Annotated in this window: 68 protein-coding genes, 1 pseudogene, 1 CRISPR repeat array and 1 riboswitch (1 of these 71 running past the window's edge); of the genes and pseudogenes, 47 read left to right on the forward strand and 22 right to left on the reverse strand. The window is 69.7% G+C overall.

Annotated elements, in window-relative coordinates; all coding sequences use genetic code 11:
* A CRISPR array of direct repeats spans window positions 1-3844; the repeat unit is 36 nt; unit sequence CATCTCCGGCGTCTCGCACGCCGGCCTCGTTGAAGC (it extends 8356 nt beyond the left edge of the window).
* A gap of 601 nt (window positions 3845-4445) precedes the next feature.
* The 7 genes from IPK71_36595 (at window position 4446) to IPK71_36625 (ending at window position 11872) form a co-directional block, all read left to right on the forward strand.
* A complete protein-coding gene (locus tag IPK71_36595; GenBank protein MBK8219277.1) occupies window positions 4446-5381 on the forward strand; it encodes an NAD(P)-dependent oxidoreductase in 936 nt (311 codons plus the stop codon).
* The gene (locus IPK71_36600; GenBank protein MBK8219278.1) at window positions 5378-7729 is read left to right on the forward strand and encodes a glycosyltransferase; all 2352 of its coding nucleotides are present in this window, start codon (window positions 5378-5380) and stop codon (window positions 7727-7729) included. Before IPK71_36595 ends, IPK71_36600 begins: the two co-directional genes overlap by 4 nt.
* Window positions 7726-8475 carry a methyltransferase gene (locus IPK71_36605; GenBank protein MBK8219279.1) on the forward strand — a complete coding sequence of 250 codons (750 nt, stop codon included), beginning with the start codon at window positions 7726-7728 and terminating at the stop codon, window positions 8473-8475. The genes IPK71_36600 and IPK71_36605 overlap by 4 nt, the downstream gene beginning before the upstream one ends.
* A complete protein-coding gene (locus tag IPK71_36610) occupies window positions 8472-9782 on the forward strand; it encodes a histidine phosphatase family protein (protein ID MBK8219280.1) in 1311 nt (436 codons plus the stop codon). The genes IPK71_36605 and IPK71_36610 overlap by 4 nt, the downstream gene beginning before the upstream one ends.
* Before the next feature lie 102 nt (window positions 9783-9884).
* Entirely contained in the window at window positions 9885-10478 is a 594-nt protein-coding gene (locus tag IPK71_36615; protein ID MBK8219281.1) for a type IV toxin-antitoxin system AbiEi family antitoxin domain-containing protein, read from the forward strand.
* Window positions 10479-10592: 114 nt separating this feature from the next.
* Entirely contained in the window at window positions 10593-10910 is a 318-nt protein-coding gene (locus IPK71_36620) for a hypothetical protein (GenBank protein MBK8219282.1), read from the forward strand.
* Window positions 10911-11194: 284 nt separating this feature from the next.
* Entirely contained in the window at window positions 11195-11872 is a 678-nt protein-coding gene (locus IPK71_36625) for a hypothetical protein (protein ID MBK8219283.1), read from the forward strand.
* 107 nt (window positions 11873-11979) lie between these two features.
* Here the strand turns inward: IPK71_36625 and IPK71_36630 are convergent, their stop codons facing one another.
* Complete coding sequence (locus IPK71_36630; protein ID MBK8219284.1) at window positions 11980-12402, reverse strand: ASCH domain-containing protein; 423 nt, start codon at window positions 12400-12402, stop codon at window positions 11980-11982.
* Between the two features lie 55 nt (window positions 12403-12457).
* Here IPK71_36630 and IPK71_36635 point away from each other — a divergent pair, with 55 nt between their 5' ends.
* The 3 genes from IPK71_36635 (at window position 12458) to IPK71_36645 (ending at window position 14400) form a co-directional block, all read left to right on the forward strand.
* Window positions 12458-12745: a hypothetical protein gene (locus tag IPK71_36635; protein MBK8219285.1), complete on the forward strand. Its 288-nt coding sequence runs from the start codon at window positions 12458-12460 to the stop codon at window positions 12743-12745.
* Between the two features lie 162 nt (window positions 12746-12907).
* Window positions 12908-13366: a helix-turn-helix domain-containing protein gene (locus IPK71_36640; GenBank protein ID MBK8219286.1), complete on the forward strand. Its 459-nt coding sequence runs from the start codon at window positions 12908-12910 to the stop codon at window positions 13364-13366.
* A gap of 209 nt (window positions 13367-13575) precedes the next feature.
* Window positions 13576-14400, forward strand: a complete 825-nt coding sequence (locus tag IPK71_36645) for a hypothetical protein (protein ID MBK8219287.1) — start codon at window positions 13576-13578, stop codon at window positions 14398-14400.
* 144 nt (window positions 14401-14544) lie between these two features.
* On the opposite strand, the gene IPK71_36650 is transcribed toward IPK71_36645, so the two are convergent.
* The 4 genes from IPK71_36650 to IPK71_36665 are packed head-to-tail and all read right to left on the reverse strand — an operon-like array spanning window position 14545 to window position 18204.
* The gene (locus tag IPK71_36650) at window positions 14545-15114 is read right to left on the reverse strand and encodes a histidine phosphatase family protein (protein MBK8219288.1); all 570 of its coding nucleotides are present in this window, start codon (window positions 15112-15114) and stop codon (window positions 14545-14547) included.
* A complete protein-coding gene (locus IPK71_36655; protein MBK8219289.1) occupies window positions 15111-15881 on the reverse strand; it encodes an adenosylcobinamide-GDP ribazoletransferase in 771 nt (256 codons plus the stop codon). Before IPK71_36655 ends, IPK71_36650 begins: the two co-directional genes overlap by 4 nt.
* Complete coding sequence (gene cobT, locus IPK71_36660; protein ID MBK8219290.1) at window positions 15878-16903, reverse strand: nicotinate-nucleotide--dimethylbenzimidazole phosphoribosyltransferase; 1026 nt, start codon at window positions 16901-16903, stop codon at window positions 15878-15880. The genes IPK71_36655 and cobT overlap by 4 nt, the downstream gene beginning before the upstream one ends.
* 38 nt (window positions 16904-16941) lie before the next feature.
* Window positions 16942-18204 carry a hypothetical protein gene (locus tag IPK71_36665; protein MBK8219291.1) on the reverse strand — a complete coding sequence of 421 codons (1263 nt, stop codon included), beginning with the start codon at window positions 18202-18204 and terminating at the stop codon, window positions 16942-16944.
* Window positions 18205-18392: 188 nt separating this feature from the next.
* Window positions 18393-18535: riboswitch (cobalamin riboswitch) on the reverse strand.
* 131 nt (window positions 18536-18666) lie between these two features.
* Here IPK71_36665 and IPK71_36670 point away from each other — a divergent pair.
* From IPK71_36670 to IPK71_36720, 11 genes are all read left to right on the forward strand, one after another.
* On the forward strand, window positions 18667-19362 hold the full coding sequence (locus tag IPK71_36670) for a hypothetical protein (protein ID MBK8219292.1): 696 nt from the start codon (window positions 18667-18669) through the stop codon (window positions 19360-19362).
* Window positions 19363-19508: 146 nt separating this feature from the next.
* Window positions 19509-26978, forward strand: coding sequence for a hypothetical protein (locus tag IPK71_36675; GenBank protein ID MBK8219293.1), 7470 nt, complete (start codon window positions 19509-19511; stop codon window positions 26976-26978).
* A gap of 10 nt (window positions 26979-26988) precedes the next feature.
* A complete protein-coding gene (locus IPK71_36680; GenBank protein ID MBK8219294.1) occupies window positions 26989-27465 on the forward strand; it encodes an SMI1/KNR4 family protein in 477 nt (158 codons plus the stop codon).
* Window positions 27466-27731: 266 nt separating this feature from the next.
* Window positions 27732-27986 carry a hypothetical protein gene (locus IPK71_36685; GenBank protein MBK8219295.1) on the forward strand — a complete coding sequence of 85 codons (255 nt, stop codon included), beginning with the start codon at window positions 27732-27734 and terminating at the stop codon, window positions 27984-27986.
* Between the two features lie 183 nt (window positions 27987-28169).
* A complete protein-coding gene (locus tag IPK71_36690) occupies window positions 28170-28466 on the forward strand; it encodes a hypothetical protein (GenBank protein MBK8219296.1) in 297 nt (98 codons plus the stop codon).
* Between the two features lie 203 nt (window positions 28467-28669).
* Entirely contained in the window at window positions 28670-29113 is a 444-nt protein-coding gene (locus tag IPK71_36695) for a hypothetical protein (protein ID MBK8219297.1), read from the forward strand.
* A gap of 231 nt (window positions 29114-29344) precedes the next feature.
* The gene (locus tag IPK71_36700) at window positions 29345-29590 is read left to right on the forward strand and encodes a hypothetical protein (protein MBK8219298.1); all 246 of its coding nucleotides are present in this window, start codon (window positions 29345-29347) and stop codon (window positions 29588-29590) included.
* Between the two features lie 462 nt (window positions 29591-30052).
* The gene (locus IPK71_36705; protein ID MBK8219299.1) at window positions 30053-32230 is read left to right on the forward strand and encodes a M4 family metallopeptidase; all 2178 of its coding nucleotides are present in this window, start codon (window positions 30053-30055) and stop codon (window positions 32228-32230) included.
* Complete coding sequence (locus IPK71_36710) at window positions 32227-33261, forward strand: hypothetical protein (GenBank protein ID MBK8219300.1); 1035 nt, start codon at window positions 32227-32229, stop codon at window positions 33259-33261. The genes IPK71_36705 and IPK71_36710 overlap by 4 nt, the downstream gene beginning before the upstream one ends.
* A gap of 97 nt (window positions 33262-33358) precedes the next feature.
* Window positions 33359-34369 (forward strand): hypothetical protein, encoded by a 1011-nt coding sequence (locus tag IPK71_36715; protein ID MBK8219301.1) that lies wholly within the window; start codon window positions 33359-33361, stop codon window positions 34367-34369.
* 208 nt (window positions 34370-34577) lie between these two features.
* Window positions 34578-36713: a hypothetical protein gene (locus IPK71_36720; protein MBK8219302.1), complete on the forward strand. Its 2136-nt coding sequence runs from the start codon at window positions 34578-34580 to the stop codon at window positions 36711-36713.
* Window positions 36714-36867: 154 nt separating this feature from the next.
* Here the strand turns inward: IPK71_36720 and thrS are convergent, their stop codons facing one another.
* A complete protein-coding gene (gene thrS, locus IPK71_36725) occupies window positions 36868-38070 on the reverse strand; it encodes a threonine--tRNA ligase (protein MBK8219303.1) in 1203 nt (400 codons plus the stop codon).
* A 414-nt stretch (window positions 38071-38484) separates the two neighbouring features.
* Here thrS and IPK71_36730 point away from each other — a divergent pair, with 414 nt between their 5' ends.
* The 5 genes from IPK71_36730 to IPK71_36750 all read left to right on the forward strand — a co-directional run bounded on the left by IPK71_36730 (window position 38485) and on the right by IPK71_36750 (window position 44067).
* A complete protein-coding gene (locus tag IPK71_36730) occupies window positions 38485-39900 on the forward strand; it encodes a hypothetical protein (protein MBK8219304.1) in 1416 nt (471 codons plus the stop codon).
* Between the two features lie 328 nt (window positions 39901-40228).
* Window positions 40229-40747: a hypothetical protein gene (locus IPK71_36735; protein MBK8219305.1), complete on the forward strand. Its 519-nt coding sequence runs from the start codon at window positions 40229-40231 to the stop codon at window positions 40745-40747.
* A 124-nt stretch (window positions 40748-40871) separates the two neighbouring features.
* Window positions 40872-42284 carry a DUF2156 domain-containing protein gene (locus IPK71_36740; GenBank protein MBK8219306.1) on the forward strand — a complete coding sequence of 471 codons (1413 nt, stop codon included), beginning with the start codon at window positions 40872-40874 and terminating at the stop codon, window positions 42282-42284.
* A gap of 37 nt (window positions 42285-42321) precedes the next feature.
* A complete protein-coding gene (locus tag IPK71_36745; protein MBK8219307.1) occupies window positions 42322-42918 on the forward strand; it encodes a TlpA family protein disulfide reductase in 597 nt (198 codons plus the stop codon).
* Window positions 42919-43125: 207 nt separating this feature from the next.
* Complete coding sequence (locus IPK71_36750; protein MBK8219308.1) at window positions 43126-44067, forward strand: hypothetical protein; 942 nt, start codon at window positions 43126-43128, stop codon at window positions 44065-44067.
* Between the two features lie 184 nt (window positions 44068-44251).
* On the opposite strand, the gene IPK71_36755 is transcribed toward IPK71_36750, so the two are convergent.
* The 5 genes from IPK71_36755 to IPK71_36775 form a co-directional block, all read right to left on the reverse strand.
* Complete coding sequence (locus IPK71_36755; GenBank protein ID MBK8219309.1) at window positions 44252-44845, reverse strand: hypothetical protein; 594 nt, start codon at window positions 44843-44845, stop codon at window positions 44252-44254.
* Window positions 44842-45246, reverse strand: a complete 405-nt coding sequence (locus IPK71_36760; protein MBK8219310.1) for a hypothetical protein — start codon at window positions 45244-45246, stop codon at window positions 44842-44844. The genes IPK71_36755 and IPK71_36760 overlap by 4 nt, the downstream gene beginning before the upstream one ends.
* The gene (locus tag IPK71_36765) at window positions 45233-45787 is read right to left on the reverse strand and encodes an RNA polymerase sigma factor (GenBank protein ID MBK8219311.1); all 555 of its coding nucleotides are present in this window, start codon (window positions 45785-45787) and stop codon (window positions 45233-45235) included. The genes IPK71_36760 and IPK71_36765 overlap by 14 nt, the downstream gene beginning before the upstream one ends.
* Window positions 45788-45826: 39 nt before the next feature.
* Window positions 45827-46675, reverse strand: a complete 849-nt coding sequence (locus tag IPK71_36770) for a DUF4349 domain-containing protein (protein ID MBK8219312.1) — start codon at window positions 46673-46675, stop codon at window positions 45827-45829.
* A 401-nt stretch (window positions 46676-47076) separates the two neighbouring features.
* The gene (locus tag IPK71_36775) at window positions 47077-47961 is read right to left on the reverse strand and encodes a GAF domain-containing protein (GenBank protein MBK8219313.1); all 885 of its coding nucleotides are present in this window, start codon (window positions 47959-47961) and stop codon (window positions 47077-47079) included.
* Window positions 47962-48093: 132 nt separating this feature from the next.
* Between IPK71_36775 and IPK71_36780 the strand changes: the two genes are divergently transcribed.
* The 6 genes from IPK71_36780 to IPK71_36805 all read left to right on the forward strand — a co-directional run bounded on the left by IPK71_36780 (window position 48094) and on the right by IPK71_36805 (window position 55309).
* On the forward strand, window positions 48094-48747 hold the full coding sequence (locus tag IPK71_36780) for a hypothetical protein (GenBank protein MBK8219314.1): 654 nt from the start codon (window positions 48094-48096) through the stop codon (window positions 48745-48747).
* 126 nt (window positions 48748-48873) lie between these two features.
* Window positions 48874-50181, forward strand: coding sequence for an inosine/guanosine kinase (locus IPK71_36785; GenBank protein MBK8219315.1), 1308 nt, complete (start codon window positions 48874-48876; stop codon window positions 50179-50181).
* Between the two features lie 195 nt (window positions 50182-50376).
* Window positions 50377-51453, forward strand: a complete 1077-nt coding sequence (locus IPK71_36790; GenBank protein ID MBK8219316.1) for a hypothetical protein — start codon at window positions 50377-50379, stop codon at window positions 51451-51453.
* Window positions 51454-51595: 142 nt separating this feature from the next.
* A complete protein-coding gene (locus IPK71_36795; protein MBK8219317.1) occupies window positions 51596-52918 on the forward strand; it encodes a hypothetical protein in 1323 nt (440 codons plus the stop codon).
* A gap of 5 nt (window positions 52919-52923) precedes the next feature.
* Window positions 52924-53796, forward strand: coding sequence for an SDR family oxidoreductase (locus IPK71_36800; protein MBK8219318.1), 873 nt, complete (start codon window positions 52924-52926; stop codon window positions 53794-53796).
* An 85-nt stretch (window positions 53797-53881) separates the two neighbouring features.
* Window positions 53882-55309 (forward strand): hypothetical protein, encoded by a 1428-nt coding sequence (locus IPK71_36805; GenBank protein MBK8219319.1) that lies wholly within the window; start codon window positions 53882-53884, stop codon window positions 55307-55309.
* A 24-nt stretch (window positions 55310-55333) separates the two neighbouring features.
* Here the strand turns inward: IPK71_36805 and IPK71_36810 are convergent, their stop codons facing one another.
* The 3 genes from IPK71_36810 to IPK71_36820 all read right to left on the reverse strand — a co-directional run bounded on the left by IPK71_36810 (window position 55334) and on the right by IPK71_36820 (window position 56681).
* Window positions 55334-55582: a hypothetical protein gene (locus IPK71_36810; protein ID MBK8219320.1), complete on the reverse strand. Its 249-nt coding sequence runs from the start codon at window positions 55580-55582 to the stop codon at window positions 55334-55336.
* A gap of 62 nt (window positions 55583-55644) precedes the next feature.
* Window positions 55645-56319 carry a hypothetical protein gene (locus IPK71_36815; GenBank protein MBK8219321.1) on the reverse strand — a complete coding sequence of 225 codons (675 nt, stop codon included), beginning with the start codon at window positions 56317-56319 and terminating at the stop codon, window positions 55645-55647.
* Between the two features lie 62 nt (window positions 56320-56381).
* Window positions 56382-56681 (reverse strand): hypothetical protein, encoded by a 300-nt coding sequence (locus IPK71_36820; GenBank protein ID MBK8219322.1) that lies wholly within the window; start codon window positions 56679-56681, stop codon window positions 56382-56384.
* A gap of 173 nt (window positions 56682-56854) precedes the next feature.
* On the opposite strand from IPK71_36820, the gene IPK71_36825 reads away from it, so the two are divergent.
* From IPK71_36825 to IPK71_36850, 6 genes are all read left to right on the forward strand, one after another.
* Entirely contained in the window at window positions 56855-58252 is a 1398-nt protein-coding gene (locus IPK71_36825) for a phosphomannomutase/phosphoglucomutase (protein MBK8219323.1), read from the forward strand.
* Entirely contained in the window at window positions 58242-59132 is an 891-nt protein-coding gene (prmC, locus tag IPK71_36830; GenBank protein MBK8219324.1) for a peptide chain release factor N(5)-glutamine methyltransferase, read from the forward strand. The genes IPK71_36825 and prmC overlap by 11 nt, the downstream gene beginning before the upstream one ends.
* Entirely contained in the window at window positions 59129-60439 is a 1311-nt protein-coding gene (locus IPK71_36835) for a metallophosphoesterase (protein MBK8219325.1), read from the forward strand. Before prmC ends, IPK71_36835 begins: the two co-directional genes overlap by 4 nt.
* Window positions 60440-61073: 634 nt before the next feature.
* Window positions 61074-62441, forward strand: coding sequence for a hypothetical protein (locus IPK71_36840; protein ID MBK8219326.1), 1368 nt, complete (start codon window positions 61074-61076; stop codon window positions 62439-62441).
* 346 nt (window positions 62442-62787) lie between these two features.
* On the forward strand, window positions 62788-63828 hold the full coding sequence (locus tag IPK71_36845; protein ID MBK8219327.1) for a hypothetical protein: 1041 nt from the start codon (window positions 62788-62790) through the stop codon (window positions 63826-63828).
* A 69-nt stretch (window positions 63829-63897) separates the two neighbouring features.
* Window positions 63898-64995 carry a polysaccharide deacetylase family protein gene (locus tag IPK71_36850; GenBank protein MBK8219328.1) on the forward strand — a complete coding sequence of 366 codons (1098 nt, stop codon included), beginning with the start codon at window positions 63898-63900 and terminating at the stop codon, window positions 64993-64995.
* 55 nt (window positions 64996-65050) lie between these two features.
* Here IPK71_36850 and IPK71_36855 read toward each other — a convergent pair whose 3' ends face one another.
* Window positions 65051-66514, reverse strand: a complete 1464-nt coding sequence (locus IPK71_36855) for a C1 family peptidase (protein MBK8219329.1) — start codon at window positions 66512-66514, stop codon at window positions 65051-65053.
* 199 nt (window positions 66515-66713) lie between these two features.
* Between IPK71_36855 and IPK71_36860 the strand changes: the two genes are divergently transcribed.
* On the forward strand, window positions 66714-68474 hold the full coding sequence (locus IPK71_36860; GenBank protein ID MBK8219330.1) for a protein kinase: 1761 nt from the start codon (window positions 66714-66716) through the stop codon (window positions 68472-68474).
* Between the two features lie 10 nt (window positions 68475-68484).
* Here IPK71_36860 and IPK71_36865 read toward each other — a convergent pair whose 3' ends face one another.
* Window positions 68485-69423, reverse strand: a complete 939-nt coding sequence (locus IPK71_36865; GenBank protein ID MBK8219331.1) for a general secretion pathway protein GspC — start codon at window positions 69421-69423, stop codon at window positions 68485-68487.
* Window positions 69424-69633: 210 nt separating this feature from the next.
* Window positions 69634-70227, reverse strand: a complete 594-nt coding sequence (locus tag IPK71_36870; GenBank protein ID MBK8219332.1) for an SRPBCC family protein — start codon at window positions 70225-70227, stop codon at window positions 69634-69636.
* A 218-nt stretch (window positions 70228-70445) separates the two neighbouring features.
* On the opposite strand from IPK71_36870, the gene IPK71_36875 reads away from it, so the two are divergent.
* The 3 genes from IPK71_36875 (at window position 70446) to IPK71_36885 (ending at window position 74064) form a co-directional block, all read left to right on the forward strand.
* Window positions 70446-71891, forward strand: a complete 1446-nt coding sequence (locus IPK71_36875) for a cytochrome ubiquinol oxidase subunit I (GenBank protein MBK8219333.1) — start codon at window positions 70446-70448, stop codon at window positions 71889-71891.
* A gap of 26 nt (window positions 71892-71917) precedes the next feature.
* The gene (gene cydB, locus IPK71_36880; protein MBK8219334.1) at window positions 71918-72907 is read left to right on the forward strand and encodes a cytochrome d ubiquinol oxidase subunit II; all 990 of its coding nucleotides are present in this window, start codon (window positions 71918-71920) and stop codon (window positions 72905-72907) included.
* A gap of 251 nt (window positions 72908-73158) precedes the next feature.
* Window positions 73159-74064: a DUF4241 domain-containing protein gene (locus IPK71_36885; protein ID MBK8219335.1), complete on the forward strand. Its 906-nt coding sequence runs from the start codon at window positions 73159-73161 to the stop codon at window positions 74062-74064.
* Window positions 74065-74602: 538 nt separating this feature from the next.
* Here the strand turns inward: IPK71_36885 and IPK71_36890 are convergent.
* Both IPK71_36890 and IPK71_36895 read right to left on the reverse strand, forming a co-directional pair.
* Complete coding sequence (locus IPK71_36890) at window positions 74603-75526, reverse strand: DUF1028 domain-containing protein (GenBank protein MBK8219336.1); 924 nt, start codon at window positions 75524-75526, stop codon at window positions 74603-74605.
* A 15-nt stretch (window positions 75527-75541) separates the two neighbouring features.
* Window positions 75542-76414: a hypothetical protein gene (locus tag IPK71_36895; GenBank protein ID MBK8219337.1), complete on the reverse strand. Its 873-nt coding sequence runs from the start codon at window positions 76412-76414 to the stop codon at window positions 75542-75544.
* On the opposite strand from IPK71_36895, the gene IPK71_36900 reads away from it, so the two are divergent.
* From IPK71_36900 to IPK71_36910, 3 genes and pseudogenes are all read left to right on the forward strand, one after another.
* The gene (locus IPK71_36900) at window positions 76389-76766 is read left to right on the forward strand and encodes a hypothetical protein (GenBank protein ID MBK8219338.1); all 378 of its coding nucleotides are present in this window, start codon (window positions 76389-76391) and stop codon (window positions 76764-76766) included. The genes IPK71_36895 and IPK71_36900 overlap by 26 nt on opposite strands.
* Window positions 76767-76885: 119 nt before the next feature.
* Window positions 76886-77953, forward strand: coding sequence for a kelch repeat-containing protein (locus IPK71_36905; protein MBK8219339.1), 1068 nt, complete (start codon window positions 76886-76888; stop codon window positions 77951-77953).
* Window positions 77954-78124: 171 nt separating this feature from the next.
* Window positions 78125-79246, forward strand: a pseudogene (locus tag IPK71_36910) (beta-lactamase family protein).
* A 48-nt stretch (window positions 79247-79294) separates the two neighbouring features.
* Here the strand turns inward: IPK71_36910 and IPK71_36915 are convergent.
* Both IPK71_36915 and IPK71_36920 read right to left on the reverse strand, forming a co-directional pair.
* Window positions 79295-80137 carry a trypsin-like serine protease gene (locus IPK71_36915; GenBank protein ID MBK8219340.1) on the reverse strand — a complete coding sequence of 281 codons (843 nt, stop codon included), beginning with the start codon at window positions 80135-80137 and terminating at the stop codon, window positions 79295-79297.
* 71 nt (window positions 80138-80208) lie between these two features.
* Window positions 80209-81930 carry a hypothetical protein gene (locus IPK71_36920; GenBank protein ID MBK8219341.1) on the reverse strand — a complete coding sequence of 574 codons (1722 nt, stop codon included), beginning with the start codon at window positions 81928-81930 and terminating at the stop codon, window positions 80209-80211.
* A 321-nt stretch (window positions 81931-82251) separates the two neighbouring features.
* On the opposite strand from IPK71_36920, the gene IPK71_36925 reads away from it, so the two are divergent.
* A complete protein-coding gene (locus IPK71_36925; GenBank protein MBK8219342.1) occupies window positions 82252-83505 on the forward strand; it encodes a helix-turn-helix transcriptional regulator in 1254 nt (417 codons plus the stop codon).
* A 90-nt stretch (window positions 83506-83595) separates the two neighbouring features.
* The gene (locus IPK71_36930; protein MBK8219343.1) at window positions 83596-85791 is read left to right on the forward strand and encodes a beta-propeller domain-containing protein; all 2196 of its coding nucleotides are present in this window, start codon (window positions 83596-83598) and stop codon (window positions 85789-85791) included.
* Between the two features lie 73 nt (window positions 85792-85864).
* Here IPK71_36930 and IPK71_36935 read toward each other — a convergent pair.
* The coding region (locus tag IPK71_36935) for a hypothetical protein (GenBank protein MBK8219344.1) at window positions 85865-86136 on the reverse strand (272 nt) is incomplete at its 5' end.

Genomic DNA, 86136 nt, shown 5'->3' on the forward strand with positions numbered 1-86136 from the left:
GCCTCGTTGAAGCCCGTGAGGTTTTGGCTCGACACTGGCCACGGGCGGACATCTCCGGCGTCTCGCACGCCGGCCTCGTTGAAGCACGATGCCGGAAACATGCACAAATTAGCGTCCCCAAGCATCTCCGGCGTCTCGCACGCCGGCCTCGTTGAAGCGACTAAGAAGCACGTTCTCGGGCTCAAGGGCGGTGACATCTCCGGCGTCTCGCACGCCGGCCTCGTTGAAGCAGCATCGTGTCGCCGTCGTGGGTGCTGGGGTCACACATCTCCGGCGTCTCGCACGCCGGCCTCGTTGAAGCTGCGAAGTACGCCGCGCTCCCGCCGTGCCACGTGCCATCTCCGGCGTCTCGCACGCCGGCCTCGTTGAAGCCCACACGCTCATGAGTCGCCACCATCCTCCGGCTCCATCTCCGGCGTCTCGCACGCCGGCCTCGTTGAAGCGAGACGTAGCGCGAGCTCCTCTTCCACGCCCCCTTCCATCTCCGGCGTCTCGCACGCCGGCCTCGTTGAAGCAGCGAAGGGCGCGACGTCGACACGGGCGAGCTTCACGCATCTCCGGCGTCTCGCACGCCGGCCTCGTTGAAGCGACACCTTCAAGGACCAGCACGTGATCGGAGACAGCCATCTCCGGCGTCTCGCACGCCGGCCTCGTTGAAGCTCGTAAGTGTCCCTTATTCCAAGAGAAGAGAGAGAGCATCTCCGGCGTCTCGCACGCCGGCCTCGTTGAAGCCTCCCGGGCTCAGGGTCCGGCGGCGGTGCGGGCGGCAACATCTCCGGCGTCTCGCACGCCGGCCTCGTTGAAGCCGCGCGACATCCCCGACATGGGGTGAGAGCGCAGGCACATCTCCGGCGTCTCGCACGCCGGCCTCGTTGAAGCGCGCGTGTGCGGCGATGCCGCCGAAGGCGTGCGAGGACATCTCCGGCGTCTCGCACGCCGGCCTCGTTGAAGCTCGACGTACCGCGAGACGGACCCGGGAGGCTGACCCATCTCCGGCGTCTCGCACGCCGGCCTCGTTGAAGCAGCACGACGCAAGTGCGGCTCAACTTCGCCGCGGCGCCATCTCCGGCGTCTCGCACGCCGGCCTCGTTGAAGCGGCATCCCTGCCGGCACGGTCGTTCGGCCGGCGCCGTCATCTCCGGCGTCTCGCACGCCGGCCTCGTTGAAGCGGGTGCACCGAGCCGTTGCCCAACACGGCCGGCGTGCCATCTCCGGCGTCTCGCACGCCGGCCTCGTTGAAGCGTGTTCAGCACGTGGCTCGACATGCCCGTCCTCGACCATCTCCGGCGTCTCGCACGCCGGCCTCGTTGAAGCATGCTGCCCTGCTCCTCGCCGTGGTGATGGTCCGCGCATCTCCGGCGTCTCGCACGCCGGCCTCGTTGAAGCCAGTCGGTGTTGGCGAACACGGTACCGCCGCTCACCATCTCCGGCGTCTCGCACGCCGGCCTCGTTGAAGCATCTTCTACGACGACCCGTACAAGTCGCACGAGGAGCATCTCCGGCGTCTCGCACGCCGGCCTCGTTGAAGCAGCACCGAGAGGCCACCGTGGAGGACCTGCGGCGCGCCATCTCCGGCGTCTCGCACGCCGGCCTCGTTGAAGCAGCTCCTACTAGAGGACGCGATCCTCCTCCGGGTCGCATCTCCGGCGTCTCGCACGCCGGCCTCGTTGAAGCGTGGGCTCGACGCCGTGCTCCGCGTCCTGGAGTTCATCTCCGGCGTCTCGCACGCCGGCCTCGTTGAAGCCCTACAGGACACGACGGGTCAAGCTAAAAAACTTCTCATCTCCGGCGTCTCGCACGCCGGCCTCGTTGAAGCCCGGGCGCGGGCGGCATGGGCTCCTTCGTGTCGTCGCATCTCCGGCGTCTCGCACGCCGGCCTCGTTGAAGCAAGGTCGTTCCCGGGTGCATCACGCCCGTCGTCGTCGTCATCTCCGGCGTCTCGCACGCCGGCCTCGTTGAAGCGCGTTGCAGCCCAGCTCTACGCGGACGCGAGCGCCTCCATCTCCGGCGTCTCGCACGCCGGCCTCGTTGAAGCACGGCGACCTTCACCAAGCCTCACGCGAAGGACTGTCATCTCCGGCGTCTCGCACGCCGGCCTCGTTGAAGCAGCACGTTGTGTGAAATCCACGTGGGCGTGGTGGAGCATCTCCGGCGTCTCGCACGCCGGCCTCGTTGAAGCAGTTTGCACCTCGCGACGAGCTCGGCGTTGCTCTCCCATCTCCGGCGTCTCGCACGCCGGCCTCGTTGAAGCCCATCACCACCCATCTTGCACCTCCTGTTCCCCCCGCATCTCCGGCGTCTCGCACGCCGGCCTCGTTGAAGCTTGACCTCTCAGGTTGGGGGCTCGCCGCGCGAAACGACATCTCCGGCGTCTCGCACGCCGGCCTCGTTGAAGCGTCCTCCCGCCGAACGCGTCCGACCCGGTCGTGGCGCATCTCCGGCGTCTCGCACGCCGGCCTCGTTGAAGCCGCTCTCGGTCATGTTCGATGTCCCGCTGGACGCGAGCATCTCCGGCGTCTCGCACGCCGGCCTCGTTGAAGCGAGCGCCTCGGCGAGACGACGGGGCTCACGCGCGACATCTCCGGCGTCTCGCACGCCGGCCTCGTTGAAGCCAGTCCGAGTGCGCGAACACCGTGCCGCCCGAGACGCTCATCTCCGGCGTCTCGCACGCCGGCCTCGTTGAAGCCTCCGCTGGCAGCCCCCACCACTCCCGCGGTTGTGATCATCTCCGGCGTCTCGCACGCCGGCCTCGTTGAAGCTCCGCGGGCCTCGACCCGTACGGCCGGCCGTGGGCCCATCTCCGGCGTCTCGCACGCCGGCCTCGTTGAAGCGGGCACGAGTAGTGGGCCGCTTCCCGTGGCGTGCACGACATCTCCGGCGTCTCGCACGCCGGCCTCGTTGAAGCGAGTTGCCGTGGGGAAAGCCTTCGTTCTTCTCGCTCCATCTCCGGCGTCTCGCACGCCGGCCTCGTTGAAGCGAGACCGGCACCGTATTTACCGGTTCCGCTTGGGATGCATCTCCGGCGTCTCGCACGCCGGCCTCGTTGAAGCACACGCGCTTCGGTCTCGCCGCTTCGGGTCGCAGCACATCTCCGGCGTCTCGCACGCCGGCCTCGTTGAAGCGAGACGACGTACTTCTGCGTCCACTGCGTCGCGAACGGATCTCCGGCGTCTCGCACGCCGGCCTCGTTGAAGCCAGATCCAGACGCCGTTCTCCGCTGGCGCCGTCTGGCATCTCCGGCGTCTCGCACGCCGGCCTCGTTGAAGCGTCTTCGTCGGCGCCTCGAGGAACCCACACGAAGATCATCTCCGGCGTCTCGCACGCCGGCCTCGTTGAAGCACCACGATGGCGGAGTCTTCGTCGACCATGTCGGAGCATCTCCAGCGTCTCGCACGCCGGCCTCGTTGAAGCGCCACGGAGGAGATGAACCCCGAGGCGGAGCGCGTGCATCTCCGGCGTCTCGCACGCCGGCCTCGTTGAAGGGACGCCGAGCGCATGACGGCCTCGGTGGCTGCGGTCCATCTCCGGCGTCTCGCACGCCGGCCTCGTTGAAGCACGAACTTGTCCCAGATCAGGTTTTGGGCGACGCGCGCATCTCCGGCGTCTCGCACGCCGGCCTCGTTGAAGCATTGAGGCCACACACGGGCCACCTTTGAAGTCTTCACATCTCAGGCGTCTCGCACGCCGGCCTCGTTGAAGCCAGTCGACGTTGAAGTCGAGCTCGCCTGCCGCGAAGCATCTCCGGCGTATCGCACGCCGGCCTCGTCGAAGCGTCTGGGAGGCAACCGCCCAGTGAGCTCACCTATCTCACCTCCGCCGCCATCGACGCCGGCCTCGTTGAATTCCCGTTTTTTCCTGGCGGCGCTTGGTTGCGCCGTCAGGAAGACTTCACACCGAGGAAGGGCAGCACATGGTCACGATCAACCCAAAGGCTCCGAATAACACCTGGCGCCGGGCCTACCTCACGCGGCGCGACGAGTACGATCCACACCACGTTGTGTGGGTGATACGAACGCGCCCTGACGGCATGCGCCTCGTCCGCGATCCCGCACGGAAAACGACGCAATGGATGCACCCCGACCAGATCGAGGAATAGGCCGGCCCCAGGGCAGCGGCGCGCGGGGTGCGCCGAGCACCTCGCCGCCGCGTCACGTCTTCACCCGGTCCCTGGACCGCGCCAGCGTGACACACTGGGCGCATGCAACGTTGGTGTGGCGCGCGGAGGCCTGATCATCGGCGACGCCGTGCTTCTCGACTACGGCGCGGCGTTGGCGACCGTGCCCCCCCCTCGTCCATCGCTCCCGAAGACGCCGCACCTCCGGCATCTCCCGCGCCCTCCGTGGAGCAAAATCGCGCGCCCCGACTTCCTGTCCGCGTCGACACACCGACAGCGCCTCGCCGGCATCACGAACACCGTCCCATCCCTTCCCAGTTTGGAGGACTCCATGAACCATCGAATTCTCATCACCGGCTCATCGGGCCTCGTGGGCGCTGCGCTCGCGCGGGCCCTCGAACGACGAGGCACCGAGGTCGTACGCTTCGATCTCCGTGCGAGCGGCTCGGCTCACGGTGACGTGCGCGAGCGTGGTCACGTCGCAAAGGCTGTCGACGACGTATCGGGCGTTGTGCACCTCGCGGCCGTCTCTCGTGTCGTCTGGGGCGAGCGTGATCCCGAGACCTGCTGGGCGACGAACGTCGACGGTACCCGCTACGTGCTCGAAGAGGCCGAGCGGGCCAGTCGAAGACCCTGGGTAATCTTCGCCAGCAGCCGCGAGGTCTACGGCCAGCCCGAGGTTCTGCCGGCCACCGAGGATAGCCCGCTACGACCGGTGAACATCTACGGCCGCTCCAAAGTAGAGGGGGAACGTCTGGTCGACGCGGCTCGCGACAAAGGCCTGCGAGCGTGTACGATCCGGCTCTCCAACGTGTTCGGGTCGCCAGCCGACCACGCCGATCGCGTGATTCCCGCGTTCGCCCGCGGCGCCCTCTCCGGTGGCGAGCTGCGCGTCGAAGGTCAAACGCATACCTTCGACTTCACGTTCGTCGACGACGTCGTGCGCGGGATCGCATCGTTGGTCGGCGTTCTCTCTGCCGGCGCCATACCACCCGCGCCGATCCACTTCGTGAGCGGGCGCCCGACGACACTCGGTGACCTCGCAGCTCTCACGATTCGCATCGCGGGCTCGAAGGCAACGATCGCCCACGCACCCGCCAGGACGTACGACGTGGGTCACTTCTTCGGCGACAGCACCCGCGCGCGACAGCTCCTCGACTGGCAGCCACACGTACACCTGCACGAAGGGCTCGAGCGCCTGCTCCGCGCCCTGCGAGACGAACACGGCTCGAGCTCCTTGTCCGATCGAACGAAGGAAGTGCCATGAAGATCCTCAAAGTCATCCACGGCTACCCCATGCGGTACAACGCGGGCTCCGAGGTCTACAGCCAAACGTTGTGCCATGGCCTCGCCGAACGCCACGAGGTCCACGTGTTCACGCGCGAAGAAGACGCCTTTGCGAGCGACTTCCGCCTGCGCACGGAGCACGACGAGGACGACCCTCGCATCACGGTCCACGTCGTCAACAACCCACGGTACAAGGATCGCTACCGCGCGAGCGGCGTCGACGAACGCTTCGCGGAGGTCCTCGCGCGCGTTCGGCCGGACGTGGTTCACGTTGGCCACCTGAACCACCTCTCGACCTCCCTCCTGCGCGAGGCGGCGGTGCGCGAGGTCCCCATCGTCTTCACGTTGCACGACTACTGGCTGATGTGCCCACGCGGTCAGTTCATGCAAATGTTCCCCGAGGACCCGACGGTTCTCTGGGCTGCCTGCGACGGACAAGAGGACCGAAAGTGTGCCGAGCGCTGTTACGCACGCTACTTCAGCGGCGCGGAGGAAGAGCACGAGGCCGACGTGGCCTACTGGACCGATTGGGTCGGTCGGCGCATGAGGCATGTGCGACAGATGAGCGAGCTCGTCGACCTCTTCATCGCGCCCGCAAAGTACCTCAACGACCGCTACCGCGACGCGTTCGGCCTCCCCGAGAGCAAGCTCGTGTACCTAGACTACGGCTTTGCCCGCGAGCGTATTCGCGAGCGGCAGCGCACCCCAGGGGAGCCGTTTACGTTCGGGTACATCGGCACGCACATACCCGCGAAAGGCATCCACGACCTCATCCGCGCCTTCGGCCGCCTCGACGGCGACGCTCGCCTGCGCATTTGGGGCCGGCCGCGAGGGCAGGACACCGACGCCCTGAAGGGCATCGCGGCGACGCTCCCCCGCGGGGTCGCCCAGCGGGTCGAGTGGCTCAGCGAGTACAAGAACAAGGAGATCGTCACCGACGTCTTCAATCATTGCGACGCGATCGTCGTACCCTCGGTGTGGGTAGAGAACTCGCCACTCGTGATCCACGAAGCGCAACAGGCGCGCGTCCCCGTGATCACGGCAAACGTCGGCGGGATGGCCGAGTACGTCCAGCACGAGGTCAACGGTCTTCTCTTCGAGCATCGCTCGGTCGCCGCGCTCGCGCAGCAGATGCAGCGACTCGTCAACGAGCGAGGGCTCGCCGCGAAGCTCGGCTCACGCGGCTACCTGTTCAGTGACACGGGCGACATCCCCGACATCGGCACGCACGTCCGCGAGGTCGAGGAGATCTACGCGCAGGTCATACGCCGACACCGCTCCACGCGCATCGAGAGGCGCGAAGGGCCGTGGCGCATCACGTTCGACACGAACCCGGATCTCTGCAACCTCAAGTGCATCATGTGCGAGGAGCACTCCTCCCATAGCCCGCTTCAGCTCCGCCGAAAGGAAGCTGGGCGGGCACGGCGGGAGATGCCGTTCGAGCTCATCGAGCGGGTCGTCGCCGAGGCTGCCCCGCGGGGGCTCAGGGAGATCATCCCATCGACGATGGGCGAGCCGCTTCTCTACGAGCACTTCGAGCGCATTATCGGCCTTTGCCACCGCTACGATCTGCGGTTGAACCTGACGACGAACGGCACCTTCCCACGCCTCGGCGCCGAAGGGTGGGCCAAGCTCATCGTACCCATCACGTCGGACGTGAAGATCTCGTGGAACGGCTCTACCAAGGCAACGCACGAGGCCATCATGCTCGGCAGCCGATGGGAGAGCATGGTCGACAACGTACGCGCGTTCATCGCCGTCCGTGACGCCCACGCCGCTGCCGGAGGCAACCGCTGCCGGGTGACGTTCCAGCTCACGTTTCTGGAGTCCAATGTGCACGAGCTGGCCGGCATCGTGCGACTCGCGATCGACATGGGCGTCGACAGGGTGAAGGGGCACCACCTTTGGGCCCACTTCGACGAGATTCGAGACCAATCGATGCGCCGTAGCCCCGAGGCGGTGACGCGATGGAACGAAGCCGTTCTCGCGGCGCGTGAGGTCGCGGCCGAGCGGCGCCTCCCGAACGGGGAGCCTCTCCTCCTCGAGAACCTCTTCCTCCTCGACACGAGCACGACCGAGGATATCGCTCCGGGCGGGCGGTGCCCATTCCTTGGGCAGGAGGCGTGGGTGAGCGCCGAGGGGCGCTTCAATCCGTGCTGCGCCCCTGACGCCGAACGTCGTACCCTCGGAGAGCTCGGGGACCTGACGAGCCAGGGGATCCTCGAGATATGGAACGGTGACACATACCGCGAGCTGACCTCGACCTACCGGAACCGTCGCCTCTGCCTCGGCTGCAACATGCGGAAACCCGCTGAAGGTGCCTCATGAGCTGGAGAACCTGGGTCGTGAGCCCCGATGCCTCGCACCATCTCGACGGAGGCGGCGCGCCAGCCTACGCGGAGCGCTTCGATGAGGTCCTGAAGTTCCACGCTCCCGGGCTCGCGCCGGTTCGTCGCGCCGGCCGCGCGTGGCACGTCCGCCCCGACGGAGCCCCCGCCTACGAAAGGCGCTTCCTGCGGACCTTCGGGTTCTATGAAGGGCGCGCCGCAGTCATCGACGACGACGGCTGGCACCACATCGGCCCGGACGGGCACGCCCCGTACCGAGAGCGCTACGCCTGGTGCGGCAACGTCCAGGAAGGCCTGTGCCCGGTCCGCAAGGCCGACGGCGGATACCATCACATCGACGTCGAAGGGCGTGCAGCCTACGCGACACGCTTTCGGTACGCGGGCGACTTCCGCGATGGCATCGCCGTCGTTCAGACCGCCGACGGCCGCTCGACGCATGTTCGGCCCAACGGCGACCTCCTGCACGGGCGGCGGTTCATCGACCTCGACGTGTTTCACAAGGGCTTCGCGAGAGCCCGCGACGACGGCGGCTGGATGCACGTCGACGTGGAGGGGAGTCCGGTCTATGCCCGACGCTTCGCCGCCGTCGAGCCATTTTACAATGGCCAGGCAAGGGTCGAGCGCCTCGACGGCGGGCTCGAGGTCATCGACGAACAAGGCAATACGGTCGTCGAACTGAGGCCTGAACGCTGCACCGCGCTCCGTGCTCGCGGGGTGGCGCGATGAGGGACAGCGACTGGGTCATACCCCCTACGACGCTCGCGTGGCTCGAAGCCGTGCCTCGCGAGCGGGCGGTCGCGATGTTGATTCGTCACTCGGTGAGAGCCGACCTCGCGCCCAACGAGGTGGGATACACACTCCCGATCACCGACGACGGCCACCGGCTCGCTCGGGAGCTCGGTACGAAGCTCCGTGGCCGCCTCCGAGCCGTCCACGCGAGCCCCCTTCTGCGCACGGTGCAGACAGGTGAGCGCCTCGCCGAGGGCGCAGGGCTCGCCGACGAGGTTTCGCCCGATCGGATGCTCGGCGATCCGGGGGTCTTCGTCGTCGATGATCGAGCCGACGCGACGTGGCGGTCGCTGGGGCACGAAGGGGTCATGCGCCGCCTCGTCGAGGGCAGGGAAATTCTTCCGGGTTGCGCCGACGCCGACGCCGCAGCCCGTGCCCTGGCGAAACACATGCTCGCAGCATCGAAGCGGACACCGGGGATTCATGCATTCGTGACGCACGACTCGTTGATTACCGCAACGTGTGCGCGCCTCCTCGGCGAGCCCCTCACACCGGCCGACTGGCCCGGGTACCTGGAGGCGGCCTTCTTCTGGGAAGAGGGCGACGGCGTCCACGTGAGGTACCGCGATCGCCGGCGCACTCTACCCGAGCCGCTCGTCGATCTCACCGAGGCTCATGTGGTTGCGTTGGCGCGTCGCGAGGTGGGGGCGACCCTCGGCCTCGATTGCCCAGCGCGCTTCTTCCTCGCGGGAGGCGTATTCAAGACGCTCCTCACGGGAAAGCCGCCGCGGGACCTCGACATCTGGGCCGCAACCCCATCGGACCGAGCCCTCGTCGAGGCCCGCCTCGTCGAGCGTGGGGCCGAGCGCCTTCCCGAACGGCCCTACACCCAAGCTTTCCGGATGCGCGGACGGGAGATCGAGGTGTCGCTGCAAACGGAGCCGAGCGTTCTCGAAGAGCGCCTGGCAGGCTTCGACCTCGCGCTGTCGTCCATCGGGGCCGAGCACAGTCCGACCGACCAATGGCGCGCCGTCGTTCATCCCCTCGCGCGAGCGTCCGCTTCGAAGCGGCAAGTGCTGCTCCTCGACGAGCTACGAAACTGGAAGCATGCCCTCTCCTCCCTCGTTCGCCTGCGGCGCTACGCGATGGAGCTCGGATTCGAGGCGCGCGCTTCGGACGAGCAGCGCCTCTGGGCGCTCTTCGACCAACAGCCGCCCGAGATGCGCCACGGAATGATCGAGCGTTTCCGCGCGAGCGCAAGCTTCGACCCCGTTCTCGCCGAGCTGGCATCGCGCCGACCATGAGCCCGTCTTGCTCGAAGTGTTCGCGTCGGCACACTCCGACCGGAGACAAAACCACTTCACTCTATCTACATTTGAAGGCAATATGTCTCCGAGGCGACCCGGGTGTTCGAGCGTGAAATCGAGCTGTTCCGCCAGCATGGCGGCGTCCTCCGCATGTCCGAAGCGCTGCGGCTCGGCATCAACCGGAAGACGCTCTACGCGATGCGAGACGCCGGCGTCGTGGTGCCCGTCTCCCGAGGGGTGTACCGCCTCGCGGCGCTCGACCCGCTCGCACACCCAGACCTCGTCACGGTGGCCAAGCGCGTCCCGCAGGGCGTCCTCTGCCTCATCTCCGCGCTCTCGTTCCACGAGCTGACGACGCAGGTGCCGCACACGATCGACGTCGCGCTCGAGCGGGGCAAGACGAAGCCGCGTCTCGACTACCCGCCGACGCGCTTCTTCTGGTTCTCGGGCCCGGCGTTCGACGAGGGCATCGAGACGCACGAGCTCGACGGTGTACGTGTACGCATCTACGCCCCGGAGAAGACCCTCGTCGACTGCTTTCGCTACCGGAACCAGATCGGCATGGACGTGGTCCTGGAGGCGCTGCGGCTTTGGCGTGAGCGCCGCAAGAAGAAGCTCGACGTGCTCCTGAAGTACGCCCGCATGCGCCACGTCGAGCGCGCGATGCGCCCCTACCTGGAGGCGATGCAGTGACCGGCAAGAACCGGAGTGGACGTAGTCCATCCTGCTGGACGGAGTCCGCGGAGGACCCTACGGCGTGAGCATCGACCGCGCCGGGCGTGACGACATCGCCGAAGCTTCTACGACGTGTGGCTGCTCGCGAGACAGTTTGCCTTCGACGGCACGGTGCTCGCGAAGGCCATCGCCGCCACCTTCGCGAACCGCGAGACCGCCATCGACGTCGAGCCGATCGCGTTCACATCGAGCTTCACCGAGCAGGTAAGGACCGTGACGCAGTGGAGCGCGTTCCGAAAGAAGCTCCCGAACACCGAGTGCCCGGAGTCGCTCGCCGAGCTCGTGCCGCTCCTCGCCCAGTTCCTGCTGCCGGTGGCGCGTGCTTGCGCGGGCGGCGAGAGCTTCGACCAACGCTGGCCACCGGGCGGCCCGTGGACGGGCGACACGTGAGGGACACGAGCGCCCGGGTCACGCCCCGCGAAATGCAAATCGCGCGACCCTCCGTTTCAAATCGCCCGGCTCGCGCTCGCTCGCTCGTGACGCCCACCTCGGCGCGCTCCGGGGGGCACCCATCACGGCACCCCTATTTTTCTCGCACATCGTAGCGTTCTGCGTGCCATGCTACGTGCCGCGAGGAAGCGACCGCAAGCGACAGAAACCTCCAACTCCAGGCGCCTGGAGTTCCAACTCCAGGCGCCTGGAGTTGGACGATCGCACGAACGAAGGGGACGACGATGGCGACCAAGAAAGCGAACACCAAGACCCTGGCCGTGGTGAAGAAGGCTGCCCTCAAGGGCGTCAAGCAGAGCGCCGCTCAGAAGAAGCGCCTCGAGTCTTTGCTCGAGACCATCGAGCGCCGCAAGGCCCGCATCGTCGAAGACTTCTACGACATCGGCGTCGCCCTCAAAGAGATCCTCGAGAAAAAGCTCTACCTCCAGGCGGGCTACGCCTCGTTCGGCGAGCTCATCGACGCTCGCAAGATCATGGGCAAGTCCCAAGCGTTCAAGCTCGTCTCGATCGCGCGCTCCGTCTCGCGCGAGAAGGCGATCGAAGTCGGCTCCGAGAAGGCCTACGAGCTCGTGCGCCTCACCGAAGAGACCCCCGAGCCCGACACCGTCGACGACGTGCTCACCGCGGGCGTTCGCGGACCGAAGGACAAGAGGCGCGTCGACCTCAACAAGCTCTCCTCACGCGACATCGCCAAGAAGCGAAAGGAAATCGCCAAGGCCAACAGCAAACCCACGGGCGACGAGCTCGAGGCGGGCCGCGCCGCGCGTGCGGCTCAGGCGAGCCTCCGCAAGGCCGGCATCAGGGCCTTCGTCGTCGCACGCAAGGACGGCAAGACCTGGAACGCTGTCATCACCGTGCCCATCGGAAAGCTCGACGCGCTGGTCGGCGGCGGCACCAAGTAGCCACGACGCTTGAGCGCGCGACCCGGAGGCCCGGAGCTTCCACCTCCTGGCCTTCGTCCTTTCCGCGCGACACCTTCGGGTCGTTCCTAACGAGAAGACAAGAAACGTCATCCCCCTCGCCGCGCGAGGCGCGCCCCGACGTCCGCCGCCAGCTGCTCGATACGCTCCCTATGCGGGCCAGCCGGTGCGGGCCCCACGGCCTCACTCTTCCTCCGCGTCGGCGTGAGCAGCGGCACGTCGGGCACCTCGAAGAAGCCCAACGCCCCCTTGATGGGGCGCGGCTCGACGGGGCGCGGGTTCTCGAGCACCCACGCGAAGCCGCCCTCCCCGTCGTCCTCGCAACCGACGACGTCGACGAGGCACACCGCCACGCCGCGAGGCATGTCCGGCGTCGCCCCCTCGTCCGCGGCTTGGCTCGCGCAGATGAGCAGCGGCCCGCGGTAGCTCGTTCGCCGCGATCGGTATTCTCGGGTCTTCTCTCCGGAGAGAATCTCGGATGCGTACGGCTGACGGACGGAGAGCGCTTTCATGGGGACCTCGGGGCCTCGCTACGCTACTCCACGACCACCTTCCAAGGAGCCCCCCATGCGCGTGACGACGAAGGAGCTGCGGACGGCGACGCTCGCCCTCCTCGAGCACCTGGACACCATCGGACAGAGCGAACTGGAGATCGACGACGACTACTACTGGCACGTCCCCATGGAAGACGCCTACGCCCCGGATCGGACGCCAAAGGAGCTCACCCTCGGCCAGCTCTCCCACGACTGGGACGAGGTGACGGCCCTCGCGCGCGGGAGCAAAGAGCCCTTCGGGTACGCGCTCGTGTGGCTCGCGGCCGTCCTTCGCAGGGTCGGGGAGCGTTCGAGATGGTGACGGCCTTTGGGCGAAACGTCGACCCGGCGCGAACGGCGGACACGCGACGACACAGGTAGGCACGGCGAGTCCCGGCTAGCACGCGCCATCGTCCCGCGAGCACCACCCCCTCGTCGCCCCGCGCGTTTCGTTGATTTCGATCGTGCGCTAGGTTGATGAGCGATGATGCCGACCTCCCCGGTGAAGCTGCCTACCGCCAAGGCGTCGGAAGAAGCGAAGGTCGCGTTGCGGGCACTCGCAGCCCTACCGCGGCGGAAGGCTTCCCGTACGGTCCAGGTCCAGCCTGAGGGCGAAGGGCCGGCGGTCCCCGTCACGGTCCCGCGTGAGGCGTTCGATCTGTTCCTGGAGGTCCTAGGGCAGATGGCGAATGGGAACGCGGTCACCATCGTGCCCGTCCATGAGGAGCTGACGACGCAACAGGCGGCCGATCTCCTCAACGTCTCGCGCCCGTTTCTCGTGAGCTTGCTCGACGAGGGCAAGATCCCCTTCCGCTTGGTGGGTACGCACCGGCGCGTGCGGGCGGCCGATCTCGTCGAGTACCAACGGAAAGACGACGCACATCGGAAGGCCGTGCTGGACGAGCTGACCGCCGAGGCCGAAAAGCACGGGCTCGGCTACTGAAGGCACGCGGTGGCGTTCGTCGTGCTGTACGACGCTTGCGTCCTCTACCCGGCTCCACTTCGCGACCTCGTCCGCCTGGGCTCCCCCGCCCGTCTCGCGTGATACCCCCACCCCCCAGGAGAGGTACGGGACGTTCCTCCGGCCCGACGTGCCTCGCACACGAAACCCCACGAGAATTAGCGTGGAACGCGTGTTGCTAAGCGGGAGTCATGCGCATCCTCCGCCCCCTCGCCGCCGTCGTTTTCGTGCCCATGGCCGCCCTCGCGTGCTCGGCGGAGGTCACGCCCGAGGAGGCCGAGCCCACGGAGGGGGACGACTCGGGCGAGTCCGCAGAAGCCCTCACGGGCGCGCAGGCTTGTTCTCTCGTGGCGGGCGCGTCGGCCGGGCTCGCGGTGGTCGCGTCGCAGGCGTTCGTGGGGACTACGACGTGCGCCGGAGCGCTCGCCGTCACGGGCGCGGGCGAGCTTGTGTGCGTGGTGCCCGCCGGGGCGACGGCCCTCACCGCGATCGCCGCGGTGCTCACCGGGTCGGCTTCGTACCTGCTCTGCTCCGCGTCCACGTCGGGCTCGCAGCGCATCCCGCTCGCATCTACAGGGTCGTCGACGTGCTCGACCGTGAGCGCGACGACGAGCCCGCGGTTCTGCTCGAACCTCTACCGCCGCTACAAGAACGCGTGCGGCTCGCTCGACCTCAGGAACCCGAACGCGTCGGAGACCTCGTGCGCGTCGGTGAGCCTCGCCACCGCGCGCGACCAGTCCACCTGCACGACGCTCCAGACCCGAATCGAGCGCAACGCGCAGTGCCTCCACGGCCGGCGCATCATGCAAGACTTCATCCGCCGCGGCATCTGCCAACCCGACCCGACCGACCCGAGCGGCACGAACCACGAGCCGCCGATCCGCGTCGCCAACAACCTGCTCGCCGAGTGCAAATCGAAGATGAAGAGCCTCTCGAACCTCTGCGGGAAAGACCCTGAAGAGCTCCAGCGCAGCTCCGTGCGCCGCTTCAACCAGGCGATCTACACCTGCAAGTGACGAGCACCGAGGCCACCACGCCGCGCCACCCCTCGAGCCGCGCGGGCGTCGCCGAGTGAGCACGATCGCTCGTATTCACTCGCCACAAGACACCGGGACAGCGTCGGCGCCTCTGGGGCTCGCCCCAAGGCGCGACCAACTGCCCTACCCGCGCCCATCCAGGGAGCGCTCGAGATCGAGGGTGGTCACCTCGAGATAGGGCACGGGGCGGCGCATCTCTTCTTCCCACGTCGTCGCGTCGCGGAGCCTCCGGAGCGCCCGCACGACGCCCGCGTGGGCCACGACGAGGACGGGCCCGGAGTGATGCGCCTGCTGCTCGGTGACGAAGGCCCGGACGCGCGCGTCGAGGTCCTTGACCGTCTCTCCGCCCGGCGCCGAAAGCTCCGTGTACCGCGCCATCCAGGCCGCGAAGCGCGCGCCGTCGCTCGCCTCGATCTCCGCGAAGGTGCGACCCTCCCACTCCCCGAACGACAGCTCCGAGAGGCGGGGATCGACGCGCGGCGCCTCGTGCCCCGAGAGGCGCGCGATCGCCTCGGCGAGGCCCTTCGCGCGCTCGAACGGCGACGTGACGAGCCCCTCGACGCGCGCCCCCTCGAGCTGCCTCCACACGGAGGCCGCGGCTTCGTCGTGCGGGACCGCGACGGGCACGTCGCTCTGCCCATAACAGACGCCGGTCACGGAGGGCTTCGCGTGGCGCACGACGAGGAGCCTCACGAGACACCCCACGCGACCACGAGCAAGCCCGCGAGCTCGGCGAGCTGCTCGGTCGCGCCGAGGAAGTCCCCCGAGATTCCCCCGAGCCGCACGAGGTACCGGTACGACGTGACCAGCGTGACACCGGCCTGAACGCCCACGACGGCCAACGCCCGCGCCGGAGAGAGCCCACCCGAAGCGCAGGCGAGACCCGCGGCGAGGGCGGCGTACGTGGTCGCGACGAGCGCCTGGGGCAGACGCGCGCGGGTCACGTCGCGGCTCTTCGCCCCTTGCTCCGTGGCATACGGGAGGGCCACCATCTGCCAGACCGGGCCTACGCGCGCCGACGCCGCGACGAACGCGACCGCCGTGACGATGGCCGCGGCGCGGCTGGGCGAAAGGCGCGCGAGGAAGGCCGCCCGGCCCGCGATCGACACGACGAGCGCCGCGGCGCCGAACGTGCCGACACGTGAGTCTTTCAAGATGGCGCGGAGCTTGTCGCGATCGAAGGCGCCCCCGAGCGCGTCGCTCGTGTCGGCGAGGCCGTCCTCGTGGAACGCCCCCGTGAGGAGCATCGAGATGCCGACGGCGACGACGGCGGCCCCGAGCGCGCCGCTCGGTCGCAGCGCGGCGAAGAGCGCGCCCGTCGCCGCGCCGACGAGCCCTCCGACGAGCGGGAACTGCGCAGACGCCCACGCCCACTCGGCGCGCGAGTAGGGGAACCCGCCGACGGGGACCCGCGTGAGGAAGATCACCGCGGCGCGGATCGAACGGAGGAACGTCCTCATGCGAGCCCCAGGCTCGCCAGAGTGCCCATTTCGCGCTCGAGGCGTAGGGCGTCGGCGAGGAGCCCCATCGCGAGCACGGCCCCGGTGCCCTCGCCGAGGCGCATCCCGAGCGAGAGCAGCGGCGTGAGCCCGAGCGCCTCGAGGGCGATCGTGGAGCCCGTCTCGGCCGACACGTGCGACGCGACGAGCCCGGAGCGCACGTCGGGAGTAAGCCTCACGGCGACGAGCGCCGCGGCCTGGGCGAGGAAACCATCGAGCACGACGAGGCATCGCGCCTCCACGGCGGCGCGCACGAAGCCCGCCATCGTCGCGAGCTCGAGCCCCCCGACCTCGGCGAGCACGGCCTCGGGCCCCGCGCTGGCCGGTACCCTCGCGATGGCCTCGGCGACGACGCGGCGCTTACGCACGAGCCCTTCGTCATCGACGCCCGTGCCGCGACCGACGACGCGCTCCGGCGACGTGCCCGTGAGCGCGCACACGAGGCACGCCGCCGACGTCGTGTTCCCGATGCCGACCTCGCCGACGCCGAGCACCGTCGCGCCACCCTCCACGAACGCCCGGGCCTCGTCGGCCCCGACGCGCATGGCGCGGTCGACCTCGACCGGCGTCATCGCGGGCTCGATACGCAGGTTGCCCGTGCCGCTCCGGATCGTCCTCCGCGCGTAGCGCGTCGCGTGCGCCGCCGGGGGGACGTCGTACGCCCCATCGACCCCGACGTCGACTACGGAGAGCGCGACGTCGTGCGCACGCGCGAGCACCGAGACCGCCGCCACGCCTCCGACGATGGCGCCGACCATGCCCTTCGTGACGTCACGTGGGTAGGCGCTCACGCCCTCGACGGTCACGCCATGATCGGCCGCGAACACCGCGAGGCCGAAGCGCGGGGCCTCGGGCGTCGAGAGGTGACCGCGGACCGAGGCGTAGTGGACGGCGAGCGCCTCGAGCGCGCCGAGGGAACCTGGGGGCTTGAGCAGTCCGTCTTGGCGCGCGAGCGCGGCACGCCTCGCCTCCACGGGGGTCACGGAGGTCGCGGCGGGCCCGCCCTCGAGCGCCGCGCCGCTCACGGTCGCCTCCGGAGCGCGAGGAACACGCGGCGGGGAGCGCCCTCGGTGAGCTCGGCCGCGATCCACACATCTCCGACGGGGCTCGCGAAGACGGAGAAGGCCTCGGTCTTCGGACCGGCCGCGATCGCGCGTGAGATGCGTGTGCCTTCCGCGCGGAGGCTCGCGACGCCGTACCCTTGGGCGTACGCAGGCTCGGCGCGCGCCCCGTCGTATCCCTTGCCGACGACGTATCCCGCCCAACCTCCCTCGGGCGCGACCGCCGCGATCGACGAGGTGCCCGTGGTCCCTGCGGCGCCGAGCGTGACGCGAGCCGCGCCCCCGATCGCGGAGATCTCGCTGGCGGAAGCTCCGTAGAGGGTGTCCCCTCCGCTCTCGGAGGCCGCCACGAACGCGTTGCCGAGGGCGTCGACCGCGACGGGACCCGAGCTGCCCGACCACCCGAAGAGCTTCGCGGGCGGCTTGCACGCGCCCGTCGCGACGAGCTCCACACCGCACCGCGCGGCGACGTAGAGCCCATTGTCTTGAGTCGCCGAAGCCGTAGCCGAAAAGGGAGAGAGCGCGGAGAACACGATCGCCCCCGAGGGGACGCCGATAGCCGAATAGATGCCGTTGGTGCGCGCCCGGGCGACGAGGCTCGCGTAGTCCTTCGTGTAGACGAGGGCCTCTCCCGGGAACCCGGCCCCGCTCCCGGTGTAGGTCAGGAGCGCTTCGTTGCCATTTGGGAGGTCGACCATTCCGTCGGGCCCGTAGAAGAGCGTCGACGGGAGGGCCGTCGCCCGAACGAAAGGCACGCTCGTGGCCGTCGCCGTGCCTTGCGCGGCCTGAGGGAGCGCATAGCGGATCACGCCGGGCGCCGAGGCGGCGTCTTGGGCGGTGTAGACCTGCGTCGTGACCATGGGGCCGCCGTGGTTGCCCCAACGCGCGCCGAGCACCTCGCCCGTCGCCGCGTAGCGCCCGACGACGCCGAACGGGAACGCGGGATCGAGGGTCGCCACGTCCTCGTAGTCGTTCGGTGGGAGGAAGACGGGCGGGGGGCGAGGCGGCGACGCGTCGGGCGCGGTCGCGTCGCGTGGCGCATCGCCGTCCGACGCGCCGGCCTCGGGGCTCGGGAGGGGCGCGGTCGACGTGGGGCTCGTGCCCGCGTCGAGCTCGCCGCCCGCGGGCTCGGAGGAGCATGCATACGAAGAAGCGGCGAGGGCGAGGAGGGCCGTGAGCGTGGCTCCGGCGCGGCGCAAGACGAAGGGGACGTGACGGCTCATGAAGGCTCCGCGGTAGGGCGCCGCGGAGAGCGCGAGAGGGGCGAGGGGCGAGCCGAGGCCGCGCGCGGGACCCTTCGTGCGAAGGCCGCGCGAGGCCGCGCGAAGGCCGCGGCGCCGAATGTCCTCTCGCCTCCCCGCGGAGGCTTGGACGAGCCCACCCGGATGTCTCCCGAGGGGGCGCCGCGCGGAGGTTTTCGGGCTCGTGGGCGCTCGGCCGAGGCCGGTCTCTACTCCCCGAGCCTTCCCAGGAGAGAGCCTCCCAGTGGAGAAAACGGGTTTCGTTCCCACTTACCGCTGCGGGGCAGCCCCGGATTCGCACCGGGTTCCCTGTCGCGAGACACGGCGCTTCTACGCCGTCGCGTAGCGAGACGCAAGGACGGCGGGCGCGGGGGTGTGACGAGGTACGTGGTGTGCCTCGATTTTTCTACGCAACGAATCCCAGGAGGCCGCCGACACCCCGGCATGCCTCCACCTGCTCGGCTCTCCGATCGCCCCCTCGCCCGTCCGCCTCGCTACTGCCGCGCCGAGCTCTGTCGGATGGCGAACGTGCTTCGTTCGTCGTCCTACGCGACCACCACGGCCGAAGCCCTCGTCTCCGAGCGCGCGCGACGTGCGGTCTCGGCCATCGAGAGCCTCGAAGCCGCATACCGTACCCGGGGAGGCTCGACGCCCTTGCGGGGCGCGCACCGGGACGTCGGGCGGGCATTCGCGGCGATCGCGCGGCTCCTCGCCGCGGAGGCTGCCATCCCCGGAGATGAGGGGGCTCTCGCCCGGCATGTCTACGAGCGACACTTCCAGGGCGGCCTCGCGTTCACCCAGCTCCCCTACCCCGAGCTCGTCGCGGAAGCGACAGCGAGGCTCGTAGCGCTGCGTTCGGACCCGAACGCAGCGGCCCTGCCCACGCCGTGTCGTTCCCGAATCGAAGCCGCGGGCAAGGTGCTCCGCAGCGTTCCCGCTCCACCCGCACGAGGGGCCGGGTCCGAAGCGATCCGGCTCCCGGCGCTCATCCAAGCCGCGAACGGCGCCGTCCACGCCTATATCCGGCTCGTGAAGGAGCTCGCGGGAATCGAAATGTCCGAGGAGCGAGCCGCGGGCCTCATCGCGGCGCTCAACGCGCACCCCGAGACCCTCGAACCGCCATCGTCTGCCGCCGAATAACGATTCGGAGGCTCGGTCCCCTGAATCGTAAAGGCGAATAGACCCCGACCCTTCTCCGATCGGCGGGCGTCCGTAAAACCAAGCTATCGGCCGCCCACGAGCGTTCCTGCTCGTGGGGCGTCGCCGTGCGTCTCCACGAGGATTCCATGTCGAAACGTCCCTGGGTTCGGTATTCGTCCGCGTTCTTGCTCGCCGTGCAGGCGCTGTCCATGGCGAGGCCTGCGCTCGCCTTCGAGGAGACGCCTCGGTTCAACTTCTCGGACACGTCCGTGGGCGCCGCCGCGCTCAACGACTCACTCACGCAGCAGCCGCCGGGAAAGCGTCGATCGCTCCCCGTCGGGGCAACGGGAGCGTACACGACGTCCGTCGCGATCGACGTACCTCCGGGGCGGCTCGGCATGGCTCCGAGCTTGGCTCTTGGCTACTCGAGCACCGGACACCGCAAGGAGTCCTCGGTGGGCGCCGGATGGTCCTTCGCGATGCCGCGGATCCATCGATCGACGCGCCTCGGAATGCCGAAGCTGGCGTACTCCGGGGGCGACTACGCCTACGACGATACCGCGCCTTTCGACACGCCCGCGGGAGAGGTCGTGCCGAGCGCTCATGGTCCTGCCGGGGCCGGGAGGATGTTCGCCCCGAAGCGCGAGACCTCTCCCGTGAGGTACGAGTACCTCGACGACGTCCCGGGCGGACGATGGATCGAGCACCTACCGAATGGCAACAAGCGGTTCTACGGAGTCGACCCCTTCGGGCCGACGCACGCACGGATCGTGACGGAGATCGGGACCTTCTCGTGGCTCCTCGTCCGAGAGGAAGACCCCTTCGGCAACGACGTCACCTACACCTACCACCACACCGAGGACGAGAACCGCGCCACAAAGACCGATGCGTCTCGCGTCCCTATCCTCCGGCGTGCCACCTGGGGCGGAAATCGTCCCCAAGGGCTAGCCCCGGCGTTCGCGGTGGACGTCGCCATTGGGCCGCAAGACGGTGGTCACAACGCGCTGGAGGGCAACACGTGGCTCACGTCCCGCGTCGAGCGGATCCAGGTTGGCCCTGTCGCAGGCGCGCCGTATCACACCTATTCCCTCGGATACACGACGAGCGCCGACAGCGGCCGCGCTCTCCTGTCCACGGTCACACGAACCGCACCTGGGGAGGCGCCGACGGAGCGGACGTTCTCCTATAGCGGAGCTTCCGGCAGGCTCGCGTTCTCGAGCGAGATGGACCTGCCCGCGCCGCTCCGCGACGAGCTGGTCGAGCGGCGCGCGTTCGGCGAGCGTCATCCGTACGATCCGGAGTGGAACGATCTCGACAAGGCCTTCGGTCAGCACGGGATCGGCTCCGGGTACCAGTTCGCCTCGGCGGCTGGCAACAACCGTGCGGACGCCGTGTACTTGCCAGCGGGCCTCGGCTCCCCGCAGTCGCTCGTAAGCGGGACCAAAAGCTTCTTCATGAGCCAAGGGGCCGCGAAGTCATTCAAGATGGCGGGGTCCTCCCTCTCCGGAGACGCCCTCGTGAAGTCGCTCTCCGACATGGACGGCGACGGCGACCTCGACGGAGTCTCGTTTCCGCTCGCGTACAAGGTCGCATCGGTCAACGGCCCGGCCGATCTCCTCCGGGACTTTTCGCCGATCGACAAATGCCTCGACACCGCATTCTGGACGTCGTGCGGATCGGCGGAGCCGTACCGCCCGTCGATGTCGAACTATGGCGATGGCTCGTGCCGCGGCCTCGTGTCGGGCTGCCTGACGCCTCACTTCGATCAGCCACAGGCAGCGAGCTTCGGGAGCCAACTCCTCCACGTCGTAAGGAACGACGCCAGGTCCGGTGCGCCCATCCGCACGACGCAGGTCCTTACGGGCTGGCCGAGGACCGCGTACCAGCAGGTTCACGTCATCCGGACGCAGGCGAACCCCGGCCCGATTGGGTCGAGCCCTGTCACGTTCACCGGGATGACGCTGCGAGACTTCCAGGCACCGATCGTCGACGTCAACGGCGACGGTCGCCCCGATGTGGTGCTCCTGAAGCAGCGCGTCCGGGTGAACCCTGTCGCCGAAGCCTTCGGCTCGACGTTCAGGGAGCGCTTGCGCACGGCCGCGACCAGGCGAGGGCTCTCTCCCGACGATCTCCTGCGCTTTCTCATGCACTTCGCGGACGCGCGGTCGTACCGCGAGTGGGAGAAACGACGCGGGATGCCCGAGCTCGTCGCGCTCGCCGATCGCGTCGGCGCGAGCCCAGAGACGAGCGCCGCGCTCTGGACGAGCGTCGTGTACGAGGACCTCTTCGACCCGTTGTTCCACGAGCTGTCGGAGCTCTCGGACGAGGACTACGTGGAGACCGCGCAACACTTCGTGGACGTCTACGGGACCTCGTGCACGGCGTTGCACCCGGAGCTCCAGGGTGAGAAGCACATGTCGATTCGTGGCGCGCCGAGCCCCTTCGGGCCCGGCGGCGAGCTCGCTCCCGGGGGTCCGATGGGCCCACTCGGTGGCGGCCTGCCGCTGCCCGGCAATCCGGTCGACGGCTGGGTCCCGAATCGCTTCGGGGCCGACCCGCGGGATTGGTGCGGCACGATGTGGGGGCCGCGCTCGATGCAGGATTACCTGCGAGAAATGCTGGTCGAGCGGTTCGACGCCAACGGCGGCGTGCTCCCGTGGAGCGAGGACGCCCGGACCGTCCCCAAGGAGGTCTTCAAGTTCGTCCCGCGTGTCTACTTGGCGGATGGCTCGGCCGAGCGCCGGTACTACCGAGAGGCGGACGTGGGTATCGGGCACCTCGAGAAGTCGCTCCTCGGGATGTTCAACAACGGCCGGCTCGAGGAGTGCAGCGGGCCCACCTGCACGTACGCGTCGTACCGAAATTTCAACGTGTTCCCGGTGGACCTGAACGGCGACGGGCTCGTCGATATCGTCCGCGCCAAGGCGCCAGTCGTCGATGGCAGCCAACGCAAGACGTGCATCGGTGGGCACTCCGTCGAGATCAACCGCGGATACGTCTGGCAAAACCAGGTGCACTTCGGCGCCGGGCTCGGGTTCGAGGCGACGACCCCACATGACGCCCTTGCCCTCCTCAAGAACCGCGACGGCCGGTGCGTGGACATGGCCGATGGCGGTGGCGGGACGATCCCCGTCACGGCGATGGTGCCCGTGGACATCAACGCCGACGGGCTCATCGACTGGGTCGCAGCGTTCGAACGGCGGGACTACTTCGGCGGAAATGCCTCCGTCTTCGTCAACCGCGTCTTCTTGAACACCGGCCGAGGCTTTCGCCATGCGCCCGAGGTCTCCCTCCCGTCCGACTTCGCGCTCGCCGTCTACATGGCGCCGGGGGTTCTGGTCGGCGATCCCGAGAGGCTCCCCGATGCCCCTCCGTTGTGGCCGGACGCCGGCCGGATCGTCGACGTCGACGGCGACGGGCTCGTCGACCTGGTCCAGATGGGGTACTGCCGCACGATCGGCGTTCCGCCGAACGTCGTCGAACAGTGCCCGGCGAAGGGCCGTTGGCGGAAGAACCTCGGCACGATGCCGGACCTGCTCGTCTCCGAGGGCAGCTCGTCGGGCGCCGAGACACGCGTTGCCTACGCGCGCGGGGACGATCCAGCCTACGTCACGGGCACCGGCACCCAAGGCCGCGTCGTCGCGAGCATCACGCACACGGCTCGCCCCGATCGCGCAGCTCCCGGGCTCCCTGCGCCGGCGCGCTCGGTCGCGCTCCTTCACTACGTGAACTTCGTTCGTGACGTGGAGAGCCCGGATGCCATCGGCTTCGAGAAGGTATCGGCGACCACGGACTCGTACGTCGACGGCGGCTTCGACGCGTCCTTCACGACCTCGACCACGTTCGACGTCCGCGAGCAGGTGCTCGGAGAGGACGGCTTGCCCCTGCCAGATCGCTATCCGCTCCGTGGGGTCGAGGTCCGCAGCGAGTCGACGGACGGAGCCTCGACCGAAGCGACCACCACCTTCGCGAGCGCCCACGTCCGAGGAGGCTCGATCGTCATCGAGGCGGACGGCGCCCGGACACGTCGCTGCATCGGCGGAGAATGCCGTGAGACGGAGGCGCGCGTCCTGGCGCGTGACGCCGAGGGCTTCGTTACGGAGCGCATCGCGGGGCCGAGCGACGGCGCCAACGTGGTGCCCTCGAGGACGACTACCCGGAGCCTCGCGACCTACGAGCACCGAACCGATGCCCGATGGCAGCTCGGGCTCGTCACGCGGAGCGAGACACGCGGCGTCACCGAGCGCGGCGGGGTGGAGCAGTCGGACGCGACGCTCTCCGTGATCGAACGCACCTACGGCTCGCGTGGCGAGGCGCTCACCGAGACCGTACCAGGGACAAGCGCGGCGGGGTGCGTCGACCCGGGACCGAGCACGACGTCCTTCACCGTGGACGACTTCGGGCTCGTGGCGGCCCACTCGGCGCCCAGCGGCCTCCACGTGTCGCGGGTGTTCGACGCCCACCACCTCTACCCCGTGTCGACCTCGAGCACGCTCACGCGGTACGTCGATGGCGCGCCGCAGGGCACGACGACGCTCACGGCGCACGCCGAGAATGACCTACGGAGCGGCGCGCAGACCGCGTACACGGACCCGAACGGTCACGCATGGCGCACGACGTTCGACAGCCGCGGTCGACCGATCGAGGAGCAGGCCCCCGGCGCGCTGCGTGTACGCACGTACCAGTACGCGGATACCTGGCCCGCTTCGGCGACGATCCGGACGACGACGGGGAGCGGGCCGGACGACTACGTGCTTCAGGTGCGGTACTTCGACGGAGACGGCCAAGCCCTGTCGGTCGTCGAAGGGCGGGGAACCGCAGAGGTCCCGTGGGTACGAAAGGACTTCGCGCGCTACGACGGCTTCGGGCGTCGCATCGAGACCTACGAAGCGAAGTTCGTCGGCGCCCCGGACGTCGCCACGTTCGACCCGAACGACCGGCGCACCACGACCCGCTACGACGGCTTCGATCGGGTGACCCAGGTCGTGCGGGCCAATGGAACGACGACCACCTTCGCCTACACGCCAACGAGCACGCTGGAGACGAACCCGCGCGGCATGCGTACGCGGCGTGAGCTGGACGACAACGGCGAGGTCGTGCGTGTCCAGCGCGCCGACGCGGCTGGGAACGTCATCTCGGAGCATCGACTGATGCGCGATGGCCTCGGCGCCATCGTTCGGGTGGTCGACGGCGACGGCATGGAGCGTCACCTCGAACGGGACGACGCCGGGCGGCTGGTCCGGTACGACCTGCCGCACCACGCGGGCGCCGCGGCAGGCGCGACGCTCGTGTGCCACGACGTCGCGGGGCGACCCTCGCGCGTCGAGTCGCCGGCCGGGCGTGTGGTCACGGTCACACGCGACGAAGCAGGCCGGACCGTGGCCTTGACGGGAACGGACGCGGGCGGTCGCACCGTGCAGCGGACGACCGACTACGACGACGCGACCTTCGGACACAACGCACTCGGGCGGATCGCGCGCACGCGCGACGCGGCGGGAGAGCGCACGTACACGTACGACGCCTATTCGAGGCCAAAGGTCGTCGAGCAGCGCCCCTCGGCCGAGGTGACGGCGGGCTTCGCGAACGTCGCGAGCGTCTACACGACGACCTTCGACTACGCGCCGATGGGCGGGCTGCGGTCGTTCCGGCTCACGGGGCTCCCTGCCCCGGTGGAGGTAAAGTACCAGCCGGACGCTGCGGGCCGAACGAAGCGCCTCACGAGCGGAGGTCGCCCTCTCGTGGACGGCATCGTCCGCGACGCCGACGACCGGATCGTCGCGGCCGCCTTCGGGAACGGAGCGACGCTCACGCGGGCGTACGACCCGGGGACGGGGAACCTGCTCGCTTCACGGCACGCGGCCGCCGATGGCACGACGCTCGAATCGCTCGCGTACACCTACGACGCGACCGACAACGTGGTCATGGAGTCGCGGACCCAGGGAAATACCCTGGTCTCGCAGAAGAGCCACACGTTCGACGCCCTCGACCGCCTCGTCCGTACGGAGCTCTCGATCCGTGGGCAGAGCCGCAACCAGACGTACGCGTACTCGCCCGGTGGCAACCTGCTGCAAGCCGACGGGCTCGCGTACGGTTACGGGCTACCGCACCTGGGACAGGCGGTGACCCAGGTCGACCGCGATGGTGCGCCGACGCGGTCGCTCGGCTACGGGCCCGACGGCGAAGCCATCACCGACGACCTGACCGACCCTGCGACGGGGCAGACGACACACCGAGCTCTCGACACGGATCCGCTCGGGTGCCTGTCGCAGGTGTCGGACGGAGAGCGAACGACGTCTCTCTTCTGCGACGCCTCGGGCGGGACCGTGGCGCGCCGAACGACGGACGCGGCGTCGCAGGCAGTCGAGGCCGTGATCGAGGTCGCGGGGATCGGGGAGCTGAGGCCGCACGAGGGCATCTTCCTCATGCGCGTGCCGCTCGCGAAGACCACGACCGCCGAGGAGGCCTACTCGCTCACCACGGGAGAGCTCGACGTGGCGCGCTCCGCGTACGTCATCTCCGACGTGCGGGGGAGCACGCTCTCACGGCTCGAATACGCCGCTCCAGGCCGCGCGACGACCTCGGAGACCGAGTACGACGCCTGGGGCAAAGACCTCCCGATCTCGCCCAAGCCGCGCCCGACTCACGCCTACACCAGCCGCGAGCCCGACCCGGGCACCGGCTTCTACCACTACGGGCCGCGCTCCTACGACCCGTCGCTCCGGAGGTGGCTCAGCCCCGACCCCCTCATCGCCCTGGCACCCGACCGACAAGCCGCGTGGGGCGAGCAGCTCAACCTCTATTCGTACGCCTCGAACAACCCCGCCAGGTGGACGGACCTTTCTGGCCTCGAGGGGCCATCCGCGATGGAGAGCCTGCGCAGCCTGGGGCACTTCGCTGGAGCAGCGCTCGTGGGCTTCATCCACGGGGCGAGCCCAGTGCCGACCCCCGACCCGCCGATCGCTCATGAGCGCGGCACTGCCCACGAGAAGGAGCACGTGGTCGGCTTCGCGGTCGGTCAGGTCGCCGGGGGGTATGTCGTCGCGCAGACCGGCTCTGGAATCGCCGGTGGTGGAGGAGTCGGCGAGGTCCTCTCCGGCGGAACGGCAACCATGGCCGCGGTGCCAGCGATGGCTGTCGGCGCGACCATGGTCGTGTCGGGTTCGATTTCGATCAGCAAGGGCCTCACCACGCTGTATAACGAGGCGCGGAACCATGGCGCTGGGGGCGGGCAGGCAAGTCCAGGAAGTGAAGCGGCGCCTCCCGCAGCGGCACCGGCGCGGGTTCCCTCTTCGGGCAGAGCCACGCCTACAGCTGACGCGCCGCGGGTCACTGGGGATGCGTTGAAGGCGGCGAGAAATGAATTCAACTCCGTGGTCAAGCCTGCGTTCTGGAGGAACGAAGCTGCGACGAATCCGCAGGCCTGGTCAGCCGCGAATCTCGTCCGCATGCAGGCAGGCAAAGCCCCAATCGGCCGCGATGGCTTTCCGATGGAGCTACACCACAACACCTCGCTAGCAGAGGGCGGCTCCAATGCCTTTGACAACCTGAGCCCCCTAACGCGAACCGACCATCGGCTGGGCCCGAACTACAAGCTGAATCACCCAAATCTTCCGTAGGAGAAATCGCGTGACATTCGACGAACTAGAAATGACCCTTCGCGCTCGCCACGATGTTATCATAGGGACCGGCTGCAAAGAAGAGGTAGCAGCCGACGCCGAGCGCGCACTGGGGGTATGCTTTCCGCGTGAGCTACGCAAATATCTTGTCCAATTCGGGCATCTCGAGCTTGGCCCTTCCGAGATGTTTGGGCTCGGCGAGGAACTACCGGAGCATCTGAACATCGTCACAATGACAATGCTGGAGCGTGGCGACAGCGGCTCCCCCGTCCGCCACGACCTTGTACCTCTCCTAAATGACGGGGCCGGAAATCTGTACTGTGTAGGCACGAGCGGGGCAGAGACGGGCTGCGTACTCTACTGGGATCACGAACTGGGGCCGAACCAGCAGCCCAAGAACCACGCGACCTCCCTCGCTGAATGGATCATCGAATTGCTCCTGGAGCTCGACGGGCAAAACCCACTCGCAAGTGGCAAAATGAGCTAGGACTTGCTGACCGTGAGACGACCGTTGCGAAAGCCATCGACACTCTGAAGCAGGCCGGTGTGGCGGCCCCCACCAAGATCCCATGGGTGAAGTAGATGTCGAATCCGAAAGTGGAAGAGTTCGCCGCGCTCCTCGTGGAGCACGTTCGAGACAGAGCCATTCGCGCGTGCGACGCGCGGGTGTCCCCGGGGGCTACATCGCCGATGGCACGACGCTGGCGCGCGCTCCAGCAACAGGGGGTCGACATTCCTCCACTCGTGCCTGACATGGTCGACTCGGCGATCTCGTGTCTGCTCGCCGCGATCGACGAAGGGCTACTGGAGCTCGAATGGGAGGACGAACGTGGAGCGAGGGTGGACCTCACCACGGAAGGAGAGGGGGAGATGTGTGGATGGTACGGAGGCTCCGAATCGTGGCGCTCGATGTACGCAAAGGAGCGTTACGTCGACTACTTCGCCGACGTCCGTGGCTTCTTCGACCGCGAGGGGACCGAGAGCGAAACCGAAGGGGAAGCCAAATGAGTGGCGAGCTCTCCGTAACGATGGTCTTCCTGGCAGTACGTCGCGATCTTCATCCGACCGCCCCCGGGGTCGTCTTCGAGTACGATGTCCATTCCTAAACTTTCGAACTTTGGTGCGCTACTGGTCGACAACGTCCGAGATCCGGCGATCCGCAAGGGAAACAGGGCGCTCTCGCCCGACGTCATGTCCCCTCTCGCGAAGCGTTGGCGCCAGCTTGGCGGGCACGGTCCCGAGGTGAGCCCGGTGCTCGCGGACATCGTCGACGTGACCATCGCGACCCTACTGCGCAGCCTGGACGAGGGGCGCCTGAAGCTGCGATGGAAGACGGAGAGCGGAGAGTACGTGGAGCTCACGCGCGAATCGCTCCTGCGCCAGTACCTCGCGCCCGACGGGTGGCGCGCGGCGTACTCGAAGCAGGCGTTCTCCCAGGACGACGACGCCCTCGACGAGCTCGAGCCTCCGGGTACCCCAACGCCCTGAACGACGCGTGACGGGGAGAGCGTAGACGTGCGCGCTCACGTGAGCACTCGGCCTCGGAGGTCTACCCTGACGGCTCCGGCGCCGAGGGTAGTGCTCGCGCACCGACCGCCTGGCAGGCGCGGCACGCTCTCGTGTAGTCTCCCCACAGGCGGGCGTCGCCTCGCAATTCGCGCGGGCGGGACAAGGGCCTGCGAGAGGGAGCAATGAGTCCAGAAGCCGAAGCTTTTGCCGCGCTCCTCGTGGAGCACGTACGAGACAGGGCCATTCGCGCGTGCGACGCGCGACTCTCCGAGGCGTCGATGTCGAAGGCGTCGCCACGATGGCGGGCGCTCCACGAGCAGGGGGTCGACATCCCGTCGTTCATTCCAGACGTTGTTGATTCGACCATCGCGAGGTTGCTCGCGTGCATCGACGAAGGACTATTGGAGCTCGAGTGGGAGGATGCGAAAGGGGCTCACGTCGACCTCACCGTGGCCGCCGAGGACGAAATGTGCGGAAACTACCTTGGCTCGGACGCTTGGCGCTCGGCGTACTCGAAAGAGCGCTACTTCGACCACTATGCCGGGCTGCCGAACATCTTCGACGTCCCCGGGGTCTCGGATGATGCGGCTGCGAGCGACCCCACCCACAAGGGAGAGGACGAGTAGCCGTGGCTCGTTCCCTTGGTTCTCTCGGGCATCCGTCCGGTGTCCCCTTCGCTCCTGCCCAATCGGCGCTCGAGGTCTAAGATGCAAGAGACGGTAACTTCTGGTTTCGGGATGCTGCTCGTGGATCTTGTGCGCGACGAAGTCATCGAAGCGGGGCATGCCACTCTCTCTCCCGATGCGACGTCCGTCCTGGCCCTCAGATGGCGCCAGCTTGGCGGCTGCGGTCCGCAGATGGGCCCAATCATCGCGGACATCGTCGACGTGACCATCGCGACCCTACTGCGCAGCCTGGACGAGGGGCGCCTGAAGCTGCGATGGAAGACGGAGAGCGGAGAATACGTGGAGCTCACGCGCGAGTCGCTCCTGCGCCAGTACCTTGCGCCCGACGGGTGGCGCGCGACGTACTCGAAGCAGGCGTTCTCCGAGGACGACGACGCCCTCGACGAGCTCGACCCTCCGGGAACCCCAACGCCCTGAGACGCGCGTGACGGGAGAGAGCGCGGACGTGCGCGCTCACGTGAGCACTCGGCCCTCTCGGGTCTCCCCCTGAGCGCGCGGAGGGCGTAGCCCGAGCACGCGATGGGGGGGAGACCGCAGGCGCGCAGGCCGCAGGCCGAGCACCTGCGAGTGGGGGCACCTCTCTCTTCCGATCCGCTCTCGACACGGATCCGCTCGGGTGCCTGTCGCAGGTGTCGGACGGAGAGCGAACGACGTCTCTCTTCTGCGACGCCTCGGGCGGGACCGTGGCGCGCCGAACGACGGACGAGGCGTCGCAAGCGCTGGAGGCCCCTCCGCGACCGACGTTGCCGCCAAGTGCTGGAAATCATAGGCAACTCCGCCCGCTGCCCACCGCGGCGCGCGAAAACGTAGGGGGCCCCCAGAAAGCTAGCAACACGCGCGCTCCCCTGGCCGACAGACCTCCTCGAAAGGCAGGGAGCGATGGACAAGCGGTGGCGAAGGCTGGGGCTCGTGGCGTTGGCGTTGGGCGCGGCGGCGTGCTCGGGGGCGGACGACGAGCCCGCGCGGCTCACGGAGGGGAGCGCGGGGACCGACCTCGCCGGGCGCATGTCAGCCGACCTCGGGGTCCCGGTGGTGGCCGAGGTCGTCGGCCGTTCGTCGTACGCCCTCGTCGCCGAGAAGACCCGCGTGGTGGCCCGAGGGAACGACCGCGACACGCAGGTCCTCGCGTGGGTGAAAGGCTATGCACAGGAGCTCGGGATGGCTCCCGAAGCGCTCTCGGTGCGTTCGGCGGGCGAGGACGGCTTGGGCCTGCATCACGTGCTCGTGAGCTCGCTGCCTGCAGAGGTGGACGGCGGCGACGCTGGGGTCGAGGTGGTGCTCGATCCGGAGGGTCGCTTCGTGTCGCTCTCGGGCCATGTACCCAAGGTCGACGGCGCGCCACGCATCTCGCGCGAGGACGCCGAGCGCATCGGAAAACACGCGCTCGCGGTCGAAGACGTCGAGCCCGACGAGATCACGGTTCGCCTCGAAGCGCGGGCCCCTGGCGGGAGCACGAGTGACGACGACGCCGCGCTCACCTATCGCGTCGCTTCCGACTCCGCGACGGCGTGGATCGACGCGGCCACTGGCTCGGTGCTGGTCGTGATGCCGAACGACGAGGGCGTAGCGGCCTTTTCGGCCGAGGACGCCTTCGCCCCTCCAATCCCCGCGACCTTCCTTCGCCGGGGGAAGACCCTCGAGGTCGAGACGCGAAAGTGGGACGGCCAAACGTACGTGCTCGAGGCCTTCGGCACCGGCGCGCACCTCGTCGTGAAGAGCCTGGATTCCTTTGGTCAGGATGGCACGCCGATCACGACGGGCCCCATCACCAGCACGAGCGCCGACCGCTTCGACGTAGGGTTCAACGCCTACGAAGGGCGAGGAAAACAGCGCTCTCACGCGAGCGTCGCCGACCAAGTCGCGGTGGATGCGCTGCACAACGTGTCGCTCGCGGACACCTTCTTCCGAAAGCGTCTCGGCCGAGGCCCTGTCGCGGGGTTCGACGCGGCCTTCGGCGACGGCATCGAGATCGTCGTGCACGCCAACGTGGCGATGCGCCGCGACAGGACAGGCAAGCTCGTCGAGGTCGACGCGCGCAACAACGCGAGCTTCAACCCGAGGACGAAGCAGATCTCCTTCGGCGACGGATGGCTGAATGCTGCGGGCACGTTCGCGACCAACCCCGACAAGCAGAGGCTGCCTACAGCGCTCGCCCTCGACGTCGTCGGTCACGAGCTCACCCACGCCTTCGCCCGGCACGAAGCCGAGCCCGGCGAGGTGGGGGCGATCCAGGAGGGCCTGGCCGACGTCATCGGCCAAATCTTCGAGCGCTCCGCGGGCGGGGGCTCGCGGACGGCGGCGACGGTCGGGGAGCGCATCTGGCCGAACGGCCACGGGCGAAACCTCGCCAACCCGGACCGCGGCCTGGCAATGAACCTCTTCAAGGTCGTGGGCAAGAACAACGTGTCCTACCCCAACCACGTCGAGAAACAGCTCTGCGCGCGGGTCGTGAATGGCAAGATCGTGCGCGAAGCGCCGACCTTCGACAACGATTGGGGCTGCGTCCATGACAACGCGCTCGTCGTCGGGCACGCTTTCTATCTCATGACCTTCGGCGGCCTCAACTCGACCTCCCTAGTTCAAGTCGACGGCGCGACGAGCGTGGCCGGCGTCGAGCAGCTCTGGATGGCGACCTTGGGGGTCGCCGGGCAAAAGGGCATCCTCGCGACCCCCGTCCGAGACTTCGCGAGCCTCGCGCGGTTTCAGGTCGCCGCGGCATTCGCGACGTCTCCAGCGGACGCGCGCTCGGTCGGCTGCGCGTGGCACGCGGTCGGGGCGCTCGACAAGCGCACCGTCGACGCCCTCGGGCTCGCGTGCAACGTCCTCCCCGAAGCCCAGTGCTGGTTGCCAGGACCGAACGGCACGAAGGTGCCCAAACCTGACGGCGTCTACTGCCACGAGCGCTTCTCCGCCAGCTGGTACACTTGCAAAGGTGGATCCATATTCGGCGGCGATGCCTGCCTGCCTGGCCAGGCGTGCGCCGTCCGCATGCCCCGTACACGCGAAGCCGTGCTCACCCCGAGCGGTGATGCGTCCTGCGAAAGCGCGTTCCCATGAGCCCTCTCCGTTCCTCTCCGCCCGCTGGCCTCTTCTTCTCCTGGCGTGCGTGCGCGATCGTCGCGCTCGGAGCCCTCGTGCTCTTCGCGGTGCCGAGGCACGCGGAGGCCGCCATCTTGAGCATTGCGCCCCGTGGCCCGGAGTTCGACGAGCGCTTCTTCGTTTGGAACGAGCCGAACCCGTGGGTGACCGACCACCAGCACTACATGGTGCAGCAGATGCTCCTTCGCTTCCAAGGCGAAGCGTACCGAAAGCCGTACGCCAACGCGCTCGCCCTCTGGGAAGCGAGCGTGCCGCCTCCGCCGGAGCCCTTGAGGGGGTACGAGCACGTGACGTTCTGGCGGAAGAAGCCCTACAAGGTCCGCACGGCCTGGAGCACCTCGCCGCACGGTGGCATTCCGGTTCGTGGTCTATCGGGCGAGGCCGCGCTCGCCTTCGTCGACGACTACAAGCAGCTCTTGGGTGTCCCAACGGCGCCGCGGCACGTGCACGTCACGCGTCGGAGGGAGATCTCGGAGCACGAGTACCAGTGGTCGTTCCGGCAGTTTCCGCCGGGGCCCGAGGGGATCGTCTGCCGCTGGTGCCGGCTCGACGTGGTCATCGACGTTCGGACCATGCGAATCACGACGATCGCGAACACGCTGATCGACCTCCCCGACCGAGGGCTGCCTCTTCCGACGACGGACGGGAGGGAGATCGTCGCACGTTTCCTCGAGCTGCACCCCGCCGCCGCGGAGAGCATCCCCCGGGAGCCAGGCCTCCTTACGTATGCACAGGACCGCTATGGCGACGTCTCCCTCGTCTGGGAGGTGCGCGGGTCTCGCTTCCGCCAACCGCCCCTCGGCGGCCGGGAACCCTACCTCACGTGGTTTGCGCTCGACGCGCGAAATTGGTCGTTTCGCGGGTTCGACGTCGCCGACGACGTGTACTGCAAAGCCGGAGGGGAAGCACCGCTCCCCGAGGGCGCCCCTCGCCTTCTCGACCCGATGTGCACCGATGGGGAGTGCCCACGCATCATGTGTGCCCCTTGAGCCCAAAACGCCGCCCGCCTCTCGAGTCCCGCCTGGTGAGCGCGGGCACGAGCGCGAGCGCTCTCCCGTTCGACCCGCCCATGGAGCCACGTCTCGCATGCGTAGAAGAGCCCTCACGACCGTAGCCGCGCTCGTCGCGCTCGCGCTCCCGAAGCTCGCCTGGGGCGCCATCGTGAGCGTCGCGCCCCGAGGCGCGGACTTCGACGAACCTCTCTACGTCCGCACCGAGCCGGACAGGTACGTCGATGACCCCGAGCACCACATGGTGCAGAAGGTGCTCCTTCGCTTCCAAGGCGAGGCGTATCGAAAGCCGCACGCGCGGGCGCTCGCGCTCTGGGAGGCGAGCGCGCCTCCTCCACCGGAGTACCTGAGCGCGTACGAGCACGTGACGTTCTGGCGCAAGAGGCCCTACAAGCTCCGTACGGCCCACGCCTCGTCGCCTTATGGGGGGATCCCGGTCCGTGGCCTATCGGGGGAGGCTGCGCTCGGCTTCGTCAACGACTACAGGCAGATCTTGGGCGTCCCCACCGCGCCGCGGCACGTGCACGTGACCGAACGCGACGCCATCTCCGATCACGAGTACCACTGGACGTTCCGCCAGTTTCCTCCGGGGCCGGAGGGGATCACCTGCCGACGGTGCCGCCTCGAGGTCGTCATCGACGTCCGCACCATGCGCATCACGGAGATCATGAACACCCTCGTCGACCTGCCCGAGCGCGGGCTCCCGCTCCCCACGACCGACGGCAGAGAGACCCGTGCCCACTACCTCTCCATGCACCCCGACGGCGCCGAGGGCATCCCGCCGAGGCCAGGCGTGCTCAGCTACGCACAAGACCGATACGGGGACGTCTCCCTCGTCTGGGAGGTCCCAGGCTACCGGATACGGCGCCAGGCCTGCACCGCGTCCGATGCCTACGTGACCTGGTTCGCGCTCGACGCGCAGAACTGGTCATTTCGCGGGTTCGACGTCGCCGACGACGTGTACTTCGACCTCGGCGGGGAGGAGCCGCACCCCGGCATGACGGCTAGCCTGTTCAAACGGATGTATCGCCAGGAAGACGACTCGCATTTGGCCTATCCGCACGAACGGAGCATCGACTGCCCCTGACTCGCTGCGGAGAGAGCAAGGGCAGGCGGCACGAAGCGCGCGCACGAGCCGCCTGCCGAGCAGAGGCCCCCGAAGGTGCCCTCCCCTGGCATCGAATCGGCATGCGCGCCCGCGTCCTCCCCTTTGCGCCGGCCGGGGCCTGCGCTAGACCGCTCGGGGGGCGCACTGGCGCAGCCCATGGACGACGTGTCAGCCGAGCCGGAGCATCATGCGGACCTTCCCTCTTATCGTCGCGGTCGTCCTCGTCGGGGCATGTGGGCCCAGTGGTGCGCTCCCCGGCGCGACCCGCGAGTCGGGGCAGAGCAAGCTCATCGAGCAGACGTTCGTGGGTAAACACACGTGCAACCCGCAGGACCACGAGCGGCCGTTCGTCGTCGAGTGGGACGCCACGGACACCTCGAGCTTCCAGGCCCGCGCGGCGAACGACGTCATCGTCGTCAAGTACGACGGCTGTCGCCTCACCGTGCTCGACTCCTGCAACGACGACGCGGTCCGCGGCTCGTTCGGCTCGTACAAACCGATCGAGTGGACGACGGGCGCGCTCGAGAAGGTCGACATCGCGAACGAGATCGACCTTCACGCGAAGCTCCCGCTCGGCGAGGCCCTGCTCGGAGGTCGCGTGCGCGCGGGCGAGAAATTCCACATGGAGTACTTCGTGAGCGGCACGCGGTCGGCCACGCGCCCGGCCCTCTACCGCGCCGACCTCGCCAAGGTGCCCGGATGCGCGGGCGCCACTCACTTCGTGTACGGGTTCAACCTGGGCGCGTATGCGCTCGCGACGCAGACCGCGTCGAACGCGGGGGTCGGTGGCTCGGCGCTGGGAGCGAGCGCGGGGGCCTCGCGCGCGTCGGCGGCGCAGGTCGAGAAGAAGGCGGGGGACGTGGCGGCGTGCCGTGGAGAGTCGGCCCGTGAGCTCGACGGGTGCAAGGTGCCCATCCGGCTCACGCTGCGTGAAATCACCGATGGGGAGAACCCCGACCAAAAGGCCGCGCGCGCCGAGGAGACGCCGAGCGCCGCGAACTTGGCGGGCAAGCTCGAGGCCCGTACGGCGACCGAGCGGAAGGCGGTCGAGCACCTGAACGCCGCGTACGCCAAGCTGGGTGCGGGAGATGGGCGCGGGTGCCTCGGCGACCTCGAGCAACACGACAAGCTCGACCCTCGACCGGAGGGATTGTCCACGTCCCCGAAGGGCTTCGCGTCGATTCGGTCGAAGTGCATCATGCTCAGTGGGCAGTGCGCCGCCGGCAGGGCGCTGGCTCGCAAGGTCGTCGAGGCGCAGCCGAACGCTCCGAAGCCCGAGCGCGTGGACGACGAGGTCGACCTGTACGCCGGGCGCTATTGCCGGGGCGCGGGGCTCACCGAGCGAGACCGTCTGCTCGTCGCGCTCCACACGCTCACCTCCCACGACACGAAGCGCACCTCTTCGGACTGCAACCGGGCGTACGAAGAGGTGAAGTCCCTCATCGGGCGAGTGCAGAGGCGCGACGACCAAGACCCGATTCGGCACGCGGACTCGCGCCTCGAGAACGACTCCGTTCGATGTTTCGCCGAGGCCGGGGATTGCCCGTCCGCTTGGAGGGCGACGAAAGAGACTCAGGTCCTCTATGCGAAGCGCACCAACGTGGACATGAGCCACGGCCGCACGCGGTACCACATGGTGGCGACGACCAAGGCGCTCTGCGAGGACAAGGATCAGGGGCCCCTCTCGGACGAGGAGAGCCTGGCGCGATGGGGGTACGAGCTCGAGTACGCCGAGCGCCCTTCACCGGCCGTGTGCTCGGCCCGCCTCGACCGCGGGCTCGCGGCGCTCAAGAAGCTCCACGCCGATGGGAAGAAGCCAGATGCCGGCAGGCTCGCGTCGGCGGCGGCGCGCTGCTTCGCGAAGGTCGACGCGTGCGACGACGCCTGGCGACGTTTCGTCGAGGCCCGAGGTGCCCTCGGTGAGGTCGTCGCGCCCGACCGTTCGACCATCGGGTCCTTCCAAAACGCGGCTCCCGCTTGCCAAGCGAAAGCGCCCCCTGCCTCGCTCAGCCCACAAGGCAAGGTCGCGTGGGCGAGCATCCAGCTCCGGGAGACGCGGGACGCCGCGGTGTGCCAAGCCGCGATTGCCCTCTACGAGCGAAACGCGCCACCGGAGCCACCGAAGCAGCCACGGAGGGAATGGGAGTCCTGGTGGGATACTCACCGCAGCTTCCCGGGCGATGCGGCGCTCTGCCTTGCGCGCGCCGGCGACTGCAACGCCGCGTGGACGGCGTACCAACGCGTCGTGCCGCGCTTCCAGCCGGAGAAGGACCGTACCAAGTACCGCACCGAGTTCGAGCGCGAGTCGCGCACCTGTCGGTAGAGGCGGAAGAATCAGGGATGAGCCCGCCTCTCGGGTCCCCCCCTGAGCGAGCGGAGCTCGCGATTTGGGGGGGACCGCAGGCGCGCAGGCCGTAGGCCGAGCACCTGCGAGGGGGGGCACCTGCTCTCCTTTTGCACGTGCCGCGCACGAACGTTCACCCGAACGAAGGGCGCGCGACGCCGTTCGTGACGACCGAGAGCGCCTCGCCACGCGGGAGCGTCTCGTCGCTCTTGCCGGGTCGCCTCATCGAGATCGTGCCGTCGCGGACCTCATTTTTGCCTACGACGAGCACGTACGGCGCGGCGAGCGCGTGGGCCTCGACGATGCGACGGGCGAGGGAGTCGTGGGCGAGCACGAGGGCGCGGACGTCGTGTCGCTCGAGCTCCCGTGCGAGGGCCTCGGCGTGTGCGGCGGCCTCGCCCGTGACGGGTAGGACAACGGCCTGGACCGGCGCGAGCCAGGCCGGGAGACGCGCCCCGTGGTGCTCGAGCACGATCCCCAGGAATCGCTCGAGGCTCCCGAAGAGGGCGCGATGGAGCATGGCGGGGACACGCCGCAGCCCACTCGCGTCGACGTAGCGCACGTCGAACCGCGCCGGCATCACCAGGTCGAGCTGGATCGTGCCGCACTGCCACGAGCGCCCGTGCCGATCGCGGAGAGAGACCTCGATCTTCGGGCCGTAGAACGCCCCTTGGCCCGGGTTCTCGACGAAGCTCTCTCCGAGACCGACGAGCGCGTCGCGGAGGGCGCTCTCGGCGGCGTCCCACGAGGCGTCGTCGCCCGCGCGGTCGTTCGGGCGCGTCGAGAGCGCGAGGGCGATGTCGTCGAAGCCGAACTCGCGGTAGAACGGGCGAATTCCTGCGCAGAAGGCCCGGACCTCGGCGGGGATGTCGTCCCACGCGGCGAGCACGTGCCCATCGTCTTGCGTGAATTGGCGCACCCGCAAGAGCCCGTGCAAGTTGCCACTCGCCTCGTCGCGGTGCACGACACCAAGCTCGGCGTACCGAAGGGGCAGCTCGCGGTACGAGAGCGCGCGACGGGACGCGACGTAGAGGTGGCCCGGGCAGCTCACGGGCTTCAGCGCGGCCTCGACGCTCTGGTCTTCGATACGGAACATGTGCTCGCGAAAGTGGGCGAAGTGCCCACTCGCGTCCCACGCGGCGCGCCTCAGCACCTGCGGCGTGCGCACCTCGAGGTAGCCCTGAGCGCGCGCTTGCTCTCGCGCGGCGCGTTCGAGCTCGCGGACCATGGCGAGGCCACGAGGGTGCCAGAACACCATGCCTGGGGCTTCGTCGCGGAAGTGGAAGAGATCGAGTTTTTGGCCAAGAATGCGATGATCGCGGTCGTCTTCGGACATGACGGGTCTCCGTTTCGAGATGGACCCGAACCGAGACATGACCGCGCTCCAACCGAACGGCCGCCCCGGCTCGGGCGGATTCGGTGGTTCGTTTTGGCGTTCAGAGAGCGCGCACGACCGCCGTACCGCCCCGGAGGGTGGTGAACGTGGTCGTGGTAGTGGGGCGCGCAGCTCTCACGCTCTTCGGGATACGCGATCGGCGATGCTCGTGCAAGGAGTGACGCGCAGCCCCGTGCCCACGGCGTCACGCCATGTGGAGCATGGCTGGCTCGGGGGGGCGAGCGACGTTCGGGAGCGTAGGCTGCGTCAAGCCCGTCTTCGCCGTATCCAAAGGAGTGTCGCTTGACGCGCCGTAGGGACCTGTGGCGTCATGCCATCATGACCCTACTTGGCATCTCTTCGAAGTTGCTCCGTATGGGAGCACGGCCCACCCTACTTGGTATCCTTCTGGTCGGCGCCACGACCGCGTTGGCAGGGTGTCCCGGCAGCGACACGGACGCGGCCGACGCGGGCACGACGCCCCCCGACGCCGCCGCCGTGGATGCCTCGACGACGCCGCCCGTCGACGCGAGCACGAGCGACGCGAGCACGAGCGACGCGAGCACGAGCGACGCGAGCACGAGCGATGGGAGCACGGGCGACGCGGCGGCCGACGCGACGACCGACGCGGCCGCACCCGATGGTGGCGCGTGCGGGGCCGCGGCGGCACCCACGCTGCCCTCGGCGACACCCGACGCAACGTTCTGGCAACCGGACGGTGAGGTGCGCGCTCTCGCGTGGAGCGACGACTCGAGCAAGCTCGTCGTCGGGGGAAATTTCACGCAGGTCAAGTCGCCAGACGGCACGATGACCCAGAGCGCCACGAACCTCACGGTGCTCGACGCCACGACGGGGCAGCCGATCGCGGGCTATCCCGCGGTCACGGGGGAGATCGACGACATCTCGGTGGTCGGGGATACGGTGTACGTCGTAGGAGGCGTGACACAGGCGGGTGGCATGGCGAGGACCCGCGCGTTCGCCTTCTCGCTCTCCTCGAAGACGGTGAGCGCGTGGGCGCCGACGTTCGCGGGGACGACACCGTTCCTCCCGAACGTGAGGCTCGTGCGCGCGACGCCGACCGCCATCTTCGTGGGGGGGTACTTCACGAGCGCGGGCGGCGCGGCCCGGACCAACGTCGCTGCGCTCGACCCGACGACCGGCACGGCCACGGCGTGGGCACCGCCGGCCCTCGGATCGCAGGCCGCGCAAGACATCACCGTGCGCGCGCTCGCCGTGTCTGCGGACCGGGTCTTCGTCGGTGGCGGCAGCGGCATCGACATGACGGGAGGAGACGGTGTGCGCCGTCGCAACGTCGTCGCGCTCGACCGGACCTCGGCGGCGCTGCTCCCGTGGAGCCCGGTGGGGATCACGCCCGACTCGGTCTACGCGCTCGACGTGAGCGGCGATCGGGTCGTCGTCGGTCGGCCACAGAGCGGCGATCTCACGGCCCCTGCGCTCTTCGCCGCCGACACGCGCACGGGCGAGGTCTGCTGGAAGACCGCACTCGGCAACGCGCAAGGGTTCTACCGCACCGGCGTCGCGCGCGGCGTCGTGTTCGGAGGCGGCCTCACGGGCACGCTGTTCACGGCAGGCTCGTCCTACAAGGCGTTCGCGCTGGGCTCCGGCGGCGCGCTCGGGTGGGGCGCTGACCTCTTCACGACCGATGGCTCGGCCGGCACCGTCGAGGACATCGCCGTCGCACCGAACGGCGCGGTGGCCATGACCGGGAACCGCGTCGCGAAGGGCGCGCTCACGACAGGCGCACCGAAGCTCATGGTCCACAAGCCATGACGTAGCCGCGGATCTTTTGTCCCCCCCTGAGGACGCGGAGCGGCCGATTTGGGGGGGTACCGCAGGCGCGGAGGCCGAAGGCCGAGCACCTGCGAGGGGGGGCACCTTCTTCTGCGGTATGCCCATGATCGGGCCGAGCACGGTGGGCGGGGCATGCACCATTCGGATCCTCGATCATCCCGGTCGGCCTCGTCCGTCTGGCCGGTGCGGTGGGACGTGGGCGCTGTCAAATCCTCCTCCGGCGAGGCGCCGCGGCCGTTTTCCGCGGCAATCTCGAGGGCGCAGGGGACCTCGGTGCCTTTGGCATGTCCCTCGCAACACCTCGGGCATGACCGCCTCGAAGACCTCGCCTTCCCTCGGCCGCACCCCTCGCAGCGCTCGCGTCCTCGCGGTGCTCTTCTTCGGCGCCCTCGGCGTGCTGGGCGCGGTGGGCTGCTCGGCCGAGGTCGACGAGGACGGCGAGGTCATCGACGACTCGGTCGACGGGGCGGACGACGACCAGATCGGCGAGACCTCCGACGAGCTCCGCACCGCGGGACCTTGCGCGGGGACCGCCATCGACCGCGCCGTGAAGTGCGCGCAGGCGAAGGGGGCCCGTGTGTTGAGCTTCTACCGCAGCCCCGCCGAGCAAGAGCGGGTGCGCCGCGAGAACGGCTGCACGAACCGTTGCACCGGGATGGCGGGCTGCGTGCGGCCGACCGCGGGGTGCACGTCGTCGCCGCACACGCGCTGCCGCGCCGTCGATCTCGTCGCCGACGGTGCGCCTGTGAGCCGCGCCGCCCTCCGCGCCTGCGGCCTCGCCAAGACCACCCTCCCCCACGCGAACCACTACGACCTGGTGAACTGACGGGCCCACGCCGCGGGGCTCGCGTACACGATAGAGCCGGAGACCGCCTCGCCAACGTCGCTTCGGCCCTCCGAATCTCTCTCGAGCTTGCCCGAACGCCCGGTCGAAGCTACTCAGGCGATTGGTGCGCGGAGAGATCGATCCACACGATGGCGAACGCGAGCGCGTCCTAGGCCTTCTCCGCGCGTGGGGGTGGAACTCGACCGCATTCCAGATCACGGAGCGCGGATTTCGCCACTTCTTCCACGGAGACGCCTGCGTCTCGTACATCGATACGGGGAGAGCTTGGGTGGTGGCGGGCGCACCCGTGTGCGCACCCGAGCGAATTCGAGACGTGACGGAGCGCCTGATGGAGGCGGCGCGACGCGAAGGGCGACGCGTGGTCTTCTTCGCCGTGGAGCGACGGTTCCTGGACATCGTTGGCATGCCGGCGAAGCTCATCGGCCTGCAAGCGACCTGGGATCCGCGCACGTGGGACGAGACCCTCCGCTCCCACCGATCGCTGCGCGAACAGCTCAGACGCGCGCGAGCCAAGGGCGTTCGGGTTCGCCATCTCACCGCCGAGGACGTGGGTAGCGGGCTCCCCGCCCGCCTCTCCATCGAGGCGCTCATCGAGAGGTGGCACCTCGCTCACGAGATGCCTCGCATGGGGTTCCTGGTGGACGTCCAGCCATTCGAGCTGCCGCACGAGCGCCGCTACTTCGTCGCGGAAGTGCACGGGCGCTGCGTCGGCTTCTTGTGCGCGGTCCCCATCCACGCGCGAGAGGGCTGGCTCTTCGAAGACTTCCTGCGTGACCCCGAGGCTCCGAGCGGGACGATCGAGCTCCTCGTCGACTTGGCGATGCGACACGTCGCCGGTGGTGGCGCGACGTACGTGACGCTCGGGCTCGCCCCGCTCGCGGGTGGCGTCTCCCCGTGGCTCGCGAGGGCGCGCCGGTGGGGGCAATCGCTCTACGATTTCGAAGGTGTCCGGGCGTTCAAGGCCAAGCTCCGCCCGAGCGACTGGGCCCCCATCTACCTCGCGTTCCCGGAGCCCGCGAAGCCTGGCCTCGCGATCCTCGATACGCTGACGGCCTTCGCGAGGGGCAACCTCTTGCGCTTCGGGCTCCGAGGGTTCCTGCGTGGCCCGGCGTTCGTGGTGCGGCTCCTCGCGGCCCTCCTCGTGGTCTGGGTGGTGAGCATCGCTATGGCGGCTCCGACGTGGTTCCCCTCGGCCGAGGTGCGCTGGGCTTGGGCGGGCGTCGACATCGCGATCGCCATCGCTCTGGTCATGCTCGCTCGACGGTGGAGGATGGCGCTCGCCATCGGCCTCGCGCTCGTCGTCTCGCTCAGCGCGGTCCTCACGATCGTGGAAGCCGCAGCCCATGACCTCCCACGGGTGAGCTCGCGATGGGCCGCCATCGTCGTCATCGTGGGGTGCACAGGTCCGCTGTTGGGAGCGATCGCGCTGTGGGGCGCTATCTGGCGGAGAGTACGCGCGACGAGGCTCGGCCCGCGAAGAAGTGCGAAGCGCACGCCGTTCGGGCAACTCCACTAGTGGACGATCGGCGACGACATTCGCGTACGCTCTTGGCATGAACGCGATCTCCGCTCGTGTCCTTCGTCTCGTGGGGGCCTCCGCGCTCGTGATGGGGTGCGCCTCGCAGGCCCCGTCGTCGGCGGTGCTCATCCCTCGAAGCCCTCCGGTGCCGAGCGAGCCCGCGCTGCTGCCCAAGCCGCCCGTCGCCGAGGCCTCTCCCCGCGAGCCGGCCGACGACATGGGGGACGCCAAGGGGGAGGTCGGCGCGCGCGCGCCTCTATTCGGCACGGATCTCAAGTCCGCGAAGGGAAACGTGATCGTGGTGCACGTCTGGGCGTCCTGGTGCATGCCGTGCCACAAGGCCATGCCCAAGCTCGAGGCGATCTATCGCAAGTACAAGGCATCGGGGCTCAGCGTGGTCGCCATCTCGGTCGACGACGAGGAGCCCGACGCGACAGACTTCGTCAAGTCGCTCGGCGTCACCTACCCGACGCCCTGGGATGACGGTCGCAAGCTCGTCGAGGCATGGAAGCCACGCACGATGCCCACGACCTACGTGGTCGACCGCGAGGGCGTCGTGAAGTTCTTGCATGCCGGCTACACCGATGGCGAAGAGGTCGCGATCGAACGAGAGGTGAAGGGCCTCCTCTAGAGCGGAGGTTGCGCACCGACGTCGGTCAGGACGTCGAACCGCCGCGACAGCGCCAACACACCGCCACTTTCTCTCGTAGATTCAAAGGTTTACCTCACACGCATTTTCCGGCGCCGCCGGGGTTCACACTTGCGGGCCGACGCGCCTCTACCCGTTTGCTCCGGCCTCACCATGGGGCCTCCGCGGGGCGCTCGGGAGGTTTGGCGAATGAACGCGCGATCGAAGGCTTGGTTGCTTCTCTTCTCACTCGGTCTCGTCACCTCGGCCTGCTCCGACGCGACGACCACGCCCGACGGCGGCGCGGCGGACGGCGGGGCGACGAGCGACGGGAGCGTCTCCGGCGACGGGGGAGCGACAGGTAACCTTTTCAGCTTCAACGACGTGGAGGTCCAGATCTTCGACGTCGCGAACGCCCCGGTCGGAAGCGGCGGGCAGACCTTCAAGAGGCCGCGGGTCGTGCCGGGGATCGGCTGGAACTACTGCCCCATCGCCGATTGCCGCACGGCCGATCTCGTCATTCGCGGAGACGCCGGCCAGTGGACGGGAAAGGTGTACGAGCTCGGTTACCTGCCTCCGGCTCCCCTCCCGAACCTCCCCGACGCCCCCACGCCGATCACCGACGCCGTCGCCGACGCCGTGTTCGCCGTGCTCCGTCCGGCGGCCAGCGGAGGCATGCCCATCGAGCTGCGGCTGACGGCAGGAGGGAAGACCACCACGCTCTCGATGGTGTGCCCCGAGAAGCCGAACCTCACCGACCCGACGGGCGCCCTCACGAAGGGCGGCACCGCCACGGCGAAGTGGACCCCGTTCCGAGGCGCGGCCCAAGACTCCGGCGGCGTGCTCTCGCCGGCGTCGTCGTTCATCGCGATCAACACCTGGGGTGAGGTCGTCGGCCTCGCTCCCGGGACGCTCGCGAACGGCGAGGTCCCGCCCCCTTCCGAGCCTCAGCTCAGGAAGCAGCTCAAGCCCACCGACACCGAGTACACGCTGCGCGTCCCGCCGGGCGAGTCGGCCCCGAACGCCACCAAGGCGGCGATCGCGCTGGGCGCGGCGGGGACCATCGTCGACGCCATCTCGGAGAATGGCCGACCGTCGGGCGGCGAAGGCAACTGCTCGTTCATCTCCTACCGATTCTACGATTGGAATTGACGAGGACGAGCTCGACTCCCCCTTTGGCCCGCCGCGTGTCCCGCGATCGTCGTGGAGCGCGGGACGGCTCCGATCGCGCCGCGCGGGCCACGGGGAGACACGACGGCCGCGCCGCTCCCGTTCCGTCCGCGAAACGGGGCGGCCGGTCCCGTCGGCGTGGCACTCCTAGGCGAGCGCGCGGGGCTTACCCTCCGTCGCGCGCGCCGCCGTCGGGGCTCTCCCTCGCGTCGCTCGCGTCGCCGCGGAGGGACCGGAGCTTCTTCTGCTGAGCGGGCGTGAGGTGGTTCTTGATTCGGACGAGCATCGCCAGGTGCGAAGCTTTGACCTTGTTTTCGCGCTCCATCACGCGAGCGGCCGAAGCGGCGCTCTCCTTCTCGTCGACGCGCTCCGCAGAGAGCACGCGCACGAGCTTCTCCTTTTCGCCCTGCAGGTCCCACTGCAGGCGCACCATCTCGGCCTGGCCTCGCTCGATCTCTTTGAGGAGGGCCTCGCGCTGGGGCCCGTCGAGGCCGAGCTCGCCTTGATGCTCCATGACGAGCTCCGCCGAGAAGAGCGCGGCCTCGATGGCGCCGAGCGGCTCACGCGCCCCGGTCGCCGGTGGCGCGCCGACCCCTTTGGGCGTGAGGGTGGGCTTCGGCGGGGTGAGCGTCACGCTGCCGTCGTCCGAGACCGAGTCGCCCGGCAGCGCCTCGCGCTTGGCGCACCCCGAGACGGCGGCGACGAGCGCCACGAGGAGCGCGGCTACGGGCGTACGGAGCTTCGAGATGGGTCGGTTCATCGCGGACCTTTGGAGAGATCGAGAGGGGGGACGCGGGAGAGAAATGCCATCGAGTCGCTCGGGCCACCGAACGTGGGCTCGAGCAAGAAGTCCAAGGGGAGCGCGGACGCGACATCCCCCGAGGGAGGGGCGACGTCCGCGGCGAGCTCGAGCGGGCTCCGGGAGGACGACGCGGCGCTCGGGGGCGACGAGGCCAGCGGCTTCGAGCTCGGCGCACCACACACCAGGAAGAGGACGGCGGCGGCGACGAGGGGCACGAGCGCCACCACCGCGCGAGGAAAGGGTCGCACGGTGGGCGGTCGACGCAGCGCGGAGAACGGGGGGCGGCGACGGGCGTCGTGGGCCCGCAGGCGCGAGAAGGCCTCGCGAAGTCGGGTATCGTCGGGGTTAGGGTCGCTCATGATGCCCACTCTCTCTCAGTAGCTCCGACATTCTGGACTTGCCTCGTTCGTAGTGGACACTCGCCGAACCTAGAGAAATACCCATGATCTCGGCGGCCTCGCGGACGGTGAGCCCTTCGTAGAAGGTGAGGTGCAGCACCTCACGCTGCCGGGGAGGGAGCTTCGCGAGCGCCGCTTCGATCGCCTCGGCGCGCTGCCGTTCGGCGAGGGACGCGCTCGGAGACGGCGCCTCGGCCGCGGGGTCGTCGTTGGGCTCGTGCGGCTCTCCCGCGCCTCGGGCCGGGCCCTCCCTCGGGGCGCGACCCCAGAAGAGCCGGAGGACCCGATAGCGCCTCGACTCGAGGGCCGTGAGGCGAATCACACCGAAGAGCCACGTGCGAAGCGAGGACCGCCCGTCGAACGTGGCTTTGCCCGAGAACACCTTGAAATACGCCTGTTGGAGCACGTCCGACGCGAGGTCCGCGTCGCGGTCGCAGCACGCCATCGCCCAGCCGAAGCTCGAGGCGTGGAGGGCGGCGACGTCGTTCTCGAAGGAGCTCAAGGCGGGCGCCGAGGACGTTCGCACCAGGGCCAGGACCGGTCAATCCTTCGCGGCGAGGGCCTCTCGCGCCTCGGCCCTCCTGCGCATCACGAACGCCACGGCCACGACGAGGAGCGCGAAAGGGAGCAGCGTGGGCCCCACGGTGACGACGGCCATCGCCGCGTACACGAAGAAGGCCGCAGCCCCCTTGAGCCCCGTGTCGGCCGCGTGGGCGATGCTCTTCCCCGGCGTGCGAAACGCCGGCACCGCGTGGGGCACGATCGAGACTCGCACGGTCGCGTAGGTCACGCGCGCCCCGACCGCACGGTCTTGGGCGTCGAGGCGCTCGATCGTCTCTCGAATGCGCGAGAGCTCCTTCTCGGCCTCGAGCACCTCGCCGAGCCCGGACGTCCGCGTCGCCATGAGCTCGAGCACGCGCTTCTCCTGAGCGCGCGCGTTGGTGAGGCGGGCCTTGAGGTCGGTCACCTGATCGGTCACGTCCTCGGTGCGCTCGGTGTAGCTCGCCGTCTCCCCGGTCCCTGCGATCGCCGCGAGGAACGCGCGGAGGCTCTCTGCCGGGACGCGCACGTCGAAGTGCGCCGTGCGATCGTCGCCCGTGCCCGAGCTGCTCGCGTCGGCCACGTAGCCACCCGAACGGTCGAGGGCCTCCCTCACGGTGCGGGCGGACGTGTCGACGTCGCCGACCTTGAGGGTGGTGTCGACCGTGATGGCGCGCGATCGCGGCGCCGCGACCGCTCCAGCGGGGGTCGCGGACGCCGCCGCCGGGGCCGAGAGGGCCGACGAGTCACCGGGAGCTTCGGACTTCCGGCAGCCCGAGAGCAGGGCCACGAGGGCGACGAGCGAGAGGGCGACGAGCGAGAGGGATCGACGAGCGGGGGTGTGCGTCATGCCGATGGGTGACCGGCCGCTTTCCCCTGTATGACACCCGGGCGTCGATTTTTTCGGGCCCGACCGTCACGGGCCTCCGCGCACAAAAAAAACACGCTCGACCGCGCCTGAGGGGAGGGAGCGCGACCGAGCGTGCGGCTCTCGTGACGGAGAAGACACGAGAGAAGAGGTTGGCAGCACCCGAAAGTTTGGGGGGGGATGAACCTCCGAGCGCTACCTGCCTGACGTTAATGCGAGCGCCGTGCCACTCTCGGGTCGTGCGATCTCCGGGAGTTACGAGCCCCTTCGGCGACGTCACCTTGCGAGATCGAACGGAGGCGCCTTTCACGTTTCACCCCTGAACGAGGGCGGCTCCCGCGAGTGCCTCCTACCTGAGCCGCGTCAGGCTCACTCGAACCGAGTCAGGGAGGAGCCGTCCCGGAGAGCGTGACGATGGTGGTGTCGACCTCCCCGTCGACGAGGACCGGGAAGGCCGAGACACGAAACCATAGGACTTCCCCCGTAGAGCTCGTGAGCCCCATGACGGCGCTCTGCGCTTTCCCGGTGCGGCGTGCGACGAGCGCCGGATCGGTCTCTCGGTCGAACGGGCGACGGTCGGCGCCCAAGCACGCGCAGAGGTCCACGAGCGCCGAGCGGCCCGTGACCGTGCTCAGGACGGGTCGCTCGAGGAGCCGCAGCGCAGGCTTGTTCGCGCGGACGACGATGCCCCGGCGATCGTGGACGAAGACCGGTTGCTCGAGACACTCGAGCAGCGTCTCGGCGTGCTGCGTGAGCTCGTGCACACGACGGCGCTCCTCGGAGAGCAAAAAGGCGCCCCGGCGGAGCTCGATGCGGTCCGAGATTTGGCTCGCGAGCTGGACGAGCACGTCGACCTTGGCCGGCTCGAGAATGCGCGGGACGACGTCGAACACACCGAGGGCGCCGAGCACGAGGGCGTCGGGGTTGCGCAGGGGGACGCCCGCGTAGAAGCGCACGTGGGGAGGGCCGACGACCATCGGATTGTCGCGAAATCGCTGATCTTTCAGCGTATCGCGGACCACGATCGGGAGCCCCCCGTCTACCACGTGCCCGCAGAACGCCGCGTCGCGGGGGGCCTCGGTGACCGCCAAGCCCCGGGCCGACTTGAACCACTGCCGCGTGCGATCGACGAGCGACACCAGCACGATCGGGAGCTCGAGGAGCTCTGCCGCGCACGCGGTGATGTCGTCGAAGGCCGGTTCGGGCTCGGTGTCGAGGAGGCGACATGCACGCACCGCCTCGAGCCGCCGCTCTTCCTCCTGTGACACGGTCGTCTCCATCCGCCCCTCCCTCTCGCGAGGAAGGTACCGACAAGCCGCGAGCGCGGGAAGCGCCTTCGACACACGGGCGCGCGCGCCCTTCCCTCTCCGTGGTCGTGCGAAACGCCGTACTCTCTCCGGATGAGAGCTCCTTCGGCCGCGGCCAGCATCGTCTCCGGGCTCGCGCTCTGCCTCGCCGCCGCCGACGCTCACGCGACCCCTCCTTCGCCGCCCCGAGGGAGCCCGCGCGTGCAGGAGGCGATGCACACGTACTACAGCGGCGAAAAGAGCGGCGCGTTCCAGTTCGCCGTGCCCGGGCTCGCCTCGGTCGCCGTAGGCGCGACCCTCCTCGCGATGGACACCGGCGAAGTCGCGAAGGGGGCCGCCGTCCCCATGGTCGCCTTCGGGGGTGTCGAGGTCGCCGTCGGGCTCGTGCTCTACCTCCGTACCGACGCGCTGGTCGCGCGCCTCGATCGCGACTTGATGCGGGATCCCGCGGCGTTCCGGACCGACGAGACGGCGCACCTTCGACGGGTGCGAGCGCAATTCGATACGCTCCTGTGGGTCGAGCTCACCGTGACCGGCGTCGGCGCAGGGCTCGCCGCGGTGGGAGGGCTCGCCAAGGCCGACACCGTGCAAGGCGTGGGGCTCGGCCTCGCCCTCGAGGCGTCCAAGCTCTTCCTGCTCGACGCGATCGCGGACGAACGCGCGACGCCCTACCTGCGCGCGCTCGAGGCGTTTCGTGTGAGCGGCACGAGCGACGCCTTCACCATGGGCTACGGCGCCCGCTTCTGAGGCGTCGCGGCGCTCGGCCACGGCCATGAGCACCTGGCACGCAACCTGTCCACCGCGCCGAAGCGTCACGGGAGCACGATCCTGCCTTGCCTCTCGGCCCCTTCTGGCGCCATGCTCGCGCTACCCGTGCGCTTCCCTGGCCGTCGCAAACACAAGCACTACTTCCCGGTCCACGAGCGCGATCCGCTCCTCCACCACGCGGGCGTCGACGCCCCCGAGACGAAGGTGCACGTGGTCGGCATCGACCAGACCCTGGTCGACGTCGACGCGAGGGTGCAAGAAGACCTGCTCTCGCGCTACGGGCTCTCGAAGGGGAGCTCGACGATCATCGCGAACGACGTGGCCGCGCGCCTCTACGACGAGCTCTTCGAAGGAAAGCTCATCTCGCACGAGTTCGCGGGCGGCACGGTGGGCAACACGCTCCACAACTTCTCGCTCCTCGCCGACGACGCGTCGATCCTCCTCGGCGTCATGAGCGACCCGATTCGGGTCGGCACGTCGGGCTACCGCTACCTCTCGAACACGTCGAGCCGCGTGAGCCTCGACTACCTCCAGCCCGTCGACGGCCCCATAGGTCGCTGCTTCGCCCTCGTCACGCCCGACGGAGAGCGCACCTTCGCGATCAGCGCCGGCAAGATGAACGCGCTAAGGCCGGAGAGCATCCCGCCCCAGGTGTTCGAGTCGGCGGCGGCGCTCGTCATCTCGGCGTACCTCATGCGCGCGGGCGACGGCGAGCCCATGCCCGCGGCCACCCTCCGCGCCGTCGAGCTCGCCAAGTCGCACGGTGTCCCCATCGTGCTCACGCTCGGGACGCGCTTCATCATCGCGGATCGACCCGAGTTTTGGCGCACGTTCATCGCCGACAACGTCGACGTGCTGGCCATGAACGAAGAAGAGGGCGAGGCCTTGACGGGGCTCGCCGATCCTCTCCTCGCCTGCGAGCGCGCGCTCGACTGGGCCGATCTCGTGCTCTGCACGGCGGGCCCCACCGGGCTCTACCTCGCCGGCTACACCGACGACGAAGTGAAGCGCGCCACGCGGTACCCGCTCCTCCCCGGCGCCATCCCCGAGTTCAACCGCTACGAGTTCAGCCGGCCCATGCAGCGGGCCCAGTGCCCCACCCCCATCAAGGTGTTCGCCCACATCGCGCCCTACCACGGCGGCCCGGCGCGCATCACGAGCGCGAACGGCGCGGGCGACGCGGCGCTCTCGGCGCTCCTCCACGACATGTCGGCCAACCGCTACCACAAGGCCCGTGTCCCCACGTCGTCCAAGCACGCGCGGGATTTCCTCACGTACTCCTCGATGAGCCAGGTGTGCCGGTACGCGAACCGCGTGAGCTACGAGGTGCTCGTGCAGTCGTCGCCCAGGCTCACGCGAGGCCTGCCCGAGCGCGAAGAGGGCCTGAACGACGAGGCCTACTGGGCGATGTGAGCCCGGGTTTGGTCCCGCCCTGAGCGAGCGGAGCTCGCGATTTGGGGGGGACCGCAGGCGCGCAGGCCGTTAGGCCGAGCACCTGCGAGGGGGGGCACCTCCTTTGCCGGCTCCCTCTCATTTTCTCCCTCGATTCCCCGAGGACTACGCGCGCCCTGCCTTGCGTGAGGCGCGCCGGGCGTCTATGCCGTCACGATGCGCCATCGTGCCCCGTTCGTGCTTCGTGTCGCCTCCGTCGGGGTGCCTCTCGCGCTGGCGGCGCTCGTGGGCGCGGCGTGCGGTTCGGTCGATCCTACGCCGATCGACGACGAGCCCGCGGCCGACGCGTCCCCGTCCGACACCGGCGCGCGCGACGCGGCCCAGGCCCCCGACACGAGCACCCGCGACGCTTCCTCCGCCGTCGACGCCTCGGTCGATGCCTCCGGGGACGCGACCACCGACGCCGCCGACGCCGCCCCGGTCACGTGCCCGATTTGCCGCTACCCCGGCGGCCCCGTGTCGGGCGGGAACGTCGCCGCTCAAGGCCTCGTCGAGACGAGCGGCCTCGCCGCGAGCCGCGTGCACGCGAACGTCCTCTATGCCCACAACGACTCGGGAGACACCGCGCGCATCTTCATGATCGGCACGAACGGCGCATCGCGGAACGTCGTCTCGGTCACGGGCGCCCCTGCCGTCGACTGGGAGGACATCGCCGTCGGCAAATGCCCGTCGGGGAGCTGCGTGTTCGTCGGCGACATCGGCGACAACGGAAAGTCCCGGACCGACATCGCGCTCGTGCGCTTCCCGGAGCCTTCGCTCTCGGCCACCACCGTGGCCGCCGACGTCTTCCCGCTCCGCTACCCCGATGGCCCGCACGACGCCGAGACGCTCCTCGTCGACGACGCGGGCGCCGTCTACGTGATCACCAAAGAGACGTTCGGCGCGGTGTCGCTCGTGGCGTTCGGCGTCCCGGGCACCCCTGGCACCGCCCTCACGGGCCGCATCGTGGCGACCTTCACGCCACCCACGTTCGGCGTGCCCGCGGTCACCGGCGGCGACTTCTTCGGCGGTCCCTGCCCGCGCTTGGTCGTCCGCACGTACGCGGCGCTGCTCCTCTTCGAGGGCACCTCGGGCGAGGGCCCGGCCGACCTCGTGAAGCGCCCCTTTCGCACGCTCCAAGCCCCGCTCGAGCAGCAAGGCGAGGCTGTCGCCTTCGCGGCCGACGGGCGCTCCATCTTCACGGCGAGCGAAGGCACGAGCGTGCCGCTCAACGCCTGGTCGTGCGGCCCCTGAGCTCGGTCCTCGCGGGCACGAAGAAGCTCTCGGAAACGGCAGGTCGCCCGCACGAAACCTTTGGTAACGTGCGCTCGTGGGCCCGCGGACGCCGACCAGCGCCTCTAGAAAGCTCCGCACTTTCGCGGCGTTAGGCACGATCGTGGCCTCGCTGCTCGGCGCCCCCCCCGCGCGCGCCGGGGGGCCCCTCGGCCCGCAGGGCAGCCGCATCGACACGAGCAGCTACACGATCGATCTCTTCCAGGGCCCGCTCATCGGCTCGTCCCGTGTGACGGCCATGGCCGGCGCCGTGGTCGCGATCGCCGCGGGCGCCGACATCATGACGGCGAACCCGGCCACGCCGGCCGTGCGCTACCCGTCGTCGCACTCGGTGACCGACTGGAACGCCGGCATCGAGTGGCGGTTCCCGAGCCAGCTCGGCACGACCGACTTCGACAACAACGGCACGAAGGGCTTCACTTACAACGACTTCGTCTTCCTCTCGACGAGCGGCTACGTGCAACAAGGGCCGCTCGGGCTCGGCGTCGCGCTCGACGTGCAGCAGGTCGAGCTCGGGCGCGTGAGCGGAGCGCCGGCCATCCAGGCGGCCTCGCTGCGCCTCGCGTCGCTCCACCTCATGGGCGCGACGAGCATCGGCGACGAGCTCCACCTCGGCCTCGGCCTTCGAGGCGCGTTGATGACCCTCCGCGACTCGGGGCAGTCCGAGCTCACGGCCGTCCCCGGCACCGAGGGCCTGCTCACCATGGCGGGGCTCGCGCCCGAGGTGGGCACCCTCTGGGCACCACGCGATCTGCCCATTCGCCTCGGCGCCGCCCTCCGCGCGCCCGTGATCGGCAAGGCCACGAGCAGCGACATCGCGCCCGACGCCGCGGGAGATCTGCGCGTGGGCAACCTGGTGCTCCCGCGCAGCATCCAGCGCCCTTGGGAGCTCGAGTGGGGCTTCGCGATCCAGTTCGGGCCGAGGCCGCTCAACCTGCCGTGGCTCGACCCTCGCACGATCCCACGCGCGGATCTCGAGAAGCTCCGGAGGTCCCCCGACGACACGCGCCAGGTGCTCATCAACCGCTACGACAAACGGCGCCGCGCCAAGATCCCGCGGCCCAAGCTCCTCGTCTCCACGTCGTTCCTGGTCACCGGCGCCACGGCCAACGCCGTCGGCATCGAGAGCTTCCTCGCGCAGCGGGTCGATCGCTCGGGCCGCGTGGCCACGTTCATGCCCCGCGTGGGCGTCGAGGCCGAGCCGTTCCCCGACTGGCTCTGGATCCGGGCCGGCGCGTACCTCGAGCCGACGCGCTTCGACACGTCGTCGGCGAGGCTCCACGCCACGGTGGGCGCAGAGACGCGCATCTTCCAGAGCGACGTGTTCGGCTCGTTCGACTCGCCCGTCCCCTTTCGTATGGGCGTGAACCTCGACGTGGCGCGCGACTACTACGACTGGAACTGGACGTGGGGCCTCTGGTACTGACAGGCATGGCGATGAACGACAAAACCGTGGTGGTCACCGGGGCGAACCAGGGCATCGGCAGGGTGACGGCCAAGGAGCTCGCGCGCATGGGCGCACGGGTCGCGCTCGTGTGCCGAAACGCCGAGAAGGGCCAGGCCGTCGTCCGAGAGATCGAGGCCGCGGGCGGCAAGGCGGAGCTCGTCGTCGCCGATCTCTCGATCCAAGACGAGGTGCGCAAGGCCGGCCGCGAGCTCCGCGAGAAGCTCGAGACGATCGACGTGCTCGTGAACAACGCCGGGGTGCTCGTCACCGAGCGGCGTGTCACGAAGGACGGCATCGAAGAGACGCTGGCGCTGAACCACCTCGCCTACTTCCTGCTCACCCACGAGCTGCTCGAGCCGCTCACCAAAGCGAAGAGCGCGCGCATCGTGAACGTGAGCTCGAGGGCCCACCTCCGCGCCAAACCGAACCTCGACGACATCCAGTTCTCGCGCGGGTATTCCATGATCACCGCGTACTCGCACTCGAAGCTCCTCAACGTGCTCTTCACGTACGAGCTCGCGCGGCGCCTCGAGGGCACGAACGTCACCGCGAACTGCCTCCACCCCGGGGTCATCGCGTCGGGCTTCGCGCAGACGTACGGCGGCTTCGTGGCGACGCTGGCCAAGCTCGCGCGCCCCTTCCTGATGACCACCGAAGAGGGCGCCAAGACGCAGATCTACCTCGCGTCGTCGCCCGAGGTCGCAGGCGTCACGGGCCGCTACTTCGACCGCTGCAAGGCCGTGCGCTCGAGCAGCGCCAGCTACGACGTCGACACCCAAAAGCGCCTCTGGGAGATCTCCGAGAAGCTCGTGTTCGTGCGCGACAAGAGCCTCTGGGGCACCTACGCCAAGGCGTGAGGCGCCGATTCTTCGAAGAGATACGAGCATTTACGATACATCACGACCGAGGTCACACCTTGGGCCTCCCGCGCGACGTCTCCGTATGACGCGCATCGCGCTCCTCGCCTCGCTCGCCTTGGGTGCCCTCTCCGCGTGCGAAGCCTCGCGCCTCCACGAGGCCCCGGCCCCTCCATCGAAGCCCACCGCGACGGCGACGGCGACCTCCTCCGGCGCCGCCGAGAATCCCCTCGACGCCGGCACCGACGCCCAGGCCGACGCAGCGCCCCTCCGCGCGCAGCACGAGCCCGACGGCAACGACGACGCGACGAACGAGCCCGGCGCGAGCGGCCCCAGGCTCACGTCGGCCACGCTCACCAAGGTCGGCGTGCCGCCCCTCGGCCTCACCCGCATCTGCGATCTACGCGCCTTCGGTGGCAGCCTCTACGCCGCCCACGCGAACCAGCCGCTCGGCTCCGACGGCGCGACGATCACCCGCTTCACACCCGACGCCGCGAAGCCCTTCGCCGTCGCGTTCGATTGGAACCGCATCGGCGAGCCCACGAAGGGCGGCGGCGGTGGGCAGGGCTTCTTGCGCGTGCACGCCCTCGGGGGGCGGCTCTTCGTGCCCGACGCGGATCCTCCCTACGGGGGCCTCGGCGCCGTCGACTGGGGCACCGAAGGGTACGTGTTCGTGTCGGACCGCGAGGGTACGTTCGCGCGGGCACGTTATCCCCACGCCGGTCTCCCCGGGAGACCCGACGCCGACGGGAAAGCGGGCGCCTCCGTGCTCCCGCGCGCCTACCACGTGCTCGACGTGGCCTCGTACCGCGGGCACCTCTACGCCTCGACCGGCTCGGTGCCCCCGAACGAGCGCGCGTGGCAGGGCCCGGCGCCAGGCGCGCTCCACATGGCGACTCCGGACCTCTCGCGCTTCGCGTACGCGCTCGGCTTCCCTTCGCCGTACCCCGGCGGCGTGTGGCGCCTCACCTACCTCGTTCGGTTCCGCGACAGCCTCTACGCGGGGCTCCAAGACTTCGACGGCAAGAGCCCGTTCGACTACGCGCGCTTCACGCTCCCCGAGGGGCGCGACGTGCTCCGTGAGGGCGACGGCGTGGGCAAGCGCGTCACGGATCGCGGCGCGGCCTTCACGCTGCGCTGGTATGCCGACCGCGGCGCGCTCTATTGGATCGCGGGCACGTGGGGCGGCCCGGTGACCCTCCGAAAGACCACCGACGGCGACACCTGGGACACCGTCGACCTCCCCGCCGACGTGGGCCGCCCCACCGACGTGGTGCGCTTCGGCGGCGAGCTCGTCGTGCTCACCGAGCGCGCCCTCGTGGGCCTCGGAGACGGAGGAGAGCCTGCCCGAATCGTCGCCACGATCACGGACAAGAAGAGCCCGTTCTCGCTCGACGACGCGTTCTGCGCGGCGCCCCTCGGGGTGCTCGGTGGCGTGCTCTACGCGGGCGGTCAGCGCGGCGGCGCGCTCTACAGGTTCGAGCCCGCGGCTCCGGCAGCGCCGCCTCCATGAAACCTTCGGGGGAGCGTGGGCGGCTCAGGGCTCGGGATCGCAGGCGGGCAACGCGGTCTCGGAGGGAGCCGCCGGCACGAACCCGCGCTCGAGGGCCTCGCTCACCATCGCGCGGTACGCGGCCTCGGCCTCGTCGGCGGACGGGAATTTCTTCACTCGGACGGACGCGCGCGCATCGCCGGCGCGCCCACGCGCGTAGGCGAGATGAGGGCCGTCCATGGTGAGGTCGAGCCGCTCGCTCTCGGAGCGCTCCAATCGCAACGTCGCACGCATCGGTCGATTCCTTGGGGTCGGAGGTCGGGGTCTCACGCCGGCCCTCCCCCGAGCGCGCACGCTCAGAACCGAAACGTGTAGCCTACATAAGCGCCGTTGCTGGCCACACCCGCGCGGATCCTCTCGATCTCACGCGCCGCGCGCCAGGTCTTCGGTGGGAAGAGGTAAGGCAAGAAGGCCCCCGCGAAGCCGGTGAAGGCCGGAACGATGAAGTGGACGGCGCGCTCCGACACCTCCCACTCGAGCACGCGGCCGTAGGGAGCGCCGCTCTCGATCGCCACCATGATGGGGCCGAGCGCGGCCGAGGCGAGCGCGAGCGTGAGCGCCGTGGGCCACACGCTTCGGGCCGAGCCCTCGGGGGGCGGGCCGTACGCGTTCATGCGGTCGCACTTCGGGAAGGCGAGGTACATGCCCCCAACGAGCGCGCCCACGCTGAGGCCGACGAGACCGGCGCCGAACGTACGCCCGGCGGGGAGAGAGAGGTCGCCCTTGGTGCGCGCCTCCCAGGCCTCCCACGTCTCGTTCTCGGCCTCGCGGCGCGTGCCGATCTGGCGGAAGACGGCGGTGTCGAGGGCGATGCTCGCCACGAGGCCGGCGCCGAGCCCGGAGAGGTACACCCAATCCGTGGTGCTCGCCCGCTCGCAGAGCTCGATCTCCCGGGTTTGCCGCGGGCGATAGTCGCTCGCGGCGTAGACGTAGGGCCCGGGAGGGGATGGGTCGGGAGGGAGCGCGTCCACCGTGGGGCGGACCCTACCTCAGGCCCTCGAATTCTCGAACAGGAACGTGATGGTGCGCCCGTTCAGTGCGCGGCCATCGCGCCGAAGAGCCCGAGGAGGCCGAGCATGGTCGCGCCGAACGACGAGAAGAAGACGTACGCGAGCGTCGGGGGCTCGTTCCGCTGCTTCTTCTGCTGGAGGAAGTTGTTGGCCGTGCCGATGTCGACGAAAATGCCGAAAAAGTAGCGCAAGAAGCGCTGCCCGGCGCTGTCCATCCAGCCCGCGTTCGTGGCGAGCCAGCTCCGCATCATCCAGCCGGTAACACGCGCGGTGATCGCGCCGATGCACAAGAGACCGAGAAAAATCGTAAAGAGTGCGTCCATCGCCGAGCTCCTCGTTGATGGGGTCCTACGAGCCCCCGAAACGAAGCTTCCCACGCCCACGAAAAAAACGCGCGCCCGACGAGCGCCCGCGCTCCGAGCGCGCAGGGGAGGACGCCGAAACGGCGCGAAAAGTGGCGCTTTTTTTCGCGGTGGGCCCATGCCATGCTGGGGAAATGCGCGTCCCTGGGAACATCTTCCGCGAGTACGACATCCGCGGAAAAGCCGATCGTGACCTCTCCGACGACCTCGCCACCCACCTCGGGCGGGCCCTCGCCACGCTGCTCGGCGAGGCGGCGGGCAAAGACACCCCCAAGATCGCCGTCGCGAGGGATTGCCGCCTCTCCGGCCCGCGCCTCCACGCCGCGCTCGTGAAGGGCCTCGTCGAGCGAGGGGTCCACGTGGTCGACCTCGGCATCGGCCCGACGCCGATGCTCTACTTCGGGGTGCACCACCTCGGGACCGACGGCGGCATCATGATCACCGGGAGCCACAACCCGGGCGACGAGAACGGCTTCAAGATCATGAAGGGCAAGGCGTCGTTCTTCGGCGACGACATCCAGAAGGCCCGCGCCACGATCGAAGAAGAGCGCTACGCCCCGGCCCGCGAGGGCCGCGTCGAGGAGATCGACGTGCAGGGCGCCTACACCGCCACCATGAAGGAGAAGTTCGACTTCTCCAGCGCCTCGGGCATGAAGTTCGTGCTCGACGCGGGCAACGGCGCCGGCGGCCCCCTCGCTCTCCGCGTGCTCTCGGCGCTCGGGCTCACGGCCGACCCGCTCTTCTGCGACATGGACGGCACGTTCCCGAACCACCACCCCGACCCGACGGTGCCGAAGAACCTCGAGGCGCTCGTCGCCCGCGTGAAGGAGACGAAGGCCCGCGTCGGCCTCGCGTTCGACGGCGACGCCGATCGCCTCGGCGCGGTCGACGAGAACGGCGACGTCATCTGGGGAGACAAGCTTCTCATCCTCTTCTCTCGCGCGCTCCTCGCGAAGAAGCCGGGCGCCGCGGTGCTCGGCGAGGTGAAGTGCTCGCAGACCTTGTACGACGACATCGCGAAGCACGGCGGCAGGCCGATCGTGTGGAAGACCGGACACTCGCTCATCAAGACCAAGATGAAAGAGGAGCACGCCGATCTCGCGGGTGAGATGAGCGGACACCTCTTCTTCGCCGACCGCTATTTCGGCTTCGACGACGCGACCTACGCCGCGCTCCGCCTGCTCGAGATCTTGGCCGCCGATCCTCGGCCGCTCTCCGAGATGCTCGCCGACGTGCCCAAGACGTTCACCACGCCCGAGCTCCGCGTCGACTGCCCCGACGCCATCAAGTTCGACATCGTGAAGGCCGTGACCCAGAAGTACAAGGACCGCGGCCTCGACGTGCTCGACATCGACGGCGCCCGCATCACCTTCGAGAAGGGCGGAGCGCCCACGTGGGGCCTCGTCCGCGCGTCGAACACGGGCCCCGTGCTCGTGCTCCGCTTCGAAGCGGGCACCGAGGCGCGCCTCGCCGAGATCCGCGCCGACGTCGAGGGCGCGGTCGCCGAGGAGCGAAAGCGACTTGCAGGCTGAGACCCCCAAAGAGTGGACCGTAGGCGAGCTCTGTCGCTGGGCCACCGACGACTTCAAGGCGCGAGGCCTCGAGAGCCCGCGCCTCGAGGCCGAGCTGCTCGTGGCGTTCGCGCTCGGGATCTCGCGCATGCAGGTCATCGTCGATGGCGCGCGGCCCCTCGCGAAGGACGAGCTCACGAAGCTGCGTGAGCTCGTCAAGCGGCGCCGCGCCCACGAGCCCATGGCCTACCTCCGCGGGGAGCGTGAGTTCTACGGGCACGTGTTCAAGGTCGACAAACGCGTGCTCGTGCCCCGGCCCGACACCGAGACCCTCGTCGACGTGGCCAAGGAGCGCACGGCCCACGTGGCGATGGGCGGGCGCATCCTCGACCTTTGCACGGGCTCGGGGTGCGTCGCCATCTCGCTCGCCAAAATGCGCCCCACGGCCGACGTCGTCGCGACCGACCTCTCCCCGGACGCGCTCGACGTGGCCCGCGAGAACGCGCGGCGCCTCGGCGCGTACAACGTGTCGTTCGTCTTGGGGGATCTCTTCGGCGCGATCGACGCCGCGGGCCTGCCTTGGCACCCGCCCGTGTTCGAGCTCGTGGTGTCGAACCCGCCGTACATCGCCACGGCCGAGTGCGAGACGCTCATGCCCGACGTGCGCGACTTCGAGCCGCGCCTCGCGCTCGATGGCGGCAAGGACGGCCTCGACCTCGTGCGCCGGATCGTCCGCGACGCGCCCCGCTACCTCGTGCCGACGGGCGTGCTCGCCCTCGAGATCGGCGCAGGCCAGGCCCCCGACGTGGCGAAGATCCTCGAAGGCCACGGGTACACCGAGATCGTCAAGACGAAGGACCTCGCCGGGATCGAGCGCGTCGTGAGCGGCGTCCGGCCATGATGCGGTTCGGGCCCGCCGCGGGCGCGCTCGTGCTGAGCCTCGTCGGGCACATGAGCCTCGCACGGTGGGCCGAGGACCACTCGGAGCGCCTGCGGAAGAACCGCAAAAAAGCGAGAAGTATCGCGCTCTTCGTCGCTTGCCTCGGCCCGCTCGTGCGGGCCGTGTCGATCTACACGGGGCACGGCCAGGGGCTCTCGCCGTACGCGCTCATCGAGGTCACGCTCGTCGCCTTCGCGGGCTCGACGGTGGGCATCATGAAGACGCTCTTCTGGCTCTACGGGAAGGTCGCGTACCTCGTGCGCCGGCGCACGCTCGGCCTCGGTAGCGCCGCTCCACGAGCACCGCACGGCGAAGCGGCCCCCGATGCCGTCGCCGCGACCCCCGAGACCACCGAAGCCGCATCGCGCGATGCGGGCCCGAGCGAGGCGCCCACGTCCACGCACGCGAGGTTCGAGCGCGAAGAAGAAGAGCGCGTGTCGCGGAGGCTCGTGCTCGAGCGCGCCGTGGGGCTCTCGCTCGTCGCCGGCAGCACGGGGGCCATCGGGTGGGGCATCGTGCGTGGCCGCCACGACTTCCGTGTCGAGGAGGTCGTGGTGAAGATCCCGGGCCTCTCCCCGAAGCTCGACGGGTACACGATCGCGCAGGTCTCCGACATCCACACGGGCACGTTCGTGACACCGCGCGAGCTCGCCGAGGGGTTCGCGAAGGTGCGGGAGATCCGCCCGGATCTCGTGGTGGCGACGGGCGATTTGGTCGATCACGATCCCGCGTACTGCGACCTCTTGGCGCGTGAGCTGATGAAGCTCCCATCCCGTGACGGCGTCTATGCCATCTACGGGAACCACGACTACACGACCGGGCACGCTGCGGTCGCCGAGGCCCTCTCGCGCGCCGGCGTCCGCCTCCTCGTGAACGACGGGCTCGCGATCCGCGCCGCCGAGGGCGGCTTCGCCTTGCTCGGCCTCGACGAAATCTGGGGCCGCTACTGGGGCAAACCGGGGCCCGATCTGGCCCGCGCCGCCGAGCGTGTCCGCGAGACGGACCTCCCCCGCATCGTGCTCTCGCATCAGCCGAAGACGTTCCGCGACATGGCGGGCAAGTGCGCGCTCCAGCTCTCGGGCCACACACACGGCGGCCAGATCAACCCCGGGTTTCGCCCCGCGGATCTCGTCTTCGAGTTCGTCGCGGGCCGCTACGAGCGCGCGGGCTCGACGCTCTGGGTGAACCGCGGCTTCGGCACGGCGGGCCCCCCGTCACGCGTGGGCGCGCCCCCCGAGGTGACGAAGGTCGTGCTCGTCTCGGGGTGAGCGGGAGCGGCTGCCGCGACCTCCTTGGGTAGGGAGGAGGCCGACGATCCCCCTTGGCCTACCAACCAAGCCGAGATCCACCATCTCCGTGCCCGCCGCGCAGGCGCTCGTCGATTCTTAGCAACGACTCGGCCCGGCCCGCCGACCCCACCACGACGAGACGCTCGCAGGGAGCGGCCCGGCGAACGGTCCCTCGTTTTCGTTCGCCGCCCGATCCACCCTCCCTGCAGCGTCTCGTCGTTCCCTCGTCTCGGTGCGCTACTGGCCGCGCACACGGAGCGAGGTACTTGACCTAGCGACTGGCGTAGCGTGCGACAACGTCGCTTCGGGGGCGGTGGAACACTCCCGAGGCGCTGTCTCCAACCAATACGAGGGAAAGAGGAGGGCAAGGTGCTCCTCGTGGCGAGCTCGGCGACGAGCAGCCGCACGATGCGCATCGAAGAGAGCCCGGTCGACGGCGAGCTCGTCGGAACGGGGAGGCTGATGCACGAGCACCCGCAGCACATGCCGCCCATCTCCGCCTTCGGTGAGACCAGCTTCGTCCGTGAGGACGCGGACGGTCGCATCGTCGGCATCGATCGCTCGCGAAACGTGCCCACCGGCGGTACCTTTCTTCTCGGAGAGATGTGTTCGAATGAGACGATGGCTTCCTGCGGGTGTGGCGCTCGCCGCTTCGCTCGTGGCGCTTCGTGCTGCGAGCGGGTGCTCGGGCGAAGGGGGCACGCAGCCCGCGGTCGACGCGGGCCCCGAGCTCACCGTGCCCGACGCCGCGCGCCCGCGTGACGCCGCGCCCGACGCCAAAGACGCCGCGCCCATCCCCGGGGAGCTCGAAGGTTGGGTCCGCTGGGACGACTACGACCCCAAGTGCAATTTCTCCATCCCCTCCGAACGCAAGTACCTCCCCGAGCCCTTCGAGTGGGAGCCCTGCCAGGACACCGACGTCACTCGCAAGCTCGCCTGCCGTAGGATCAAGAAGAAGTGGGAGGGGCTCTCGGGTAGGCGCGAGTTCATCGCTCCGGACACGGTAGCGTTCTCTCGCGCGGGCGGTGCTCTCGTACTGGCTACGCTTCAATACCATGGCCGCAACGCCGTGTACTTGATGTCCGAGATCGACGGCCCATCCCTCGTCGCTGTCCGAGGGTCTCTCGACGGCTCGTGCGTGGTGTCGGGCCACTCCGGAGGCGGCGAGCGCTACACCTTCGCGATCTCGGAGCGCAAAGGCGACAACGATCTCATCAACCCGCCCGCGGCCATCGGAGGTGACCTTGGCGACTTCAAGCCGAAGCTCCTCGTCAAGAAGCCCCCAACGACATCCATTTTCCTCGACACCTTCGCCGCCGGAAACCTCGGGTTCATCATGAATGGGCCCGGGCCCCTCGAGGTGTACTCGTGGGACACCCCGCCCACCCTGCAACGCTCCCTCTCCGGCCACGGCCGCTACAGCTTCGTCGAGGTGAGGGACGACTTCTTCTTTTACGCCGCAGACCAAGCCTCGGCGACCGAGCGCATATGGACGCCAGAAGCCGGCGACCAGCACCTGCTCGGGGATGGTGCGGACCACAGCCGCGCCGCTGCCGACCTCAACACCGACGGGATCGATTGGGTCTGGGCCGAAGGTGAAGGCAAAACGACCGGCACCTACACCACCGTCAAGATTCTGAGCGCGCCGTTCACCCGCGATCCTTCCAAACTCCAGAAGCGTGTGCTCCGCGCCGATCTCGGCCAGGGCGTCATCGCCGGCGGGCGCTTCGGGGTCGGCCACGGCTACGCTGGACACTTCTCGCAAAGGCCAAACGGCGATCTTGGAGCCATGATCGTGCGCCTATCGGATGGCGCGGCATGGTTCCTGCCGGGAAACAACGGCTCCCCCGTCATCTTCCGGCACCCCCTCGCGTTCACCCGCGACGAGGTCTTCACTCTGGTCCGCGACGAGCACGGGACCAACGTGTACCGCGTCAGGCTCGACTCCCTCGGCGCCTTCGCGCTCCCGCCTCCGAATTGACCATGCGACGCTCCGCCCTGCTTCCGCTCGTCGCGCTTTGTGCGGCGAGCGGTTAGCACCGCGATCTCCGTCGTTGCTCCTGGCCGAAATGGCCGCGCAGCTCGCCGCGGGCCGACCGTCGCGTCCGGTTCCCACGGGCGGTGCCGCTTGCTATACGCCCCGCATGCGGCGTTTCTGGCCACGCGTGGGGCTCCTCCTCGCCTCGTCGGTGCTCGTGGCCTCCGAGGCCTCGGGCAAGCGCCTGCTCGACGCGAGCGCCCCCGTCGTCCCACAAGGTGCGCCCGCGCCGCTCGCCGACGCGCCCCCGCCCTTCGTCACCGTGCCCGCGTCGCTCGGGCCTCGTTCGGTGCGAGGCATCACCATCGGCCCCATCGAGAACGCGTACCACCCCGGGAAGGGCTACGGCTCCGAGGCCTTCTCCCGCTCGGTCGACGAGGTCGCGGCCATGGGCGGCACGTGGGTCGCGCTCACCCCCTTCGGGCGCGTGAACGACCTCTCGGGGCGCGGCGTCGACATGCGCTTCGAGGCGCCCTTCGAGGAGAACCGCAAGAACGTGCTCGCGTCGGTGCGCGCGGCCCACGCCCGCGGCCTCCGCGTCATGCTCGTCCCCCACCTGTGGGTCGAGTCGGGCGAGTGGCGCGCGCTCATCGACCCGAAGACCGACGAAGGCTGGAAGGCCTGGACCGAGAGCTACGGCCGCTTCGTCACGGCCTGGGCCAAGGTGGCCGAAGAGGCGCACGTGGATCTCCTCTCGTGCGGCGTCGAGCTGAGGTCGTGGGTCACGAGCGGGCGGGCCCCGAGCTTCGCCAAGGTCATCCGCGACATACGTGCGATCTACAAGGGCCCCCTCACCTACTCCGCCAACTGGGACGACGTCGACGACACCGTGATCCTCGGCGACGTGGACGTCATCGGCATCAACGCGTTCTACCCGCTCGCCGAGCGCGAGAACGCCACGATCGCCGAGCTCCGTGAGGGCGGGGGCCGCGTGCGCGACCGCGTGGCCAAGCTCGCCGCGACCTGGAAGAAGCCCGTCATGTTCACCGAGATCGGCTACACGACGCGGCCCGATCCGGCGCTCCGCCCGTGGGAGTGGCCCGACGCCATGAAGAACGTGGTGGTCGACCAGCGAGCTCAGGCGCTCGCGTACCACGGCCTGCTCGCGCCCCTGCTCGACGAGCCCTCGTTCCTCGGCTTCTTCGTGTGGCGCACCTACGCCGATCCCGACGACGTCTCGCAGGAGGCCGAGTGGGGCTTCTCGCCGCGGGGCAAGCTGGCCGAGCTCGTCGTGCGCGACGCCTTCGCGACGCGCATCGGCCGCGAGCGCGCGATCGAGCCGAGCCTCGGGTGGGCCGAGCGCACCGTGGTCCCCGGCATTTATCGCTGAACGAACGCGCACCCGCCACGCGCGCGCACGAACTTGGCCCCGCGTCGCGCGGCTTCTTACGATCCGGGGATGGCAGATCGAAGGGCATCGCTCCCGGAGAAGCGCAAGGCGTCGCGGTTCGCGCTGCCGGTGCTCTTCGTCGCGTGCGCGGCCCTCGGGAGCGCGCTCGGCGTGGGCACGAACGCGCGCCTCGAGCTGCCCCGGCTCTTCTCCGAACCGGCGAAAACGCCGGCCCCGGACACGTCGCCTTCGCCGAAGCCCGAGCCCGTCGATCTCGCCAACGTGAAGACACCGACGGCGTTCCCCCGCCTGAACCCCGAGAGGAGCGCGGCGAAGGCGTGGCTCGTCGCCGAGGGGCCCGAGCCTACGCCGGGCGACGGCCGGCGCTACGTGACCTTCACGTTCGACGATGGCCCGTTCCTCGAGACGACGCCGGCCATCTTGCGGGTGCTCGCGCAGCGGAAGGTGCACGCCACGTTCTTCGTCGTGGGCCAGTACCTCGACGGCAACGCGCGCCGCGACGAGCGCACGCGGCAGGTCTTGCGCGACATCGCCGAGGGCGGCCACCTCGTCGGAAATCACACCCTCGACCATCGGCTCTTGCCGACCATCACGCGCGCCGAGGTGAACGAGCAGATCGACGAGACCTCGCGCCTCATCGAGCGCACCCTCGGGAAGAAGCCCACCCTCTTTCGCCCCCCGTACGGCGAGGTCGACGCCTACACCCGCGAGATCGTGCGCGCGCGCGGCATGGAGCTCGTGCTGTGGAGCATCGAGGCGGGCGACATGACCCACGACGATCCCGAGGCGATGGCGCGGAGCCTCCGGAACCAGATCGAGTACAACGGCGGCGGCATCGTGCTCCTCCACGACATTCGCCCCACCACGCTGCCCACGCTGAAGAAGGTGCTCACCTTCCTCCACCAGAAGCGCTGGCGGCCCGAGGCGCCCGAGCGCGTGGGCTACCAAATCGTGGATCTTCCTACCTATTTCGCCCTCACCGAGGCCTCGCCCCGCCCCTACGCGAACCGCGAGGCGCTCGAGAACGCGCGGCGTGACGCCTTCCGCGCGAAGCACCCGGGCGCCCGCGCCCCGCGCAAGCCGACCGAGCCTCGCGAGGAGCCCCAGAGCCCCAAGCCGGCCGAGTCCACGACCATCGGGATCTGACACACGCGGCTATCTCCCACGCCTTGGGTCGGTAGGGGCTGACGACCTCGAGCGGTCAGAGCACACACACGAGATCGTCGCCGAGCTTCGCGAGCCGGTACGAGGGCGCAGGGCACGACGTGCGGCACACGTTGCCGCTGCAGTCGGCCGCGATCGTGCGAGGCACCTCGTAGGTACAGCCGCTCGCGCCGCACCTCCACGAGAGCCCGGACCCTTCGGCCCCTCGCGTGGTGGGCGCGGCGAGCACGCACTCGCCCGTGAGGTTCACCATGCCCTCGGGGCAGCCCGCGGTCTGTCCGCACACGCCCCCGTGGCGAGGCCCGCCGTCGGGGCACGGCGCCGAGCACGACGTGCGCGTCGTGTCGGGCACGAGGGTGCCTTGGCAGGTGGCCGTGGCGCGATCGACCTTCTGCTTCTTCTTGTCGCGCTGGACGGGCTCGGCGTCGACGACGAGCGCCTCGCGGAGGCTCGATTTCAGCGTCTTTTCGTGGATGTACGCGTAGCCGCCGTCCCCCCAGGAGGTGCCCCAGGAGTTGTGCACGAGGAAGTAGGTGGCGACCCCGAGCGTCGCGTACCCCGCGAGCACGACGGCGTGCCCACCGACCTCGTCGGCGTCCTTCCAGTGGGGCAGGTAGCGCGCCCCGACCTTGCCCGTGGGCGCGAGCGTGCGCGGCACCTCGAGCGCGACGATCACGTCCTTGCCCGCGGCGAGCTGCTCTTTGATGTCGTCCGTGTCGAGATCGTCGAGGGTGGTCGCGCTCGTGATCGAGGCGACCTCTTGCCCGCGCGTCTTGGCCACGCGGGCCGGATCGGGGCGGAGCCCGCACTGCCCCTTCGCGGCCTTGGGCGCGTCCTCGCACGGGACCCACGTGTTCGCGAGCCGCTCGTCGAAGGGCCAGCCGGCCTCGGGGCCCACGCCTTCGCCGAGGTTCCCCGTCACGGCCTTGGCGGTGTACGGCTCGTGGTAGCGCGCCCAAATCTCCATGACCGAGACGTTCCCGGGGGTGCCCGTCCAGCGCCCCACGGCGTGATCGATCGCGGTGGCCAACGCGAACGCGCTGCACGCCGGGGTCGATCGCTGGTTTCGCACCGGGCCTTCGTCTTTCGAGGCCCTGTGGTCGACGACCTTCGGCAAGCGCGACGCGTCGACGTGGAGCTCGCGGAAGCGCACGAGCGGCTCGGCCCCGCGCGCGGCGCTCCGTCCGAAGAGCGAGCCTCCCTTTCCGAGCTTGATGAGCGACACGACCTCGTCGCCGCTCCACGCCGAGAGCCCCGAGAGCGCCGGCGAGCCCTTGGTGGGGGCCTTCGGGTCCTGCTTCTCGAGCGTCGGGAGGTCGGGGAGCGGCGGCGCCGATGGCCTCGCGCGGAGCGCCGGAGGAGCCTTCGCGGGAGACGTGTCGGTGGCGAGGAGATCGGCCGGCCCCGCGTCGATCGCCGCGGCCTCGGGGCGCGACGAGCGCGAGCACGCGGCGAGGGAGACGAGCAACGGTAGGAGGACGAGCACACGCACGGTGATCATGAGGGTACATGCACGGCGCGCGTGGCGGCAGCTCCGGCGCGCGGCATGTCGGCACATCGAGGCGTTTCTCAGGGCCCCCGTGCCGGGGCCGAGGCTCGTCCTGGTCCTCGGGCTCGTGGTCGCCGGATGTGTGCGCCTCTCCCACGCGAGGGCGCCGACATCCCCCCGCGCGCGGCGGAGGCCATGTACCATCCCGAGGATGGCGGAGCTTCGCCCAGGCGCCACCGTCGGTCGCTTCCGGCTCGAGCGAGAGGTCGCGCGAGGCGGCATGGGCGCGGTGTGGGCGGCGCGCGACCCCGAGGCGAACGGCCGGCTCGTGGCGCTGAAGACCGTGATCGCGACCAAGAGCTCCGAGAAGCTCTCGCAGCTCTTCGTGGAGGAGGCGCGCATCGCGCGCGCCGTGCGCCACCCGAACCTCGTCGAGCTCTACGAGGCCGGCGAAGAGCGAGGGGTGCCCTACCTCGCGATGGAGTGGGTGGAGGGCCTCACGCTGAGGGCGCTCGCCATGCGCCCCGAGGAGCTCCCGCTCTCGGTGATCCTGCGCATCTGCATGGAGGCGTGCGACGGGCTACACGCCGTGCACGAGGCCCGCACCGACGACGGCGCGCCGCTCGACGTCGTTCACCGCGACGTGTCGCCGCACAACCTGCTCGTGAGCATCGAGGGGCGCGTGAAGGTGATCGACTTCGGCATCGCGAAGGCCAAGGGGCGCATCGCCACCGAGACCACCGACGGCGTGCTCCGCGGGAAGGTTCGGTACATGTCGCCCGAGCACGCGCGCGGGAGCCGGCTCGACCGCCGCGCCGACGTCTGGTCGCTCGGGGTCACGTTGCTCGAGGTCACCACGGGCACGACGCCCTTCGCCGGCGAGCACGACGTGGCGACCCTCGTGCAGCTCCTGTCGGCCGAGCCCACGATCCCCGACCACCCTCGCCTACCCCCGTGCGTGAAGGCGATCGTCGAGCGCGCGCTCCGACGCCTCCCCGACGAGCGTTACCCCACGGCGCGCGAGATGGGCACGGCGATCGAGACGGCGATCGCGACGCTCGGCGAGAAGATCACGCGGCGCGGGGTGGCGCGCGTGGTGAGGCTCCGGCTCGGCACGACGAAGACCGAAGCGCTCCCCGCGCCGAGCTTCTACGGCGAAGACGAAGAGGACGTCGCGCCCACCGCGCTCCTCAAGTCCCCGCTGCGCGCGCCCTCGCCCGAGGCCCTCCGGCGCAGCGAAGAGAACACCCGCGAGGCGACGCCGCCGGCCCACGTGCTGCCCTCCCCGGCACGAGGGTTCGCGCCTCCGGCGTCCTCCGGTCGATCGAACGGGAGGTTCGACGAGCCGCGCGTGGGGCCGCTGCCCGGCTCCGAGAACGAAGAGCTCACGGACGAAGAGCTCACGAACGTCCGCTCGATCGACGTCGTGGTACCTGCGTCTGCGCCACCGACGGACGCGCGGCCCCGAGGAGCCGTCGCGAGCAACGCGCACGCGCCAACGCCGACGCCCGCCGCGCCGAGTCGGCCCAAGACGGTGCCGCTTCCCCCGCCGGCGCCCTCGGTGCCTCCACCGCCCCCTCCGCCACCCTCGCTCGCCCCGGCCGAGTCCCCGGCGGCCGCGGCTCCCCCGCCGGCGCGCGTCACGAAGCCGCGGCACGACGCACCGACGTTCAAGATCTCGCGGCCAGGCCGAACGAGGCGCATCACGCCGTTCGTAGTGGTGGCCTTGGCGCTGTCGCTCGGGATCGGCGCGGCGAGCTACGTCGCGAGCGGGAGCAAGAGCTCTGCGACGCCCCCGATCGCGAGCGCCGCGGCGCCTTCCGCCACCCCTGCCGAGAGCGAGAGCGAGGCGATCGCGATCGTCGCCCCCGAACCTCCGCCCACCGCGTCGGCCGCTCCCGATGCCTCGGCTTCGGCGCACACCGCCAAAACACCGGTCGGGCACCCGAACCCGAAGAAGAAGAAGAAATGACCCGCCGGCCTCACCGAATGGCGTAGTCGAGGGTCATCGGCTGACCGCGGCGGTTCACCGAGAGGGTGAGCTTGTCGGCCGTTCGGAGGCGCGCGTACGCCTCGAAGATCTTCTCGGGGGTCGTGAGCTCGAACCCGTTGATCGCGCCGAGCCGGTCACCGTTCTCGACGCCGAGGAGGGCGAGCAGCGAGTCGGGGCGGACGCCGAAGAGCCGAAGACCCACGACTCTTCCGCCTTCTTGCTCGGGTACGACACGCGCGCGCAGCAGCTCCGCCGGGTTCTCGAGGATCTTCTCGACGACGCCGCGATCGATCGCGTGCTCGGTGGCGCTCACGCGCACGATGCCCTTGCGGAGGACCGGATCGATCCCCGCAGCGCCGGGCGCGGGTGCCGAGGAGGTCGCGGGTGGCTTCGGCGCCTCGCCGCCCCCATCGTGCAAGCCCACTTGGCAGAGCGCGGCGCCCTCGCGGAGCCAAACGCGGTCCCACCCGACGAAGTGCACCGTCTTTCGGCCGATCGCTCCACCGCGGCGCAAGAGCCGATTTCTCGGCGTTTCGGACGACGACAGCACCGTGAGGGACCAGTCCGGCTCGGAGGATGCGGTGATCACACGGACGGTCACACCTTCGCACCGCGGTGCGTGCATCGGATCCAGGTCGAGGGCGACGGGCTCGCCGTCGGCGGGGTCCTGGGCGTCGAGCGGGCCCGTCTCGTGGTCGAACGGGTTCCGCGCCAAGATGGCAGCGGCCGCCGTGGTGTGGGGGGCGGCGGGGGCCGATGGCAGGGGCGCGGCACCCGAGGGCGCCTCGGCCAGTCGAGCGGCATCGGGAGTGAGGAATAGCGCGCCGGCAAACGCTGTCACCGTCTTCGCCGAGACGAAGGCGAGCGCCGCGAGCGGGCCGAGCCAGAGACCACCAAAACGCCGTCGAACCGCGTGAGAGGCGAGCATGACGCTCGGCCTTGCGGAACCCGTGCCACGCGCGAACGAGGCCCTCTGGCCGCGCAAAGCGAGGATCCTCGCCACTTTGGCGAAGACGTGGGCCGCGGGCCGAGCCCCCGGTGACAGCCTGTCAGTGAGGCAGGACGGCGGGTCCCTGAAGGGTCGTCGCTTTGCGCGCGGACTCGAAACGAACGAAACCGAGTGGGCCTTTCGCCCCGCTCACGGGAGCTTCGCGGCCTCGGCTCCCACGCGGGCAATGAGCTCCGGCAGCGCCTTCTTCTGGGCCTGGGCGCGAAGGAAATCGGGGACCGCCGTGTTCGGCTCGGCGTGCACCGAGTACGTGACGAGGCTCGTCTTGCCCTCGGGGTCGGCGGCCTCGACCTCCCAGCTCCCGTCGTTCACCGAGTAGTCGCCGCTCACGAGCTTCCACCGGCGAGACATCTTGCGCTCGCTCTCCTGGTGCACGGCCTCGGTGACGGCGGTGAGGTTCGAGAGCGGGAACGGCAACGAGAGCGTGACCTCGCACGTATGTTTGTTGCCGACCTTCGACACGAGGCGGGACTTTGCCACGCGCGGCATGCGGCTCGCGTACTTCGAGCAGTCGGACACGATGGCCCACACCTTGCGCGGCGGCTCGGGCAGGTGCGCGCGCACGACGATCTTCGGCGTGGTGCTGTTGGGCACCGAGTAGACCATCACCTGCGGCTGCCCGATGGGCGGGAGCGGGGCGTCGGCCGTGGCCGAGCCGGGCACGAACGCCGCGGCGACGAGGAGGGAGGAGACCACGAGGGCGCGACGAACGAACGACGTCATACGACCCGCTCTAGCTCGAACGGCGCGTCCGGGCCCCCGCCGAGCCGCCGTGGGACTCGAGCGAGACGAAACCGGAGCCACGCCGTCCGGCCGATCCCGCAGTCTCGTGCTGCGGGGGGGCGCGCGGCGGCTCCTCACGAGAGGCGATTCTTGATACATTTCGAGCACTTGGGAGATGACGGGTGTTCGCTGAAGGGCCGCGCCTCTACGCTCCCGCCATGCTTGGCCTCGCGAGGGCGCAGTTCGCGCTCACCATCATGTTCCACTACCTGTTCCCGCCGCTCTCCATCGGGCTCGGGGCGCTCATGGTGGTGATGGAGGGCCTTTACCTCCGCACGAAGGACCCGACGTGGTCCAAGCTCGTTCGGTTCTGGAGCCGCATCTTCGCCGTCAACTTCGCGGTCGGCGTGGCCTCGGGCATCGTCATGGAGATGCAGTTCGGCACGAACTGGGCGACATACTCCCGCTTCGTGGGGGACGTGTTCGGCTCGGCGCTCGCGGCCGAGGGCATCTTCGCGTTCTTCCTCGAGTCGGGCTTCTTGGCGGTGCTCGTCTTCGGGTGGGACAGGGTCTCTCCGCGCATGCACTTCTTCGCGACGTGCATGGTCTTCACGGGCTCCGTGTTCTCGTCGGTGTGGATCGTGATCGCGAACTCGTGGCAGCAGACCCCCGCGGGGCACCACATCGTCGGCGAGGGCGCCGCGCGGCGGGCCGAGATCGTGGACTTCTGGGCGATGGTGCACAACCCGTCGGCCATGCCGCGCCTCGCGCACGTCTTGCTCGGGGCGTTCATCCTCGGCGGCTTCTTCGTCGCGAGCGTCTCGGCGTACCACGTGCTCCGCGGCATCGAGGCCGAGGCGAGCAAGCGCGCCCTCACCCTCGCGCTCGCGTTCGCCTTCGCGTCGAACGTGGCCATGGGCCTGTCGGGCCACGAGCAGGCGAACGTGGTGGCCGAGCACCAGCCCGCGAAGCTCGCCGCGTTCGAGGGCCATTTTCGCACCTCGAACGAGGGTGTGCCGCTCTACCTCTTCGGCGTCCCCGACGTGGACGCGGGGCGCGTGCGCTACGGCGTGGGCATCCCCGGCATGCTCAGCGTGCTCGTCAAAGGCGACCCGAACGCGCCGCTGCCTGCGCTCGACTCCGTGCCCCCCGAGGATCGCCCGCCGGTGCCCGTCCCCTTCACGGCGTACCACGTCATGATCACTCTCGCGGGCGCCATGACCGGCCTGTCGGCGCTCGCGCTCTTCTTCCGCGCCCGAGGCACCCTCTTCGAGAAGCGGTGGCTCCTCCGCGCCCTCGTGCCCGCCGTCGTCATGCCGTACGTGGCGAACCAAGCGGGCTGGGTCGCGGCCGAGGTGGGGCGCCAGCCGTGGGTCGTCTACGGGCTCCTCCGCACGAAGGACGCGGCCTCCAAGGTCGTGCACACGGAGCAGATCGCTATTTCGATCGCCGTCTTCTCGGTGCTCTACCTCGCGCTCTTCGCGGTGTGGCTCGTCGTGCTCACGGACAAAATCCTGCACGGCCCCGGCTACGCCCCGAAGCCCGAAGACGACCCCGACGCGGGCGGCGAGGGGCTCCTCGCGGCGGCCGCGGCGCTCGCGGACCCGGCCTCGCCCGAGTCTCTCACGGCACCCGCCGAGCGCGCGTCGAAGGAGGCCACGTGAGCGGGCTCCACGTCTTCTGGTTCGTGATGCTGGGCATCCTGCTCACCGGGTACGCCGTGCTCGACGGCTTCGATCTCGGCGTCGGCGTGCTGCACCTCTTCGCGCGGGGCGATCGCGAGCGGCGCGTGCTCTTGAACTCGATCGGCCCGCTCTGGGACGGAAACGAGGTCTGGCTCGTGACCTTCGGCGGCGCGCTCTTCGCGGCCTTCCCGAGGGCGTACGCCACGGCCCTCTCCGGCTTCTATTTGCCCGTGATGGCGCTCCTCGCGAGCCTCATCGGGCGGGCCATTTCGATCGAGTTTCGCAGCAAGCGCAAGGGACGTGCATGGCGCACGTATTGGGACGTCTCGTTCTTCCTCTCGAGCACGCTCGCGGTCTTCGTGATGGGCGTCATGGCGGGGCACGTCGTGCGTGGCGTCCCGCTCGACGAAGAGGGCGAGTACGCCGGTGTGCTCGCGGATTTGCTCACGCCCTACCCCTTGCTCGTCGGGCTCCTCGCTGTGGCGGCTTCGGCCATGCACGGCGCGGTGTACCTCGCGCTGAAGACCGAGGGAGAGCTGCTCGAGCGCGTGCGCGGGTGGGCGTGGCGCGCGTTCTTCGTGTTCCTCGCGCTCTACGTCACGGTCACGGTCGCGACGCTCGTGACGATCCCGCACGTGCTCGTGAATTTCCGCGCGTACCCGGTCGCGTGGGTCATCGTGGGGCTCAACGTGCTCGCTGTGGCGAACGTGCCGCGCGCCCTCCACCACGGGAAGCCCGGCTGGGCATTCGTGTCGACGGGGGCGCTCGTCGCGGCGCTCGCGTTCCTGCTCGCGATGGCCATCTTCCCGAACCTCGTCTTCGATCCGTGGCACCCGGAGCGCTCGCTCACGGTCGCGAAGGCCGCCTCCTCGGACGACACGCTCCGCCTCATGCGCGTCATCGCCTTCATGGGCCTGCCCTTCATCGCGACCTACACGTTCATCGTCTACTGGGTCTTCCGCGGAAAGACGAAGCTCGACACCTTCAGCTACTGAGGTCGTCCGGCGGGCCCGCCGCGACGCGCGTTCGTCGCGTGTTCCCCGTCGAGGCGTGTTCGCCGTCGAGGCCGCGATCGTCGGCTCTCCGATCACGCGTTCGCGCACGAAATGAAGGAGGACATCCGCGGTCGGATCTGGTCCGGGTCGGTCTCGGCGGTCGAATCTGGTCTCGGTCCCGGATCGGTTCCCGGGTCTTCCCGGTAGCGCTTCCCACCGCCCTCGGGCCGCAGGCGTGGCACACTCGGACCATGAGCGACGACGCGGCGGACTTCGTGCAAATGAGCCACCCTCGGTCCCACCGGCTCTTCAAGGTGGAGCGCCGCGGCAGGTCGATCGTGATCGGGTACGAGCCGCACCAAGAGGTCGTGCAGTGTGTCAGCGTCGCGGCCGCGCGCGAGGAGCTCGCGCAGCGCGTGCGGGTCCAGGTGCGTCGCGGCTTCGTCGACGTGCGTGCGAAATACACGGCGCCCGAGCCCCCTCCTCCGCCTCCTCGCGATCTGCGAAGGCTCATGAGGTCGGGGGAGCGCCTCGGCGATTTGACGATCGAGGTGCGACGGCTCGGGCGCCTCGACGTGGGGGACGGGAAGCTCGTCGCGTGCGATCCGCTCGGCCCGCCTCGACGCGCGTTCGTCGCGGCCGTCCCGCGAGGCGTGTTCCCCGTCGAGGCCGCGATCGTCGGCTTTCCGATCACGCGTTCGCGCACGAAGTGGAAGGAGGACCTCCGCTGCGCCGCGGCGTGGGTGCGCTTCGCGCGGAGGAAGATCGAGCGCTTCGTGCCTGCGAAGCTAGGACGAGGGTCCACGTCGAGCTTCGGGGTGGACGCGGGCACGGCGGCGTTCGTGGGTGGTCGGGGCGCGGCTCGTGCCGACGTCGCGGAGGTCGACGCGCTCACGGCGCAGCTCCTCACGAAGGGGAGGCCTCCGTCGTTCGCGTGGGCCACGCTCCCCGAGGGCACCGGGCCGAAGGGCACGATCGCCTTCTCGAGCGGCTTCGGGGATGGGGCGTACCCGTGCCACTTCGGGCTCGACGCGCAGGGCAAGGTGGTGTGCGCCTTCGTCGACTTCGGCATCGTCGACGACGCGCGTTGGGTGGCCCCTTCGCCGGTCCGGGCTCGACGGCGCACCCCCCCCTCCGCCACGCGCCGGGCCACGTGATCCGCCACCGAACGTAGCCTACTGCGAGCTCCGTCCCGACGCGCAGCTCGCACGGCACGTCGCCACGTTGGGGTCGTTCGTCCCGCACCAGGCTCGTCGCACCTGGTCGTCGCGAACACCGCGGGCCGACTTCCTCGTGGAGGCGGAGACGGGCCGCCGGTCGGTCACCGGCGGGCCCCGGAGTCCCTTCAGCGGGGGTTTGCACCCTGCCGGGTGAGCCCTGCGGCCTGCCAGATGACCTCTGTAGGCTGCCAGGACGGAGTTGCACCCTGCCAGGAGCCCGCTGCGGGTTGCCAGGACGGACCTGCACCCTGCCAGGAACCCGCTGCGGGTTGCCAGGACAGACCTGCACCCTGCCAGGAGCCCGTTGCGGGTTGACAGGACAGACTTGCACCCTGCCAGGAGCCCGCTGCGGGTTGCCAGGTGACGCCTGCGGGTTGCCAGGTGACGCCTGCGGGTTGCCAGGTGACGCCTGCGGGTTGCCAGATTTCCCCTGCGGCCTGCCAGATGACCTCGGCCCAGAGACTGCGTGGGGGACCTACGCCGACCTACATCGCCAGCGACGCGCCAGAATGCCAGCGAGCAGGGTCATGGCGAACGGGAGGGCGAGCTTGGGACCGGCCGCGCTCGTGCACCCCGTGCTCTCTTCGCGTAGCTCGGCGCCCTCGGGGGGCGAAGGCGAGGCGTCGAGAGGGGCCGCGGCGTCGGCGGCACGTGCGCGGCGGTACGCGGCATACTTCTCGGAGACCGCGCGGAGCGGCTCGTCGGTCTCGCCCCCTTCGACGGCGACGTGAAGGTCGTCGCGAGGATCGGCCGCGAGCACGTCGAGGGTCGCGGCCTCGGCCGAGCGCCCTCGCGCCGTGCAGCGCGCGTCCCCGAGGACCGGTGCGTGCTTCGAGGGCGCGACGAGCGCCGCGACGAGGCGGTCGAGCGCAGCCCCGTCGGCCGTGACGAACGCGGAGCGCATCGCCTCGAGCGTCGCTTCGCCCGCGAGCACGTTGCCCTGAAACGTCACGACGACACCCTCCTCGACGTGCGTGCGGTGGCCTGCGAAGTCGAGGGTGCGCGCGCCTGTGTGGGCCGCGGACTCTCCGGCGAGGCTGACGAGCGCGTACTGGCGGAGCTCGGCGTCCGCGTCGAACTTCGGGTCGAGGAGCCTCGGCAGGATCACGGCGGGGGCTTCCCCGAGCGTCATCCCACGCGCGGCCTCGTCGTGCGCGGGCGCGTACAAATACGACTGCGTGACGAACGCGCCCTTCCCTCGCGCGAGGCCCGCGACTTTCTGCACGACGTCGAGCGGCACACACGACGCCACGCCGACCGCGACGACCCCCGTCGTGCGATCGGCGAGGGTGACGGAGTACGTGGCGTGTGCGTGTTTTGACGCGGCCGAGAGCAGCGTGAGCACGACGACCGAGCCGCCTACCGTGCGCGCGAGCGCTCGCCGCCCTCGGGCCATCATCCGTGGCAGTGTGGCCTACTTTCGGGCCTCTGCGTACGGGTAGAGGCGGCCGTCGATCCAGAAGCCGCATGCGCCCGCCGAGACGTGACCGTAGGCGGCGTGACCGTCGCCGCTCGCGAGGATGGCCCCCGTAGCCGAGACGTGTTTGGCGCTCGCGATCTCGCCGGAGTACACCGAGAAGACGTCGAAGGTCCCGTCGGGGCGCTCGTGCACGGCGCGGATGTCCTCGTAGGCCTCCCACGTGAACGGCACGGGGGTGAGCGTCGCGCGGTCGAGCACGATGGGCGCGAGGTCGTCGTACGGCGCGTCGAAGAAGATCCGGTTCGCGGTGATCGCGGCGATGGGGCGCCCGTTCGACGGGTCGGCGACCGCGACGAGCGGCGAGGCGAGGTCGGTGTACGCGCGCCGCTCGAGCATGACGAGCCCCGGCTCGATTTGGTGCGACACGAGCACCTCGCCCGCCTTCGCGTCGAGCAGCTCGCACCCGGCGCAGAGCGGCACGGCGCCCTTCTCCCACCCGTCGCCGGCCGTCACGGGCGCACGGAAAGACAGCTTTCCGTACCCGAAGACCACGGTCATGCCATCGGGCGACATGCCCTCGCGGAACGTCGCGCGCTCGAGGCTCGTGTTGCGCACGCCGAACGAGCCGAGCCGGGTCATGCCTCGGTAGGCCACCACCGTACGCTTCTCCGAGTCGGTCACTTGGTCGGTCGTGGCCCACGTGTCGGCCGACAGCACCTCGACCTGATTGGCGCTCTGCTCCGCCGCGGCCCGCTGCGCGACCGCGTGGCTCGCACCCGACCAGAGGCCCGCGAGCACGTTCGTCGGCGCACCGCGCTGCATTTCCAGGTGGAACGTCAGGTTGCCGAGCGCGATCGAGGACGTCACACCCGAAGCCCCCGCGATCGGCGTGACCTGCGTGGGGCACGACGCGGGCGCAGGCCCAGGGCTCGGCAAGGGGGCGGGAGGAGGCGCGCTCGGCGAGCCCGTGGGCGTCGTGGGCGGCGTCGTCGGCGCCCCGGTCGGGCCGGGCGAGGGTGCGGTGGAGGACGCGCCGGGAGGAGGCGTATCCGAAGCGATCTCCCCACCGCACCCCCCGAGGGCGGACGCGACGCCACCCAGGGCGAGGGTGGCCGAAAAGAAAGCGAAGCAAGAGAAGCTCGTCGTACGCATCCGTGACCTCCAAGAAGGGTTCGCGGACGGCTTGGAGCGAGCGCGGGGCTTCCGTCAGAAAAAGTGAGGGGCCTCGTACGTACCTGGAAAGAATGAAAAATTCGCGAGATCCCGTCCGAACGCGAGGGGACGCGATGGGCGAACGGGCCCGAGGGGTCTCCGTCCGCGGCCTGCTACCCTCCTTCCATGCGCGCCCCCCTCCCCTCGTTCGCTCGAGCCAGCGCCTGCATCGCCGCGATCGCGCTCGCCTCGTGCGGATCGAGCACCGAGGCCCCACCGCTCGGCGACGGCGGGATCACGCCCACGCCGTCGACGCCGCCGACGAGCGACGCGGCGAGCCCTGACGCGCCGTCTCCCCCGCCGAGCCCGGGGCCGCGCTGGGAGACGCGCCGCGCGCTCGACGAGCCTCGCCAAGAGACCGCGGTCGTCACGCTCGACGGCAAGGTGTACGTGCTCGGAGGGTTCGACGGGGCCGGCGCGGTCACCGCGCGCGTCGACGTGTACGAGACGCACACCGACACGTGGAGCCGCGCGACGGACCTGCCCGAGCGGCTCCACCACATGAACGCCGCGGTCGTCGGGGGGACGATCTTCGTCGTAGGCGCGCTGCGCGACGCGGCGTTCGTCGAGACGGGCGTCGTGCTCGCCTACGATCCCGCGGCGCGCACGTGGACGCGGCGCGCGCCCATGCCCGCGGGCACCGAGCGGGGCGCCGCCGTCGTGGGGGCCATCGGGGCGAAGGTGTACGTCGCGGGAGGGTTCCGCGCGGGCGCGGCCGTCGCCACGTTCTCCGCGTACGACACCACGACCGACACGTGGGAGGCGCTCGCCGACGTGCCCGCGGCGAGGGACCACGGCGTCGGCGCGGCGCTCGGAGGCAAGCTCTACGTGATCGGCGGGCGCTCGGGCTCGCTCTCGGCGCACGTCACGCGGGTCGACGTCTACGATCCCGTCGCGCGCACCTGGTCCCTCGCGCGCCCCATGCCCACGAGCCGCGCCGGCATGGCCGCGGCCGTCGTACGCGACCGCATCGTCGTAGCCGGAGGCGAGGGCCACACGAACGACTCCGGCGTCTTCGACGCGACCGAGGCCTACGATCCGCACACCGACACGTGGACGACGCTCCCGCCCATGCGCTCGCCGAAGCACGGCACCGGAGCCGGCTCGGTCGACGGCACGTTCCTCGTCCCCGGAGGGGCGCCCGTTCGCGCGTTCGGCGCCGTCGCGACCGTCGAGGCCCTCGTCGGACTCTAACCTCGAGCAGCTGCTGCGAGCGCCTTGGGTAGGCAAGAGGACGACGACTCGTCGTCGGACTCTGAGCGCGAGCAGCTGCCGCGAGCGCCTTGGGTAGGATCCTCGTCGGACTCTGATCGGGAATTCGACGCGGGCGTGAAATTTCGTGGGCCCCTCGCGCGACATGGGCGCATGCGAACCCCCAAGATCGTGCCCCGCTCCCCCGCGGATCTGCCCCTCTTCGCCTCGCTCGTGGCGCTGGCGCTCGCGACCGCGTGCAGCGAGCCCGCCGAGGGCGGCGCGACCTCTCCTCCGCCGCAGCCCGAGCCGCCAGCGGCCGACGCGGGCCCGACGCGTAGCCCCGCGTGCGCTTCCCAAGACGAGGCCCTCGCCGCCCTCGTGGCGAGCACACGCACGAGCCCCGTCGCGGCCCTCGCCGTGACCAACGAGGCGTGCGGTACGTCCGTGTATGTTGCATCGGAGGGCGAGCCTCCCGCGCCGGAGGCGCTCTACCGCGTGGGGAGCGTGACGAAGACCCACGTGGCCGCCACGGTGCTCGCGCTCGTCACCGAGGGCAAGCTCGCCCTCGAGGACCCGGTGACGAAGCACCTCCCCGAGTTTCCCGCGCTCGCGAACGTAACGGTGCGGCACCTCCTCGCGCACACGAGCGGGATCTTCAACTTCACGCAGGACCCCGAGTTTTCTCGGCTGAAGAAGCAGAAGCGCACCCCGAAGGAGATCGTGGAGCGCGCCCTCCGCGAGCCCATCGCATCGAAGCCCGGCGAGGTCTTCTCGTACTCGAACACGAACTACACGCTGCTCGGGATGATCGTCGAGCGGGCCTCCGGCACGTCGCTGGCGAAGGCGATCCGCGCACGGGTGCTCGAGCCCCTGGGCCTCCGGCGCACCTTCCTCGACGGCGAGGAGGCGCTCCCCGAGCCCCTCGTGCCCGGCGTCGACGCACGTGGAAAAGACCAGACGAACGCCGAGGATCCTTCGAACCCGTGGGCGGCGGGAGCCATGGTCGCGAGCGTGGGGGACGTCGCGAGGTTTCACCAGGCGCTCTTCGGGGGCGCGTTCTTGCCGAGGGAGGCTCGCGAGACGCTCACGTTGTCGCCCGTGCCCACCGGCGACGGGCACCGGGGCTACGGGCTCGGCGTCTTCGTGCTCGATTCGTACGCGACCGGGGGCCACGGCGCGGGCCTCGGGCACGGCGGCGACATCGAGGGCTACCACACCGAGTCCGTCACGTTCACCGAGCGAAAGACGACGCTCACGAGCCTCGTGAACCAAGACGGGAAGAACCCTCGAACGGCCCTCTTCGCCGCGGCCAAGGTGCTCTTCCCGAAGTGCGCTACCCCGTCAGAGTCGCGCGCGCCCCTTCGCGATCCCCGCCTCGACGAACGCGCGGAAGCCGAGCATGGCCTCGTAGCCGTTCAAGTACTGCGTCCCTTTGCGGCAGTCGGTGATGCCCTGGGTGACGCTCCCGACGTAGATGCCGTGCAGCACCGGGGCCTCGGGAGAGCCGGAGAGCGCCGGGCTGCCCTCGTCGCCGTCGCCGTGGCAGAGGGCCGTGGCGCCCACGGGGTGCATCTCGAAGATCGGATCCCCGCCGAGGTTCACCCGGAAGAGCACGCAGCCCTTCGCGCTGACGCGGCGCCCACGCGCACTAGCCGACGCCCTGTGACCGACGAGCGTGTAGTCGCACCCGACCGCAGCCTTCTCGCTGGGGAGCGCGGCCGGCGTCACGGAGGTCACCGGGCGATCGAGCACGAGCGTCGCGACGTCGAAGTTCTTGAGGAAGTATTTCACGTCGAACGACGTGGTCGGCGCCTCGTGGAACTCGGGATGCACGTCGACCGAGACGACCTTCACGAGCTCGCTCGACCCGAGATCTCCCGTGCCGAAGGCCCACACGTCGTTCTTTGCAGCTTGCACACAATGGGCGGCCGTCACGACCACGTTCGGGGCCACGAGCGTCGCCCCGCAGGAGACCTTCGCCTTCGCGGCGTCGGCAGCCGTCGCGCCGTGCACGAGGTGCCCCGCGGCGCGGAAGCGCGACTCGGGCTTCCCGCCCACGAGCTCGTCCTCGGAGGCCGCCTCTTCTTGGACTGGCTCGGTCTCGGCCGTGCACGCGGCGGCGAGGGTCGTGAGGGTCGCGACGGCGAGGGTCGTGAGGGCGAGGCGAGGGCGTCCGTAGAACATGGGCGGACTGTGGGGCACGGTCGCCGGTCGTGCCATGGTCAATTGTGGCACGTGATTTCGATGCCGCGAGGCTACGCGTCGCGTCGTCCTCGGCCTTCACGGGTCGAGCGGCGTCGCCGTAGACCGCCGAGCACGGCCATCGCGACGACGACGGTCGAGGCCAGGCCGCCTGGCGTCGACGTCGCGGCGGAGCACCCCGAAGAGGTCTCCGATGGCTCCTCTCCGGCCGGCGGCGGCGCGCTGCTCTCGGGGCCACCGTCGGAGCCAGCGTCAGCGCCCTCAGGACCTCCGTCACGGCTCCCCGGAGCGGCCGCGTCGACGCCAGCATCGCCGGGCCGACCAGGGCCGACGCCGTCGCGAGGCACGAGGGGCAGCGGGATGGCGAAGGTGCCCTCTTCGCCGGGCGCGGCGGGTATCTTGTACGCGGTGAAATAGACGTGGCTCCCCATCCTCCAGAACGAGGCCCGCGACGAGTCGCCGTTCGCCCAGTCCGAGTAGCCCGGGGGAGAGACTACGGCGCTCCCCGCGGCCGTTCCGTCGGACACGAGGACGGCTCCGTTCGGCAAGCTGAAGACCGCGGCGGAGCTCCACGTGTCGTCGATGAGCTCGAGCCGCCTCGTGGGCACCTCGACGGTGTCGACGACGAGCTCCGGCGCACGTTCGCTGAGCCCGTACAGCTTCGTTCCCGTCCACGCGAATCCCCCTCCCGTACGGCGAACCACGCCGAAAGCCCGCGTCGCGAGCTGCCCTACGACGCTCGCCCCCGCGTCATCGCTCGCGACGACGTCGGTGGAGGTCGCGTTCGATACGAGCCATATCCGCTTCCCTCCCGAGAATCCGACGATCTCGTAGCCCAAGGGGCCCGTGAGCCGTGTCACGCCGAGCGCGGGGTCGCGCTTCGTGCCGATGGCCGTCCCGTCGGAGACCCACGGCTCGTTCCCGCCTCGCACGAAGAACAGTCGGCCGTCCCTCACGATCCCACGGCTGACATCCGGCGCGGCGGAGGCGAGCACGCTCACCGTCCCGTTCGGCGCGGAATAGCGGAGATCGAAGCCCACCGCCGATCCGTAGACGTAGGCACCACCGCGGCGGTCGACCCCCAAGACGCCGGCGGCAGGAGCGTCCGACACCTTCGTGAGCGTAAGTCCGTCCGAGACGTACAGCCCGGCGCCGACCAGCGTCCGGGTGGCCCCGTCGACGAGGTACATCCCGTTCGTCCGGCACGCGATGACGTCGCGTTCGCCCGGCAGAACGACTTCGTCGCACTCGATGGGCCCGTCCGCGAGCTGTCGCGTGCCGGCCGCGGTGCCGTCCGTCGCGTAGAGCGAGCGGCTGCTCCAGACGAGCCACCGCGGTGAAGCCGCCGTCGAGCTCAAACGAAGGAATCTCCCGAAGAAGGGCGCCTCCGTCGTCCGGGCAGAGAACAGGAGCACGGGTGCGGCGAGGGGCTCCTTCCGGAAGACCTCCATCATTCCCCCGCTCACTCCAGCAAAGAGCGAGAACGGCTCCGACGACGCGAAGGAGATCGCCGAGGCAAAGGGATGAGGAGCCGCGGCGACGAGCGGCGAGCTCTCGGCCTTCTGCGGCGTCGAGATGTCGAGGCTCACAAGGGCGCCCGAAGAGTCCGCAAAATACAGGTTCGACGCGTCGATCCCTCGCGGGCTCAGCCCAGGCCCGAGATCGCGTGCGAGGGTTCGCGTCCCCGCGAGCGTCCCGTCGGAGTAGGCCTTGCCGATGGAGTATCGCGAGGGGCTGCACGCGCTGCACTCGAGGTCGATGGAGGACCTGCTCACCGCAGCGTACTCGACACCTCCAATACGGACTGCCGTCGGAGGCGCGGCAGCGGCGATGGCGGGGAACAGGACGGAAGAGAAGAGCGCGGACGCGAGGAGTGGGCGCATAGCGGGGCTTGGACGCGCCCGTGCGGGGCCTATTCAGGCGAACCGAAGGGCCACGGTCTCGGGCCCGGTCGCTGCAGCAGCCCCGGCTAAGACCTGCCTAAGAAGCGCGACGGCGGGCTCGGCAAGAGCGCACGACGCGGAGTCATGGTCACTTTGGACACGTGTTCGTGTCGGCGTCGCGACTGCCGGATTTCCTGCTACCGTCTTCGTTCGATGTCCGAGCTTCGCACGCAAAACGTGCTCGCGGTCGTCGAAGCCGCGTACTCGCTCGACGGCACCGACGACGCCTGGCTCGCGAGGATTCTCCGGATCGCCTCGGACGACCTCGGGCGTGGCCTCGGCCTGTACGGAGCCACGGGCCGCATCGTCGACGGGACGCTCGTGCCGACGCCACCGCTCGTCGCGCACGAGCTCGAAGACCTTTGCCTCGCTCACGCGCGAGCGCTCCACCCGAGGCTCCCCTGCCCCATCTTGGACGCCTTCGCGCCACGCGCCGTCGTCGTCGGCGGGCTCGACGAAGCCTGGCCGAAGCGCCTCGAGGCGGCGAGCCTCTACCGCGCCGGCATGGAGGGCGCGGGAGTGCGTGACGCGCTCGTCCTCTATGGGCGCGGCGGAGCGACGACCGCCGTGAAGATCGTGGTCCCCTCTCGTGACCAGGTCGTCACGACGCCCCGCGCGCGGGCCACCTGGGGCCGCGTCGCGCAACACCTCGCGACCGCGCTTCGCCTGCGGCGGCGTGTGTCGCGCGGCGCCGAGCCCGAGGCGGTACTGGACCCCGAGGGGCGCTTCCTCGACGCACGCGGAGGGCTCTCGGCCGACGCTCGACGTCGAGACAGGGTCGTCGAAGAGCTCCGCGCGACGATGGAAGCACGCTCTGGTTCGGCGCCCGATCCTGCGCGTGCGCTGGAGGTCCTCGGGGCGCTCATCGCCGGCCGCTACTCCGCGGTGCACCGGTGGGACGCGGGAGCCCGTCGGTACGTCGTCCTCTATCGAAACCCGCCCTTCGTGGGCACGGGAGACCCGCGCGGCCTCGGGAAGACGGAGCGTCGCGTCGCCGACCTCGTCGCCCACGGCGCGAGCCTGAAGGAAGCCGGGTACGCCCTCGGCATCGGCAAGACCGCCACGCAGCGGGCGCTCGCCTCGGCGTTGCAGAAGCTCGGCCTCACCCGACCGAGCGAGCTCTCGCCCCTCTTCGTGGGAGCGACGACCGCGACACGTATCCGGGCCGGCCGTGCGGAGCTGGAGGTGCTGGTCGCGAGCACGAACGTTCGCAGCGATGCGACCGCCGAGCTCACCGAGGCCGAGCGCGAGGTCGTCCGCGGGGTCGTCGAGGGCAAGAGCGACGCGGCCATCGCGGAGAGCCGGGGCACCTCCGCGCGCACCGTCGCGAACCAACTTCGGCGCGTGTTCACCAAGCTGTCCGTGCACAGCCGCGGCGAGCTCCGCGCGAAGATCCTCGGGCCGTAGCGGCCCGCACAGCGAGGGCGGATCATTTCCGCGCGAGCGGTATTTCGCCCGGATCGGAACCTCGTGCGCGACCGGCTGTCGGAGCCCGGCATGAACCGCCGCTGGCTTGCCCTCGCCCCCCTCGCCGTCTTCGCGTGCGCGCCCCCCGGGGGCCCCTCGAGCCCTCCGGCCAGCACAGCGCCGATGGCCTCGGCGCCCGCGACCCCGCCCTCGGCCCCTTCGACGAACGCGAAGCCCCCCGTCGCTGCGGCCGCGACTCAAGCGCCCGCGCTGCCCATGACGAGCGCGCGCCTCCAAGCCTCGAGCTGCGCCCAGCACGCCGACGTCGTGAAGAGCCGCATCGCCGCCATGCGCGCCGAGATGGATGCACGGTACAAGGAATGGCACGACATGCAGCCCGAGTGCTGGGCCGAGGACCGCCGCCGCGAGGCCGAGCGCCTCGAGCGCGAGCGCTGCCTCCGCACGGGAAATTGCGGGCTCGGGCTCATGGGGATCGGGGAGGGCGGCGGGGGCCGAGGAGAGGGCATCGGCCTCGGCAGCATCGGCACCATCGGCCACGGCTCGGGCACGGGCGTAGGCACGGCCCAGATCACCTCGAAGACGAACGTGCAGGTCGCGGGCGTCGACGAGCCCGACATCGTCAAGACCGATGGTCGCTACGTGTACATGGTCGCGAACGGCGCGCTCCGCATCGTCGAGGCCCTCACGGCGAAGCCCGTCTCGACGACGCGCGTGCAAGGCCACGCGAACGACATGGTCGTCGAGGGAGACCGGCTCGTCGTGTTCGTGTCGAACGGCGAGCGGGCCGAGCGCTGCACCTACGGGTACGACTGCGAGATCGCGGGGGACGGCACCTCCACGACCATCCTCACCTACGACCTCAAGGACCGCGCGGCGCCGCGCAAGGTCCGCACGATCGGCCTCACCGGCTCGCTCATGACGGCGCGCCGCATCGGCTCGACGGTGCACGCGGTCGTCGCCGACGGCGACTCGGCCATGGAAGACGTCACCACGTGGCCCGAGGACGTCGAGATGTGCGGCACCCGCGAGGACGTGCTCCAAAAGAAGTTCTTCGCCCTCCGCGCCAAGAACGAGCGCTCCATCCGGGCCTCCACCCAGCTCCCGACGATCACCGATCAAGGCGCGACGAAGGACCTGTGCATGGGGCTCCTCGAGAGCCGCTTCGACAAGTCGCACACCTTCACCACCGTGGTCTCGTTCGACATGAACGACGCGACCGCGAAGGCCACCACGTCGACCATCCGCAGCCGCCCGGGCACCGTCTACGCCTCGAACGACGCCCTCTACGTGGCCACCCACCGCCGCAAGAACCGCAGCCTCATGTGGTACGCGGACCAGGCGTCGACCGACGAGGTGACCGAAATCCACAAGTTTCGGCTCGGGTCCGCGCCCTCCGACACACGCTACCTCGGGAGCGGCGTCACCCAAGGGCACGTCTTGAACACGTTCGCCATGGACGAGCGCGCGGGCGATCTCCGCATCGCCACGAGCCGCGGCAAGACGCCCGATCCCAACGTCGAGAGCCAGGTCGACGTGCTCCGCCAAGGCCCCGACGGGAACCTCTCGCGCGTGGGCGCGCTGCTCCACCTCGCGAAGGGCGAGGACCTCCGCGCCATCCGGTACGACGACGACCGCGCCTACCTCGTCACCTTCAAGAAGACCGACCCGCTCTTCGTCATCGACCTCGCCGACGCGAAGCAGCCCAAGGTGCTCGGAGAGCTCAAGATCCCCGGATTTTCGACCTACATCCACCGCCTCGACAAGACACACCTCCTCTCGATCGGCTTCGACGCGAACGACCACGGCGACTTCGCCTACTTCGACGGGGTGCTCCTCCAGCTCTTCGACGTGACGAACCCCACCGAGCCGAAGCTCCTCCACCGGAAGAAGCTCGGGGCCCGCGGCTCGTCGTCGGCCGCCACGAGCGATCACCACGCGTTCAACTACCTGCCCGAGAAGGGGCTCCTCGCCATCCCGCTCACCGAGTGCGCGGGCGGTGGGGACGGGGTCGCCGGGTCCTCGGTGTCGTTCGCGGGGCTCGCCCTGTTTCGTGTGAGCTACGACAAGGGCTTCGATTTCCTCGGCGGCGTGGCCCACGACAAGGGGCGCGCGCACTGCGGCCAGTGGTGGAGCCGGAGCACGACCGACGTGAAGCGCAGCGTCTTCGTGGACGACCTCGTCTACTCGATGGCGACCGATCGCCTGAAGGTGCAGCGCATGGGCGCGCTCGGCAAAGACGTGGCCGACCTCCACCTCCTGCCGTAACCCTCACCCCTAGAAACGAAAAACGTGGGTGGGCCCGAGGGCTCACCCACGCTTCATTTCGGAATGGTTACGGCTACTTGCCGCCCGTAATCACCTTGGACAAATCGAACATGCCGGCCGAGATGACGCTCGACTCCGCGCCCTTCGCCGAGGCCTGGACGCTCGTGAAGCCCGACTTCTGGAAGCGCTCGCGGTTCTGGAAGAACGAGGACTTCGTGTCGGCCGTGATGTCGAGACCGACCTCGAGGTTCTTCGCGGGCACGAGCGAGAGCAGCGGGAAGGCGGCGGTGTGCTCGTCCCAGAGGCGCGCGTTGATGCGGTCCGCCTCCTTGAAGAGCAGGTCGA

It is taken from the genome of Myxococcales bacterium (assembly GCA_016712525.1).
Lineage (GTDB): Bacteria > Myxococcota_A > Polyangia > Polyangiales > Polyangiaceae > JAAFHV01.

Excerpts from the sequence above, each read along its gene's own strand:
- IPK71_36595 (MBK8219277.1), top strand. The coding sequence starts at position 4,446 with ATGAACCATCGAATTCTCATCACCGGCTCATCGGGCCTCGTGGGCGCT.
- IPK71_36600 (MBK8219278.1), top strand. The coding sequence starts at position 5,378 with ATGAAGATCCTCAAAGTCATCCACGGCTACCCCATGCGGTACAACGCG.
- IPK71_36605 (MBK8219279.1), top strand. The coding sequence starts at position 7,726 with ATGAGCTGGAGAACCTGGGTCGTGAGCCCCGATGCCTCGCACCATCTC.
- IPK71_36610 (MBK8219280.1), top strand. The coding sequence starts at position 8,472 with ATGAGGGACAGCGACTGGGTCATACCCCCTACGACGCTCGCGTGGCTC.
- IPK71_36625 (MBK8219283.1), top strand. The coding sequence starts at position 11,195 with ATGGCGACCAAGAAAGCGAACACCAAGACCCTGGCCGTGGTGAAGAAG.
- IPK71_36630 (MBK8219284.1), bottom strand. The coding sequence starts at position 12,402 with ATGAAAGCGCTCTCCGTCCGTCAGCCGTACGCATCCGAGATTCTCTCC.
- IPK71_36635 (MBK8219285.1), top strand. The coding sequence starts at position 12,458 with ATGCGCGTGACGACGAAGGAGCTGCGGACGGCGACGCTCGCCCTCCTC.
- IPK71_36640 (MBK8219286.1), top strand. The coding sequence starts at position 12,908 with ATGATGCCGACCTCCCCGGTGAAGCTGCCTACCGCCAAGGCGTCGGAA.
- IPK71_36645 (MBK8219287.1), top strand. The coding sequence starts at position 13,576 with ATGCGCATCCTCCGCCCCCTCGCCGCCGTCGTTTTCGTGCCCATGGCC.
- IPK71_36655 (MBK8219289.1), bottom strand. The coding sequence starts at position 15,881 with ATGAGGACGTTCCTCCGTTCGATCCGCGCCGCGGTGATCTTCCTCACG.
- IPK71_36665 (MBK8219291.1), bottom strand. The coding sequence starts at position 18,204 with ATGAGCCGTCACGTCCCCTTCGTCTTGCGCCGCGCCGGAGCCACGCTC.
- IPK71_36670 (MBK8219292.1), top strand. The coding sequence starts at position 18,667 with ATGCCTCCACCTGCTCGGCTCTCCGATCGCCCCCTCGCCCGTCCGCCT.
- IPK71_36675 (MBK8219293.1), top strand. The coding sequence starts at position 19,509 with ATGTCGAAACGTCCCTGGGTTCGGTATTCGTCCGCGTTCTTGCTCGCC.
- IPK71_36685 (MBK8219295.1), top strand. The coding sequence starts at position 27,732 with ATGGTCGACTCGGCGATCTCGTGTCTGCTCGCCGCGATCGACGAAGGG.
- IPK71_36690 (MBK8219296.1), top strand. The coding sequence starts at position 28,170 with ATGTCCCCTCTCGCGAAGCGTTGGCGCCAGCTTGGCGGGCACGGTCCC.
- IPK71_36695 (MBK8219297.1), top strand. The coding sequence starts at position 28,670 with ATGAGTCCAGAAGCCGAAGCTTTTGCCGCGCTCCTCGTGGAGCACGTA.
- IPK71_36700 (MBK8219298.1), top strand. The coding sequence starts at position 29,345 with ATGGGCCCAATCATCGCGGACATCGTCGACGTGACCATCGCGACCCTA.
- IPK71_36705 (MBK8219299.1), top strand. The coding sequence starts at position 30,053 with ATGGACAAGCGGTGGCGAAGGCTGGGGCTCGTGGCGTTGGCGTTGGGC.
- IPK71_36710 (MBK8219300.1), top strand. The coding sequence starts at position 32,227 with ATGAGCCCTCTCCGTTCCTCTCCGCCCGCTGGCCTCTTCTTCTCCTGG.
- IPK71_36715 (MBK8219301.1), top strand. The coding sequence starts at position 33,359 with ATGCGTAGAAGAGCCCTCACGACCGTAGCCGCGCTCGTCGCGCTCGCG.
- IPK71_36720 (MBK8219302.1), top strand. The coding sequence starts at position 34,578 with ATGCGGACCTTCCCTCTTATCGTCGCGGTCGTCCTCGTCGGGGCATGT.
- thrS (MBK8219303.1), bottom strand. The coding sequence starts at position 38,070 with ATGTCCGAAGACGACCGCGATCATCGCATTCTTGGCCAAAAACTCGAT.
- IPK71_36730 (MBK8219304.1), top strand. The coding sequence starts at position 38,485 with ATGGGAGCACGGCCCACCCTACTTGGTATCCTTCTGGTCGGCGCCACG.
- IPK71_36735 (MBK8219305.1), top strand. The coding sequence starts at position 40,229 with ATGACCGCCTCGAAGACCTCGCCTTCCCTCGGCCGCACCCCTCGCAGC.
- IPK71_36745 (MBK8219307.1), top strand. The coding sequence starts at position 42,322 with ATGAACGCGATCTCCGCTCGTGTCCTTCGTCTCGTGGGGGCCTCCGCG.
- IPK71_36750 (MBK8219308.1), top strand. The coding sequence starts at position 43,126 with ATGAACGCGCGATCGAAGGCTTGGTTGCTTCTCTTCTCACTCGGTCTC.
- IPK71_36755 (MBK8219309.1), bottom strand. The coding sequence starts at position 44,845 with ATGAACCGACCCATCTCGAAGCTCCGTACGCCCGTAGCCGCGCTCCTC.
- IPK71_36760 (MBK8219310.1), bottom strand. The coding sequence starts at position 45,246 with ATGAGCGACCCTAACCCCGACGATACCCGACTTCGCGAGGCCTTCTCG.
- IPK71_36770 (MBK8219312.1), bottom strand. The coding sequence starts at position 46,675 with ATGACGCACACCCCCGCTCGTCGATCCCTCTCGCTCGTCGCCCTCTCG.
- IPK71_36780 (MBK8219314.1), top strand. The coding sequence starts at position 48,094 with ATGAGAGCTCCTTCGGCCGCGGCCAGCATCGTCTCCGGGCTCGCGCTC.
- IPK71_36790 (MBK8219316.1), top strand. The coding sequence starts at position 50,377 with ATGCGCCATCGTGCCCCGTTCGTGCTTCGTGTCGCCTCCGTCGGGGTG.
- IPK71_36800 (MBK8219318.1), top strand. The coding sequence starts at position 52,924 with ATGGCGATGAACGACAAAACCGTGGTGGTCACCGGGGCGAACCAGGGC.
- IPK71_36805 (MBK8219319.1), top strand. The coding sequence starts at position 53,882 with ATGACGCGCATCGCGCTCCTCGCCTCGCTCGCCTTGGGTGCCCTCTCC.
- IPK71_36810 (MBK8219320.1), bottom strand. The coding sequence starts at position 55,582 with ATGCGTGCGACGTTGCGATTGGAGCGCTCCGAGAGCGAGCGGCTCGAC.
- IPK71_36820 (MBK8219322.1), bottom strand. The coding sequence starts at position 56,681 with ATGGACGCACTCTTTACGATTTTTCTCGGTCTCTTGTGCATCGGCGCG.
- IPK71_36825 (MBK8219323.1), top strand. The coding sequence starts at position 56,855 with ATGCGCGTCCCTGGGAACATCTTCCGCGAGTACGACATCCGCGGAAAA.
- IPK71_36835 (MBK8219325.1), top strand. The coding sequence starts at position 59,129 with ATGATGCGGTTCGGGCCCGCCGCGGGCGCGCTCGTGCTGAGCCTCGTC.
- IPK71_36840 (MBK8219326.1), top strand. The coding sequence starts at position 61,074 with ATGAGACGATGGCTTCCTGCGGGTGTGGCGCTCGCCGCTTCGCTCGTG.
- IPK71_36850 (MBK8219328.1), top strand. The coding sequence starts at position 63,898 with ATGGCAGATCGAAGGGCATCGCTCCCGGAGAAGCGCAAGGCGTCGCGG.
- IPK71_36855 (MBK8219329.1), bottom strand. The coding sequence starts at position 66,514 with ATGATCACCGTGCGTGTGCTCGTCCTCCTACCGTTGCTCGTCTCCCTC.
- IPK71_36860 (MBK8219330.1), top strand. The coding sequence starts at position 66,714 with ATGGCGGAGCTTCGCCCAGGCGCCACCGTCGGTCGCTTCCGGCTCGAG.
- IPK71_36865 (MBK8219331.1), bottom strand. The coding sequence starts at position 69,423 with ATGCTCGCCTCTCACGCGGTTCGACGGCGTTTTGGTGGTCTCTGGCTC.
- IPK71_36870 (MBK8219332.1), bottom strand. The coding sequence starts at position 70,227 with ATGACGTCGTTCGTTCGTCGCGCCCTCGTGGTCTCCTCCCTCCTCGTC.
- IPK71_36875 (MBK8219333.1), top strand. The coding sequence starts at position 70,446 with ATGCTTGGCCTCGCGAGGGCGCAGTTCGCGCTCACCATCATGTTCCAC.
- cydB (MBK8219334.1), top strand. The coding sequence starts at position 71,918 with ATGCTGGGCATCCTGCTCACCGGGTACGCCGTGCTCGACGGCTTCGAT.
- IPK71_36885 (MBK8219335.1), top strand. The coding sequence starts at position 73,159 with ATGAGCGACGACGCGGCGGACTTCGTGCAAATGAGCCACCCTCGGTCC.
- IPK71_36890 (MBK8219336.1), bottom strand. The coding sequence starts at position 75,526 with ATGATGGCCCGAGGGCGGCGAGCGCTCGCGCGCACGGTAGGCGGCTCG.
- IPK71_36905 (MBK8219339.1), top strand. The coding sequence starts at position 76,886 with ATGCGCGCCCCCCTCCCCTCGTTCGCTCGAGCCAGCGCCTGCATCGCC.
- IPK71_36915 (MBK8219340.1), bottom strand. The coding sequence starts at position 80,137 with ATGTTCTACGGACGCCCTCGCCTCGCCCTCACGACCCTCGCCGTCGCG.
- IPK71_36925 (MBK8219342.1), top strand. The coding sequence starts at position 82,252 with ATGTCCGAGCTTCGCACGCAAAACGTGCTCGCGGTCGTCGAAGCCGCG.
- IPK71_36930 (MBK8219343.1), top strand. The coding sequence starts at position 83,596 with ATGAACCGCCGCTGGCTTGCCCTCGCCCCCCTCGCCGTCTTCGCGTGC.